This window comes from Pseudoalteromonas simplex, assembly GCF_015278155.1.
Lineage (GTDB): Bacteria > Pseudomonadota > Gammaproteobacteria > Enterobacterales > Alteromonadaceae > Pseudoalteromonas > Pseudoalteromonas simplex.
On sequence record NZ_JADILN010000002.1, the window covers coordinates 288,357 to 403,699 of the forward strand.

Genomic DNA, 115,343 nt, shown 5'->3' on the forward strand with positions numbered 1-115,343 from the left:
CCTTGTTCAAAAAGCTCATCACCCACTTGTGAGCCTAAAAATGAGCTAGATAAAACGGTATAGTCTACCCCTTGCTCATTCAGCTCTGCTTGCCAAGTACTGGCTTTACTAACCTCTGGTGCTTCTCTTAAAACAAAGTGATATTCACCCGCTTTACTTATAGTTAATTTACTCGCAACCTCAGGGCTTAACTTTGCCTTTAAATCTGTAATTGTTGTGACTGACGCTGTGTTAATTTCCGTGATGTAGCCACCTGTAAAATCAAGACCAAAGTTTAGCCCTTTTACAGATAAAACAGTTAAGCTCGTAATGACTAAAACACAACTAAGCAATAATCCTAAAACGCGCGCTTTACTAGCTGCAGTTAATGTTGACCAACTCATGCTTTAGCCCCCGTTAAATTAGTTAGTTTAATGTAGAGTGTTTGGCTAAGCGCTTTCGAAATATAAACGCCAGTAAAGACACTAGTTAATAGCCCAAGCGCCAATGTGATTGCAAAGCCTTTCACCGGCCCATAACCAATGGCATATAAAATAATTGCCGTGATCATCGTAGTCACATTGGCATCAAAAATGGTCGAAAATGCTTGGTTATAACCTTGCTCTATCGCTTGATAAGTAGGCCGGCCTTTACGCTTCTCTTCTTTTATTCGCTCAAAGATAATCACATTGGTATCCACTGCCATCCCTATCGTCAGTACGAGCCCAGCAATACCCGGTAAGGTCAGCACAACCCCCGGTAATAACGACATTAAACCAACTAAAGCCGTTAGATTAAGCAATAAAGCAATATTGGCAATCAGCCCTAAGCGACGATACCAAAGCGCCATAAACGCAAGGGTAATTCCGATACCCAGCATTAACGCTGCTAAACCGTGTTCAATGTTTTCACTGCCTAAGCTTGGGCCTATGGTTTGTTCTTGAACAATTGTCACTGGCGCTGTGAGCGACCCAGCGCGTAGTAAAAGCGCTAAATCGTAGGCTGCTTGCGGGCTTTTCATATTAGTAATGCTAAAACGAGAACTTAAATGCTGGGCAATGTTTGCCACATTGATCACTTCGCTTTTTTTCACAACGTCGCCATTTGCATCCCGCGAGTATTCAGAATACACCGTGGCCATAGGCTTACCTATGTTGTGCTTAGAAAATGCAGACATGGCATCGCCACCTTGCGAATCTAAACTAAGCTGCACTAAAGGCTTGCCCCATTCATCTTTGCCAACACTGGCATTATTAATGTGATCACCTGAAAAAATCGCAACAGGGTTTAAATTAACAACGCCACCACCTTGCACATTAAACGCTTTACCACCTACTTCGACGACTTGGTAAAAATCAAGAGTCGCAGTTGCACCAATAATACGTTTCGCTTCTGATGGGTCTTGCACACCGGGTAACTCAATGCGAATACGCTGCTTACCTTGTCTTTGCGTTACCGCTTCTGTGATACCAAGCTCTTCAATACGACCACGCAGTGTTGTTAAGCTTTGCGCCATAACTTGTTTATTAAATTCGCTTTGGCTTTGCTCATTAAAATGCAGTAATACCGTGGTTAGGTTATTCGTTGTTGATTTAGTTTGCATCAGGCCTTTAAATTGACCTTGTAACGTTGAAACAAGCCCCGCGAGTTGCTCCTCGCCGCTTGGTAAAATTTGTAGCTCAACCCCTTCTTTTACAACACTTGCCCGAATACCACGAATTTTGTCTTTACGAAGCGTTAATTTAGTTTGTTGATAGACACTGTTTAAGTGCTCTTGCATTGCTTTCTCTAGGTCAACATCAAGCACAAATAACACCCCACCATTTAAGTCGAGTCCCAACTTAATCGGTGAAAGCCCAAGCTGCTGAAGCCATTGTGGGCTTGTCGCATGCTCAACAATTTTAGCCTCTAGCTGTGGGTATTGCGTTTTTATAAAGCTCAACGCATTGGCACTTTGAGTCGGTTCAGCTAATAAAATAGCCAGTTGTGCTTGGCTATCATTGGCTTCAGTCACTTCAAAACCATGTTGATTTAGTGCCGTTGTCACACTTTGCAGCGTCACAGTCTGATCTGGCAAGCTAATGTGCAACCAAGATTTGTTAGGGTAAAGGTTAGGTAGTGCGCTAACCGCTAATAAAATACACGCCGCTATCATAGCGACATAACTCATTTTTAGACGACGCCATAGCGCCGGCTTTGATTTATGTGACATACATGACTTCCTTCCGGCATTGTCAGCCGGTAAAAATTTAATTCCAAAAAATAAAAAGTAACGAAGGAAGCCGTTTAGCTATGGTAGGTGGTATTGGCTTTGTACAAGAGATTAGCGTCTTTCCAGCCACTAATGCGGGATTTACGTTGAGTGGCTAATGCAAACCATGGGATCACACGTACAGCACCTGGCGGCGCTAAAAAGTGCTCTTTCCCCCAATCTTCAGCAAAGAATTCAATTAATAGTTCGTAATCAGGATCAACCTGACTATGATAAAGAAATAATGATGAATTACTGGCAGTTAAACGCGGCATAAGGGTATCAAACCCCGATGGTTCATCCGGTTTAGGATGCTCAGCTGTATGAGTTTGGGAAATAACTGGTGTTTTAGTCAGCTCGACTTGGAACAATTTAGTTGCAGAAAAGTGTGACTGAGTGTCAGGCATAGCCATACTCTGTGCACTAAAGAACACAGTAAAGAGCAAGATAATGACTGAGAAAAACCGTAACAAGAACTGACCAATAAATTAAGCGGATGACAGGGATATAATGAGGGTAAAAAAATAAAACACAAGGTATTACTTAAATAAAAGTGACTAAAACAAAAAGCGGGCCTAATTAGGCCCGCTTAGTCATTTAACTTTGTTAAACTTCTAATGATGACATGTCGATAACAAAGCGTGAGGCCATATCACCTTGCTTTAATTTATCGAATGCGTCGTTAATTTGGTCCATTTTGATCATTTCAACTTCTGGCAGAATATTATGTAACGCACAGAAATCGAGGATCTCTTGGGTTTGCGCTATACCGCCAATTAATGAGCCAGCAACACGGCGACGCCCCATTAATAACGGCACTGAGTTAGACTCAGCAAGCTCACCTACTTGACCAACCAATACTTGCGTACCATCAATATCTAAAAGCGGAATATACGGCGTAAAGTCGTGTTTTACCGGAATGGTATTAATGATCACATCAAATTGATTAGCATGCGCTTGCATGGCATCTTCATCGCTCGATACCAATAAATCTTTTGCGCCATAAGATAAAACCTGCTGTTTTTTCTTATCACTGCGGCTAATAGCTGTAACATTTGCGCCCATTGCAGCTGCGATTTTAATTGCCATGTGGCCTAAACCACCTAACCCAATCACACCAACACGGCTACCAGGGCCAACATTCCACGTACGTAGTGGCGAATACGTTGTGATACCCGCACATAAAATTGGTGCACATTTAGCAAGGTCTAAGCCTTCAGGCACGCTCAATACAAACTCTTCACGCACCACAATGTGTTTTGAATAACCACCTTGAGTGATTTCACCACTAATGCGGTCTTGTCCTGAGTAGGTCCCTACCATACCTTCGCGACAAAACTGCTCTTCACCGTGATGACATTGGTCACAGCTTAAACAGCTATCAACCATACAACCCACAGCAACATTATCGCCCACTTTATATTTAGTAACGCCGCTACCTACTTCAAGGACGCGACCAACGATTTCATGGCCTGGTACCACTGGGTACTGAGTCCAGCCCCAGTCGTTTTCTGCGGTGTGTAAGTCTGAATGGCACACGCCACAATATAGAATTTCAATTGATACATCTTCATCACGAAGTGCACGGCGTTCAAAATGATACGGCTCTAATGGTTTTTCAGAATCATGTGCTGCATAACCGACGGTTTTCATGCTTACTCCTTAGTTTTCTTCGTGTTTTACTCATGCATTTAACTAATTTGCTAATGCGCTTGTGTATAATGCATTCAGTATAGAGGTAAATTAACAAATTACACTTGCCTAAAACACGAAAGCTTTTGCCTATTTTTATCAAATTGATTCAAGAGACTCCCAATGCGTGGAATGAGCCGCAAAGAACAGGTAACGAGATCGCCTGATGCAATGAACCTATCACAAAGCATCAAAACACTTTGGCCCTATTTAATGACCTTTAAAGGCCGCGTTATTTTAGCCGTCTTAGCGCTTATTGCTGCAAAAGGCGCCACATTGCTGATGCCTTGGGCACTAAAAGAAATAATTGACGCGGTTGATGCGAGTATCAACCCGCTATTAAGTGTTCCTATTGCCTTGCTGATCGCCTATGGTTTACTGCGCTTTGCCAGTGTATTTTTTGGTGAAGTACGCGATGCATTATTTGGCCGTGTTACAGAGCACGCTATGCGCCATATTGGCCTAAAAGTTTTTAAACACTTGCATAGTTTAGAACTTGCTTTTCACCTGGATAGGCAAACAGGTGGTATCAGTCGCGATATAGAGCGTGGTACAAGTGGCCTCAGCTTTTTAATGCGCTTTTTAATGTTTAATATCGTGCCAACACTATTTGAAATAATCACAGTAGCGATTATTTTTGCGACCTTGTTTTCACCTTGGTTTGCACTGGTCACATTAATTGCCGTCACTACTTACATTGCTTTTACTGTGATAGTAACTCAGTGGCGTAACCGATTTATTCGTGAAGCAAATGCTGCCGATAACAACTCAAACACCCGTGCAATCGACAGCTTACTAAATTACGAAACCGTTAAGTACTTCAACAATGAACAGTATGAAGCGAGCACCTACGACGGCTTTTTAGCTAAATGGGAGCAAGCGAGGCTTAAAAATCGTTTATCGTTACTGGCACTTAATTCAGGGCAAGCACTTATCATCGCCGCGGCTATTACAGCGCTAATGTGGCTCGGTGCCAGCTCAGTGGTCAACAAAGAGCTAACAATAGGTGAGCTTGTGATGATCAATGCTTATATGATCCAGTTATTTTTACCACTTAACTTTTTAGGTTTTGTTTATCGTGAGATACGCCGTGCGCTGACTGACCTTGAAAATATGCTGGGGCTGTTAAATCGCAAAGCCGCCATTAGCGATGACAAAGATGCAAAACCATTAAATGCAACCAAAGCAGCTATTCGATTTGAAAATGTGTCGTTTAGTTACGACAAACAACGGCCAATTTTATATAACTTAAGCTTTGAGGTTACTTCTGGCAGCAAAGTGGCGATTGTGGGTGCCAGTGGCGCAGGTAAAAGCACTCTAAGCCGCCTGCTCTACCGTTTTTATGATGTGGATGCGGGTAAAATTTATATCGATGAGCAAGCAATCAACACAGTGACACTTGAAAGTTTGCGCCAAGCAATTGCCATCGTACCGCAAGATACCGTGCTATTTAACACCAGCATTCGCGAAAACATCGCTTACGGAAACCCAACGGCAAGCGAAGATGAAATTGATAAAGCCATAAGCCTTGCCCATTTAGATGGATTTATTGCCAGCCTAGATAAAGGCGATAAAACCCTTGTTGGTGAGCGCGGTTTAAAAGTGTCGGGCGGTGAAAAGCAGCGCATTGCAATTGCTAGAGCCATTTTAAAAGGTTCACCCATTTTATTATTTGATGAGGCAACATCGGCGCTAGATTCGCATTCAGAGCAAGCCATTCTCAGCGCGATGCGTGAAGTCGCACAAAGTCATACCAGCTTGGTTATTGCACATCGTTTATCAACAATTACTGACGCAGACAAAATTATTGTTATGAAACAAGGACAGGTTGTTGAGCAAGGTCAGCACCATCAACTGCTTGCAGCGAATGGTGAATACGCACGAATGTGGCAGTTACAGCAAAGCGAAGAATAAACACTGTTAACTAGTAGGTTAAATGATTAGAATAACCGCTTTATTTTTATCTATAACAAAAAGGCAACACGCAGATGGGCAGAGCTTATCAAAACAAAAAAGACTCAATGGCAAAAACTGCGGGTGCAAAAACCAAAGTTTATTCAAAGTACGGAAAAGAAATTTATATCTGCGCTAAGAATGGTGGTGTTGATCCCGATGGCAACTTAGCGCTTCGTCGCTTAATTGAGCGTGCTAAGAAAGACCAAGTACCTACGCATGTAATTGAGCGTGCAATCGATAAAGCCAAAGGCGGTGGCGGCGAAGATTATGTAGCAACTCGCTATGAAGGTTACGGCCCGGGTAACTGTATGATCATTGTTGACTGTTTAACCGACAACAACAAACGTACATTCGCTGACGTACGTGTTTGTTTTACTAAAGCAAATGCAAAAATTGGCGCGCAAAACTCAGTATCACACTTATTTGATCACCTCGCTATTTTTGTCTTTGATGGTGATGATGACGAAGCTGTTTTAGAAGCGCTAATGATGGCTGATGTAGATGTAACGGATGTAGAAGTTGAAGACGGTAAAGTGACGGTATTCGCGCCACACACTGAATACAACAACACCCGTACAGCACTTGAAGAAATGGGAGTTACTGATTTCCACGAAGATCTAATTGCTTTTGTGCCGCAAGTAGAAGCACCCATTGAAGGTGAAGACGTTGAAGTCATGGAACGCTTTTTAGCCATGCTAGAAGACTGTGACGACGTACAAAACGTTTACCATAACGCACAGTTTTAATTAAAAAGGCCAACCAAGTTGGCCTTTTACCTTTTAGCCCAAAGGAATCAACATTGAATACCCTCGAAGAGTTAAAAGCCGGTTCTCTACAAGGTTGTACACGGCTTCAGCTTGTTGCAAAACTAACCGAATTGCCAAAAGAAATTTATACTCTAGCCGATACGTTAGAAATCCTCGATTTATCTAATAACCAGCTAAGTGATTTACCTGACGATTTTTACAAATTAAAAAATCTCAAACGGCTGTTTTTATCATTTAATCAGTTTAAACATATTCCAGACGTGCTAAGAGAATGCCCTAACTTAATCATGGTGGCATTTAAAGGTAATCAAATTACTGAATTTAAAGCACACTGTTTGCCAACGCAGATTGAATGGCTGATCTTAACGGATAATCAAATCCCCGCTTTACCTGATTCATTTGGTGAGTACAGCAAGCTGAAAAAGCTCGCACTGGCAGGTAATCAGTTAACTCATTTGCCAGCTTCAATGGCTAATTGTAACGAGCTTGAGCTAATACGTTTAAGTGCCAATAAGCTTACAAAAGTTGAAGATTGGCTTTTAGCTTTACCGAAACTTGCTTGGCTTGCCTTCTCTGGTAACGATTTAAATCGCTCAACTAGCTTACACTGTGAGCAGTTTAGCAAAATCACACTGAATGAAATCGAAGTTAAAAAGCCGATTGGCCAAGGTGCGTCTGGGGTTATTCACTTAGCTAATTGGCATCAACGTCCTGTTGCCCTTAAGTTATTTAAAGGCGAGATCACCAGTGATGGCTATCCACTCGATGAGCTAAATTGTTGTTTAAAAGCCAGTGAGCATCCAAATCTCATTAAAGCATTGGGCTATGTCGATGAAGAGTCACAACTTGGTTTAGTGATGGAGCTTATCAGTAAAGAGTTCACGAATCTTGGTTTGCCACCTTCCCTTGTAACTTGTACTCGTGATACCTTCGAAGACAACTGCCAGTACGCGCCAGAAGTGGTGCTAAAAATCGTCAAGCAAATGGCAAGTACCCTCGCTCATTTGCATCAAAAGCAAGTAAGCCATGGTGACATTTATGCCCATAACAGCATGATCAATTCACAGGGAGAGTTATTATTTGGTGACTTTGGTGCAGCAACCGACTTATCCATGCTGACGCCTGATCAACAGCAGCGATTAGAAGGCATTGAAGTACGCGCCCTTGGTTATTTCATCGATGATTTACTGACTGTAGTCACTGAACAAAACGACATTACCACTATGCTTGCTGACGTAGTTCAAGAGTGCTTAGGACTCAACTCAGACAAACGCCCTCGCCTTTCTGAGCTAGTTTCGCGATTATGAGTGTAGTGTAATTATAAATAAAGCCTCTGTGAGGCTTTATTTTTGCTTTTTAAACGGGAACACCTGCTGCTTTAACATACCTTCGGGCATGTAATCGCCAACCACACCATATTTATCGGGCCACTCTGCTTGACCTTTCACAGCAGTGCCAAAAAGATAATCTAAAAAAGAAAAATGCGCAGCATAGTTACGGTCAATGGCCGCTTTATCAGATGAATGATGCCAATGATGAAACTGAGGTGTAACCAGCAAATACTTTAGCCAACCAAACTTCACCCGAACATTAGCGTGGTTAAACACAGCCTGAAAGCCAACAATAATGACATATAAGCTAATGACATCCGATTGAAAGCCGAGCACAAAAATTGGCGTAAGCACTAAGCTGCGCGTCACGAGTATTTCTAAAATATGTTGACGAGAGCCAGCAAGCCAATCCATCTCTTTTGCACTGTGATGCACGGCATGAAAACGCCAAAGCAGGGGCACTTCGTGATAAGCCCTATGCACAAAGTACTGCATTAAATCAGCAACTAAAATGATTAAAAATAATTGGAGTAAAAATGGCAGTTGAATAATAAAGCCTTGCACTGTATCAGACACAGCCCAGCCAAAAGCATGATGCACGAACTGATTGGTTGCCAGCAACACAAAACCAATAATTAAGTGATTAACAAAGAAATGATTTAAATCACCCTGCCACTCAGAGCGGAGAATTTTTTGTTCTTTACGGTGCGGCAGTAGCTTTTCAATTAGAATAAAAATCAGTGTGGAGCCAAGTAAGTCAAGAATGAACCAATCCAGCCCCAAGTACGGCGTATTATCTTTAAAGTCGCCCACTTCAACATTCGGACCGCCAAATGCAATTGCCACAACTATAAATACCCAAGCCGTTGCACCCAGCCGTTTATTAGTATTACGAACAAAATTCAAAAGCCCTAAACTGCCCGAAATAATTAATGCCACAAACATTAGTTGACGTAAAAACTCAACACTGTAGTTTTGCCTGAGCTCTGGGGTCGTTAAGTACTCTGGAAAATGAAAAGCTAATACCCCTAAACAGGATAATACCGCTAAGAAGCAAGCAATATAACCACTGATATTGCCCTCACCCACTTGAAACTGCTCAGCTCTAAATAGCCGATGATAAAGACGTGTCATGATATAAAAATCCATTTATCAATTTTTCGCAGCATAACACAGAAGAATTTAGGAACAAATATTGTAAAGTAAGACATTATAAAACAGCGTGAGTGTTTGCTAGCAAGTATCGATAGAATCAAATGTAAGTAGCCAACTAAAATACAAACGAATCCTCATTGACTTAAAATGAGGAACAAACTAACCTGCACAAGTAAATTATTTTTAAAGGAATAAAAATGTCTACTTTCTTAAAAGATAACCTATCTTGCGATTTACCAAACAATTCGGCTGATTAACTTAGAGTTTTAGCAGCAATTATTGAAGTACCATACTCGATAGTAATTAATTACAAAAAATGAACTTTAGTCGATTTTGTTCAAACCTTTGAAGATATTTACAATCAAGACCATCTCTATTATAAGGATATAAAATGTTACAATTTAATGATTTATGGGAAAACTTTCCTGAAAAAGAACTGATCAGAGCAAGATGTCAAAATAAGCAAACTAATAGCTCTTCCCCATTTGGAAACTATTGCGCTATTAACTTAAGTGACGCATTAATTAAATCTGGCGTATCAACTGCAGGAGCTAAAGTTAAGAAATGCTGGGGACACGCGGGCATGAAACATATTCTTTTAGCAGAAGAAATGGCCAGTTGGCTTAAAACTTCAAACTTTAGTTGGTTAGGTGATCTACAAAAAATTAATCCAAAAACTTTCCAAGATGACCTAGATGGTAAAACTGGAATTATATTTTTTAAAGATTATTGGCAACGAGGCAGTGAGTCTGTTACTAACCGTAGTGGAGACCACATCGATCTTTGGAATGAAGATCAAATTACTAGTGGTGGTATGCTGACATGATCAATATATGAATTCTTTGGTGTAGTATCAGATCTTAACAACAGCAAAGATATTTGGTTTTGGGAGATTAAATAACTATGTCAAAGGCTAAGTCATATATTTTGAATATAAGTCTTATTTTAGTTAGCGCATTCGCGAATTTCATGTTGTTTTTAGAAGCTTATAAGAAACTCTCTATTCCATTTATGAATGAAGAACAAAGAGTAGAAAATGCTCCTTTGCTTTTTATTTATGTACTTCCTTCATTTATATTTCTTTCAGTTATAGTTTTTTTCCTATATAAAAAGTTACTCAAAAATCAGAAAAATAACGCATAAAAATGAAGCTGACATTTAAGGCGTATTTTTTAAAACCAAAAAAGCCACGATAAACGTGGCTTTGTTGGATAAAGCTTAAACTTTTACTGTTCTATTATAAGAACTGACCTAGCGCTTTAACTTGGTCTAACATGCGGTTTGAGAAACCCCACTCGTTATCGTACCAAGCCATCACTTTAACAAGCTTACCATCTACTTTAGTTTGGGTAGAATCGAAGATTGAAGACGCTGGGTTGTGGTTAAAGTCGATAGAAACAAGTGGTAGTTCGTTGTATTCAAGAATACCTTGCATTGCACCTTCTGATGCTGCTTTAACTACTTCGTTGATTTCTGCTGCAGTTGTTTCGCGCTTAGCAACAAACGTTAAGTCTACTAAAGAAACGTTGATTGTTGGTACACGTACTGCCATGCCGTCAAGTTTACCCGCAAGTTCAGGAAGTACTAAACCAACTGCTTTAGCTGCACCTGTTTTCGTTGGGATCATTGACTGAGTTGCGCTACGTGCACGGTATAAGTCTGGGTGATAAACGTCAGATAAGTTTTGATCGTTTGTGTAAGCATGAATTGTTGTCATGCTACCTTGCTCGATACCGACTGTGTCGTTGATTGCTTTTGCAATCGGTGCTAAACAGTTTGTTGTACAAGATGCATTTGAAATGATGTTGCTGTCAGCGTTTAATACTTCGCTGTTAACACCGTGAACAACTGTTGCATCCATGTCAGTACCAGGTGCAGAAACAATAACTTTTTTAGCACCCGCTTCAATGTGTTTAGCCGCTGCGTCACGTGAAGTGAATAAACCAGTACATTCTAAAACGATATCTACGTTTAGTGCTTTCCAAGGTAAGTTTGCAGGATCACGCTCTTGCGTAAGGGTAATTTCGTCATTACCAATTAGCATAGTGTTTTCAGCAAGTGTTACTTTTTGAGAAAATTGACCGTGTACTGAGTCAAATTGAGTTAAATGCGCGTTAACATTTGCTGGTGCTAAATCGTTGATTGCAACGATTTTGATTTCGTTGTTTTGAGCTGACTCATAAAGGGCACGTAATACGTTACGACCGATACGTCCATAGCCATTAATTGCAACATTAATCATTCTAATATCTCCCGTTAATTATTTTACTTCACTTGCTTGGCGAGCAAGCGCTTCAATGGCTTGCCAGTCTTTGTTTTCAATAAGTTGTTTATCTAACATCCAAGTACCACCTACACAGATTACATTTTTAAGTGCCAGGTAATTAGGTGCTGTTTCAAGGCTAATACCGCCTGTAGGGCAAAATGTTACTTGTGGTAAAGGACCACCAATTGATTTCAGCATTGCTGTGCCACCCGCTGCTTCTGCAGGGAAGAACTTTAAGAACTTAAAGCCATGGCTTGCTAATTTCATTACTTCACTTGGTGTTGCTGCACCTGGTAAAAATGGAATATCAGTGTCTTTAGCCAGTGCTAATAATTCGTCGTTTACACCTGGGCTAACCATGAAGTCAGCACCGGCTTCAACAGATGCATTAAATGTCGCTTTATCAACCACGGTACCTGTGCCAACGTATGCTTCTGGTACGGCTTCTTTCATTAGCTTTACAGCTTCTGCCGCAATCGGCGTACGTAAAGTAATTTCTAGTGCTTTTAAGCCACCGTTATAAAGCGCACGTGCAAGGGGTGCTGCATCTTCAAGTTTTTCGATAACAACAACCGGTACCACAGGTGCCGATGATAAAATTTTCTCAATGCTCATTGTTTGTTCCTCATAGCCCAGTAACGGCGTATTATTATTCTAAACCAAAGGCACTTGCGCCAAGGTCTGCACTACTTACTATATTTCTGAAACCTGCGAATAACTCTCGGCCTGTACCATATGTTTGGCTTGGTTGGCTAAGTTGTAATTCACGTTTTGCTAATTCTTCATCGCTTACGTGTACTTTCAATACACCCGCTGGTGCATCAAGCGTCACTAAGTCACCTTCGTGAATTTTTGCGATTACACCACCTTCAACCGCTTCTGGTGCTAAGTGGATTGCAGCAGGAACTTTACCTGATGCACCCGACATACGACCGTCTGTCACAATCGCCACTTTGTAGCCTTGGTCTTGTAGTGTTGCCATTACTGGCGTTAATTTGTGAAGCTCAGGCATGCCTTTCGCCTTCGGACCTTGCTCTTTAATTACAGCAATAAAGTCTGTATTTAACTCACCGCGGCTATATGCTTCTTGTAACTCACCTTGTGAGCTAAATACTTTAGCTGGTGCAGAAACAACTTGGTGAGATTCAGCCACTGCAGAAACTTTAATAACGGCTTTGCCAAGGTTACCTGTAAGAAGCTGTAAGCCACCCTGCTTGCTAAACGGGTTATCAATCGGACGTAACACTTCTTCGTCATGTGATTTTTCAGGACACGCAACCCATTTAACTTTGCTTGGGCCTGTGCTGTTAGTCATGATCACTGATGAATCTTTATCTAGCATTGGCTCTGTGGTGTATGCCTCAAGGCCATCACCCACAATCGTTTTCACGTCGTTATGTAAGTAACCTTTGCTCAGTAGTTGCTTCATTAAGAAGCCCATACCGCCGGCGGCTTGGAAGTGGTTCACATCTGCTGAGCCGTTCGGGTAAATACGTGTAAGAAGTGGCACAACTTCTGATAAGTCAGCCATGTCTTTCCAAGTAAGGATTACACCCGCTGCTTTCGCGATTGCTACTAGGTGGATTGCGTGGTTTGTTGAGCCGCCTGTTGATAACAAGCCAACTAAACCATTAATAATTGTTTTTTCACTCACTACGTCAGCAAGGCAGTTAGCATCTTTTGTTTCGATTAACTGCTTTAACATGGTTTCGACAGCATGACCTGTTAAACCATCACGAAGTTCTGTGTAAGGGTTAATGAAAGAGCTACCTGGTAAATGTAGACCCATGATTTCCATTAACATTTGATTCGAGTTTGCGGTACCGTAGAAAGTACACGTACCGGCACTGTGATACGATGCGCTTTCTGCTTCTAAAAGCTCTTCGCGACTTACTAAGCCTTGTGCAAATTTTTGACGAACACGGGCTTTTTCTTTATTCGGGATACCCGATTGCATTGGACCAGCTGGTAAGAAATACGTTGGTAAATGACCAAATGATAAGGCACCAATTAAAAGCCCAGGGACAATCTTGTCACACACACCTAAACAGAAAACACCGTCGAACACGTCATGCGATAAAGAAACCGCTGTAGACATTGCAATCACATCACGTGAGAACAATGATAGTTCCATACCATCACGGCCTTGAGTAACACCGTCGCACATAGCAGGTACGCCGCCAGCAACTTGTGCTGTAGCATCGAACTTAGTGGCAAGGCTTTTGATGATTTCCGGATAATCTTTGTAAGGAACATGCGCTGAAAGCATGTCGTTATAAGCGTTGATGATAGCTAGGTTTGGTTGCTCGTCTGCTTTTAAGCGAGCTTTGTCATCGCTGCTACAAGCAGCCATAACGTGTGCAATATTACCACAGCCTAAACCTGCACGAACTCTTGTTTGTTTTTTTGCGTGCGCGATTCGCTCTAAATAAGCTTGGCGGGTCTCTTTACTGCGTTCGATAACGCGTTCGGTGACTTCTTGGATACGAGGATGCAACATATAAATTCGACTCATCTCTATAGTTAGAGGATAAAGGCTCAGTAACAATTACAGACTCCACGAAAATAATTGTACTGAGCAACTTTGATTTACCCGTTCAAAGGTACGCTGACAGGCTGTCTCTCACAACCAACCTGACACCGGTGTCACTGTATTAACTCATGACTGTGACACCGGTGTCAACCTTATCTGTTAAATTTAGTTTAATTTTTTTAAATGACCAAATAATGAACAATGTAATTTTAGTAGAATATGAGTAGAATTCATGTGAAGTACCACTATCAAAGGCCTATAGACAAGACAAGCTTGGAGGTTTGTTTTAATTAAAAACAGTAACTTATAGCGTTTTCATGAAATTTTTTAGCTGAAATAAAAAAGCCCGAGAACGCGTCACTCATTCTCGGGCTACTGTGAAAAAACAAGATGAAACTTATTTAATTGCTGCTGTCGACTCACGAGTAATGAGTTTTGCTTCAAGGGTTACTTGATAAGGCGACTCTTGTGGATCACCAATATGAGTGATCAATTGCTTAACCGCTTGCTGAGTCATTTCTTCAACTGGTTGTGCAATGGTCGTTAAACCTGGCCAAATATGACGTGCAATTGGTGCGTTATCAAACCCTGCAATAGAGATATCATCAGGCACTCTTAACTGCATTTGTGTAGCAAGCTTTAATACCGCCGCTGCCATGTAATCATTTGAGGCAAATACTGCTGTCGGGCGAGGGTTTAAATCTAAAATTGTACGGGCACTATCTACACCAGAGTGATAACTGAAGTTACCTTCTTCAACTAAGCGTTCATCAAACTCAATACCATTTGAGGCAAGTGCTCTTCGATAACCTTTAAAACGCTGCTCTGTCGCACTGTGATCAGGGTGACCTTTAATGAAGGCAATTTCTTTATGGCCCAGCTTAATAAGATGCTCTGTTATTTCAAAAGCCCCCTGCTCATCATTACTTCTTACCGAAATAGAGTCGTCTTCAAGTACTGCTGATGCGACGCGAGCATACGGGATCTTTTTCGACTTTAAAAAGCTTACAAGTTCAGGAAAATCTGAAAATGGTGGGGTCAGTACAATGCCGTCTAAACGAGAGGTTTGAATTAGTTGCTCAATGTTACTAATTAATTCATCACCGCGTAATTCGCAAGGATGGATCAATAAGTTGTAGTTAAGTTCATGGCACGCCGCTAAGGCACCAGTTTGCACCCGGGTAATATAGCTTTTACTCGGATTATCGTACAAGCAACCAATAATAAAACTACGGTTTTGTGCTAAACCTCTAGCGATTGGGTTTGGCGTGTAATCGAGCTCTTTAAATACTTTAAGTACTTTTTCGCGCGTTGCATCACTCACGTTTGGCTCATTGTTAAGCACGCGAGATACTGTTTTTTTCGATACACCGGCATAGCTGGCGACACTGTTGATGGTTACTTTCTTCATCCGCTCTACATCCAACTGCTAATTACGCGTTACTTTTAACATGTATACACGCAGCAGCACCAATGAATGGAATGTTGTCTTGTGTTACAAGCGTAACAGGGATCTGTGAAGTATATTGCGACATAATGCCTTTGTCTGCAAAACGTTCAACAAATCGACTAGATAATAAACGTTGTTGCATACGAGGTAAAATACCACCACCAATAAATACGCCACTTAACGCACCAAATGTCAGGGCTAAGTCCCCTGCTACACTACCAATCCAATCACAAAATTGATTAAGTGTTGCATCACAGATTTCGCATTGACCAGTGGTTGCTAACTCGCTAATTTGTGCTGCATCTAAATTCTTCGCTTCAACGCCTTTTACCGCAGCCATAGCGCCATATAAATGAGCAATACCAGGGCCTGAGAACACAGTCTCCACAGAAACATGATTTAATTGCTTTTTAAGCTCAGTAATCAGCCTACGGTCTAAGTCTGTGACAGCTGCAAGGGTAATGTGCCCTGCTTCGCAGCTAAGAACAGCACTGCCTTGTGATGTACGAACTAAACATGCAGCACCAAAACCTGTACCAGGCCCCATAACTGCGATATTCGCATTTTCATCCGCCTGACCTGCTTTAACAGCCATATTTTGCGAATCATCTAAATAAGGTGCCGCATAAGCAAATGCTGCAAAGTCGTTGATTACTTCAAGTTGCTCAAATGAAAACTCAGCTTTTAAATCGGCAACGTTAAAGTGCCAGCCAAGGTTAGTTAAATGAACTTGACCTGCTTTAATCGGGCCAGCTACTGCTAAACATGCACGGCTTGGCTTTGGAAACGAAATTTGACTAAAGTACTGGTTAATCGCACTTTCTAAAGAGCCAAAATCTGCACTTGGAAAAGTTAAATTGTGCTCGATAACAAACTGGTTAGTTTGTGCATTAAAGTCAGTGATTAAAGCGAAACGAGCGTTAGTGCCGCCGATATCGGCAACAAGAATAGGAGCGAATTCTGTGGTTGTCTGTGTGTTCATGATGTTTTCTCTATTTGTCTAAGCTAGTTGCCGCTTATTGTTCTAGTTTTCAATGGCAAAGCCACTGTGTCTGCTAAACTTTGGGTCATTGCCTCAAAGAAGCTATCTTTTGTATTAAAAAAATGCTGCCCAAATGAATGGGCAGCCAAATACGTTTTGACAACAAAATGATAAAACAGTGACATTATGACACCGGTGTCAGATTTGGATCAATAAAAATTTTCATTATTTGTGCATGCATACGTATTTAATGAGAAAACCTGCGTATTAAGTATCGAAAAGGCAATTATAAACACATAAAAAATACCTAACTGTGTACAGAACAGCCACACTCTCGCTGCTTGTCACAAATAGCTTGAAAAAAATATTAAATAGCCGAAAATGGCAATTACTAGTTCTGTTATTTGGTAACCATATGAAAGGTAAGGCGACATCTTTTGACATTGCACATTATGCGGGTGTGTCGCAGTCAACCGTGTCTCGCGCGCTGCGAAATAGCCCTTTGGTCAACGAAGAAACCCGTCGACGTGTGCATGAGGTAGCCAAGCAGCTCAACTACAAAGTTGATAAAAATGCCAGTAACTTAAGAACACAGCAAAGTAGCACCCTCGCCCTGTTATTATTTGAAGATCCCACTTCGGATGAATCACAAATAAACCCTTTCTTTTTGGCGATGCTAGGTAGTATAACCAGAGCCTGTGCAAAAGAAGGCTACGACTTACTGGTATCGTTTCAGTCAAGCAGCTCTGATTGGCAAGCCGATTACGAAGACAGCCATCGTGCAGATGGCTTAATACTGCTTGGTTATGGTGATTACCTTGATTATCAACCTAAATTTAAAACCCTAATAGATCAGCACACTAAATTTGTCTGTTGGGGCGCAAGCGTCGATAACCGCCCAGATTTAACTGTGAGCTGTGATAACTACGGCGGTGGTAAATTAGCGGCTGAACATTTACTCGCAACAGGAAGAACCGATTGTGCATTTATTGGTGATGCATCTGAGCATAGTCCAGAATTTTTTGCTCGCTACCAAGGCTTTAAAGATGCATTTCTAGCCAAAGGCGTGAATTTAAACGAACGTAAGATGGCAAATGCTATTTCAACAGAAGAATCAGGCTATCACGCGACTCGTTCACTCTTAGCAAATAATATTCGTTTTAACTCATTATTTGCTGCCAGTGACCTTATTGCGATTGGTGCTATTCGCGCATTGAAAGAAGCAAAAATAAAGGTTCCTGATGATGTGCACGTTGTTGGCTTTGATAATATTGCGGTTTCGAGCTTTGTAAACCCACCACTTACCACCGTTCAGCAAGACACCACCCTCGCCGGACAAATGTTGGTCGATAACCTGCTCAAACTTATTCGTGGTGAAGATGTAGAGAATACCCTTTTACCACCTCGGTTAATTATTCGCGGTTCAAGTGTTTAATTTTTAGCGATAACAGCTTTGTTATCGCCTACTCCCTCCCTAACCAGACACTTATTGCATTAAAATCAGTTTTTTTTCGATTTACCCAAGACTATTACTTCGAAAAAGCAGATAATTACACCTATTATGATGAAAATGCTTATCTGGCATATAACGCTTTAGATAGCAACGCGCACAAAGGTGGAATTTTTTAATGGAAATTAAAGTTAATTTTCTCGACAACCTCAGACTTGAAGCCAAGTTTGATGATTTCTCTGTCATTGCAGACCAACCTATTCGCTATAAGGGTGATGGCACTGCACCAAGTCCATTCGATTACTTCTTAGCATCTTCTGCATTGTGTGCGGCTTACTTTATTAAAGTGTATTGTAATTCTCGCGATATCCCGACAGATGGTATTCGTGTTGCGCAAAACAATATCGTTGACCCAGAAGACCGCTATAACCAAATTTTTCAAATTCAGGTTGAGTTACCAGAAAGCCTTTCAGAGAAAGATCGCACAGGTATTTTACGCTCTGTCGAGCGCTGTACAGTTAAACGTGTTATTCAAACTGGCCCTGAATTTAAGATCGATACTGTTGAAAGCATCGAAGCCGACGCGCAAGCAATGTTGATGGCAAAACCCGCTGATGACAATAATACATTTATTTTAGGTAAAGATTTACCACTTGAAGAAACCATCGCAAATATGACGGCCATCCTTGAAGAGTTAGGGATGAAAATCGAGATTTCTTCTTGGCGTAATATTGTGCCAAATGTATGGTCACTTCATATTCGTGATGCAGCTTCGCCTATGTGTTTTACCAATGGTAAAGGTGCAACTAAAGAAAGCGCGCTATGCTCAGCTTTAGGCGAATTTATTGAGCGCTTAAACTGTAACTTCTTCTATAACGACCAGTTCTTAGGTGAAGACATTGCTAATAGCGAGTTTGTTCATTACCCAAATGAAAAGTGGTTTGCTCTGACTGACGATGACTCTCTACCTGAGGGCATATTAGATGATTATACCCGTGAAATTTATAATCCAGATGGTGAGCTATGCGGCTCACACTTAATCGATACTAACTCTGGTAATAAAGAACGTGGTATTTGCTCTATTCCTTATGTTCGCCAGTCAGACGGTGAAACGGTTTACTTCCCTTCAAACCTAATTGAAAACTTATTCTTAAGTAATGGTATGAGTGCTGGAAACAACTTTGCCGAAGCAAAAGTACAGTGTTTATCTGAAATTTTTGAGCGTGCAGTTAAGCGCCAAATCATTGAGCAAGAAATTGTTTTACCAGACGTCCCTCAAGAGGTTTTAAACAAGTACCCAGGTATTGTTGCGGGTATTAATGGTCTTGAAGAACAAGGTTTCCCTGTTGTAGTAAAAGATGCCTCACTAGGCGGTCAGTTCCCAGTGATGTGCGTAACACTCATGAACCCTAAAACTGGCGGTGTATTTGCCTCTTTTGGTGCGCACCCAAGCTTTGAAGTGGCGTTAGAGCGCAGCTTAACTGAGCTATTACAAGGTAGAAGCTTTGAAGGCTTAAACGATGTGCCTAAGCCGACGTTCAATAGCATGGCTGTGTCGGAGCCAGAAAACTTTGTAGAGCACTTTATTGATTCAACTGGCGTGATCTCATGGCGTTTCTTCAGCGCTAAACACGATTATGATTTTGTAGAGTGGGATTTCTCTGGTAGCAATGAGGAAGAAACAGCGAGCTTATTCGGTATATTAGAAAGTTTAGGTAAAGAAGCTTACATTGCTGAGTTCTCAGATCTTGGTACCGCATGCCGCATTTTAGTGCCTGATTACTCAGAAGTGTATCCAGTGGAAGACTTGATTTGGGATAATACCAATAAAGCACTTAACTTCCGTGAAGATATCCTAAACCTGCATCGTTTATCAGAAGATCAACTTGCTGATTTAGTTGAGCGCTTAGAAGAAAGTGAACTTGATAACTACATAGATATCATCACCTTAATCGGTATTGAGTTTGATGAAAACACAGTATGGGGTCAGTTAACGATTCTTGAGCTAAAGCTACTTATTTACTTAGCACTTGGTGATTTAGAAGCAGCAATGGAGCTTGTTGAAGCATTCTTGCAGTATAACGACAATACCATTGTTGAACGCGGCCTATTCTACCAAGCAATGCATGCAACGTTAGAAGTCGCACTCAGCGATGACCTAGAGATTGAAGATTACATTCATAGCTTCACCCGTATGTTTGGACAAGATACGATGGATGCTGTCGTTGGTTCAATTAACGGCGATGTAATGTTCTATGGTTTAACAGAAACCAGCATGAAGCTTGAGGGTTTAGACAGACACCTTCGTTTAATCGAAAGTTACAAAAAACTACACGCTGCCCGCGCTAAAAAAGCAGGGCTGTAACCAAGAAATATCAAAGCCGCATGTTTTCGTAACCTGCGGCTTTTCTGCTTTATTTAAAACCGTTACTTAACGAAAACGCACACCTGTAATGTCGTATTCAGCAATAAAGCGGCCACCATATGTATCTACAAACATAAACTCCATCTCTATTTTTTCTCGTCGGCCTTTGTGCTCAAGCAATTCAACAATAAAGTGTTTATTTGAATTAAGATCATAAGAGCGACCTTGTGTTTCTCGGGTAATATTGAACTTTGTAGGGTTACCTATGCTATCAAAATACTCAAACAGCACGTTTAAACCGCGCGCATAAATTCCCGAGTCTCGCTCTGAGGAATTTGGTCTTTGCTGAGCCAACAACCAGGTTTTGTCCTTTTGATTTACAGCTTTAATAAACTCACTCATTAATTGTTGGTGTTCAACAAGAGGCGGCAGCTTTATTTCTTTTAGTGACTCTGTGAGTTTATCGCCCGCTCCCCCGGTTCTTGCTATGTAATTCTCAAAACCGGCGTCTATCGACATATAATTTAAATAGTCCGCAAGGCCATCATTGTAAACCTGTTCAAATGTGCCATATTCTTCCGAGAGAATATTTTCAAGACGATTATATAAAGAAAAAGCATGCGCTGAGTCTAATTTTTTTAGTTCAGAAGTGTCGATCAATTGACCAAAAAGTAGTGCATTTAAGTCAATTACATTCGTTTTATCATCAAACGTAATGATTTCCTTGGCCCATTCTTTATCTGCTGTGGCAATTTGCAAATAGTAACGTTGAAAAGGCGCACCGTGCTCATCAGTGATGGTAATTTTATTTGTCGAAAAGTCATAAATTTTGGCATTTTTATTAGGGCCAGTTCTAACACTTACCTTTAAGCCTTTTGACAGTTCGGTAAATTTATCTGACTTTTCAATCACAACTTCTTGAGAAGCAAAAATAGTCGTCGGAAGTAGCAACAAAATACTGGCAATGCATTTACTAACATTTTTCATATAAATCCCTTTAAGTTAAAAATCAGACCAAACCCAATAAAGGTACATAAATACCTTAAATGTATACTAAAGTGGTAACTAATTGAAGCTTAGTGTGTATGTTAGGGTTTATATCGGTAATGCCCTGTAATTTTGTAAGTGAATAACATATCTTCCATTTTAGGACCCCAGCCTATGTTATGAACAATCAGAGGTCTTAATTTATCTTTCGATAGTTCATCTGTAACGATACCTATATGAGGCCTATTATTAGGTAGAACCCAAGTCACAATATCACCTGCTTGATAGTCAGCAGCTGTTTTACTAATAACATGACTTTCACCATGTCTTTCAAAAAACACTTGTAGGTTAGGTACCCTGCGATGGTCAATATTGGTATCTGGTTTGGTTAAGCCCCAAATTCGTTTTGAAGGATATAAGCTAAAGTTGTCGCGCATATCCTCATATACAAGCGCCTGTAAATCAATTCCTAAAGCTCTGTAAGTACGTATAACCACGTCGGTACATACACCTATATTCTTAGGTACATCACCATTGGGATAGTCTATTTTTCGATAACTTCCGTTATAAACTACAAAGTGTTCAGTTCGCTCTTTGGCGGCCTCAACAAGTTTAGATTGAAAACTTTCCGCTTGAGAATTAAGAGCAAATAATAAAAGTAACATCCCGGCTGTTTTGATCATCTACAAACTCCATTTTAAATAATTATAAAAACTCGAATAGACTGCTCTCTGCCCATTCTCTTTATTAAGTATTAATGCTGTTCAGTATCAGCGTATTCTGCTAAACGGCTTTCAACTTGTAAGCGCTCTTGCTCAGTGAGTTCGCTATAAAACTTGGGGTATGGCCAGCCATAACCCCAGCGAAAGCTGGTAGGTAAAAAAGGTGTACCACCCACTCTAACACCAGCAAGCATCAATACCGCAATTTCTTGCTCACCCACTTGTGCAACACACGCTTTTAAATCTATATCAGCTTGCTCACGTTGCTTGAAAGTACCGCCTTGCCAATAAGCGAGATCATGGGCAGTGCAGCAAGCTAACCATAAGTTTTTGTGTTCTATCGTTCCATCAGGAAAAGAGCTGCAACCATCTGTAGTGAAGGGTTTAAGTTCAGCTGCTTCAGCTTTAATTAAGCACACAGGTAAAGCAATGAGAATAAGTATAACAAGAATAAAATTTTGCTGATTCATGGTAAATTCCATTTCAAATTTGGCCCTATTATAAACAAAAAACCGCCGAGGTTAATTCGGCGGTTTAATTATTTAATTAGATATTTAAAAGAAACTTACTTAGCTAATGTTTCGGCTGCTTTCTCTGCAAAAAGGTTACCTAGTTTTATATAGTAATTACTTTTATAGTGCCATTTATCTTCAATGAATTCGACAGGCTCATCAAAGGCAACTAAATGAGCATTAGTATTTGATTTAACGTACTTTTTCTGAGCATCCCATACTCTCTCTATATATGGCATCATGCGTGTTTCAGGTGTTTTACCAGAGTCTTCGATTCTGCCAAGAATGATTGGTAACTCCTTATTGCCAAAAGTCATCTTCATATCATTCATCAGGCTTGTTAAATTAGCTAAATAAACCTTAGATGCTTGTTCATGATAGGCATCGGCCTCACCCTGCATCCAAATGATACCTGCTGGTACTAAAGTATCTGCTACACCATCACCATCTATATCATTGTTCGCTAACGCAGCTCTTACGGTAGTTTGAAAGTTATCCCATTGGTTGATCTTGGTGTTGTCAGCATAGTTCTGCCCCCATGTACCAAAACCAGATGCCCCAAGCGCAATAGATGAGCCACCACGCGCATATTTGATAATGGCTATTTTCTTACCCGTTAGCTCAGATAAGCGTTTACCAAAACTCAATTCAGGGCCAAATCTATCAGATAAAATAATTGAATGCTCTGTCGATCTTGCCCCTGTTCCAAAACCAGGCATTAAATTAGTCCAAACACCTTTGCCACCATTTAATGCATCATCAGCAACAGGGTTACCAAAAAAGAATAAGGTATTTTCAACTGGCTTTTCATACTGTGCAGGTAAGTCTTTATTAAAGCCAAAACCTTCCATATTTGATTGGCCCCCCATAAAGTAAAGCAAATAGTCATCCGCTTTACTTTGCGTGCTTATTGCTAACAAACCACATAAGGCTAGTTTTTTTAACATTATTTTTCCTTTTACCAAAAGCCATGCCCAATAAATATTAGGTATGTAATTAAGTTTTTACTTCATAGTTATAGCTTCGTGCTATAAATACTTTTAATACAGGCATTTAGCCTAGCAGAAGCAGTTCGATTCTTTTAATCAATTAATTATTACAGTGCTTGCGCGTTTACTCTGAACATAAACTCAAGTGGGATTTGTAATCGCTTAGCCCAATCAACTTCTGCATGCGTCGCACCTGGGAAATATTGACTCTGCCATAACGAAGCTGGATAACCGTGTTGCATAAATACATTATCAATTTGTTTTTGAAGATCAGGATACATGGAGTCTAATGTGCCATCTCCATAATCGAAGTAAACTTTTTGTGTTGTTAGTTTGCCAATATTGTCAGAAATATACTGCTTGAAAGCAGTAAATACTTGTTTGTCATAAGTAAAAATCCCTGGCCAATGCGTAGACATACAAATTGCGCCGGCAAACTCATTAGGATATTGAAGTAGTGTATACCAAGAAATAAGCCCTCCCATGCTTGATCCTGCGATATACCGATGTTCAAAACCTTTATTTACTGAATAGTTATTCTCAATAAAGGGAATGACTTCTTCAACAACAAAGCGAGCATAGTTGTCTGAATAAACCTTAGAGTAAAACAGCTTTTGCCCTGGATACCTCTCTAACTCATATAAATTTGCTTGTTTTTGCTTTGCTAAACTTTCAAATACTTTTTGCGGAAAATACTCGCTATGACGATTTTCTACCGCATTTGGAATGCCAACAACAATAAATGGCTTAACTTTACCGCTTTGAATTAACTTCGCTGCAACTTCATCAACTTGCCATTCTTGTTTATTCCATGTTGTTTTGGCATCAAACAACATTCGACCATCATGCATATATAAAACATCATACTTACGTGTGTTGCTATAACCTGGTGGTAACCAGATATTTAAAAAACGGCTCTCAACATACTTTGAACTAAAGTTTTTCTTAACATCAAGATGCCCTTCTGACACCTCAGGGATTATCACATTTGCAAAAGTGACACCTGAAAATAGCATCAAGGTTAAACAAATAAATTTCTTAAACATAATGTCTACTCAAATTTAAACTAAAAAGCCGCAAATGAATTGCGGCTTATTAATAAGGTATTACTTGAGGGCTTTTTCAACCACTGGGTAATGATCCCATACATGTTTATCACTCACTGAACGGAGTAACTTGATATATTCTGCATGAGTCCAAGCAAGTGGTGTCGCTGAGTTTGTCCCCTCACCTAACTGATAGCCTGCTTTATTATTGCCAACACCATCCCAAACTTGCTCAGGTAGCATCATGCCTTCATTGGCAAATGCTTCCATACCTTTTACATAGGTGTCTTTAATCGCTTGTTGCTTCATCGCATCAAGGCTATTAGTTGCGTTTGCCGCAGCGATTTCATAGTGACCACGTTCACCTGTGAAAAACGGCCATACACGACCACGTTGACCAGGGGTGTTGTTACCACCTTCGGCATAGTTGTTACCTGTCACTTCATCTTCACCGTAACCATCGTTACCATAGCGACGGTAACCAGGGAATGACCCTGAGCCATCAGCAAAATTAAAGGTGTAACGCACTTGCAAATTATCGACTAAGGTTTCGTCATCGTATTCTGGTAATGTTTTTACAATGCTTGGCGCAAGTGCATCACGAACACCGTAACGTACAAGCTCTAAGAAACCACCATCAAGGATTTGCTTTTTATCAAAGCCTTCACGCCCGTTATTAGCATTAAGTGTGGTTGATGAGTTTGGATCTTTGTCTTGACCAATACGAATGAAATATTCACCATCGCTATTTTCAGACTTAAGGTTACCTTGAGTCGTAAACATGGTGCTTTCAATTTCACTGTTGTAGCTTTTAGCCGTTGCTAGGTAACGCTCTGCATTTTTAGTGTCCCCTGCTTTTTTAGCAATATCAGCAGCTGTCACTAGGCCTGCAACAACCGCAGCCGTTGTTGATGGTGAAAAACCATTTTGTTCTTCCCAACGCTCTTGTTGTGTTGCTGGCGGTGTAATTTGCGTGTCGTTCCAAAGAATTTTCGCAAGACCACCATCAACCAAGAAGTCAGCAGCTGGCTTTAACATTTTGCCATACCAATCTGTCAGCTCTTGATCGCTAAGTACGCCAGCTTGGTGTAGTTTCCACGCTAACATTATCGGCATTGCTGTTTGGTCAAGCTGAACACCTACCCACTCAAGCTCACCATCAACATGCGTCTTTTGTAAGAACCAACCCGTGTCACCACCATTGCCTGGTGTGTTATCTGTTACTTGTACTTTTTCTAGATATTCAAACGCCGTTTTTGCGGTACGTGTATCACCCATGGCCATAAATGCCATTGCTACTTGATAGAAATCACGTACCCAAACCGCTTTATAACCGGTAGAACCTGTTTTGGCTGATACTGTTTCACCCCAAGGGTTAGACAGTGACGCAATTAAAGCACCAGCATGAGTTTTATCTTCTTGCGCTTTTAACACCATGGCGCTGGTATAAAGCAACTTACCATTATCTGCGGTGCTGTTAGTTAATGTGCTCAAAGGTTCAAGGCTTGCTAAGTAGTCTTGCCAACCAATTGCAACACCTTCACCGTTATATGCAGCAAGCACTTTTTGGTAGCCTTGATTTAAACTTGCTTGACCTTCTTTTAAGCTTGCAGTTTCAGAGTTACCAAAGCTTAAAGCTAAATCAAAGGTGGTGTTTTTTGATACTTCACCAAGCTCTGCAAGTAAGCTTACATTACCCGACTTATCACCGGTATTTTGGTAAGTCGTTGATAATGATTGCGATGCTTTTAACTCTTTTAAGCCATCACTTACTCCCGTGAAGCCAACGCTTGCTTGCTTAAATGGTTGAGCGGCTTGTAAAGATAAAAAGTTATCATCTTGCCACGCAACTAGCCCCTTATCAGTTACTTTTGCAAAATCGTTTAAACCGTTGTTATCAATGTAAGGGTTCACATTAACGTAGGCTTTCACACCTTCAAGGTCGGTATTAAATACGCTACGAACAAACAATGTTTGGCCGTTTGGATCTGTAAAAATATGTTTTTCTAAAGTGAAACGACCTTGTTTATCTTTACTAACGACTTTATAAGCAAGCGATAATGGGCGACCAGCGTCGTCTTTGTATAAATAATCAATGCTTACATCGAGATCATCGTTCTCTGTAACGGTAAAGTCTTTACCGACTACAACAAATTGCATATCTTTGATTTGTGCTTGGTGAATTAAACCAAACATGGTTTCGGTGATCATGCCTTTCGCGATTGAAAACCAAACTTTTGATACTTTGCCAGTAGCAGCTGCGTCGCTATAGTGGCCGTCTTGGTATTGCTCGTAAGAGGTACCAATACCCGTTTTACCAGAGTATGCCCAAAAAGGCTCAACACCCGGTGCTCCTGGTGCAGACACCTGCTCAACTGCTGTATTAGCTGATTGTTCTGAACTACAAGCTGTTAAACCTAACGCTAACAAGCTTGCTGTAATGAGATTAAATTTTTTCATGGTGTGTCCTTATTATTGTTGCTTAACGCGCAGTACAGCGACCGCTGCTAGTACGAATGACACTGCACCTAGCACTAACGCATAAATCGGTTGATTATCAAAAAAGTGACGTAAAATTAGGCCTAATACGCTTGCCGCTAAAAGCTGCGGAATAACAATAAAGAAGTTAAAAATACCCATGTACACACCCATTTTTTTACTTGGTACTGAGGTACTTAACATTGCGTATGGTAAAGATAGAATTGACGCCCAAGCAAACCCTACTCCAATCATTGGCCAGATCAGTAAACTTGGATCTTTGATAATAATGAAGCTGACCAGACCCAATGCACCTAGCACTAGGTTGATAGCGTGAGCCACTTTTAGCCCTACTTTTTTAACGATAACCGGAATACACAGTGCTGCAATGGCAGCAAAACCATTGTAAGCGGCAAATAATACACCAACCCAATCCGCACCGTTATTGTAAGCAAGAGAGCTTGTATCACTGCTGCCGTAGTGGAAACTGGTTACTGCCGATGTGGTGTAAATCCACATTGCAAACAATGAGAACCAGCTAAAAAATTGTACCCAAGCCAATTGTTTCATCGTTTCTGGCATAGTGAATACATCATTCACAACTTGATAAAAGCCACCACTGGTTGCGTTTTTAGCCTTTAAAGCACCAGCAATAAATTGAATAACACCAAAGCTAATCAAACCACCAGCGAGTAAATAAAGCTCTTTTTCAAGCGATAGACCCGTTACAATACCAAGTACTACTAGACCAAGAACCGTAAAGATTGCAGCGCCTTTGTTAAAGTTTACATCACTTTGAACATCACTCGAGTCATCGCTTTGCTCTTGTTCATGAAAGCTTTCAAGTTCTTCTGGTGAATATTCTTTAGTAGTAAAGACAGTCCAAAACACAGCAACTAATAAAACTACTGCACCAAAGTAAAACGAAAATTTTACAGAATCTGGAATTTGCCCAGCAGGTGCCGTATTAGCAATATCGAACCAGTTAGTCATCATCCAAGGTAATGCTGACGCAACAACCGCACCAACACCAATGAAGAAGCTTTGCATCGCATAACCAGTTGCACGTTGTTTTTTCGGTAGGTTATCACTTACAAGAGCACGGAATGGCTCCATAGTCACGTTAATTGACGCATCCATGATCCATAACATACCCGCCGCAATCCAAAGGCTTGGTGAGTTAGGCATGATGAATAACGATAACGTCGTTAAAATAGCCCCATAGAAAAAGAACGGACGACGACGACCTAACTTATTCCAAGTTTTATCGCTCCAGTAACCGATGATCGGTTGTACAATTAGACCTGTTAATGGAGCTGCAACCCAAAGGATTGGAATATCATCAACATTGGCACCTAAAGTTTGAAAAATACGGCTTACATTACCGTTTTGTAATGCGAAGCCAAATTGGATACCAAGGAATCCAAAACACATATTCCATATTTGCCAAAAGCTCAGCGTTGGTTTGTTATTATTCATAGTCAGCCTTTAAGGTAAATACTGCACTGCTTAAGCCATTCAGCTGTAGTTGAATTGGCGCATTCGTAGCTGCCTCAGAAATCACAATGTCGGCATGATTTTCTAGGTTATCAATTAACGTTAAGCCACTGTGATTAAGCTTAGGTAACAACGTTTGGTTAAGAGTAAGCTCAACATTTTGTGGGTTTTCTGAAAAGTTACTTACTACAAGCACTAGTTGTTGACCTAGCTTGCGCGTAAAAGCAATGACTTGTTCTGAGCCTGTCAATTCAACCGCTTGCATGTCACCACCAACAATGGCAGGCAGTGTGTTTAACGACATTAACTTGGTGTAGTAAGCGCGAAGATCAGCTTGCTGCTTTGAAAGCGCACCGCCATCGAATTTACCATTATTCATCCATGCTTGATGCGCAGGTACACCCATATAATCGAAAATGCTGGTACGCGTTGGGTCGCCAAAACCGCCGTCCTCAGAGCCATCTTCACCGACAGCTTGACCAAAATAAAGTAATGTTGGCGAGCGCGACATCAATGTAGATACCACCATCGCTGGCTTACCTTTTTCACTACTACCAGCGAAATCTGGGCTAGCAATACGTTGCTCATCATGGTTTTCTAAGAAGTGCAGCATATGCTCTTCAATATCCGCCACTTGGCTTTGGATATCGAAAATAGTATCCGCTGATTGCTTGCCTTGCATCACAGCTTTAACCGTGTCGTAAAAACCGACTTTGTCGTAAAGGTAATCCATCTTACCTTGTTGGATATATGGGCGGTAAAGCGTTGGGTTATATACCTCAGCCAAAATAAAGGCATCGCTTTTTTGCATCTTGATTGATGAATTTAAAAAGCTCCAAAACTCAACAGGCACCATCTCGGCCATATCATAACGGAAACCATCAACACCTTTATCTAACCAATAAAGCGCGATATCGCGGAATTTATACCAGCTATTTGGTAGGTCTTTATCTTGCCAAAATGCGTAGTGCGCACGGTAATCTTTATCAGCGTAATCATCCGGTAGCGTCGGGAAGTCGTAGCTACCATCTGGTTTCACACCGTAATTGATTTTAACTGTTTCGTACCAATCATTGATGTCGGGTTTAGCGGCACGGGCCCCATTACCCGTCCATTTTGCTGGGGTTTCGGCAAATTGATTATCAGCAAGAGGATGCGGGTTACCACCTAACACTTGGTAGCTATCGCTTGTTGGCACTTGAAATGACTGCCCTGTTACATAATAAAAGTTATTATCGCGAGCATAGGTTTTCGTCGTGTCATCTTCAGCACCAAAATCCTTTACGCCTTCAGGCTTAGCAACCGACTCATAGTTACGCGCTACGTGGTTTGGCACAATATCAATAACCACTTTCATACCCTGCTTATGAGTGCGATTGATTAGCTCGACAAACTCTTCTAAGCGGCGCTCAGGGTTAATTGCTAAATCAGGATTAACATCGTAATAGTCTTTCACTGCATAAGGCGAGCCTGCACGGCCTTTTACAACATCAGGGTCATCTTGAGACAAACCGTATTCGGTATAGTCAGTTACTAAAGCATGACGCGGTACACCAGTGTACCAAACATGTGTTGTTCCTAGCTCTTTAATGCCTTGTAATGCTGCATCATTAAAATCAGCGAATTTACCTACCCCATTTTCTTCTAATGTGCCCCACGGTTTATTGGTGGTGTTAGTGTTACCAAATAATCGAGTGAATACTTGGTAAACCACAGGCTTAGAGATAGCTGCTTGGCTAGATTCTGATTGCTGCTGTTGCGTGTTCTGCTGTACTGGCGCATCGTTACCACAGGCAGTTAAACCTAAAACCGAAGCCACTACTAACGCAGTTAGTTTGTATGTTGTCATCATTACTTCATTTTTCTGTAAATATCAGTTCATACTAATGTTAAGGGCTGCATACGGACAGTAAATGCATACGTATTCAGCCTATTAGTTGCAATTATTCAAGTTCGATTAAGCGTGCTTGCATAGCTTTTAAGCGGATTGGCGCAGCAAGATCAACACGCTCTTCGCTGATTAAATCGCGTCCTTTATTATTGCCTTTCAGCACTTCTTGCATGTAGCTTAAATCCCAATCAATAGCTTGTTGGTTTTTGTTAAGAACAACCAATACAGTTTGGCCATTGTGCTCTCTCACATAGCTGTAAACGCCTTGCTTGGGTGAAAAATGCATTAAACGACCTTCGCTTAACGCTGGTTTTTCTTGACGAAGCTTAAGCAGTTTTTTCATGCTAGCTAACATCTCTTGCTGATCAGCTGAAAGCCCCTTACCTGTGAAGGCATTCGCTTTTTGACCTTTAAACCCACCCGGGAAATCAATGCGAATATCACCGTGGTCATTACTAGGTGTGTTATCGAGCAGCAGCTCAGTACCGTAATAGATTTGTGGAATACCACGAGTTGTTAACAGCAGCGTCATGGCTAATTTAGTTTTTGCTAGGTCTTGACCCAGCTCAGTGTAAACACGGCTCATGTCATGGTTATCTGCAAACACTAAAATGTTATCTGTATCAGCATACAAAAAGTCATTCGCCAGCGATTGATACACTTTAACCCAACCTGTATTCCAGCTTTCTTCTTCGTTAAGTGCTTGGATCAACGCCTCTTGTAATGAAAAGTCCATTACACTTGGTAACTCAGAGGTATAACCATCTTGATTGACTTTGCCACGCTGCCAATAAGATGCAATTGCTGGGTTGGTTGTCCACTCTTCACCAACAATATTAAAGTTTGGGTATTCGGTCATTATCGCTTTAGTCCAATCGGCTAAAAATGCTTTATCTGAGTATGAATAGGTATCAACACGAATGCCGCTTAAGTTGGCGTATTCAATCCACCAAATGGCATTTTGAATTAAATACGTTGATAGTAACGGCTGGCGCTGATTTAAATCAGGCATCGTCTCAACAAACCAACCATCATTAAATTGACGTTTGTCGTATTGGCTCGCATGAGGGTCTTGAATTGTTTGTCTGGCGTGACTAGTGGCATTTTTACCGTTTTCAAACTTGCCATCAAAGTTAACCCAATCTGCCGTTGGCATGTCACTCATCCACTGATGCGATGAACCAAAGTGGTTAAGTACCATGTCCATCACTAAGCCGATACCATGCTCTTTCGCTTCTGCCGATAAGGTTTTATAAAGCGCATTACTGCCCATACGCGGATCAACTTTGTAAAAATCAGTAATAGCATAACCATGATAAGAATAACTTGGCATGTCATTTTCAAGCACCGGTGTTAACCAAAGTTGCGTTACACCGAGGTCCTCAAGGTAATCTAGGCTATTGATAACACCTTGAATATCACCGCCATGTCGGCCACCTTTAAAGCTTGGGTTTGCAGCCTCCTGCATACCTGCAACACTATCGTTACTTGGGTCACCATTTACAAAGCGATCAGGGTTTATTAAATAAAGCGTGTCTCTATTTGTAAAGCCATGACGATTGGCACTTTGCTTATCACGGTCATTTAATGGGTAAGTAAAGGTGGTGCCGTCTTCAGCTTTAAAAGTCAGTGTTCCCGCCTTTGCATTATCGCTGATGGTTAAATCTAAAAACGCGTAGTTAGGGTTATTTGTTGTTGTCACCCCTTTAAACTCAACGCCTTTGTAAGGCACCATTTGCCACGCTTTGTTAGCAATATTGTTATCGTAAAGCATGACTTGTAATGAGTCGTTTTGCATCCCTACCCACCAGTTTTCTGGTGACGCAGTAATTGCAAAACTTGCTGTTGAGTTAAAAAGTGTAAATGCGGTTGTTAACGCTAAAAATGTTTGTGTTTTTTTCATAATTAATTTTGTACTTTTTCTAAGAATTGATTGTGGGTCGGCAACTGCTCGACAGTGCTATTAATCAAGGTTTTTAAATTGCTAAATAACTCATTTAATTGCTCATCAGATAACGCATCTGTTAAAGGATGGTGATCCTCTGCAATAAGCCCTTGCCCTATCATCACTTGCTGCCATGCGATTTCGGCAAAGAGCTCATCGTCTTCTCTAATTAGCTTGCCGCTGGTTTTAAATAGCTCAATTTTCTTTCTGAGACTGCATGGAATATCCATGCCTTTACAAAAACGCCAAAACGCACTGTCATCACGCTCAGTAAGCTTGTAATGAAGAATAATAAAATCACGAATTCGCTCAAATTCTGTTTTACTTTGTTGATTAAATTCATCTACAAGGCTTTGTTTAATACCTTGATGAGGAAAAAACTTAATTAAACGAATGGCTGCACTTTGAATTAAATGAATACTGGTCGATTCTAATGGCTCTAAAAAGCCGCTTGATAAGCCGACCGATACCACATTTTTATGCCACTGCTTTAAACGGCGGCCTGTTTTAAACTTAATAACACGCGGCTCTGTCAGTGGTTTGGCAGGTAAATTATCCAAGAGCTGTTGTTTTGCCGCTTCGTCTGATAAGAAACGAGAAGAATACACAAGCCCGTTGCCTACTCGATGCTGTAATGGTATTTGCCACTGCCAGCCTGAGTCTCTTGCAATTGAACGTGTATAAGGAATTGCATCCGAAGCTGATTCACTTTGCACCGCAATCGCGCTATCACACGGTAACCAATGCGACCAATCTTCAAAGCCGGTATTAAGTGTTTGCTCTATTAATAAAGCACGCAAACCGGTGCAATCAATAAATAAGTCGCCATCAATTTGCTCGCCATTTTTAAGTAACAAAGAACGAACATGCCCGCTTTGATGGCATTGATTAACCGATTCAATTTTGCCTTCAATGCGTTTAACGCCCCGTGATTGCGCCAACTCTTTTAAGAATTCGCCGTATCGAGTGGCATCAAAATGATAGGCATAATGTAAGCCCGCCAACTGAGTGTTAGGAATGTGCTTAAGGTGAGCAAATTTATGCGCTTTTGCTGCTTGGTAGTTAAGTGAAAAATCCCAAAAGTCAGGCGCGTTTTGTGTTTGATTTGCTTTTAGCCAAAAATGATAAAACTCACAAAACGGAAAATCTTTACCTATCTCACCAAAGGCATGCATATAGCTGTGGCCTTGGCTGCGCCAATTTTCAAACTCAATACCAAGCTTAATCGTGGCACCAGTAGCCTTAATAAATTCTTTTTCAGAAATGCCTAGCGCACCATTTAGATGCAAAATAGGTGGGATGCTTGCTTCGCCTACACCAACAGTGCCAATCTCTGCTGACTCTACCAGCGTGATATCAATTACTTTGCCCAGTACTTTATTAAGTAATGCAGCGGTTATCCACCCTGCTGTGCCACCACCGGCAATCACGACCTTGGTTATTTTTTTTGTTTCCATAGTACACCTAACGCCAATTTCTATTCATTGAGTGTAGCTCACTGATATAAAAAAGCCCTTGTAAAACAAATCACAAGGGCAATTTTCTATCGCTGTTTTAGCTAATTACAGCTTGTAGCTGAAGCCTAACAGGAATGTACGACCGTAGTCTTGGTAGTCACGTACTTGAAGTGAGTTATCACCTGATAAAGTTGTGAACGGCTCTTCTGTGATATTCTGAACTTGGAAAGTGACAGATAAACCGTCAAGGCTTTCTACACCACCTTCGCTAAAGTCGTAACCAACTTGAGCATCCCAAATTGTTTCGCCTTCGATATCAACCTGAGTCGCAGCAAGACCAAGTCCATTAATATTACCTTTAAAGTCGCTACGTTTACGCATGCTTGTACGCGCTTGGAAACCGTTACGCTCAAAGTAAACTGTTAAGCTATCAATTTGTTCTGATAAACCTGGTAGCTCAAACTCATTACCATTTTGGTCTGTAATATCTTGCTCAACACCTGTATGACTAGCGATTAAACCAAAACCTTCCAGTGATTCACTAAAGATAGAGAATGGTAATGCAAGTGATAACTCATAGCCCCACAGATCACCGCCACCACCATTGACTTTACCAGAGCCCGTGCCTGTTGAAGTTGCTGGGATTTCACCAGTTGATGGGTCGGCCACACCGCTCATGTCGATTTCATAAGTTCCGTCAAAGATCCACTGCTTAATGTCCTTATAGAAAAATGCAGCAGCAAAATAACCTTCTTCATGGAAGTAATTTTCGTAGCTTAAATCAAAACCAACTGCTTCTTTTGGTTCTAGCGTAGGATTACCACCCGATACACTCCAGTAGTTACCATTCTCATCTGGAACTTGCCCATAACTAGCACTTAAAGATGCATTCATTTCATCTAATCGAGCTCGTGAAATCGTTTTCGCAGCACCAAAACGTACTGTTTGTTCTTCATCAATGGCAAACGATAAGTTCAGGCTAGGTAAGAAGTGGCTATAATCATGGCTGATGTCTGTTGGCGATACGACAACCTCGCCTGTAGCGCCACTTGACGCAAATCCTTGAGATGACTGTTCTGTTCTTACATAACGCACACCAACGTTACCTGTTACAGGGATAGAGCCTAGCTCTGCATTAATGTCAGCTTGAGCAAAGAATGCTGTCACTTCTTCCTGAACTGTCCAAGACTGTGTCTTGTGTTTTTCATCATTTAAACTTTCTTGGAAAAGGTCGTAGTAACCATCTTTGATCAGCGCGTTAGTGTCATAGGCGATCATATCACCCATACCAATGAAATCTAGGCTAGCCGTTCCTAAACGATATTGCTCAGGTACAACCATCATCCCTGGGTTATCAAGTGAGAAACCAGCAAGTGTCATAAAGTAACCTTCAGAAAATTTAGTTTTCTCACGGTCACGATAAGACATACCAAATGACACTCGACTGATGTAAGCGTTATCAAGCACTTTGCTAGCCGCAAGTTTCAATGTGCTTAATTCATCATTAATTTCAGGTGCATTAATAAAACCGTCTTGTGCTTGGTCTTTGTAGCCAGAAATATCATCTCCAATTTCATTTACTAAACCATACTTTAAATTAAGCGGAAGACTTGCACCCCAAGATAATGGGCCGCCAAGCTGGATTAAATCATAATCGCTGTAATCAAGGTTGTGACTGAATTGTGCACCTGTATTACCGCCATCAAGTTCATAGCCAAGATTATCTGCAACACCTCTATCGTTACCACGACCTGTGCCAGAATAGCTTTCAACACTCCATAATTTACGCTCAACCTCAGAACGACTTGCGTCAAATTCAATAGACCAGTCATCGTTGATATCGTACTTTGCGTTAAAGCCAAACTGAGTTAAATCTGCATCACGCTCTTGGTAATCATTACGAACAACAACACGTTGGCCTTCTGTTACTGCACTTGTGATAAAACCACTTTCAGCATCAACAACGACTGAACTTGGGTCAATTGAACCTTGACCCCATGCAAATGGTATTTCAATGCCACGTAAGATTTGTTTATCTGTAAAGTCAATATACAGCGCATCAAATGTCATATTCAAACGGTCGTTTGGCGATGCCTCAACAACTAGCATTGCTGAGTCACGCTCCAAAGTAGATGAACGAACATACGGTTTTGCACCGCCTAAAATTGAGTACGTATTACCGTCATCAGCAGTAAACTCTGGGTAGCCCCATGCGTTCCAACGTTTCTCTTGGTTTGGAGAACTCATCGTGTTGTATGCAAAAGCAACACCGATGGTGTCATCAGCAAATTGATCAATGTACGAAACCGTGCCGCGAAACCCTTTATCGTCACCGTCTGGGTTTAATTTATCAAAACCCGTTTGCTCGTATTGGCCGTTAAACATGATAACTTGTTCACCTTTACTTAAAGGCTTAATTGTTTGCATGTCGATAACGCCTGCAATGCCTTCTGCTTCGATGCTTGCGCTTGGGGTTTTGTATACCGTTACACCGCTCATAATTTCTGATGGGTAAAGGTCAAATTCAACGCCACGGTTGTCGCCGATTGAAACTTGCTCACGACCGTTGAATGTTGTTGCACTTTCGTCTTCACTGAAACCACGAACGCTAACACGACTAGCGCGACCGTCTAGACGTTGTGCTGTTAAACCAGGAAGGCGTGCAATTGATTCTGCAATTGATGAATCAGGTAATTTACCGATATCTTCAGCTGAGATTGATTCAACAACTTCAGGAGTGAAGCGTTTAGTATTAATAGATTCTACAACACTGCCACGAAAACCTTTTACTTCGATAACTTCAACGTTGTCGTTTTTTGTTTTTTGGTCTTCTTCTGCAGCATACACTACAAAGCTATTTAAACCTGCGGCTGTTAAAGCCAGAGTTAATATACTTGGTTTGAACATAGACATGATGTTTTCCCATTACCCAAATTGTAATGTCAACGTGTTGCAGTTATTCATGAACATAATAGCTGTTATTCGCTGACTGATTTTGTTGTCGAATTGAATATTAACGCCCTGGTTATTTTCTTAACAAATTTATGCATACGTATTCAGCGTAGCTCATCATTACAAATATTAACACCATCTTTACAAACACACCCCATAACCGATTGAATATAAATGATTTATCAATTTTACTGTGTAAATTAATAGTAATGAAACATTTTCGCTATATTTTCGCCCCCAATTTGGTTACAGAAATAGGTGCTAGGACATTTATCCCGCTTAAATGGTGACTTAACGCAATAATAATAGGAACGCACATGGAACAATGATAATTGGTCTTACCAATAATCACATTGCACCATTCTGGTGTAAGCCAGCTATATTATGCACCACGCTGGCGTTTTGAGTTGGAATAAGACAATTACTTTACTAATTGGTAAATTTTACGGCGCTAAATTTATGCTGCTCAATTTTAAATCAAGTTAATAAGTTTTACTGAGGACAGAGGTGAATTTGGCGTGCATACGTATGCAGAGTTTTTACAGTATCACACCCTTCACGTATGCTTTTGACATTCCGGCAACATATACGACTAATGGTTGCCTTATAGTTTACACACTCTGAGTGTCACGATGGAGAAAAACATGGCTCAAAAGCAGTGGTATAAAGGTGCGGTTATTTATCAAGTGTATCCGCGCAGTTTCCAAGACACCAATGGCGATGGCATTGGTGATATCAAAGGTATCATTGATCGCATTGATTATATTAAAAGCCTAGGTGTTGATGCTATTTGGGTTTCACCTTTCTTTAAATCACCAATGAAAGACTTTGGTTATGACATCAGTGACTATCGTGATATCGACCCATTGTTTGGTAACCTTGATGATTTTGATGAACTCATTGCACAAGCTCACCAACGTGATATTAAGATCATTATTGATCAGGTATTGAGCCATACCTCAGATCAACATCAATGGTTCCTTGATAGCCGTGAAGATAAGATCAACGATAAAGCAGATTGGTACGTGTGGGCAGATGCCAAACCTGACGGTACACAACCAAATAACTGGTTATCTATTTTTGGTGGTCCTGCATGGCAGTGGGAACCGCGTCGTGGTCAATATTATTTACATAACTTTTTGACTGAACAACCTGATTTAAACTTCCATAACCCTGAAGTACGCAAAGCAGTATTAGACAATGTTGAGTTTTGGCTGAAGAAAGGCGTTGATGGTTTCCGCTTAGATGCAATTAACTTTTGCTATCACGATGCGCAATTACGTGACAACCCGGCTAAGCCACCAGAAAAACGTCAAGGTCGTGGTTTTAGCGAAGACAACCCGTACGCTTTCCAATATCACTACTACAATAATACACAACCTGAAAACCTGACTTTTATGCAGGACATTCGTGCCCTACTAAACAAGTACCCTGGTACCGTTGCATTAGGCGAAATCTCATCTGAAGATTCACTCGCAACCATGGCTGAATACACATCAGGTGGTGACAAACTTCACATGGGTTATAGCTTTGAGCTACTTACTAACGACTATAGCGCTGAATATATTCGTACAACAGTGAGTACTCTTGAGCAGCGTATGACCGAAGGCTGGCCATGTTGGGCATTTAGTAACCATGATGTAGAACGCGTTGCTAGCCGCTGGAGTAAAGATAACATTATCAATCCGCAGCAATGTAAAATGCTTACTGCCCTGTTAGCGTCTTTACGTGGCAGCGTGTGTATGTACCAAGGTGAAGAGCTTGGTTTAGGTGAAGCTGAAGTCGCATTTGAAGACTTACAAGACCCATACGGCATTACATTCTGGCCAAACTTTAAAGGCCGTGATGGTTGTCGTACACCAATGCCATGGGATGCAGCAGATGCTGAGCAAGCTGGTTTCTCTACAGTAAAACCTTGGTTACCTGTAGGCAATGCACACAAATCAGTTGCGGTAAACACGCAAGATCAAGATAAAGATTCAATTTTGAATGCGTATCGTGAATTTATGGCATGGCGTAAAGATAAGAACGTACTGCTTGAAGGCGACATTGAATTTATCGAAACACAAGAGCCTGTGCTTGCTTTTTATAGAACGCTTAACGACACTAAAATGCTTTGTGCATTCAACTTAGGTGCAAAAAGTAGCGAACTGACAATCTCTGGTTCTGTGTCTTCACAGCATACAGAGATCTCTCATCACACAGCTGAATTAAACAATAATACAGTCACTCTGCCCGGGTTTGGTTGCTTTTACGCAACCCTGAATTAATAATCAGTTGTTAAACACCAAGCCCTGCAATTGCAGGGCTTTTTTATTTCTGATCATGGTATTAGTGGTTCATGGTTTTACTATTAATGTAATCTGTAAGAGCAAACAACACCCCCGACACCACAAACGTGACATGAATTAACACCTTCCAGAGTAACTCATCTGTTGAATGGTTGTTTGAGCTAATAAATACCTTTAAAAGCTCCACAGCCGAGATTGCAACAATTGCACTAATCAACTTCATCTTAAGGCCAGAGAAACCAACCTTGCCCATCCAAACTGGTCTATCTTCATGGTTTTCTATATTTAATTTTGAAACAAAGTTTTCATAACCACTAAAAATAATAATAAGCAAAAGCCCAGCTAGTAGCGCAGTGTCAACTAAAGTCAAAATACCTACCAAAAGCTCTTGGTTTGACGCAGTGAACGTATTTAAAGCCATGCTGTATAAATATTTAAAGAACTTTAGCAGCAGTAATACCACAGCGACTAATAAGCCAATAAAGAATGGCGCTAGTAACCAACGCGAGCGAAAAATAAAACTCTCTACAACTTGTTCTAGTTTGGTTGGTACTTTCTTTGTTTTTGAATGAGTCCCTTGTTCAGACATAAGTTAGTTCACTTTTCTTTTAAAATTAGCGCGATAATACGTGTTTTGACCTTACGATTACCAGCATTAGAGGCAAAATAGTGGTTATTTTTTGCTTATCTTTACGATAAAAAAATTTCGTTATCTTTTTTTGAAATTTAGTTTATAAATTCACTCAAGCAAAGTGACATACACATTGCGCACCATTACTGTGCATTTAGCCAGTGATAATTAATTTTTTGATTAGGAATAATTAAATGAAAAAAGCATTGCTAGCACTAATTTTGGCACCTGTTTTAAGCGTGTCAGCAACGAATGCAATCGCTAACGAAGCACCTGAAGCATCAGCTGAAATGATCAAAGAATACACTGAAATGTGTTTAAACTGGGCAAAAGATGATGACATCAGCAACGAAGAATTAAAGCCATACGTATTAAAATGTGTAAACGATGAGCTTGAAGCTGAAGGCTATAAAAAAGTAAAAGACGTACAAATCTAATTTTACGTTTACTTAGAATATGAAAAAACCGGAATGACACAATGATGTGCGTTCCGGTTTTTTATTTGCATCTCAAATTAACAATAAGTTTGCGCGACATTACGCCGCGACTTCGATTATATAATCTGGCGATTTATTTTTTGGCTGCTGTTTTTTTCTTAGCAGGCGCTTTCTTTTTACTTTCTTCTACCCATTTACCATTTTGGTAGTGGGCGGTCCAACCTGTGGCTTTGCCATCTACTTCACTCATTACATACTGCTCTTTATTTTTGCGGCTGTAGCGAACGACTGAAGGATTTCCATCAGGATCTTGTGTAGGTGCGTCAGCAAGGTAATAAAACTTTTCAGAAATACGATCTCTAAAACGCTTTAATTCTTCCACTTTAGGCGCACGCGTTTCACGTGATTTAGGGAAAGTATTAGCCGCTAAGAAAATACCTGACGCACCATCACGCAGTACAAAATAAGCTTCTGACTTTTCACATTCAAGTTCAGGTAAGTGAACTGGATCTTCTTTTGGTGGCGCAGCTTCACCATTTTTGAGTAACTTACGTGTATTTTTACACTCTTCATTACTACAACCGAAGTACTTACCAAAACGACCAGATTTTAACTGCATGTCTGAGCCACATTTATCACATTCGATAATAGGGCCGTCGTAGCCTTTAATTTTAAAGGTGCCTTGCTCAACGATATAACCCTTACATGCCGGGTTGTTACCACACACATGTAACTTACGTGTTTCGTCAATTAAGTATGAATCCATTGCCGTTTCACAAATTGGGCAACGCTTCATTTGCATTAGAGATTCAGTTTCTACGTCTTCGACATCCGCAGCAATAGCTTCATCGCCTGATACCAAATTCATGGTTGTAGTACAGCGCTCTTTAGGTGGCAAGTTGTAACCAGTACAACCTAAAAATACACCCGTTGATGCAGTACGAATCCCCATCTTACGACCACACGTAGGGCAATCAATATCAGTTTCGACCATTTGGTTTTGACGCATGCCACCCTGCTCTTCGTCACCTGAGGCAATTTCAAGCTGTGTTGAAAAGTCTGCGTAAAATCTATCAAGTACTTGTGTCCAAACACGTTCGCCCTCTGCGATATCATCGAGACGGCCTTCCATCTTAGCGGTAAAGTCAAAGTTCATCAGATCTTCGAAGTTCTCAACTAAGCGGTCTGTAACTATCTCGCCCATTTTTTCAGCGAAGAAGCGGCGATTTTCAACACGCACATAACCACGATCTTGAATCGTAGAGATGATAGATGCATACGTAGATGGACGACCAATGCCACGCTTTTCTAATTCTTTAACTAGGCTCGCTTCACTAAAGCGTGCAGGTGGCTTTGTAAAATGTTGTTTAGGCTCTAGCTCAACAAGCGTTAAAACATCACCTTCTTTAACTGCTGGCAGTGATTGATCTTCTTCATTCTTTTTACGAACAGCCGGTTGAACTTTTGTCCAACCATCAAAGCGAAGAACGCGACCTTTAGCTTTTAACTGATATTCGCCAGCACCCACTGTTAAGGTTGTTAAATCGTATTCTGCAGGAACCATTTGACAGGCAACAAACTGGCGCCAAATTAATTCGTAAAGTTTTTTAGCATCTGCTTCAACACCGTCTAAATGACCAGATAGTACGGTAACACTAGAAGGACGGATCGCTTCGTGTGCCTCTTGTGCATTGCCTTTAGAGCTATAACTAATCGGTGCTTTCGGTAAATATTTTTCACCAAATTGCTCTGTCACGTAATCACGACACATTTCAACTGCATCTTTCGATAAGTTAGTTGAGTCGGTACGCATATAGGTAATGTGACCCGCTTCATATAAGCGTTGAGCAAGCATCATGGTTTTCTTAACACCATAACCTAAGCGCGTACTGGCAGCCTGTTGCATGGTTGAAGTAATAAAAGGTGCGCTCGGTTTACTCTTGCTAGGCTTTTCTTCAACGCTAATGACTTTGTAGTCAGCTTTTTCGAGTTCACTAACAGCAGACATCGCCTGCTCTTCATTAACTGGCTTAAAAGGCTTGTCAGCGTGTTTAGTAACTTCTAAGCGTAAAGCAGCTTCTGTATTTTTAACATCAGCGTGGATATCCCAAAACTCTTCAGGAATAAATGCTTTGATTTCGCGTTCACGTTCAACAAGTAAACGTACTGCAACAGATTGCACACGACCGGCTGATAAGCCACGTGCTACTTTAGCCCACAGTAATGGCGACACCATAAAACCCACGACGCGGTCAAGAAAACGACGCGCTTGTTGCGCATAAACCATGTCAGTGTTTAGTTCACCGGGTGTTTCAAATGCCTGTTGAATTGCATTTTTAGTAATTTCGTTAAAAACAACTCGCTTATATTTTTCAGGCTCGCCACCAATAATTTGTTCGAGGTGCCATGCAATCGCTTCCCCTTCTCTATCCAAATCGGTTGCGAGATAGATTTTATCGGCGTTTTCAGCAAGTTTCTTTAATTCTTGAACAACTTTCTCTTTGCCCGGTAAGACTTCGTAATGTGGCTCCCAGCCTTTTTCAGGGTCAATACCCATACGAGCAACTAAATTTTTATAGTCGCGTTGCTTTTTATAGGCAGCTTTTTCTTCTGGTGACATTTTTCGAACTTCAGCAGGGGTTTTCGTCGCTGCAGTTTTTGTTTTGCCTGAACCTGAAGTTGGTAGATCACGCACATGCCCAACACTGGACTTTACGATGAAATCGTTACCTAAGTATTTATTAATTGTTTTTGCCTTTGCAGGAGACTCTACAATTACAAGTGATTTGCCCATAGTTGCCTATTTCTGACCGAGTATTTTAAAAGTTTTTTGCCCTTATAAATGTATATCAATCACATTAAACAAATAAGTATGATTTTTATCATTGGAGCACGAATATTTATAGGTATATCTACAAACACCAATTGTTACAAGCTTTTAATAGAAACTTTTCTTCATTGACTGAATAATTAAACAATTTTTGTTGCTAATTTAGTCAATGTGGTGTTTTAAGGTAATTTCAAGGGGAATATATAGAACAGCAACAAAAATGCCAACCTTCTGGTTGGCATTTTTTAAGATTTAACTTTATTTATCATCGATTATTGAAATCGAGCGGCTCACCGTTTTAGTTCCGCCAAGCTGATTTTCAAATTGGAAAGTTATAGTTAGTACACCATCTTGATCTTGGTTACCATCAGACTCCCTAGCAATTCGAACATCAGAATACATTGTTGAGTCACGATTTGTGCTCGGAATCGTTTCCTCATGCTCAATAATAGAAAAATCTCCATTATCGGCTGTTAGCGACACTTCAGTTCCAGCAGGAAGTGGATTACCAAACTCATCACTGTAAAAAATACGTACATTGATACTAGATAAACCCACTTCTAAGGTCTCAGGATCTGTTTCATTGGGGTCTGTTGCATCATAGTCTGGGTTGGCACGAGATACTTCAGATAAATCAATAGAGGCGACATCGCACCACAACGCATTATCAGATACCTCAAATACACCAGCTATTGTGCTCGAACAATCAGCAGGCACTAAAACCTCATATGGAGCAGATACTACTTCATTGGATTTTAATACAGCAAAGCGAACATATGGATCATCACCAGACATGACAACTTCAATTTGCTTACGAACTTCAATTAAATCACGGGTACACTGGCCTGCATTAAAGGCAGCTTCACTACACAATAAGCCATTATACAAACCATCTGCACCGTCATAAATTCCGTTATTATTAAGGTCACGCCATGTTTCGTTATGACCACCACGCGAGTTTAATTCAGAACATTGATCTGTGTTCGGATCGTAACTATCACTATCTGCATCACTGCAGTTCGCCTTGTCAAAAGTGCTATTTTCATTATGATCATTAAACGCTTCTGGTAAGTCATATAATGTGTAGTATTCGCCAATATCGAATAAACCATTGCGCCTAGTTATGCCATCTGATGACTCTTCATCGACAAAGCTTTCTTGACCTTTTGCAACAGCAATAATACTTGTTCTTCCGCCTCGTATAACACCATTAGGATCGTTTTTAGCGCGAACTAATGTCCCGATACAAGGCGCTGCAGTTTCAAAATAAGGATCGCAGTTAACATCACCCGTCTTAGGGTTTATACCTTCGGTAGTTGCAGAGTTACCATCGATTTCACCAATTCTATTACCCCACTTGTAATCATAGAACGGTCGCTCACCTTGTGAACGCCACGTTACTACACATGACGCGTCAGTAGTACGACACACCGCTTCATTACTTTGTGGACCTACAACGCCTGATTCTGTCAAAACTGTTGATTCGACACCATTACTATTAAATTGATTAAATTGGTCACCAAAATAAACCGTAAGACTATTAGTAATTCCATTGTAATTCAGTGCATTAGGGTTAAAAACTTGAGGGCTTAAATCGAAACTATTTTGATCCGTAATGCCTGAATATAATGCAAGTTGCGATGATACTGCATTGATTTGCTCTGCTAGTGGTACGAGGTGAAGCGTTCCTTCAGGACAAATGTCATTTGTTGGTTCATCTGCACACAACTGCACCTCATCTGTCCAACATGATAAATCATCACCTTCTGGTAATGCAGCAACATCTGTTTTTGAAACAAAACAAGCCTTAACTACAAGAGGACCAGGCACAATACCTGAAGTGACCGTAGTTTGCACAACACCATCATTGTCTGTATTCGCTGTACGTTGAGTCAAACCAGCTAAACCAGTTGAGTCTGTTAACTTAAAGTCAATTCGCTGCTGTGGCGATACAATGCCGTCGGCATCTAATAATCTAAAGCGAACGACAGACTGTGTAGGTAAGCCACCTTCACCTGGAGGAAGAGCAATTACCGGTTCTGAGACGTCGATAAACTGAATTGATTGTACTGCTGAAACTTCAACAGGGATGATCGTTGAAGCAGTAAAGTTCTTTCCGCCCGTTTCGACTGTAATATTAACAACATCATCAATTCCGCAACCATTGGCTCTATAGGTAGAACTAGCTATACCGCTTGATGATTTTACAGAGGCATCAATACTTGAATTATTGTTATCAACACATGTTGAACTAAATTCTACATCTGTTGGTGTGGTATATAAATTCCCTTCTTCGTCCTTTAAAGTGACCTCAATAATTGTACTTCCTCCAGCTTTAAGAGGAATTACATCACCATTTGAGTCAACATTTAGGCCGTTGTCCACTTCTAGAATTAAATCTGCGATACCTACTGCAAAGTTAGTGCTAATTTGTTCATCTAAAGCAGATACTGTAATTGTTCCTGCACCGCCAGTGTTACCAGGTTGGATTTTCAATAGTGCAACACCAAAGCTATCAGTCAACGCTCGACCTGATGATGGAAGGACTGTCCCTAGATCAGTTGTTACTTCGACTAGTGCATTAGCAACAGCGTCACCACTTTGCTGATTCGTTACTTCAATAAATAAATCAGCAAGTTCAGCACTCGATACCGAGTTAGTTATGCTACAGCCTGATGCTATTGAGGTCGGGTCTAGTTTTACGTTACTTCTATTGTCATCCCAAGAAGGGACACAACCAGTTAAAAGAGAAGCTGTAACCGAATACTGTATAGCATCATCAGGGGCTTCATCACCATTAGAAATAAAGCCAGCAATTTTAGTGACTGCATTACCGCTTTCATCTGTATAGGTTGCTACAACTTGACCTGCCCCTTTCGCATCACCACTGCTCAGTGTTACAGAAGCTTCACCATTTGAATCTGTTAGAGCGGTTCCTAAAACAGGCGTAATTTTACCTGTAAAATTAGTGCTAAATGAAATAAGTTGACCTGCAAGGGGCGTCTCTTCATCAAGCAAAGTTGCTGTGACTGTACCTTTATTATCTTTGCTTACAGGGTTATCAACAGTAAACGGTGCTCCAGAAGTGTCTGTAATAGTGAGGTTTAATGTGACGCTGCCGCTCACACTTGAATCATCTGATTCTGAACCATCCGATGTGAAACCAAATGTGTCGCTGTAGGTATCTCCATCAAGAGCGTAGGTAGCAGTTACTATACCAGCGCCAGCAGTATCACCTGCCGTAAGTTTAATTGAAGCAACACCATTGCTATCTGTTAGATCAGTTCCAGATACTGGATCTAAAAGACCAATATCGCCGTTTAAACTAAAGTTAATCACAACCCCAGCAACAGCTTCATCATTATTTGTTAATGTAGCAGATATTGTTAACGGAGAGTCAGCTGTTACCTGATTATCTTGTTCACCAGATGACAGCGAAAAACCTTGTACTGCAATTTCATAACTAGCTTCAGCTGTTGAATCATCCCCACCATCAAGCGAACCACCATCACTTTCCAGTGAGCCACCGCCACCACATGCAGCTAATAATGAGCTGAAAACTATTACACTTAGCCATCGAAATAAAGGCATTGACCTCTCCCTAGTTAGCTATTTCAAACTTTGTTTTATTATTTACCTAATATTAACCTAAAATCAGTCCGAAAATAATCATTTTTTTATTCATTTCTTAACGAATTAATTTAATTATTTATCGAATTTTTCTGTATAAAAATCCTTATGCTGGTAGTCTATGACAAAATTTATAACAAGATAGATTAGGTGTATGTCAAAAGTACGGTCTTTAAGCCTTACATCTCGTATCATGGTTGGTATGGTACTTGGTGTAGTTGTTGGTTTTATCTTTCAAGCCATTTTAGCGGGTGAAGACGATTTCCTTATTCCATTAGGGTTATTCTCTTTACCTATTAAAGCTTTTTTTGTTGATGGTATTTTCCATGTTGGCGGGCAAATATTCATTGCAAGCTTAAAAATGCTTGTGGTGCCTTTAGTATTTGTATCACTTGTTTGTGGAACTTGTAGCTTGAGCGACCCAAAAAAGTTAGGTCGACTAGGTGGTAAGTCTATTTTGCTTTATTTAGCGACAACGGCAATCGCCATTACTGTTGCTATCACCTTGGCGTTATTAGTGAATCCAGGTGAGGGAATCAATTTACCTTCAGATGCTAACTATAGTGCGAAAGAAGCTCCCACCCTTGCGCAAGTCATTATTGGTATGTTCCCAACAAACCCTATTGATGCAATGGCAAGTGGCAACATGCTCCAAGTTATCGTTTTTGCCTTGTTATTTGGTGTTGCGATGGCACTCAGTGGAAAAGCAGGTAAACGTGTGGCCAGTGTTTTTGAAGATTTAAATACCGTAATTTTAAAGCTTGTAACACTGCTTATGAATATTGCACCGTATGGTGTATTTTTCTTAATGGCAAAATTATTTACAACTATTGACTTAAAGCTTATCACTAGCTTGGCCTTATATTTTGGTGTTGTTGTTTTTGCTTTATTATTTCACGGTTTTGTGAATTACAGCCTGTTACTTAAGCTGTTTACAGGTCTAAACCCTATTACATTTCTAAAGAAAATGAAAAATGCCTGTTTATTTGCATTTAGTACATCAAGCTCAAGCGCAACTATGCCTATTACCCTTGAAACAGCAAATAAAAAGTTAGGTGCTCATAACTCTGTTGCTTCTTTTACCGTGCCCCTTGGCGCAACCATCAACATGGATGGTACGGCGATTATGCAAGGCGTTGCGACTGTTTTTATTTCGCAAGTTTTTGCAGTAGATTTAACGATTTCTGATTATCTGATGGTTATTTTAACCGCAACCCTTGCTTCTGTAGGTACTGCTGGTGTTCCGGGTGTAGGCCTTATTATGTTAGCTATGGTATTAAATCAAGTTGGATTGCCTGTAGAAGGTATTGCTATCATCATTGGTGTCGACCGCTTACTTGATATGACGCGAACCGCTGTTAACGTGACCGGTGACTGCATGGTCACCTGTGTGGTTGCAAAATCTGAAGGTGAGTTTGATGAGGACGTATTTAACGACCCAAATGCCGCTAAAGATTTAGAAGATTACCATAAATCTATTAATTAATTTCACACTAATTAACTCATAAAAAACCCGCTAAATAATAAGCGGGTTTTTTATACTACTTTCATGTTTTTAAATTTAAGGGTTTAAGCCTTTTAAACGAGACATTAAAGTCACTCCCGCTTTACTTACCCCTGAACTTAATCCGACGGCGAGCTTATCGCTTAAATTCTTCTTAACACGGTATTTTACTTTAAAGATTTGACGTTCTTTAGCTTGGCTCAATAAGATATCATCACTTGTATCAATCTTATCAACTAAACCTTTATCGAACGCTTGGGTAGCAAACCAATGCTCACCGGTTGCAACAGTATCAATATCTAGAGATGGACGTTGCTCACTCACAAAGGTTTTAAATAAACCGTGGGTTTGTTCAATTTCTTCTTTGAATTTTTCACGACCTTTATCGGTATTTTCACCAAAGATAGTTAGCGTACGCTTGTATTCACCGGCAGTGATTTGCTCAAAATCAACATCATTCTTTTTCAAGATTTTATTAAAGTTAGGAATTTGCGCAATAACACCTATCGAGCCAACAATTGCAAAAGGTGCTGCAACAATCTCATTGGCCACACAGGCCATCATATAACCACCACTTGCTGCTACTTTATCAATAGCAACAGTCAAATGAATTCCTGCATTACGTAAGCGTTGCAGTTGAGAAGCAGCAAGGCCATAGCCGTGCACCACACCTCCACCACTTTCAAGGCGAACCAGTACGCGGTCTTTTTCTTTGTCAGCAATGGTTAAAATAGCGGTAATTTCTTCGCGAAGACTTTCGACTTCATGGGCATCAACACTGCCATTGAAATCAATAACATATAAACGCGATTTAGGCTCGTCGTTTTGCTGTTTTTTAGCCTCAGTTTTTTGCTGTTTTTGATGAGCCTTGAGCTCTTTTTTAGAAAGGGTATTTTCGATAAAGCTTTGTTTTAGATCATCAAGTTGCTCACTTAAATCATCAATTGTTATCTCCCCTTTCTTCGCTTTTGGTTTCACTGCTGCGCCCATGATAATGGCAACAATCACTGCAATTGCGATGACAAATGTCAGGGTCTTTGCAAAAAACAACCCGTATTCATATAAAAATTCCAATCAAACTCTCCATTTATTAATACTTCGGCACAATTTACCACGCTTTAAAGCAAAAAAAAGCCACAGGATGTGGCTTTTTACTTAATTGGTTATTACGTAATTAATAGCATTTAATTATTCAGTAACAACTTCTGTGTTTGTAACTTGAAGATACTGCCCACGACTTGCTAAGAAAGTCGCGATTTGTAATTGCATTTCTGTTGTTGCTGCTGCACTTTCTTCAGCAGTAGCACCTGAATCTTCTGTCGCTGCAGGTGATAATACAGAGCTGTGATGGCCTTTCGTGAATTTAACCACATAGCTCATTGCATCAGCAGTCGGGCCTTGAGTTTCTGCAACAGTTGATAAGCCCATTAGGTTAGCAAGAGGTAAGCTACCAGCAATTGGGTTGCTCGCCACCATTGGTGGAATAACCATATCAGCATTGTTGTTAGCACCATCGCCAACAACTACACTCATGTACACAGGCGTGCCAAGCGCTGCAACAGAGGCTGCATAGTTTGAAGGATCACCACTATCAAGGGCTGTTTGCGCAGCAAAAGCAAATTGAGTAACCACACTTTGAATGTTTGCTAGTTTTTCTGTTTCGCCTGCTACTGTTAGTGAACCAACATACTCTTTATAAGCACAAGTAACGAAAGCTGTTTGATTAGCTGCAAGTGCACCACAGTTTGATAACGCTTCATTTTGAGCATAAGCACCAAACTCAGCAGATTCAGCTGTACCGGCTGCAAGTAATACAGAGCCTTGAACAAATGGGCCAAATGTATTTGACTCAATTAAGAAGCTTGCGATACCGCCACCACCACTAGCAAGTGCTACGCTTTTCACGTTGAACATTGGATCAACTTGGTCAGCTAGCGGTGCATTAGTAACAGCAACAAATGCTGGAGCAACGACAGAGCCTAATGAATGACCTAAGAATGATACATCTTGCGCATTTAAATCAGCAGCACCGGTAAAGTTAAGACCCAAACGTAAACCAAGTAAATCAGCAACTGATTGACGTAAGCTATCACGCGCTACTAATAATGACTGTAAGTTCATATAGCTTAATACAGAACCAGTAGAGGCATTAAAGTCGTCAGTACCGTCGCCATCTACATCTACACCACGCTCACCATGCATAGGATGATCGATTGCAGCTGTTGCAAAGCCTTGCAGTGTTAATTGTGCAGTAATGGCTAACATATCTTCTTTTTTAGAAGTAATGCCGTGCTGAAGGATAACAACTGGCCAGCCTGTCTCAGGCATGCTCAATGCGTCTAAGCCGAGCTGAGCTCGCACTGCATTAATTACAGGTAAAATTGGTTTAGTAATTTGTACTGGCACATTAGCAATACTTTGTGTTTTTGGAATTGTGTTGTACTTAGTTAAGTGTTTAGTTTGGTCTAAACCTAAATCACGTAACTTGCCTTCACTTAACGCCATACACAGGCCATCAGTTTCGCTAATAGGGTCTGTTGGGAATGAATCACCCGCTGCGGCTGCATAACCTAGTACCGCAACACCGCTATCACATAAACCTTGCCAGTAAGTCGCAGATAAATCATCAACCGTTGTGCCTGTTGGTGTAGCTAAATACATAGGTAACATTACGCTACCTTTTTGATACTGCACACCACCAAACACAGGTGACACACCAGTAATACCTTGTGATGCAAATACTTGCTCAACGGTAATAACGGGTTGATCAGGAATTTGCACCATAGGCGTCGGTAGTGCATCTTGGGTTAAACTTGCAGCAAGAAGCTGCTTAACTGTTCCAAGCACTTGACCTGCTGATTGCATTGTCATCGCTGCTGAGTAAATGATTTCATCTTTTGTGATTGCACCACCTGATGTCACTGCGTTTTCATAGCTATTGATAACCGCTTGAAGTGACTTTTGTGAGTCGGTAATAAGTGTTGCTTCCTCGCTCACGAGTGCATAAGTTGAAGAAGGCTCAATTGAGCGCCCTTCTGAGTCCATTAATGACGTTGTCAAAACATTAATGTAAGTGCTGCCAGCTTTAAATGGCTTAAGTGGGATCACAGCAACCGCATCACCAGAACCTTGTGTGATAAAGTCAATACCGAAAGTCAGTTCAGACACTAATTTACAAGCGATACCAGCTGGTACTTGTGAACAGGTTTCGTCTGTTTGGCTTGCACCCATAACAACTTCAAAAATACGCACAGCGCCTGGTGAAGCAGCAGATGTCATATCAAGAGAGATACCCGAAGGAAAAGTTAAGTCAATTTTAAACGGAGTTTGCGTAGACCAACCATCAAGCGCACCAAGTGCAAGTTGTGGATCAGCATAGGCCGCACGGTCAACACTAACATTGTCGTCGTCTAATTCACCCGGCATATTTAAAGTACCATCAAGCGTACCACTCATAAGTAAATCATTCGGCACTGAGATAACACTATTCGCTGGGTCAAATTTTACTGTCGCGGTTGGGAGAACAGGAGGATTATCATTTTTTACATCTTCTAATGTTTCTCCTCCACCACAGCCAGTAATGGCTGACGCAATGGCTAGTGAGAGTAGCAGTTTTTTCATAATTTCGCTCCGCGCAAATCTTATTGTTATTGTGTGTTCAAAGTTAAAAGTAGTGGTTCTACTACCTTCATTCTAAGTTAATTTAATGTAATTAGGTTATTAATGAGACATTAGACCAGTTAAACTTAACGTAAAGTTTCAATTTTCGCCACCTTAATTTGCAATAAATTCGATAACTTGGCTTTTTGCTATGGTAAAATAGTAAAAAACTTAATCGATGGTACGTTTATGCATACTTATAAAGCCGCAGAGAATGCGCTAAAAGACAAAGTAATTTTAATAACAGGTGCTGGTGACGGCATTGGTCGTGTTGCCGCACTAACTTATGCTAAGCATGGTGCCACTGTTATTTTACTTGGAAAAACAACCAATAAGCTTGAATGTGTTTACGATGAAATTGTAAACGCTGGCTATCCACAACCGGCTATTGTGCCAATGGATTTAAAAGGTGCCACAAAGCAAAACTACCGTGACTTAGCTGCAACCATCGAAATGCAGTTCGGTAAGTTAGACGGCTTACTTAATAATGCAGGTATTTTAGGTTCATTAGGTCCACTTGAGCACTTCTGTGTATCAACATTTGAAAACATCATGAAAGTGAATGTAACTGCACAAGCTATGATCACTAAATTTATGTTCCCTCTGCTTCGAAAATCTGACAGTGCATCTGTTATTTTTACTTCATCTGGGGTGGGTCGCCAAGGCCGCGAACACTGGGGTGCGTATGCTATCTCAAAGTTTGCTGTAGAGGGCATGATGCAAACGTGGGCTTGTGAAGTGGGTAAAACCAATATTCGCGTAAACTGTATCAATCCTGGCGCCACCCGCACATCAATGCGTGCATCTGCATACCCTGGTGAAGATAGGGATAAGTTAGCAACACCCGAAGATTTAATGCCAACTTATTTATACTTGATGAGCGACGACTCTAAAGAAGTGAATGGTCAGTCTTTAGATGCTCAACAAAAATAAGCCCGAAACTAATATCTAGACACAAAAAAAGCAGCTTTCGCTGCTTTTTTAATTTTTCGATTAAATAAAGCGTTTGATAATAAAATCAACTTTTACACGTTTAGCCTGCCCCAATAGCTTTTTAACCGGCGCAGGATAGTCATTCATCGTTTCTAAGTCTTGTGGGCCTGTTAAACGTCGACAGTGCTTTAATATAGCTTGTTTTTCGTTTTCTATTTGTTCAAGGATATGCTGCTTAGGGTCGTCAATTAAAATACCATTTTCAATATCTAAGCCCCATGCGCGTGGATTTAAATTGTGCCCACTTAATAAGTGTAATCGCTTATCCGAACAAATCCCCTTCAAGTGGAACGAGTTACTCTCGTGCTTCCAAAGGTAAACATTCAAATTACCATTACTGATGTGGCGTTTTTGTGACTTTAAAAATTTATACAAAATGGTTTCGTATAAATAAGGTAATGCACCAATCTTACTAAACGGCTCACTTGGCGGCAGATAAAAGTCATTGGCAGTTTTATCCCCTACCACAATAGTTACCTGCTTACCTTGCTTTAATAAACGGCGTAATGAACGCATTAATGGTGCAGGAAAGTTAAAGTAAGGGGTATAAAGAACGAGCTCTTGCTCAGTGGTATCGAATAACGATTTAATTAAACGGTTCAGCTTATTACTTCTTCGCCCTAAACCTAAAAATAAACGCACACCCAACTCACCGGCACTGGCTTCTGCAGCGCTTTCGTAACTTGCAGATTTAAGTTCACGCATCAATTGCTTTTGCGCCACTTTAATATCATTAAATTGTATCAGTGGGCGCATATCAATTCGCGGTACGGCAACTGAGCTTAACAGATGTGTTTCTATAAATTCGATGACCGAATTACATAATCCAGCTTGGTGAACTAAGAAGTAACGGTCTAAACGATAACGGTCATCTTGCTGAAGATATACATTATTTAAGCTTGCGCCGCTGTATAATAATGTGTCGTCAATCACAAAACCTTTTAAATGCAGTACCCCGAAAAGCTCTTTGGCTTTTACCGGAACACCATGTACTTTCACATTTGATTGATACTGCTCTTGAAAATCACAATACATGCTGGCATTGCCATCAGACTTAGCTGCACCAATTAAACCACGTTGAGCTCGGTGAAAATCAACGAGTACTTTTACTTCTAACTCAGGATTAGCAAGTGATGCCTGATGTAAGGCAGTCAATATTTCTCGTCCTGCTTCATCATCTTGCAAATACAAAGCAGTAATATAAATTCTTTTTTTCGCTGAACCAATTAAACGCAATAGTTCAGTGCGATACTCTTTTGCATTGGTTAAGACCTGTACGTCTTCTGTAGTCAGCCCAAAAGCGGGCTTTTCCTGCCAAAATACCATAATTGCCTGTTAGTTTAGTTAGCTCATACCATGAGCTAATATCAAAATTAGCTAAAACATACCAAAAAAAAATTGCTTGGTCATGAATTACCGTACTTTGATCACAGAACAATTTGTAATTAGCCTATTTTATGAACAAAAATAGGTGTTTAAATTGCATTAAGTAAGGATTATTTGACAGCTTCGCAATTTGACTAAAAAAATAATCGGGGCTTTTGTTTACTTCCGCCTTGTTTTTCTTAGAATCGGGCGCATAGACATCGTATTGAAACGTTTTTAGGAAAAACCATGAGTGACGCAAAACACTGTAAACTATTAATCTTAGGTTCTGGCCCTGCGGGCTACACGGCAGCGGTATACGCAGCCCGTGCTAACCTTAACCCTGTTCTTATCACTGGTATTCAGCAAGGTGGTCAATTAACGACAACTACTGAAGTTGAAAACTGGCCTGGCGATGCACACGGTTTAACAGGTCCTGCATTAATGGACCGTATGAAAGAGCATGCTGAACGTTTCGAAACTGAAATCGTTTTTGATCACATTAATAAAGTTGATGTTTCAAAACGCCCTTTCACTTTAACTGGTGACTCTGGCACATATACATGTGATGCATTAATTATTGCAACTGGCGCGTCAGCTAAATACTTAGGTTTAGAATCAGAAACTAACTTCCAAGGTCGTGGTGTTTCTGCTTGCGCAACCTGTGATGGTTTCTTCTACCGTGGTCAAAAAGTAGCGGTTGTAGGCGGTGGTAACACTGCTGTTGAAGAAGCACTTTACTTATCAAATATTGCTGATGAAGTTCACGTTATCCACCGTCGTGACAGCTTCCGCAGTGAGAAGATCTTAGCTGATCGTTTAAAAGAAAAAGCTGAAAACGGTAACGTTGTTTTACATTACAACCGCACATTAGATGAAGTGCTTGGTGATGAAATGGGCGTTACTGGCATCCGTATTAAAGCAACTGATTCTGAAGAAACAGAAAACTTAGATCTTGCCGGTGTATTCATTGCAATTGGCCACAAGCCAAACACTGACATGTTTGAAGGCCAGCTAGAAATGAAAGACGGCTATTTAGTCGTTCAATCTGGTTTAAACGGTAACGCAACACAAACAAGTGTACCAGGTGTATTTGCTGCAGGTGACGTGTCTGATCACATTTATCGCCAAGCAATCACATCAGCTGGTACTGGCTGTATGGCTGCACTTGATGCTGAGCGCTTTTTAGATAACCTATAAATTAGTTGATCTAAAGCACTAAATACTGGGGGCTGTTGTAAAACAGCCCCTTTTTTATAGCTAAAATTTTGTTAAAATCAGAACAAAGAACAACGACAAGCTGATATGATCAAGCAACTGTACCAACTCTCGCCCGAGACTGTTGATTTTCCAGACCCAGAACTCGCTCTTGATGAGCCCGATGGCCTGCTAGCAATTGGCGGTGACTTATCAGTTGAACGCATTAAAAATGCCTATAACACAGGTGTTTTTCCTTGGTTTAGTGACTATGAGCCCATCATGTGGTGGTCACCTAGCATGCGCGGCGTTATTGAGCTAAATGAATTTCATGTCAGTCGTAGCTTAAAAAAGCATTTAAAGCGTTTTCCTGTGCGTGTCACCATTAATCACGCATTTGCCCATGTTATCAATGCTTGCCGTGAGCAACGTATCGATGCTGAAGGTACCTGGATCACTGAGCAAATGATGCATGCCTATATTGAAGCGCACCATCAGGGGTTAGCACACAGTCTTGAGATTTGGCATGAAGATGAACTGGTAGCTGGCCTCTATGGCATTATGCAAAACGGTATTTTTTGTGGTGAATCAATGTTCCATCAAGTCAGTAATGGTTCGAAACTGGCGATGTGGGCATTAGTAAATTGGCTTAACAAACATCAAGCCCATTTTATTGATTGCCAACTAGAAAACCCTTATTTAATCACTTTAGGTGCAAAAGTTATCCCACGTAGAGAATTTTTAACTAGACTTAAATTAGCACACAGTTATGTGCCTAAAAAAGATATGTGGCAACCACAAGAGTTGATTAATATTTATGACTGAGCACTTACCCGCTAGGCTTGGTTTAAGCCAGCAATTTGATTGCAGTTATTTACCCGACCGTCAGGAACAACTACTTGTTATACTTGATCCGAGTTGTTATTGCCCTGATAAATTTGAACAATTATTAGCATTAGGCTTTAGACGCAGTGGCGACCAAATCTATCGTCCACATTGCCCTATTTGTAATGCCTGTAATTCAGTGCGCGTTTTAGCCCAACAATTTACTCCTTCAAAATCGCAAAAGCGCAAATTAAATAAAGCAAATAAGGTTTTCACGGTCAGTTATAGTGAGTACGAACGCGCAGAATACTACCCGTTATATTGCAAATACATCACGCAAAGACATCAAGATGGTTCAATGTTTCCGCCTGACCAAAGTCAGTACGAAAGCTTTTTGTTTTGCCAGTGGCTACCCGTTACATTTATAGAGTTAAGAGATGGCGATAAGTTAGTTGCCGTTGCGGTAACCGACTGTATGACCAATGCCCTATCAGCGATTTATACCTTTTTTGATCCCGACTATGAGCAATACAGTATCGGTAGCATCATGATCATGGAACAAATTAAATTTGCAAAACAACAAGCAAAACAATTTGTCTATTTAGGCTACCAAATCGACGAATGCACTAAAATGAAATATAAAACCCAATTTTTGCCTGCACAAAAGCACATTGGCGACGAGTGGTTGGCGATTTAATTTACAAAATTGAGCCCTGTAGCTTTACTTATTGCAGTATTTTCGGCAAAATCTGCAGCGTTTAACTATTAAAGAGGTGTTACGCTAAACATGGCGAAAGAAGACGTAATCGAAATGCAAGGTACGGTCCTTGATACTTTACCAAATACAATGTTCCGAGTTGAGCTAGAAAATGGTCACGTTGTTGTGGCTCATATCTCTGGTAAAATGCGCAAAAACTACATCCGCATCTTAACTGGTGACAAAGTAACCGTAGAAATGACTCCTTACGATTTATCGAAAGGTCGCATCGTATTCCGTGCTCGCTAAGTTAGTGCGTTAACGAGAGATTTAGCTTTTTGCTGCTTTGAATGAGCAGGTGTGTTTATTACAAAGAGCTAAAAGCGTTTGTTAAATGGTGTTCAAACTAACTTAGTTTTAATTCCATTTAATAAACAAAAAGCCCAGCAATTGCTGGGCTTTTTGTTTCAGCTTGATAAATTAAGCCGTTTCTAAGCTAGTCTCAAAATCAAAGTGGATTTTCTTGTCCTTAATCGAAACCTTGACTGAACCACCATCGGCTAGCTCACCAAACAAGATTGCATTTGCCAGCGGCTTTTTAAGCTCATCTTGGATAACACGTGCCATCGGACGTGCACCCATTGCTTTATCGTAGCCTTTATCTGCCAACCACTCTCTTGCTTTGGATGTAAGCTCAAGATTAACCGACTTCTTATCAAGTTGCGCTTGTAACTCAACAATGAACTTATCAACCACTTGCAAGATAATCTCTTTCTCAAGGTGATTAAACCAAATGATATTATCTAAACGGTTTCTAAACTCAGGTGAAAACACTTTGTTGATTTCACTCATCGCATCATGAGAATGGTCTTGCTCAGTAAAGCCAATTGACTTACGTACAGTCTCTTGAACACCCGCATTCGTCGTCATCACCAATACTACATTTCTGAAATCGGCTTTACGACCGTTATTATCAGTAAGTGTACCGTGATCCATTACTTGCAGTAGAATGTTGTAAATATCTGAATGTGCTTTTTCAATTTCGTCTAGTAGTACAACTGCATGCGGATTTTTAATTACCGCTTCAGTTAATAAACCACCTTGCTCAAAACCTACATAGCCAGGAGGTGCACCAATTAGACGACTGACTGCATGACGTTCAACATATTCAGACATATCAAAACGAATAAACTCAACACCCATACACTTAGCAAGCTGCTTAGTAACTTCTGTTTTACCAACTCCTGTTGGGCCTGCAAATAAGAACGAACCCACTGGTTTATCTTCGTTAGCAAGACCTGAGCGTGATAAGCGAATTGCTGAAGTCAACGCATCGATTGATTGGTCTTGACCAAACACTAGCATCTTCAGGTTACGATCAAGGTTTTTAAGTGTTTCTTTATCGCTTGACGAAACGCTTTGCTGAGGGATACGCGCCATCTTAGATACAATTAGCTCGATATCAGCCACGCCAATTGTTTTCTTACGTTTAGAAACTGGCTGTAAACGTTGATTAGCACCAGCCTCATCAATAACATCAATAGCCTTGTCTGGTAAGTGACGTTCATTTATGTATTTAGCACTAAGTTCTGCAGCTGCTTTCAATGCTTTTTGTGTGTAACGAATACCATGGTGCTCTTCGTAACGCTCTTTTAAGCCGTTAAGAATCTTCGTAGTATCAGCCACACTTGGTTCAAGCACATCAATTTTTTGGAAACGACGTACTAGCGCACGGTCTTTTTCAAAGATATTCTTGAACTCATTATAAGTAGTCGAGCCCATGCAGCGCAGTTTACCACTTGAAAGTAGCGGTTTAATTAGGTTCGATGCATCCATTACCCCGCCCGATGCTGCACCGGCGCCAATGATGGTATGAATTTCATCAATAAATAAAATTGAACCTGGTTTAGCTTGTAGCTCTTTAAGTAACGACTTAAAACGTTTTTCAAAATCGCCACGGTATTTAGTACCCGCTAATAACGCGCCCATGTCGAGTGAGTAGACCACTGCATCGGCAATCACTTCAGGTACTTCTTTGTTTACAATACGATAAGCTAAGCCTTCAGCTATGGCTGTTTTACCCACCCCTGCTTCACCAACCAATAACGGGTTATTTTTCTTACGACGACATAACACTTGTACTGTGCGTTCAACTTCGTTGTCGCGGCCCACTAATGGGTCAATATTGCCATCAATGGCCTGTTGATTCAGGTTGGTCGTGAAGTTTTCAAGCTTAGTTGGCTCTTCACCTTGCACTTCTTGCACTTCTTCATGAATGTCATCGTGATCTTCACCGCCAATGTCGTCATCTGTTTTAGAAATACCATGCGAAATAAAGTTAACAATATCCAAACGATTAACATCTGATTTTTTAAGTAAATAAACTGCTTGGCTCTCTTGTTCAGAAAAAATTGCCACTAGCACATTCACGCCAGTAACTTCGTTTTTGCCTGATGACTGCACGTGAAATACAGCGCGCTGTAATACACGCTGAAAACCTAACGTCGGTTGTGTTTCTCTGTCTTCCTCAAGATCAGGAATAACCGGTGTTGTTTCGTCAATAAAATCTGATAATTCGACTTTTAATGCGCCCATATCTACGCCGCAGGCGTTAAGCGCTTCCCCAGCAGAAGGGTTATCGAGCAGTGCAAGTAAAAGATGCTCGACGGTCATAAATTCATGACGACGTGTTCTCGCTTCGCGAAACGCCGCATTTAAGGTTAGTTCTAAGTCTTTGTTTAGCATTGGCAACCCCTTACTGAGATAATATTTATATACCGTTGTGACGGGCTAATTAGTTCACCCTACCTTGGTATTTATTCCTGCTCACAACTACATAGCAGTGGATGCTCGTTGTCTCGTGCGTAACGATTAACTTGTTCAGCTTTGGTATGAGCTACATCAGCGCTGTAAACACCGCATATCGCTTTACCATTATGATGAACTTGAAGCATCACATCTGTTGCTCTATCGCTATCCATATTAAAAAACGTCATTAGTACTTCTATCACAAAGTCCATAGGCGTGTAATCATCATTATTTAAAATGACCTTATATTTTCGCGGTGGTTGCAATTTTTGCTTTTCACTATCGCGAACCGTTTCAATAACACCAGAATCTTTCATGCCACTCATAATTAAATATAGTCTTGTCTTTAGAACTCAAGCAAACTTGAATAAAAAAATAAATAAATTGTTAAAAAATAGTCTAAAACACTTGACTGACTGGCTAAATAAACTACAGTCAAATATAGATTGATTAATCATTAGTCAGTCTAGCAAATTACACGGTTTAGAATAACTAAATTAGTCAACTTATAGAAGGATGTAGAAGTATGGCTTGTGGAAAAGTCAAATGGTTCAACAATGCCAAAGGTTTTGGCTTCATCGTAGAAGACGGCAGCGAGACTGATATCTTCGCTCATTACTCAACGATTGTAATGGACGGTTATAAAACACTTAAAGCTGGTCAAGATGTAACATTCGAATTGCAACAAGGTCCAAAAGGGTTACACGCAACGAATATTGCGCCTAACGATGAAATCTCTTAGGTAAAACCTATTCGAGTATCAAGCGAGCGACCTTGTTAAGTTCCTCGCTTACTCTTCCACTAAAATTTATCCTTACACTTACCTTGAAATTCCATTTGTTTACCCCAATTGATTAATTGTTATTAGCCCTTTAGAGCCAAGCTTGTTACACTCTTGTTGCTTAAATTTAGCTTTTTCGTCATTTTGACGTAAGGCTTTTGGCTAATTTCATGATTTGCTTATTTGAGCTATAAGAATTTTACAGTCTGTCAGCTGTGGTTATTTTAATACTTTGTATTGAGTGGCAACAGCTAACAGACTGCTTGCTGTTGTTTTATCAAGGTACCTAAAGCTTGGTAATTCAAAGCTATCTTTTGCATTGTTGAATATGGCTAATTAAGGGTTACTGTTAGCAGTCATTACCAAACATTACGCCAACTATCTAGGAATGATGATGACATCAAAAATTATCTATACTAAAACAGATGAAGCGCCAGCTCTTGCGACGTATTCATTGTTACCAATCATCCAAGCGTATACAAACGCTGCTGGTGTTGAAGTTGAAACTCGCGATATTTCATTAGCGGGTCGTGTAATTGCAAACTTCCCTGAGTACTTAACTGAAGATCAACGTATTGATGATGCACTTGCAGAATTAGGTGAAATGGCTAAAACACCTGAAGCTAACATTATCAAACTACCTAATATCAGTGCTTCTATCCCTCAGCTACGTGCAGTAATCAAAGAGTTACAAGAAAAAGGTTACGCACTACCTGACTACCCTTCAGAGCCAAAAACTGATGAAGAAAAGAAAGTTAAAGCAACTTACGACAAAATCAAAGGTTCTGCTGTAAACCCGGTACTTCGTGAAGGTAACTCTGACCGTCGTGCTCCTGGTTCAGTAAAAGAATATGCGCGTAACAATCCACACTCAATGGGCGCATGGAGCAAAGATTCAAAGTCTTACGTTGCTAGCATGGAAGACGGTGACTTCTTCGGTTCAGAGCAATCAGTCACTGTTGAACAAGCAACTGACGTACGTATCGAGCATGTTGCTGAAAATGGTGATATCACAGTTCTTAAAGCAAGCACACCATTACTAGCAGGTGAAGTAATTGACGCTTCGCGAATGAGTGCTGCTAAGCTTCAAGCTTTCCTTGCAAAAGAAATTCAAGCAGCAAAAGACAAAGGCGTGTTGTTCTCATTACATATGAAAGCAACGATGATGAAAGTGTCTGACCCAATCATCTTCGGTCACGCTGTAAAAGTTTTCTTCAAAGACGTTTTCACAAAACACGCTGATCTTTTCAAAGAGCTAGATGTTGACGTAAACAACGGCTTTGGTGATGTATTCTCAAAAATTGAAAGCCTAGATGCAGCTAAAAAAGCTGAAATCGAAGCGGATATCCAAGCGGTATACGACAACAACCCTGCTATTGCAATGGTTGATTCTGACCGTGGTATCACGAACCTTCACGTACCAAGTGATGTGATCATCGATGCATCAATGCCTGCTGCAATCCGTTCTAGCGGCCAAATGTGGAATAGCGAAGGTAAATTACAAGACACGAGCTTTGTCATTCCAGATCGTTGTTACTCAGGTGTTTACCAAGCAACTATCGATTTCTGTAAAGAAAACGGTGCATTCGATCCAACTACTATGGGTAGCGTACCTAACGTTGGTCTTATGGCTCAAAAAGCTGAAGAGTACGGTTCACATGACAAAACGTTCGAAGTAGCAGCAGCTGGTACAATCCGTGTTGTAGACACAGCTGGTACAACTTTACTTGAGCATGCTGTTGAGCAAGGCGATATCTGGCGTATGTGTCAGGTTAAAGATGCACCAATTCAAGATTGGGTTAAACTTGCTGTTAACCGTGCTCGCGCAACGAGCACGCCAGCAGTTTTCTGGTTAGACGAAAACCGTGCTCACGATGCTGAGTTAATCAAAAAAGTAAACGCGTATCTGCCAAACCACGATACTGATGGTCTTGAAATCCACATTTTAGCACCTGTTGAAGCAACTAAATTCTCTTTAGAGCGCATCAAAGAAGGTAAAGACACTATTTCAGTAACTGGTAACGTACTACGTGACTACCTAACTGACTTATTCCCAATCCTTGAGCTTGGTACAAGTGCTAAAATGCTTTCAATCGTACCACTTATGAATGGTGGTGGTTTATTCGAAACAGGTGCCGGTGGTTCTGCGCCTAAGCACGTTCAACAATTCGAAAAAGAAAACCACTTACGTTGGGATTCATTAGGTGAATTCTTAGCACTAGCAGCTTCTTTAGAGCACTTAGCAGTTAATGCTGGTAATAAGAAAGCACAAGTTCTTGCTGATACGCTTGATAAAGCGACAGGTACTTTCCTAGCGGAAAACAAATCACCTTCACGTAAAGTCAAAGAGATTGATAACCGTGGTTCGCACTTCTTCCTTTCATTATTCTGGGCACAAGAACTTGCTGCACAAAATGATGACGCGGAATTAAAAGCACAGTTCACGCAAATTGCTGCTGATCTTGAGTCTCAAAAAGATCAAATCGTTGCTGAATTAAACGATGCACAAGGTCCTGCTATGAGTGTTGGTGGTTACTTCCAACCAAATGATGAGTTAGCATTCAAAGCGATGCGCCCAAGCTCTACATTTAATGATATATTAGCAAAGTTAGTTTAATCTCAAACTAAGCTTACGAAAAAGGGTTATCAATTTGATAACCCTTTTTATTGGACTCTGATCGCGAGCCATTTAGTGAGGTTAATTAGAAAAAACATTACATAAATAAGTGCTCTTTTGCTGAAATAATAGCTTGTTCTATGGCTGTATTTTTAACAGGTTTAGAAACAAACAAGTCCATACCAGCTCGCTTACATGCAGCCTTATCATCGGCTGAAGTATTAGCTGTCAAAGCAACTATGTAAGTTTTATGTACCGGGCAAATTAGTTCTTCTCTTAAAATACTAGTTGCTTCAATACCATCCATTTCAGGCATTACACAATCCATAAATATTAGATTGTAGTTATTTTGTTTGCACTTATTTATCGCATCAATACCATCGCATGCATAATCGGCAGTTAAACCTAACTTTTCTAAATGGGCTTTTAGAACAAAACGATTAATTTGATTATCATCAACAACAAGTATCGACAATGGCAAGGTTGAAAAGTCAATATTTGCGGCAGTAATAAGGTCAGACGTCTGAGCTACTCCCCTTTTCAAAGTTAATTGAATATCAAAACAACTTCCTTTGCCGTATTCGCTAGTAACTTTAATAGAGCCGCCCATGTAGTCAATAAGTTCCTTAACTATTGCAAGGCCAAGCCCTGTACCACCTTTTTTACGCTCTTTGTTTACTTCTTGTGTAAAGGGAGAGAATAGTGACTTCATAAAAGATTCTGACATGCCGACACCACTATCACTTACCCGCAGATTTAGAAGCACATCATCACCTTGTTGCTGTGCGACAGCGCGCAATTTAATATCACCTTGCTCAGTAAATTTTAATGCGTTGCTTAACAAGTTAGACACTATTTGGGTGATCCGCGTGTTATCACAGTAAGTCCAGCACTTATCACTGATATCAATATCAACTTCAAAATTTAAGTTCTTTTCTTGGTATAGCGGTAAATATAACGAAGCAAGGTCAACAAAAATTGTCTTTAACAAGAAATGACATGGCTCTAGTTTCAGCTCTCCATGGTTAATTTTCGAAAAATCGAGAACTTCATTAATAATATTAAGCAATATATCGGCGCTACGAAGCGCAACTTTCAACTTCTCTTCACGCTTTTGCTCAGATTTCTCATAAAGCAAAGTCGTCAACATGCCAGTTATACCATTCAACGGAGTACGTAATTCATGACTTATTTTTGCAAGTAAAATACTACGATCTTCTAAGGTGCGTTCTGCGTCAGCCTTTTGCTTTTTAAGTTCTTCTCGCAATAATACCGATTTAGTAATATCTTGAAATGTACCTATTAATCTTACGCACTTTCCGTTTTTGAATTCAGGTTCACCAAAAGTGGATACCCATATAGGTTTACCTTTCGCTGTGATCAATTCAATTTCGATATTCCACTGTTTTCCATCTTCAATAGCTTCTTTCACAGCAAGCTCAATGGCATCCCTACTTGGCCCTTTTTTGTAATATTCTATGGCATTATCAAGTAAGGGAGTAAAATCTTCTGGTACCTCATGGATCGCTTTTGTTTGTTTACTCCAATAAAGGCGATTTGATGCAAGATCTAACTCCCATGAACCAATCTTCGCAACTTTCTCAACTTGAGCAAGCATAGAGTTCTTTTTTATTAATTTTTTTGATGCTGAATTTCGTGCAAACTCATTTCCAAGCCATTGCGCAAAAAGCTCAACATAATCATGGGCATCATCATTAAAAGGCAGTGAAGGTTGCGGTGCAGAAAAGTTAAGAGTACCAAAGACTTTATTACCTACAAAAATAGGTGCGCCAATATAAGATTCAAGTTTGAAATTCAGATAACAAGGATGCTCTGCAATAGTACTTTTAGAGGCTTGATGAAAAGATATCGCTTTATTCGCTGTGAGCGTATGGGTGCAATACGTACCCGATAGTTCAAACTGAGTACCAACAGCAATTGCATCATCTGGAGCAATTACGTGTATGACCGTGTAAACATTATTTTCTACACGACTGATTATCGCAAAATCAAGATTAAATACATCTAGACCAAATTTTAGTAACTCAGTTATTTTCTCTGAGAAGTCAGTATTTTGATCAGAAACGATGTTGTGAAATTGGCGCAGAAAGTTCAACCTAGCTCCCTAGTTACACGAATTTTATTTTGCTTTAATAAGCATACCAAGAATTTCAAATAACAACAGTAGTAATCATAATTTATGACTGTATTTAAATTATTTATAATGACTTGCTCCTATTAAAAAAGCCCCTTTAAAAGGGGCTTTTTTCGCTATTTTAATCTCTGTATAGTCGCCTTCTATAAACAAAAGGTAACAAAGCAATGAGAAATACAAAAACGCCACCGCTACTAGATTCAGCTTTATCACTATTGCTAGTAGTAGGTACATTTTTAACTGTAACATCTATCGATTGTTCTGTAGTTCCTTCCCCATCCGAAACTGCTACTTTGAATTTGAGCAATGAATCCTCTGAAACAGCTGGAGATTTGAATTTTAACGTTGCCGAATTCGATTGAAGAATATCAGCTTGAAGACCTTGCGTTTGTGTCCAATTGTAAGTTAACGACTGTGATTCCTTATCTATCGCAGAAACGGTAATTACACCGTCTGCATTCTCATTAACTGTATAACTACTAGCAAGTTCAATAGTTGGCAATTGGTTTACATGCACGAATAGAACAGATTGTTCATGAACAAATTCCTCATAACCATCGTTAATGGTTAAAGAAATTGTCCCTTGCTTTGACTCTATTAGCTCTGACACTTTTAAGATTGCTATACTTTCATTTTGGTTTTCGATAGTAACTTCTGGTATTGAAATAGACCAGTGATACGTTAGCTCATCTGCGTCGCTATCTGACGTGCCTGAAGCATCTAAAACGAAAGTATGCAGCTCTTCTATCGTTTCAGGAATAATAAGAGACAATGTCGGTGCGTTATTAAGACTTTCTTGGGCAAGTTTTGCGACAACTTCAACAAAACCATTTTTCTCGCCGTCTAAGTCAAATTCACTACCATCTTCAATCCTAATCACTGAACAATTACTGCACTCAGCACTAAACTCGCTGCTTGCAATTATCTCTACCGATTTCCAACCACTCAACGTTAGTACGCGTGCTTGTAGCTCATCGCTCAATAAAGCGTTTTCAAGCATTGGTAAAGCAAGGTCTACTGATTCTGTGCGCTGAGCGAGCTCAACATTGATGTTTATCATGTCACTCTTCAATTGGAAATGAGGATCTTCAACCCTCATCTCGGTGAAGGCATCAAGCAACATCTCTTCAGAGACATTCATATTTTCTATGAAGTGCTCACTGTGAGTGCGAATAACGTCACCTGCTCTGATGATATGGAAAACATTGTTCGTATATACATAAGAGTCAGATGCGAGTACCCCTTTCGAGGTGTTTGCTGAATTATCTAAGAAATCAACAATCCCATCACCATCACTGTCGCCTATCCACTCTACAATATCAGGGATATTATCACCATCGGTGTCCGCACTTTCATCATCAAAGGTAACATGATTAATCAATGGCACAGTCTCAGTTTTCGTCAGAACCGACTCACCATTTTGTAGAATGTCATACTGTAAGGTAATGTTTCCTTGCCAAGCATCTTCAATACCATAATAGCCACTCCAAATTGATGTTTCATTCATATACACGTCAACTTCATTGATGACTTGTTCACCAGATAATAATGTTACTTTTAGCTCTAAACTTTCATAATTTGAAAAGCCATATACTTGTATATAAAGTTCGGCGCTATTCCCTTTGACCAAACTTGCCATTTTCTTACCATTTTGTTTATAAGTGGCACTGATAGTACGTGGAGCATCTTCATCTAAATGAATTATTTCAGATTTACTAAACTCCCCTGTATAACCGCCGTCGTATACTTCAAGCTCAATTGAATCAACTGACGAGTCAAGCGTATTTCCTAATACTACATTCTTGATCCCTTCGATACTGTAGTCACTAAAATAGTGGCTATAATTGCCAGCAGTTAAATTCAAGCCCAAGTAACCATTTAACGGCTTACCTCTTACATTAAGCGCAACGACAGGCAGAACATTTCGATAAACATAGGTAAAAGGCTGAATATCAATACGAGGATTTATATGTAGGTTTATTGTGCCTGAGGCTGCATTACCAGCATTATCGCTTGCGATAATATCTACAGAGTAACGCCCTGACTCAAATTCTATATCTATCCCTGATTCGACAGTTATTTCTTTGATGCCTGACACCCTATCAAAAACAATAAACTGCTCTAGCAAGGTTTCAAACAATTGTTCTTCAGTAAATTCGCCGTTTATAACGACGACATCGTTTCGGATGGTTGGAGCAGTCATATCAGTAATATAGAATGTTTGCACAGCTCTTGCGCTATTCCCTGCAATATCTTCAGCGACCCAAGTCACTTGATTCTCGCCATAAACTAGCGTTCTAGATAAAGGGTATACCTCAACTGCTGCTCTATTGTTATCAGTAACCTCAGGATAAAGACTTCTAGGAATAGATGTGTTTTCATAGACACCTTCAATTGTCACAGCTGTCAAATCAGAGAAAACAGGTGGTAAATTTTCTCCTAAATTTGGATCATCTGGATGACTATCCTCACTATCAACCACACCATCTGAATCAGTATCTTCAGCTGTTGGGTTTGACCCTATTTCAAATTCAGTTATGTTAGCCAAACCATCTCTGTCTAAATCTTGACTTGCATCGAATGAGTCAAGGACATTTAAGTCAAATTGATACTCCCAGAAATCTGGAATGCCGTCATTGTCGCTATCTAAACGAGTGTCAACCTCTGAAACCCACATAACTCTATCAATAAAGAATGGGTCATAGCGGTAAAAATCAGCATCAACTAGATTAAATTTAATGACGTTGAAGCCATCAGTGACAGGTATTAGTAAACGAGACTCATTGTATTGAACGTGAATGTTTTCGTTGTTTAGTTGAACATTAAAGCGGTCATATTTGTTAACTCTATAGTCAATTGTGATAAAACCCTGCTCAAACAAGCCAGCAATAGCAAAACCTGCATTTACTTCTGTATAATTTTCGCCATCAAACTTAGGATTGAAAGAAAGGCTATTCACTCCGTTAGAAGACCAAGTATCACTTGAAATCCAGTCAACATTATTTGCTGCTAACACCGTAAAGCGGTTAGGTAATCCTGCACTTTCAAAGCTTTCGAAAAGGTTATTAATTGCTGAAGGCGTTGAAGCGTATTCTGAAGGCGAGCTTTGTGCATAATACTCTTGTACGTCTGTATAACCATCTTCATCCAAATCAGCACCAGTAACATTTGCATTAATCGGTGAGGTCATAAGTACATTTACTTCGTAACCGTCAGGAAGTTCATCTCCATCACTATCCGAATGCCTAGGATCTGTTCCAATACCATACTCTTGCAGAGCTGTTAATGCGTCATTATCGTAGTCAGAAGATGCATCATTAGCATCAGTTAAATTAAGCCCATTTTCAACTTCCCAAAAATCTGGCAACCCATCACTATCTGTATCAGCATCGCTCGTTTTAGCAATAAACTTAAAATTATCTAGCCAAACAGCATCCTCTCCAGTAGATATTGATCCATCTTTTGAATATGAAAACTCAATAACGTTAACACCTTCGGGGATTTTAACTATTACCGACCCTTCTTTAGTCCCAGCGATCCACTCAATATCACTGTTTGAACCATTTATTTTCATTATAAAAGAGTCGCAACATTCTTCAGACTCTATTTTATAGTCAAATACAAGGTATGCTTCAGCGAAGACGCCTGTAGCACTGAATGAGCTCATTTGACCATCTGAGATTTTACCGGAGCGAATGCTTTGCGAACCATCGGTAGCAAAACTATTATCAATGTACCAATCTGCATTGTTCTCTGATGAATGGTTAAACCATTGAGGTAGTCTAGAATCTTCAAATGAACTAGTTAGATTCAATTGCTCTGGAAATGACTCTGCATCCTGCGGATCAGTTTGTAACTGAAACTCGGTAAAGTTGCTAAATCCATCATTATCACTATCAAGCATGGCATCAGTAGAGTCTGTTAAATTTAGACCATGTTCATATTCCCAGCCGTCTGGAATTTGGTCTCCATCTGTATCAAGGTTATTGGGGTCTCCCTGATGTAAAAACTCATTTAGATTACTCAAACCGTCATTATCATTATCTAGTAATGCATCATCTGGATTTGAAGGATCTAAGCCGTGCACAACTTCCCAAGAGTCAGGTATTGAGTCACCATCATTATCGGCAAACTCATTACTGATATAAATGTTATCAATGAAGACAGTATCTAAACCTGATGATACAGAACCATCTTTAATATATGCGAATTTAAGTGTATTTAAGCCTGCAGGAATGACCTGCTCGAAAGAGCGCCAATCGGTAATACCAGAATCAATAACAATTAATTGCTCGTTTAGGTATACATACAAATGGTCAAAACCTGCTTCTGTAGAAAGTTTATAAATGAAACTTAAATACTTAGTCTGGTCTGTTACAAAGCTGTATTCAAAACTAGTCGCTTGACTATCGTCAATATCATTATTAGCCAAAGAGAAGCTATAGCTTTCATCTATTTGTGACGTTATCCATGACGTAGAAGGATCTGTAAAATTAAAACTTTCAGGAACAAGATTATCGTTAAAGTTAAAAGAGATTGTTGCAGGAATTGAAGGCGTAGAATCAGCATCCGTTGGGTCTGAACCTAATAAAAATTCAATTAGGTTAGTGAAGCTATCTTGATCTAAGTCACTTTGTGCATCTGCACTGTCTAGTGGATCTAACGAAAAATTGACTTCCCAACCATCTGTCATTTTGTCGTTATCAGAATCTGGATTAGTTAAGCTCGTTTGATATTCATGATGTTCTTGATAGTCCGTTAGGCCATCGTCATCTGTATCAGAATTATTTGGCAACGAATTTAATCTGTATTCTTCTAGGTTGCTCAATCCATCTTCATCAAGATCACCTGCTGCATCTGTAGGGTCTGATGGATCGAGTGAGTATAACAGCTCCCAGTTGTCATCCATTTCATCGTTATCATTATCAATGAATTGGATGTTATTACATACAACGCCTACCGTATTGAATGCATCAACAACATCATTTGCTGCATAACCTAAATCTATGGCGCTGTTTATTGCCCCACATGCTCCATCGATAAAGTCAGTTGAATTAACCCAATAATTTTGGTTTGCGTAAACCATAATTTGAAAAGCTTTTCGCGGATCCCACTCAGGCTTATTTGCAAGTAAATAAAATGCTCTGTTAAATACACCACTACTGTAATGGACATCAATGCCAGAATAAAACTGTGATGCATGGTCTATTGAAATACCATCATTTGACGGTGTTTCAAAATAACGCAATGCAGTTCTATTTTTTGTGATGTCGGCACCCGACAACCAATCTGTAGTGCCTCTGACAAAGTATTCAGCAGTTTCACCAGCCATGTCTGAAAAAGATTCATTTATCCCGCCTGATTGGTCAAAATAAAATAAATTAGAATTTTGTTCTGTTACACCATGACTTACCTCGTGAGATACAATATCCAAAGATACTAGTGGGTAAAAGCTATCAGCACCATCACCAAAACTCATCGCAGAGCCATTCCAGGTGGCGTTTTCCCATCCATCTCCTTGGTGAACACGCAGTAATAATTTAAAGGTCAGGGGCGCCGTGTTGTACCATTGCTCATACATATCAAACACTGAGGTACCAAATGCATGCGCATCGTTTAAAGGCGAATAGGCACCATTGACCTCTTTGTGAGTATTTCGATCACACGGGAATGAAAACGCAGATGATGGCTCACTGCCTGACTCCATCGAAACAGTTTTCACTTTATCATTCTCTAAAAAGCATGTTTCTCCTACTTGAGAAACTGCAAAGGCAGGATAATCTTCGCCATATTCATAACGGCCAACTTTCTCATTCCCCCCAGGACCCATCGCCTGTGTGTGCTTAATATTATTCCACGCTTTATACACTTCATAAGTATTTTCATTGATGATAGCTGAAGGCTTTGACTCATGTTCGGCATTTAAAATTTCAAGTTCAATTAAATATGCGTAATGAGCTTTATCATCCTTAACATAAATATAACGTTCTGATTTTATAAGCTTATATGGCAAGTCTAATGACAATTTAGCAGCTTCAAGTACTGCGTTAACTGCAGTATCTAAATCAAATTGATTGTTCGCTCTTAATTGTAATTGCGCATCATTGATGCCGGTCGCAAAAAAGCCACTCATGTGCTGTGACTTCTCTTGAACACGAATTTGCTGACCCCAAATAGGAATACCAGAGTAATACTGCTGCAGAATTTTATTTGATGAGCTTTTTCTTAACACACTATTAGAGTGTTGGTGAGTAGAAGTAATTTCTTCAAAATAAGAGCCTTTTATTTGGCTTCTTTGAAGAGTCTGATTCATTAACAACAGGTTTTGAAGTTGAGGCTTGTTAGATGGACTTACCCTTTCGACTGTTGCAGCTTGAAGAGAGTATGCAGTGAACATACTAAAAACTGCAGCACCTGCAATTAATCCCTTATGCATAATAGTTCCTTAAATACATTTTTTACTTATTATCGGGACCAAAATACCAAAAATAAACACAATCTGCACCAATTTGTTAAGCTCACATTAATTAATTAGCTAAAATTTCGAATCCATATATCAAAACTCAAACTGGTAAAATACTCAACCTCAGTCAATACTTTATCATTACAGGTTAGTAATTTTAGGCTGTCGCTATATCAATGTCGCTGAGAATTAAATTCATCTTTTTGCTATCTACCATTTTTTTAGTGGTGGTAGCCAATACCTTCATTATCTATGTATTAGATAAACAAGGTCAGGCTAAGCTTGAGGCAGTGATCCATACTCATGATGTGCTCGATGAATCAGAAAAGCTCTACAATCAAATAACGAACGCAGAAACCGGGCAACGTGGTTATTTATTAACGCAAGATCTAAACTATTTAGAACCCTACTACGCAGCACTTGAACAAGTTAAACAACATTTTTTAGCCATCAATAGACTAACGCTAAGTAACCCCGAACAACAAAATACACTTGCAGTAATAGATGAGCTAGTCGACAAAAAGTTAGCGGAGTTAGCGTTAACTGTCACACTTGTAATGCAAAACACGCCATATGCAATCGAAGAAGCAAAAGCGATTGTTTTGACGAATGAGGGTAAACAGTATATGGACCAAATCCGCAAGCATATTTTACTGTTTCAAAATATTGAACGTGCCAAGCTAGAACAGCAAAATGCTGACTACCAAAGAAACAGACTATTCATAACTCGGTTTGTTACTTTGCAAATACCACTAATAGTGACCTTGTTAGTTTTTTGTGCTTTTTATATTAATTCAAGGCTTTTTAAACCTCTTAAGTTGTTAATTCAAAACACTGAACAACTAGAAAAAGGCGAAAGACCTAAAATGTTGACGATTAATTACAACGATGAAATTGGCTTTGTGCTAAAACGTTTTGCACGCATGAGTGACATTGTTTATAAACGAACGAGCAAGTTAAATTTTCAAGCTAGTCATGATCATCTTACAGGTGTTTTGAATAGAACAGAGCTAAAGCCTGCATTAAAGCAAGCCATTTCTACTTGCTCTAAAGACAGTAAGCTGGCCGTTATATTTATAGATATCAATAAATTCAAAAAACTGAATGATGAGTATGGTCATTTAATTGGTGACCAAATTCTCATTGAAACCGCAAAACGAATTACGTCATCTGTTAGAGCTGATGATGATGTATATCGTTATGGAGGAGATGAATTTGTCATAATTACACATAATATTGCCAAATACAGATACGTTAATGCGATGATCACTCATTTATTAGCACGTTTTGACAATCCTTTTGTACTCGAACAGCTGACATTAAATATTTCATTAAGTATTGGAGTAGCCCTCGCTCCTGATCACAGCCTAAATCATCAACATCTACTTAAACTCGCTGACCAAGCAATGTATCAGGCTAAGCATGAGTCAAAGAATAGTTATCACATACACAACAATCGCGGCTAGAAGACTAATCTAAATTACTGCTTTATACGTATAAATTTGCAAAAAGCCCCATCACTATGTATAAAAAATACACACAGATTTTAATTAAGGTAGCACTATGCATATTTTATTAACAGGTGGAACAGGCCTCATTGGTAGACATTTGTGCCCTTTCTTACTTAATCACCACAAGGTTACTGTGCTAACACGCAACCCGATACAAGCTGCTGTGATACTGACTCATCAGGTACACACAGTTAGGTCGTTAGATGAAGTCAATTTTGAAGAGATTGATGCTGTCATTAATCTTGCAGGAGAGCCAATCGTCAATAAACGTTGGAGTGAATCGCAAAAGCGCACTTTACTTAATAGCCGGATTAATCTTACCCAACAAATCTCAAAAGCGATTAGCCGCTGTGAGTCCCCTCCTCACACATTCATTTCTGGCAGTGCCATTGGTTTTTATGGCCGTCAAGAAAACCAGCCAATCGATGAAAGCTTTAATGATATTTACCCTGAATTTAGCCATGTCCTTTGTCGTGATTGGGAGCATGCCGCAACGAAAGCGCACGGTGATCAAACTCGCGTTTGCTTGCTGCGTACAGGCATCGTTTTAGCAAAACAAGGGGGAGCTTTAGGTAAAATGTTGCCAGCTTTCAAGTTTGGTTTTGGTGGCCCTTTAGGTCATGGTCGTCAAGGGATGTCGTGGATCCATATTGACGACATGATCCAACTCATTCTTTTTGTGCTTTCACATCAAGAGATTCACGGACCAATTAATGCCACCGCGCCAAACCCCGTTGATAATAATGAATTTAGTCAAACACTTGCGAATGTAATTTCGCGTCCTGCCATGTTGCGTATGCCTAGTTGGGTTCTCAAATTGATGATGGGAGAGATGTCAGATCTTCTACTTCATGGTCAATTTGTGCTTCCCAATAAATTACTTAATCACAATTTCCGCTTCCATTACCCAACATTGAAGCCCGCATTAGAAAGTCTGAAATTATAGTTACAATGTACTGGTTGATAAGATTCAACTAATACATAATAATTAACTTGATTTTAGTCGAGTGATTATCCAGGGAAAATCATGATGCATTTACCCACCATAATCAGCATTTCAATTTTATTGAATGTGATTATTGGGGCGTTTCTACTGTCTTTATATTTCTTGAGACAACAAGCAAGCTATTTATATTGGGGTAGTTCGTGTTTACTTTTCGTATTTGCGCAGATCACCGCATCTCTGCGTGTTTTTATCGACTTCCCCTTAATTACCCATTACTTGGCTGATTTACTCATTATTTCAGCGCCTTTAGCTGCAATTTTAGGGACCCATGCGTTCAGTCAGTCAGATAAAAAATATCATAAAGCCTGTGCATTTGTAGTGATTCTATCCATGCTGATATTGCTGCCAGTGCATGACTCCCCGTTAAACCAAATAATCACCACGGCCATTATCGCCATATGCTTTAGCTACGCTGCTTTTGCCCTCAGAAAACTACAGGTTGAGCGCATTATGCATCTTGCTTTACTAAAACTATGCTTTGTAATTCATGCTTTAATTATGCTTTTACAGTTTTCGCTTTTAGTTTCGGATTATCAAGACATTATTGATACTGATTTAACTCACATTCTCGCGGTCATTCTGATAAGCCATATTATAATTACCACTCTAACCGCCATGATCTGGCCATTAATGATGTTTTTAGAATCAGAGCAAGTACTAAACGATCTAGCAAATCGAGATCCACTCACTGGATTATTAAACCGTAGATCATTTATAACAATTAGTAACAGCTACTTAGAACAAGCTAATCATAACCTGACTGAGCTCTGCGCTTTGATGATTGATATCGACTTCTTTAAAAAAGTAAATGACCAATATGGTCACGAAACAGGAGATGAAGCACTCAAATGGGTTGCAAAAAAGATTAAAAGCCAACTACGTGAACACGATTTGGTGGCCAGAATCGGTGGTGAAGAATTTGCAGTCATATTACCTAGCACCACTCAAACTCAAGGCGAAAGCCTATCTGAACGAATTCGTTTAGCGATACACAACGATCGTTTCTTTTATCAAAACCAAGCTCTAAAGCTTACGATCAGTGTCGGTATTATTACACATAAATCGGGCACCAATAATGTCAATGAATTGCTCGCAGAAGCCGATAAAGGTTTGTACAAAGCCAAGTCAAATGGCCGAAATCAAGTTGTAACTATGGCATTTTAAATGCGGTAGTTAGAATCTTTAATTTAAGCTTTCATTGAGTAGGTTTAGCTCATTAGTGACCCACTGTTTATTTAAGCATTGTTCTAAATTCAATTGAGCAAATTTTAAAAAGCTACGCGCCGCATGAGATAAATGGCGATCGGTGCGTACCACAAAATACCAATGACTAGCTAAATTGACATCTTTTACATCTAACATACAAAAACTTGTATCATGGGGTGGCAATACATGGCGAGAAACAACACCTAGCCCCATTCCTGAACCAACCGCAACCCGAATAGCTTCGTTACTTGCCATTTGTACTGTGTTGCTTAATACAAAGCCTCTGCTTTGCAGTTCACTTTCAAACAGCATTCGTGTGGCAGAACCAGGCTCTCGAAGCAAAAAACGTTCAGATACTAAGTCTTGTAATGTGACCTGAGTCTGACTCGCGAGCGCATGGTTGGTTGGTGCAATAAACACTAATGGGTTTTGTAAAAACCGTCCTGCTTTTGCGTGTTCTAATGAAGGTGGATGACTAAAGACATAAATATCGTCTTCGCCTCTTTCAAAACGGGCTAGCACTTCAGCCCGGTTACCTATTTCAAGGGGTAACTCAACATGAGGGTGTAAATTACTATACGGACCAAGTAACTTAGGCAAGATATATTGCGCGGTGTTAACCATGGCTATTTTACAGCGCCCTCTCTCACCACCTCTAAGCTCAGCAAGATAATCTTGATAGTCATCAAAGTGACCAAACACCTGCTGACAAGTTTGAAATAAAGCAAAACCCGCTTCAGTAACATGAATTCGCTGCTGATTAACCATCACTAATGGCTCATTGACTGTTTCTTGCAGGCGCTTAATTTGCTGCGATACCGTTGGTTGCGTTAAATGTAATTGCCTTGCTGTTTCACTAATTGAGCGTGTTTTTACAACGCACATGAATACCTCGAGTAAACGAAAAGAAATATGCCTTAAATCCATAAAATCAAACCCATAGATAAAAACCTATATGATATTATCATTTATTTTATTATTTACTATGTGACTTTTTATCTAGAATAGCGGCGCTTTTTAATCAAGAGGAGAACAAAGTGCCTGATATTGTTGTAATGTTTTTTGTTTTAGGACTCACTGCCGGATTACTTCGCTCTGACCTAAAAATTCCGCAAGCGACCTATGAAACTCTTAGCCTATTGTTAATGCTCACCATTGGCTTAAAAGGAGGTATGGTGCTGCATGGCAATTTGCATTGGCAACTTCTACCAGAAATGGGCGCTGTATTACTACTTGGTGGCGTAATACCATTGATGCTGTTTCCTATTTTAAACAAACTGCTAAACCTCTCTGTCGCTAATAGCGCAAGTATTGCTGCCCATTACGGTTCAGTAAGCGCAGGTACATTTGCAGTTGCTTTAGCTTATGCCGAATCAAACTCACTTAATGTAGGTGCTGAAGTCACACTTTATTTAGTAATGCTTGAGTTACCTGCGATTATTGTTGGATTGTTACTGTATCGCCGCCTTGGTAATGGTTCTGGACAAAACCTTTCTCTAAAAGCACTTTGGCATGAAACACTTACTAACAAAAGTGTCATTCTGCTAGTTGGTGGTGTAATTATTGGCATGATGTACGGGACGCAACAAGGGAGCCAAGTAACGAGTCTCTTAACGAACAGCTTTAAAGTTGTGCTGGCACTATTCCTACTTGAAATGGGTTTAATGGCTGCACAAACTCTGCGCCCTATTCCATGGCACCAATGGCGATTAGCATTATTTGCTCTTATAACACCAAATTTATTAGGTGCAATCGGGGTCTGCGTTGGTACTGCATTACAACTAGAATTAGGCTCTGTGGTAATACTAGCAAGCCTAGTTGCAAGTGCCTCTTACATAGCAGCCCCTGCCGCGATTAAAGCAGCCATACCCGATGCAGACATTGGTTTAGCCATGTTATGTTCTTTGGGCATTACCTTTCCTTTCAATGTATTAGTAGGAATTGGCTTATACCATCAAATAGCATTATTTATGGGCTAAAAAACGGTCACACCTTAACTTTATTAATGAGATCTTCTGAAAAGTCGTTTAATATAAACAAAAAAGCAGCGCAAGGACATGCTATGTTTAATCAAACGCTCAGCACCGAGCAACAGCATGTGAGTGATATTTTTAAGCGCATATGTACGCTTTGTAAGGTGCAAAACTATGCTGAATTAGAAAGGCACTTATCGTTAACATCAGGTTTTTGCGAGCAAAGTATTGAAGTTGCTGCAGTGCCTTATGAACTAATTGATAACGTGGCTAAAGCTTCTGAAGTTAGCTTTGATTCACTACTTAATGGTAGCGAACAAACCACAGTGACACTTGATGGGGCGTTACTACAAGCAGTAAGTAACGGTATTATTAAGAGTATAAAAAAGCTTTCTATGGCGGGGCTAATTAAAGGTGATAACCACACTCATGAAGCCCTTAGTCAGCTTGCAGATATTCAGCTAAAACAAATAAAAAATGAGCTCAAAATACAAAGCCAGGTTAAATAACCTGGCTTTTTACTAATTCTTACCTTTGTACATTTTATCGTAGATATCGGATATATTATTTTGTTTATCGTAGTAGCGCTGCAGCTCCCCAAGCGATAACTCTTTTATTTCATTACTATCAAGCCCAACAGGCTCTGCTAACTTAAAGTCTGCAGCTTGCGGTGAATTACCCATTAAGGTGGCAATTTCACTCTTTAACTGTTCAGCTTTATTAAATAGTTTAATTGCTTTGCTGATATCTGTTTCATGCTCAGCTTGTAACGTGCACCAAACTACCTCAACTGATTTAGATCTGATTTGATCTTCAAAGATATTTTTACGCGCAATCAACCATGTACTTGCAACAAGCAAGATGGCTAAAACGACAATGGCTATGTAAATTAGTTCAAGCATTACGATCCCTCGGTAAACTAAATGTTACTATACACCCAAACTTGGTTCGCAATACATCAGGAAAAAGCATTATAAATGAAGTTATAGGACTGAAAAACATCATAAATTAATGTTAACTTTTTGTTCCAAAAGGCCAGCTTGGACTAAGTAATAGTTTTAATTTGGTTTTCAAAAGACCTGGAAACAACATTACAACAGCAAGGACAATACTAATGTAGAGCACAATAAAACTATACATGTAGTGTATGTAGGCGTGTTCTTCTTGAATGTTTAAGACAACAAACTTAACCCAGACAATTAAATGTGCGATTGTCACTACGATCGTGAGCTTGAATACACTTAAAAACAGCTCTCCATACTTATAGCTGAATCGCTGATGTAATTTGTATAGGATATATAAACTTAAGAGGTTTATCCCAGCCACACTCAGATAAACATTTTGAGCAATTCCACTTTCACCGGTTTCTTGAACGTATATAAGTACTTTTTCCATAAGTAGAGATGTAAGCTGATATTTAAACACAACCACGGCTATTGATAAGAAATCACTGAAAAGCTCTCTATTTCGTAGGGCTCTATAAAATGATAGGACTAAAGCAACTGCATAACTTATTGCAATGATTACCTGCACTGAAAACACTTTATGAACAGCTGTTGCTACAAGCAACTCATTGTATAATTCGACTAAATATTGCATGAATCATCCTACTAAAGATGTTCATAATCATAATCTTATAGCATAAAAAAAACCAGCTCTTGGCTGGTTTTCTTTACTTTATATTAATTTTCTTTTTTCTTTGGGTTAAGAATGATTATCCCACCAGTTCCCTGTAATTCTTGATTTTTCTTTTTCGGGTTTAGAATAATGATTCCACCAGTACCTTGAAGTTTTGTTGTATCAAAGCTTGAAGCTGGTGCTGCGTCGAATGCTAAAGTAGATAGTAATAAAGCTGATAAAGTCATTTTTTTGTTCCTTCATAGTTAAAGATAGCTTTCGTTAGCAAATACCGAGCCACTACAATAAAAATTTAGGTAAAAACTAACGACTAGACCCTATATAAGCATAAAACCTAGCCGTTAGGCTATTTTTTATACCGCACAGGTATATAAAACGACCACTAAACAGCATCAGCACCTTTAACTCTATAAACTAACAAGCCTCTATGCCATAATTCTGTCAATTCAAAAATAAGTCAAAGCGGTCCTACGCTTAGCAAGGTTTAATGCATGGCATATCCAGAACAACAGCAACCAACAATTTATTGGCACGACTACGAAACATTTGGCGCAAGCCCACAAAAGGACCGCCCGAGTCAATTTGCAGGTATTCGTACCGATCTCGATTTAAATATTATTGGTGAGCCGTTAATTGAGTATTGCAAGCCTGCAGCCGATTACTTGCCCCACCCTGAAGCGTGTTTAATAACGGGTATTACCCCGCAAGTTGCAATGCAAAAAGGCTTAGTCGAAGCTGAGTTTATGGCAAAGATCCATGCTGAATTTAGCCAACCTAACACCTGTGTTGCGGGCTATAACAGCATCCGTTTTGATGATGAAGTCACACGTTACAGCTTATATCGTAACTTTTATGACCCATACGAGCGTGAATACAAAAACAATAATAGCCGCTGGGATATTATTGATTTAGTGCGTGCCTGTTACGCATTACGTCCAGAAGGTATTGAATGGCCGCTTAAAGAAGACGGTACACCGAGCTTTAAACTCGAGCACTTAACCGTTGCCAATGGCATTGAACACGCTGCTGCTCACGATGCTTTAAGTGATGTAACAGCAACCATAGCGTTGGCAAAATTAATAAAAGAAAAACAACCTAAGTTGTATCAGTTTTTCTTTAGCTTACGCTCTAAAAAAGCACTGGCTGATTTAGTTGATGTATTTAACATGACACCACTGGTGCACACCTCGTCACGAATTCCGGCAAGCCAAGGCTGCACCAGCTGGATTGCACCAATGAGCTTTCACCCAGTCAATAAAAACGCCATTATTTGCTTTAATTTAACTGAAGATCCGCAAGTGCTATTAGATTTATCTGTTGAAGAGCTACGCACGCGGCTTTACACAAAACACAGCGACCTTGGTGAAGACGAAGCACCGGTAGGCTTAAAACTCGTGCATTTAAACAAGTGCCCTATTCTTGCACCAGCAAAAACCTTGTTACCAGAGAACGCAGCCCGTTTAGGTATTGACCGCGAAAAGTGCCTACAAAATCTCGCTATTTTAAAAGCCAACACAGAACTTCGCGACAAAGTCACTGAAGTGTTTAACGAGCAGCGTGATTATGGCGAAACCACTAACCCTGATTATCAACTTTATGATGGTTTTACCAGCCACGCTGATAAAGCTAAATTTGCCATTATTCGAGATGCAAGCCCTGAGCAATTAGCCACAATGCAGCTAGATTTTGATGATAAAAAGTTTGCTACCTTGCTATTTAGATACCGCGCTCGAAACTGGCCACATACACTTAGCCAAGATGAATTGGCAAAATGGCGCCAGTATTGCCAAAACAAGCTAATGCACGGTGAAGATAGCCCGTCGATCAGTGGCCAAGATTTCATGATCACTCTTGAGAATCTGGCTCATGAAAATGATGATAACGAGAAAAATCTGCATATATTAAAAGCGTTGTACAATTACGCACAAAGCATGTAATAAAAAACGCGACAATCATTGTCGCGTTTTTTATGGATATTACTTTTTATGTAACGCTTCGATACGCGCTAATAAACTAGATGTGTCGTACCGACCGCCACCTAACGCTTGTACATCGGCATAATATTGATCAACTGTTGCCGTCATCGGCAAAGTTGCGCCGTTGGCCTTTGCCTCATCCAAAGCGATGCCTAAATCTTTACGCATCCAATCAACAGCAAAACCAAATTCGTATTCGCCAGCCCACATTGTTTTGTAGCGGTTTTCCATCTGCCATGAGCCTGCAGCGCCTTTAGAGATGGTTTCAATTACTTTTTCACCATCAAGGCCAGCTTGTTTTGCAAAGTGTAAACCCTCAGCCAAGCCTTGTACCACACCCGCAATACAAATTTGATTTACCATTTTACACAGTTGACCAGAGCCTACTTCACCTAATAATTGGCTAAAACGGCTAAAAGCAGCCATAACAGGTTGAACAACATTAAAATCAGCTTCGTCGCCACCAACCATCACGGTTAATACACCATTTTCTGCCCCAGCTTGACCGCCAGAAACCGGCGCATCTAAAAATGCAATGCCTTGTAGTTTCGCTTGAGCAGCCACTTCACGTGCCACTTCAGCTGACGTTGTAGTGTGGTCAACTAAATAGCTGCCCTCATGCATGCTTGCCAGCACCCCCTGTTCGCCATAAACAACTGAACGTAAATCATCATCATTACCTACGCACATGAAAACGATATCAGCCCCTTTTGCTGCTTCACTTGGTGTTTCAGCGTATTCACCTTGATACTCAGAAACCCACTTTTGCGCTTTAGCCGTTGTGCGGTTGTAAACTGTCACGTTGTGACCTGCGTTGGCAAGGTGACCCGCCATTGGGTAACCCATTACACCTAATCCGATGAAGGCGACTTTCATTGACATAAAACTGACCTATTTGAGTGATAAATTAGTAACAATTTCATTATCTCAACCGAATAACTAAAAAGCGAATGAAAAAAAGTTCATTTAAACCGTTAAAAAACACACAGGTAAAACATGGATAGTATATATCGTTTCAATGCCCAGCTTGCATCTGGTGAAAACTTCAGCCTTGAATCGCTACAAGGAAAAACAGCACTTATTGTCAATATTGCCAGCAAATGTAATTTTTCAGTGCAAATGGCAAGCCTTGAAAAACTCTATCAAGAATATAAACAGCAAGGATTTACCGTACTTGGTTTTGCCTGTAATCAATTTGGCCACAATGAACCTCTAGATGGCAATGAACTTAAAGCCTTTTATCAGCAACACTTTGATGTCAGCTTTCCCATTTTTAACAAGGTGTTAGTCAACGGCCCAGACGCCCACCCGTTATTTAATTATTTAAAGTGCCATACTCGAGGAATTGCGCAAAACCGCGCAATTAAATGGAATTTCACCAAATTTCTTATAAACTCAGAAGGTCAACTCGTTGCGCGATATGCCCCGCGCACCAAACCCGAAACCCTCAAAATGGTGATAGAGAGTAATTTAAATGATGAAACTGGCCTTATTCAGTGCGCAAAAGTATGAGCAACCGTTTTTTGAAAGGAATCTAACTGAATACTCTGAGTCTGTTTCGCTCAGTTATTTTGAGCAATCCTTAAACAGAAATACCACGCCCCTCTGCCAAGGTTTCGATGCAGTGTGCGTGTTTGTTAACGATACGGTCGACAAACACGTCATTGCAGATATGGCGGCTGTTGGCATTAAAGCAATCTTATTACGCTGTGCAGGCTTCAATAATGTAGACCTTGATGCTGCCAAAGAGCATAACATCAAGGTTTGCCGCGTCCCTGCATATAGCCCAGAAGCAGTAGCAGAGCATTGTATTGCACTCATGCTAACGCTCAACCGAAAAACCCACAAAGCCTTTAACCGTGTACGTGAAGGTAACTTTGATTTAAACGGTTTACTTGGTTTTAATCTGTTTAAAAAAACGATTGGGATCATTGGCTGTGGCAAAATCGGTTTAGCACTGGTTAATATTTTAAATGGCTTTGGAGCTAAGGTACTCGTTTGCGACCCAATGGCTGGTGAAGGCCCTTATACCCTGTGCGATTTAGACACATTGCTCACCCAAAGTGATGTCATCTCATTGCACTGCCCGCTCAACGAGCACACCCATCATTTAATTGATGCTAGCGCATTTGAGAAAATGAAAGACGGTGTCATGCTGATTAACACCTCTCGTGGTGCACTTCTTGATAGCCAAGCATGTATTCAAGCGCTTAAGTCTAAAAAGCTTGGACACCTAGGCCTAGATGTGTACGAACAAGAGTCAGAGTTATTCTTTAAAGATCACCGTGAAGAAATCATGCAAGACGATATTTTTTCACGCCTTATTAGTTTTCCAAATGTGTTAGTGACAGGCCACCAAGGCTTCTTCACCCAAGAAGCACTGAGCGAAATAGCCTGCACCACATTACAAAGTGCCAATGAAATAAGCCAAGGCTTAGCATTAACTAACGAAGTTATTTAAGGCAAATGCACCTTAAATTAAAAAAGGCGTGAGTTTAAACCCACGCCTTTTACTTTTATCTAGTAACTAGAAACTCGCAACTGGACTTTCTACTTCAACAACGCCACGTTCACGAATACCGCCGTCATTAATAACGGGCAGATAAAGCGAATGTACTGGGCAAACCAATAATGAGGGCCGCTCGATACTTGATGCAATTTATTACCACGCTGCCATAACCAACCAACAGTAATGAAATAGAACAGCCCCATTAAAGGTAATTGGTACTGTGTAAGTACCATAATGACTAAACCAAATAACCAGTCAAAGTTTAAGATAATCAGTGATGAGGCAATAAACACGATTAGCGTTACAAATAAGGTTGCTTTTTTGCGCTCTACACTGTGATTCTCAACTAAAAATGCCACTGGAATTTCGGTCGATGAGATGGTTGATGTCACTGAGGCAATCGACATTAAAACAAAGAATAATAAGCCAACGAGTAAACCCACTTGGCCCATTGTGCTAAACAGTTCAGGTAAAATCGCAAAAATTAACTGCCCTTCACCAACCAATTTACCGCCGCTAAATACCTCTACACCGTTATGTTGGGCAACAAAAATAGCCGGAATAATCAATAAACCCGCTAAGAAGGCCACACCGGTATCAAGCAATGCCACAGTGCCAGTTAATTTAGGTAGGTTGGCATCTGGTTTTAAATAAGAGCCGTAAACCATCATACAGCCAACACCTAACGACAGCGAAAAGAACGCTTGCCCCATTGCCGCAATAATTAAGTTTGCATCAAGAATTTGACTAAAATCTGGCACTAAATAGGCTGCAAAACCATCCAGCGCACCATCTAGGGTCGCGATATAAGCAATTAACGCAACTAATAACACTAGCAATAATGGCATTAAGCGACGTGACCAAGTTTCGATACCTGATTTAACGCCTTTTAAAATAATACTCGCAGTAAGAATAAGCATCAGTGGCGTAAACACAAAATTGCGCGCCATGGAGTCACTGTGTAAAAAGTTACTTAGCTCAGTAAAACCAAAGAAGCTTGCGACTGGCTCCAGCGCATAAGCGAGCATCCACCCTGCAACTATCGAATAAAAGCTCAGCATTACAACCGCACCAAAGAGGCCAATATAGCCAGCTGCAGCGCCCACTTTAGGTGCAGTGTCTTGCCATGCGTTAGATAATGCTTTTACTGGATTTGCTTGCGCTTGGTGGCCTAAGTACAGCTCAGTATAAAGAGCTGGAAGCGCTAATAAGAAAATAACAATGAAGTAAACGAGTAAAAATGCACCGCCGCCATGGTTTGCCGCTTGTGTTGGAAAGCCCCAAATATTACCTAAACCTACCGCCGCGCCAGAAGCTGCTAAAACGAAACCTAATCGACTTTGAAAGCCGTCACGAACTTGTGCCATACATCTACAAATCTGTTATTATTTTTCCTCATTAAACCATAATTACAGTCAACTGCGTAAACTATTTGCGTTTGTTCATGCCTATAAAAGTGCATTTGCTGTAAAAATAAACAAAACTAAATTCAAGCCCCTTGTAAGCGTTATACCATGAGCAGTCACTACTTTTCGAACACCCTTATCATTGAACAGCAGTGCCAAACAACGGCCAAAAAAATCATGCTTATGGATGCAACAGGTATTGATATTGCAAGTTTACCCCTTGATAAATTACTTAGTGAGTTTGAGTTAAGTGTGCTTAAAAAACGCAAAGTGCCTAGTGCAAAGCAAGAGTACTTAGCGACTCGCCTAACGTTAAAATATTTGTATCAACATGCTTACCCTCATGATGATTTAGCGCTCAGTGAAATATCGAGCCAGTTTGATGACAAAGACAGCAAGCTAAAATTACATACCCCGGTTAGAGAACCTGTGTGGACCTGTTTATCACACTCAAATGGTTTAATCGGTGCAGCTCTTAACCCCAAACAGCAGCTATTTGGTTTTGATATTGAACAAAGCAGTAAGCCTCGCCCATTTATCAAACTCGCCAAGCATTTTTATCATCACGATGAAGTTGACTTAATTAGCCGTTTTGAGACATCCAATGAACAGGCACAGTGCTTTTTTAGAATTTGGACATTAAAAGAAGCGCTTGCCAAAGCAAGTGCTCAGCCTATTGCGAAACTACTTGCTCCTAATGTATTCGAAGAATTGAGCAAACATGATTTCAGCGCGAGCAGTAACTCTATTGAAGGCTTTGATATAAGTGTTGTGGCACAAAAAAGCACTGACTGGCAGTGCTCTTTTATTAACTTTAGTGACTTACGCCGCGACTTGGCTTTCTAATAGTCGGCTGTGGATAGCCTGAACTACATAATCTGACTCGCTTTGTTCAACTAAGAAGCACAGGTTATGTTTACTTGCTCCGTGGCAAATTAAACGAATATTAAAATCGCTTAATACCTGCATCAAGTTCATTTCTTGCTGACGTAATTGAATTTCCGAACCAATTAAAGCCACCAGCGTTAAGTTATTTTCAACCGATACATGACAAAACTCAGAAAGCTTATCTAAACAGGCTTGATCAAGCTCTGGACGTGATGCATTCGGTGCGTTATCCAAAGTAATTGCAACACTGATCTCTGAGGTAGTAACTAAATCAACCGAAATGTTAAATTCGCTTAAAATGGTGAATACACGGGCTAAGAAACCGCTCGCAAGGAGCATTTCAGGGCTTTTAACCGTTAATAGAATTTGGTTTTTACGCTGTGTTACCGCACGAATACCTGGTTGCTGAGACTTTTCTTTTTCAATCCATGTACCACCTAATTGCGGCTCACGGCTTGAACCTACAAACACACTAATATGACTACGGCTTGCCGGTAAAATAGTAGCAGGATGCAGTACTTTCGCACCAAACGTTGCCATTTCTGCCGCTTCATCAAAGCTTAAGCGTGCAATTGGGCTTGCTTTAGCGCATAAACGCGGATCAGTACTGAAAATACCGACTACATCGGTCCAAATATGCACGCTTTTTGCGTTAATTGCTTCAGCGAGTAATGCAGCACTGTAATCTGAACCACCACGGCCTAAGGTGGTTGTTTGATTATGTTCATTGCTACCAATAAAACCTTGGGTTACCACAACATGGTCATCAAGTAGCGGCACTAAATGCTCTTTAGCAGCCGCAGCGGTTGCAGCAACATTTGGGGTAGCTTTAGCAAATTGGCTATCTGTTTTTAGCACTTTACGTACATCAAAACGCACCGCATCAAGACCTTGACCGCGTAATACTTGAGTAAATAAATACGATGATAAACGCTCGCCAAAGCTCAGTAGTTCATCTTGATCTGCTACTGACTTTGTCCCGTCTGATGCTAGCTTTTGAAAAGCCTTAAGCGTTTCATTAAAGCCATGTGCTAAATCAGCATCCAGTGACAGCTCTGCCAAGATTGCTTCTTGAATGGCGACAACGCCAGTAATGTGCTCATCACGTTCAGCCGCACTCAAATCAGCTTTACACAATGCAACTAAATGGTTTGTCACACCCGCACTGGCACTCACAGCAACTATACGTACTTGATTATCAGCACAAATGATTTCTGCGCAGCGGCTCATGGCATCAAAGTTAGCTACACTGGTGCCACCAAATTTTGCAACAACGTAATCTGATTTTCTGTTGGCGGCTAATTGGGTATTCATGTCGTCTCCTTTTGTGGAAAACTATCCACAGTAATTCAAGAAGAACTCGGCAAGGGGGTGCTTTGAAAATAAAGAGTAGTCCATGCCAGAAGCTCTCCACCTAGTTTGGTGACAGTTTTGAGGATTCAGCCCCATAAACCGAAAAATAACCGTGACGTCCGGTTAATTTTCTCGGCGAGTACTTCCCTCATTAATGGTCATCGGCGTTCGTCACCTCACATTAATTACCTAAGTATCGCACCTCTTCTGAATGTTAAGTTAACACCTGGTTAAAATAACAAAGCCTGCTGTTAAAAGCAGGCTTCGAAAGTTAACGTTTAGACGTCTAGCTGTCAAGTTGTTTTATGAAATTAAACTGCCCGCTAAGTGCGAACCGTAATAACCAAAGGTATAAGCAATTAATAAATAAACCGACATTTTAAGATAGCTCATAAAGGTCAGTGCTTTTACCTTACTCATGGCAATAATACCTGCCGCAGAGCCGATAATAAGCATTGAGCCACCGACCCCAGTTGCGTAAGTAAACGACAGCCATTGCTGAGGGCTCATCACAATATCAGCTTTTAAAAGTGCTGCAGTGAGAGGTACGTTATCTACCGCCGCTGATAATAGCCCCATTAAATAGTTGGCGTATTCTGGTGCCATCAATTCATAAAGGTGAGTAAATTTAGCAAGCATACCGACTTCTTTTAATGCACCAACGAGTAATAATACCCCGACGAAGAACAATAAGGTGTCGTATTCAATTTCACGAATATAATCGATGATTTTTTTGTTTACGTCTTTTTTGCGCATTAAAAATTGCGCAACCAAAAACATAAGTGATAAACCAAATAAAAAGGTTAACAGCGGCGGCACACTATAAAGCACACTCAAAGTTAACGTGGCAATAATCGTCGAGAAGAAGATAACCGCAATGGTAATATCTGTTTTTTCGATACGACGGGCAGCTTGTTTTTCAAACACAACATTACCCGACATACCCACCGACAACATTGCCGCCAGCAGTGCAACACTTGTCAGTGCAGGGGCAATTAATAATAGTAGATTAGCAATGGTGACTTTTTCGTCTAAGAAAATCATCAAGGTTGTCACATCACCGGTGATCAACGACACCCCACCCGAGTTAACACTAAATACAATTAAGGTCGCATACTTTATTAATTTTTTAGGATCTAACTTAAGTGACATCACCACCGCAAGCGAGATTAAAGTTGCCGTTATGTTGTCTGAAATAGATGAAAATAGAAATGCAAAACCACCAATCAGAAACATCAGCTTTCGTTCACTGATTTGATTTGGCATAATTTTATGAACAATATTCTGGATAAAGCCTTTAGAGTTTAAATACGCTACAAAGGTCATCGCAGCCATTAAGAATAGCCACAAAGTCGCGATTTCTAATATGTTGTGATCCAGTTGATGTTGTATGGTTTCTGGGCTTTGCCCATGAATTGGAGAGATAAATAAGATAATCCAGCATAAAGTGCCAAAAAAAAGCGTCGTTTTGGCCTTGTTTACATGGATAATATCCTCTATAACGATAAGCAAAAATGCCACCGCTATCAGGGTTAGGATAAGTGGGGTTACCATGGTGTTTGAACAACCTTTATAATAATGTAAAAATTGTAAGTCGAGTGTTTCGGCGCGGATTCTAGCAGCATAGAAAGCATAAAACTATTCTCAATTACATAATTTACTACTAATCGCCAACACCAAAGTCTGAATTTACTGGAGCTTTATGATCCCAGCTAAAAAGTTATTAAATACCCTTACTGAACATTGGGGGGTGTTAGAACTGCTATTTAAACGTTTTAAGATGGCTGATTTCAGCTTAAAAGACGTACAAAATGCGATAAAACAAAAACAACCTTCATGGTCAAATGAACGCATTTATAAAGAAACAAATCGTTTATTGAATCAAGATATTATCATTCCACTGGCAAAATCATCACAGTTAGAAATAAACCGCGCGATCGCCGATTTTGCGACTTTCTTGCTACAAGAAGAGCACTTAGGTCTTGCTCAAGAGATTAGCGTGCTCGTTGATGACTTAGCTCGCCTTGGCAATCGCCTTGCTAAAGCGGGTGAAATTGAAGATTACGACGAGCTTCGCCGCTTTAGCCGCATTATGGATGATCGGGTACGCAAAATAATGAAATTGTTTGCCCACAATGAAAACGCAATTTTAAATATTGTTGAGCAAGCAAAAGCAGACAACGCGGTGCAATCACTGCAAAAACGCTATCAGGCTGTAATTGAAGCGTTCGATGAATACATCGAGCCTATGCTGGAAATGGTTGATATTCGAGGTGACTTCCACGCTTGCTTTAATACCATCGAAGCGCAAATTAGCTCGCAAATAGAGCAAATTGACCGCCTTGGTAAATCATACCAAGACAAGCGCATGCTTGAACAATTACGTACTCGTATTCTAGAAATGCATTTAGTTGGCCGTGAAAGTTTACGTAAAAGCGCCGATATGTTGATGCCACTGCGTGAAGAGTTACGCCGTAACAACCTAATTACGCGTCAAGCGGCTAAAGTGCTTGGTTTAGTGCGTAAAAATGGCGTCGATAACATGTTAAGTGCAGTACAGCCTAACTTTGTCTCAGACGCGCAACGTTTTTCACTTGGTCAGCAACGTCATATTGTGGCCTATATGGCAGGCTTAGTTGACTTTGAGCACGATGAATATCAACTACCTGAACATGATGATGTGCCCGCCTACCAAAGCCCACATATTCCTGATTACAACGACGTTAAAACACAATTTAGAAAACGCTTTAAAAAAGCCAGCAAAAAAGCTCAGCCGTTGCTTAGTTTCTTAGATGAAAGCTACCCAGACTTAGAAGCTGACGAAATGCTGTTCTTATATCAAAAATTGATTAGCGATGGCGACCTTGAAATCAGCCAAAGCCAAGAGAAAGTAAAAATAAAAATTGCCCAGCAACACTTTTCTCTTTACCCATTTAACTCATCGATTGCTGACGATAAAAAAGCAACAGAGCAATAACCATGACAGATATTAATTTAGAAGATTTAACGCATCTGCAAGCTATTAATAAAAAGCTCACATCAGGCTACCACATTAGCGAACAAGACACGCTGATGTGGCAAGAGCTTGACCAACACATAGATGCTTACCGCGCATTATTTAACGCCCTTGGCCATGACCTGCAACATGATAGCCGTGGCTTTTACTTTTTTGGCAGCGACGAAAGCACCCCAAACATGGGTAAAATTTCGCGTGCCATTGCACTGACTATCTACATCTTGATTGAGCACTATGCCAATACCGGTAAAGATCCAATGCGTGCCTTGTTTGACGAAGTAAACGACCTTGAACTAATGCAAACCTTAGTGCAAATCAACAAGCATTTGTTTGATCAATTAGAAATCTTCTCAGGCTCAGATTTACGCAAAGACGTTTACCTACGTATGGTGCGTTTAGGTCTTGCTCGCGAAGTAGAAAACGGCTTTATGCTGCAAGCACCTATTTATCGTTATATCGATGCATTGATGGAAGTAAACGAAGAAACCTACCTAGGAGATGACGAATAATGCAAAGCCAAAGCCTATACGGACTCAGCAAACTTGCGCTTTTAAATACCGCTGGCTATGCAAAATGCGTGATCCCGCTGGATAAAAGTAGTTCAATCTGTGCACCTAATAATACCGGTAAAAGCTCGGTAATTAATGCCCTGCAATTTCCATTAATAAATGATTTACGTCTAACAGAATGGGATGGCCACGATTTAGACGAAACCCGAAAATTCTACTTTTCGTCAGATCAATCCTATATTTTACTCGAAGCTGACCTACCTAATGGCCCTGTGGTGATTGGTGTTGCTGGCCTTGGTAAAATTGCTGGGTACGCGCATCAGTTTTTTTGCTACCAAGGTAAGTTAAACCTTGATCACTACACTCAAGGCAAAACTATTGTAAAATTCACCAAGCTTTTTAATCACTTAAAAGAGCAAGGTTTCAATCCAATTGAATTAAAAGCGCAAGAGCTAAACGCCCTACTCACTGGCGGCGCAACCCCATTTGATGGCGATATCAACTTAAAGATGATCCCCCTCAATAACGTGCAAGACTCAGCGATTTACAAAGAAATTTTCCGCCGTATCCTTAACTTGCATAAGTTAGGTGCCAGCGATGTTAAACGCTTTATGCTACGCGTATTTGAGCGCCATATGTCAAACTCACGGGTTGATTTTTATGAAGTATGGCGACGTTCATTTGATAAAGTGAATCGCGCTAAACGTGAATTAAAAGCCCTTGAGTCAATGCAAGAGCCAATTGCAGCTCTTGAATCTATGCTTGAAAACCAAACGGTTTTAAAAGGTAAGCTTGCTGCTTATGCGCCAAAAATTGACCAAGCACTGATTGACTTTGAAACCTATCAACAAGAGCAACTCACTGAGCTAAATATTGCCCTTGAGGATATCGAACACGAAAAGCACGAGTTCGAACAAAAGCAGCAGCTGTATATTCAGCAATCGCGCGATATTGAGCGTAAACAAACTCAAATTGAACAATGGTTTTTAGACTATCGTGCGCTTAAATCTGAGTTTGAGTTGGTTAATAAAGCCACTTTAAAAGTCAGCCTTACTCAGCTTAAACAAGATTATGAATCGCTATCGCATTCATTAAGCAGTGCTCAAGGGCAAAGCTTGCACACGCTAGATTACCGTATTAGCGAAACACAAAAGCAAATCAAGAGCTTAAAACTGCAGTTAAAGAACCTCGAGTTCAATTTATTCACCCGTATGCGTGAAGATTTATCTTTGAAAGAAGTTGAAGAGATTTCGCGTATTCTGAACCCAGATATCTTATCGTTTGCCACCACCAGCAATGGTGATGTTGAGATCACAGACGAAGATGCCTTTGGGGAGTTCTTAGAGCAGTTATCGGCTAACGTGAAAGGCGGTGTACTGACTCTGCCAGGTGCGACGATTAAACTTAAAAAGCTAAGCCCAGTGCAAATGCAAACTGGCGAAAATAAAGAGCAATTAACTGCGCAACTTGCTGCTCTTGAAAACTCACTGAAAGAGTTTAAACAACAGCGCGAAGTCGCTGCTAATGTCGCCGAAAAGCAAAAAGAAAAAGATGCCTTGTATGATGAGTTAATGGCCTCAGAAGAAGCATTAAAACGTTTTGAACAATTTGAAGTGATGCAGCAATCTGTCGATGCACAAACCCTGCTAAAAGAGCAGTTAAATGCAGAACGCGAGCAAGTTGACGACTACCTGCAAGATATTCAAAAGAATAGTGGCTCAATCAGCGATCGTCGCTCAATTATCAAGTCGAAAAAAGATTTGCTCGCGCGCCAAGCTGACCGTTTACGCCAAGTTAAATCTGAACGTATCGATCACACACTTGATGTTTACTCAGGAAAAGTCACTCCGTACATGATTGAAATCAGTATTGATTTTGATAACCTAAGTGACCTCATTCACCACTTCAATAAAGACTGCCAAGAGTTACGTAACTTTGATATCAACGTACGTAACACCTACCTGCATATTTACAATGCAGGTATTACTAAATTTGATAACGAAAACGATGAGTTTACTAAATACGAAAAGCTTATTAGCGCGTTTCATAACATTGATAACGAGCGCGATGCGGTTGAGCGTCAAGGCCGAGTTGCGTTAACCGAAGTAGCCGCCACCATTAAAGGCTTGCGTGAAGACTTAGATCGCTTACGCCGCGAAATGAACAGCTTTAATAAAGGCATTAGTCAGCATCGGATCTCTAATCTTCAAGCATTCAAAATTAATGTTATTCCGCGCAAGATGTTGGTTGATAGCATTGATACTATTATTAGTACCTCAAATCAGTTTGAGCAAGGCGATACCCTAGACCTATTAAGCCAAGAGCCTTATAGCGAGTCTGCGGTAAACGAAGCGAAAGATCATTTAATTAAGCTTGCCTCAGAAAAAGCCGGTTTAACACTGACCGACTTATTCGATATTCGTTTTGAAGTGGTGAACCGTGCTGGTGAAACTGAGCACTTCGAAAAAATCGATTCAGCCGGCTCTAACGGTACACGTATTACCATTAAGCTACTTTGTGGCATGTTGTTTATTCGTTACTTATTAAGTGATCAAGAACAAAACTTGTATCGTATTCCGATTTATATCGATGAAGCAGCCGATATCGACCCACAAAACCAAAAAGCAATTATCGAAACTGCGCTTAGCTTTGGCTTTGTGCCGATTTTTGCCTCTGTTAAACCACAAGTTAGCTGTGATTACATCGTCCCTATTCGCACTGTTAAAGATGGTGCACAAAACTGGGTGGATGAAAAAGATTGGATAGAAGTGGAACACACTGCTTAATTACAAACTATTACAGTACTTTTTTGTAAATGTGCCATAGTTTTTAAATAATCATTCAGTTGAGTATTTTTTGTGTTATGTTATCAATCAAGTAGTGGAAATTTTGCCAAGGAGCAAACAATATGAAGAACTTATTAATCGCGACGGCTGTACTATTTTTAGCAGCCTGTGCTAAAACGCCTGATTGGGATTACGACAAATCAGCCGATTTTAGTAATTATAAAACCTTCTCTTGGGTACCGAATGCCAGCTTGACTAAAAATGTATCGAACTACCAAATTAGTCCTTTAATGGAAAAACGGGTTCGTGAAGCCGTTAATGCTGAACTTGAAAAAAGCGGTATGAAGCTAGTTGATTTAGCACAAGCAGATGTGCTGATTAACTACCATGCCTCTGTTGATACTAAAATTGATGTAGATACCTTCAACGTAGGTTACGGTGCACGCTGGAATTACTGGGGTATGGGTTATAACACGCAAACAACTGCTCGCGAATACGAAGTGGGTACGTTAATTTTAGACGTGGTAGACCGTGCTTCTAACCAATTAGTGTGGCGTGGTGCGAAAGAAGGTCGTTTGCAAAAGAACCAATCACCTGAAAAGCGCACTGAAGTTATCAAAGAGACTGTTGCTAACATTCTAAGTAACTTCCCACCAAAACCTCAGCAATAAGCCTTTTACATAATTTTGAAAAGCTCACAAATTGTGAGCTTTTTTGTTTGTGAAGATCAAAGTTTGCTATGATGCTTTAACTTAATAACTCTAAATGGAATTAGGGGTCTTAGAGAAAAGATCCAAAAAGGAATAAAATGAAATTAACTTGCCCAAACTGTAAAACCATAATTGCGACTAAAGATATAAAAAAGGTTAATACAAACAGCCTCTTCATTGAAAATCAATGCCCCTCTTGTCAAGCATGGTTTTGCTTAAATAAAACACAGACGATTTTAAAAATTTCCGGTATTTCTCTATTGTTAATAACTAGCTTGCTTAATATTTTTAATATTAAAGCTGAATATAGCCTAGCTTTTTCGGTCATTGGATTTATAGGTATTTTTGTTGCTCTCATCATTACTTTCTTTGGTAAATATGATGCGGTTAAAAATAAAAAATCAAACTGAAACACACATCTTTTTTAAATAATAAATAGACACAGCTCTTATTGCACAACCGCGCCTTAGCGCGGTTTTTTTGTTACCTGCTGAAATCTGGTTGGAGTGGTATAACTCAGTGATTCAGATACAATACCTGCAATTTCCAGTGCGCTCTTAACAGCCACTGCAACGAGTTAATCAAAATAATAGAGAGTTTTAGATGGTACGCGCAGTACAGCTTACACTTCCCGCTTTATTCGTCACTTGCTCAGTGCTAGCAGAAGACACCAACAATATTGAACAAATCACCGTTGAAGTTTCAGCAACCGCAAATAAAGAGCCTGTTGGGACCTTTGATGCGCCGGTATCAAACTTAGAATATGACCCACGTGTCGATTTACAATCGCGTAATATGGCTGAAGCACAAGCTGATGTCACCATTCGTGGTGGTATCTTCGAAAATACTGGCTTTCGTGTTGGTAGCAGTACATTATTCGACCCGCAATCTGGTCACTACTTTGCTGAAATTCCAATTGCGCCACAAATGCTAACAGGCCCTTCAGTGCTTACAGGGGCTGATAATGCCCTTTATGGTATGAATAGTTCGGTTGGCACAGTTTCATTTGGCTGGCGCCCTATCACAAGCACTGGCAGCGTTTCACTTGGCACAGGTACGAATGGCTTTAATTTACAAAGCATTCATGCTGCCCATAGCCAAAAGCTGGATAGTAAACCAGATTGGCGATTAGGCTTTGAAGGGGAATACTCGCACTCAAAAAGTGATGGCTCAATTGATAATGGCGACCACGACTTTGAACGTGCCTCAGCGCGTATTCAACTTGCAAGCTCTACCTCGCAAACCGATTTAATGTTCGGCCGCCAAGAGAAGTTTTTTGGTTGGCCAAATCTATACACGCCATTTAATTTTAATGAAACCGAAGACCTTGAAACCAAGCTTTTCATGCTCAATCACAAACAAATGTATGGTGAGAGCAATACCTTTGAAGTGACTGGCTATTATCGTAAACATAACGACCATTACGTGTTGTCTCGTGAAAACCCAGCTATTTTTGAAGCGTTTCACGAAACCACCGTTAAGTCATTGGCACTCTCTGGACGTCACCGTTTAAATGACCACTATGCAATTAATTATGCAGGGCAATTTATTGCTGATGAAATTGAATCAACGTCTCTTGAAAACAACTTTACGTCTCGCAATTATACCAAGTTAAGTATCTTACCTGAGTACAAATCAGCCCTTACAGCGAACAAAGAGCTTACTGTACGTGTTGGTGCTGCATTGGATGATACGAACCGTGATAGCTCAGATACCTCTTTTATTGCCGATGCCAGCCTTAAAGTAGCTCATCAAAATGGCAGTGAACATACTTGGTATGCATCATACGCCGAGGCAACACAAGTTCCCGGTTATACCGCTATTGGCGGCAGCGAAACGGGCGGATTATTCAGAAGTAACTACAGCCTTGAGCGCGAAACCACCGATAACCTTGAATTAGGTTTACTGATTGAGCAGTCTTCATGGCGTTTAGATTCAGCTATTTTCTACCGTAAAGATAAAAACCTTACGGATTGGACATATCGCTTTGATGCAACCTCAGCACGTTTTGCAAACCCGGTTGATATAGACACCTTAGGCGTTGAGTTTTTAGCGAATAAAACGTTCGAAAGCACTGAGTTAATTGCCAGCTACACCTATTTAGAAAAGTCAGAAGACTATGGCACGGCAGATATTGATGCGAGCTTTTATGCGCTTAACTACCCTGATCACCGTGTAACACTGGGTGCAGTATGGCAACCAATGGATGTGCTTGAGCTGCGTATCGATAACGAATGGCGTAAGCAACATAGTAACCGCTTACGTAACTCTGATGATGAAGCCTTCTTCACGCAGTTAACGCTAAAATTCACCCCAGCTCAGCTTGATAATGTGTTTGTTACCTTTGCAGCTGACAACATTTGGGATGAATCTTTCGAAGAAGTCCCGGGTACCCCAGGCCGCGGCGAACAATACACTCTTAGCGCTACCTATACGTGGTAAGCAAAAACAATAATGCCAGTCAATTGACTGGCATTATTGTGTCACGTTACTTTCCGAGATATCTATCAAACCACAACCAAAATTATATTAAACGCCATAAAGAAAACTTTAGTTATAAAACACAACTGATCCCAGTAACCGTTAAAAAGTGTTAAAGGTTTAATCTTTTTTAAGTCATCTGCTCAAGCTCGGTAATTAAATACAACGCTTGCTCATTTGTCGTGCCGCACACATCAATAGTGGCAGAAAAGTCACTACACACCTTAGGCCTTGATTCATCACCAAATAATTTACATAGGTTATTATCATCAAGCTGAATACAGCGCTCTCCCGCTGCTTTCCCATTGGGCATTCCTGGGATCGGTGAGCTAATACTGGGTGCAATACAACAGGCGCCACAGCCTAATCTGCATGCCATTTGATCTGTCATTGAGTACCTCTTATAGAACCTTTGTAGCGCCTTTGAAATATGTGTAATGGTTTGTTACATCTTCAAACGCCTTGTAAACACTTTATTGCGTATGCTTAGCCTATCAAATTTATTTTTAATTACCGTCAACCGTGAGGGACTATCCCGTGGCTAGTAAAAAACAAATCATTCTCCCTATCGCCGTATTAGTCGGCGGACTTGGAATGGCATTCGCATTTGCCTCAATGAAGCAACCGCCAGTAGAAAAACCAGAACAAGATCTGCGCCCGCTTGTATCAATCAAACCGTTAAGCTTTGACGCCATTACCCTTGATGTAAAATCATACGGTATCGTTAAACCTAAAAACCAAACTGAGCTTGTTGCGCAAGTAAGTGGTCAGGTTGTGTCGTTATCAGATCAATTTGTACAAGGTGGATTTGTTAAGCAAGGCGACATTCTAGCACGTATTGACCCAAATGATTACGAAGCAGCACTCATTGAAGCAGAAGCAGGACTAGCCCAAGCAAGCTCTGCACTTGAGATAGAACGTGCACAGGTGTCAGTTGCGCAAGCTGAGTGGGACCGCATCAAAGGTGACTCAAACCAAGTTATCCCTTCTGAGCTTTATTTACGTAAACCACAACTTGCTGAAAAACTTGCAAGTTATCGTGCTGCGCAAGCGAGTGTAAAACGCGCTAAACGTAATCTTGAGCGCACATATATTAAAGCGCCTTACAATGCGATTATCGACGAACGCCTGATTAGTCTAGGTAGTGTGGTAAACCCAGGTAACAGCTTTGGTAGCCTGAGCTCAACGTCACTGGCTGAAATTCGTTTACCTGTTGCTGATAAAGATCTGCAATACCTAAATAACCAAGGAATTGGTGCAAGCGTATCAATTAATGCTGAATTTGCAGGTAAACAAACAACGTGGCAAGCAACTATTGTTCGTAGCGAAGGAGTTGTTGACCAACGTAGCCGCATGAATTATTTAGTAGCACAAGTAGCAACGCCTTATGAGCAAAAGCAGCCATTACGTTTTGGCTCATACATTAACGCCACTATCGAAGGCCGAGCGTTAGACAACGCGATTGTTGTTCCGCACCATTTAGTTAAAGATAAAAAAGTCGCTGTTTTACAAGATGGCGAAACGCTTACCTTTAAAACACTTAACATCGTTCGCGAACAAAATGGCATGGTGATCGCCGATAATGGCCTTGCTAACGGTGAGCAACTTATTACATCGGCACTTGAATACCCAACTGAAGGCATGGCGGTCAAGTTAGATGACGCAACACTGAGTGTGCCAACAACGCAGTTAGCGTTAAAAGAGGAATAAGCCATGACCACGCACAGAGAAAAAGGGCTTATTGCCTGGTTTGCTCGCAACCCAGTTGCTGCAAACTTACTTATGATTTTCATTTTAGTGGGTGGCTTATTGACGGCAATGTCGGTGCGTAAGCAAATGTTCCCACAATTTGAGAGTAACTGGATCAGTATTCAAGCTGTCTACCCAGGGGCTGCGCCGCAAGAGGTAGAAGAAGGCATCACCATTAAGGTCGAAGAGTCTTTAGAAGGCCTCGAAGGCATTAAACGTTTAATTACCTATTCGAACCGTGGTTTTTCACAAGCTTGGATCGAAATCGAAGAAAAGTACGACCCGCAAGAAGTACTCGATGAAATTAAGATGCAGGTTGATTCAATCAATACCTTCCCTGCAGAGATGGAACGCCCAATTGTTCGCCGCGAAAAGTTTGAGCAAGAAGTGATGATACTCGCGCTGTATGGCGATATGAGTAACTACCAGCTCAAAGAACTTGGTAATGATATTAAAGATGAGCTACAAGCTTTACCACAAATTAACTTGGTCAACTTTTACAGTGGCTTAAACTACGAAATTGGCATCGAAATTAGCCCAGATAAACTACGTGAGTACGGTTTAACTTTCCGTGATATTGCCACAGCCGTTCGCAGTTTCTCTGCCAATATGTCAGCAGGTCAAATTCGCTCTGAAAATGGCTACATTTCGATGCGTGTTGAAAATCAAGCGTATCGTGGTAAAGAGTTCGAAAATCTGCCTTTATTACACTTACCAGATGGTGCACAAGTTTTCTTAGGTGATGTAGCAACAATTAACGACGGCTTTGAAGAAGGCTTACAATACTCTAAGTACAACGGTAAAAACTCACTGACTTTTGAAGTAAATGCGTCGAAAGATCAAGACATCACTAAAGTTGCTGCGGTATTAAAAAAATACCTAGCAGATAAAGCACCACAGTTACCAGCAGGTGTAAAACTATCACCGATTGTTGATTTAACTTACTATCTTGAAGGTCGTCTAAATATGATGATCGACAACATGATTTGGGGTGGTATTTTAGTGATGGTGGTACTGGCGCTATTTTTACCACTACGCTTAGCGTTTTGGGTAATGATGGGCTTACCTGTGTCATTCCTAGGTGCATTTTTAATGATGCCACTTGGCTTTATAGATATCACGGTTAACTTAGCTTCTTTATTCGCATTTATACTGGTGCTCGGGATAGTCGTTGATGATGCTATTGTCGTCGGTGAGTCAGCCAGTGCTGAAATTGAAAAGCACGGTCACAGCCTAGATAACGTAGTACGCGGCGTAAAACGCGTTGCTATTCCTGCAACCTTTGGTGTGTTAACTACAATTGCCGCATTTTTACCACAAACACTGGCATCAGGCCCTGGCTCTGCGTTTTCTAAAGCCATTGGTGGTGTAATTATCCTATGTTTAATTTTCTCACTAATTGAGTCAAAACTAATTTTACCGGCTCACTTAGCAGCCATGAAAAATAAACCTGCGAACCCTAAAAATCCATTACACCGCTTACGTTTAGGTATGGATAAAGGCCTCAAGAACTTTGTTGATAATTACTACACACCATTTATTGGTCGCTGTATTCATTACCGTTACACCGTGATTGTTGGCTTTATCTGTGTACTTATTGTTAGTGGCGGTATGTTCGCTGGTGGCTTAGTGAAATTTGTTGCGAACCCTAAAATTCCACATGATTTCCCACGTATCTCAGTTGAAATGAACTTATCTTCGTCTGAGCAAGCAACCCTTGAGACAGCGCAAACAATTGAAAAGCTGATTTTAGATGTCGATAAACAACTTGAAGAGCAATATGGTCAAGCAATGATCCGCGATTTATCGGTTAGTTTACGCGGTCGAACAAGTGCACGCATTATGGCGATTTTGGTTGAACCAGACTTACGCCCTATTGATACCTTCCAATTAAGTGCAATGTGGCGTGAGCAAATGCCACCACTGCCAGGTGTGAAAACGCTGAATATTGAAGACAGTATCATGAACGGTGGTCGTGATGACGGTGATGTGAGCTTTCGCTTAGAAGGCAAAGATATCAATAAGCTCAAAGAAGTGGCTGCTAAGTTAAAAGAAAAGCTAAATAGCATGCAAGGCGTAGGCGATGTAAATGACTCACTACAATCTGCAACTGACGAGGTTCAACTTGAACTTAAACCACTCGCTTACAGCCTAGGCCTAACTCTATCAGATGTAGCATCACAAGTTAGCTTTAGCTACTACGGTTTAGAAGCGCAACGTATTTTACGTGACGGTGAAGAGATCAAAGTAATGATCCGCTACCCTCGTGAATCGCGTAACGCAGTAAGTGACATCACAGATGCGCGTATCATCACGCCAACGGGTGTTGAAGTACCGCTTGCTGAAGTTGCTAAAGTTAACATTGTAGATGGTGTAAACCGTATTCGCCGTGAGAACGCTAAACGTACTGTAAACGTTTGGGCTGCGGTTAATACTGACCAAGCTGAACCATTTGCCATTGCAAAAGAAATTCGTGACGAATACTTACCTAGCCTACTGAAAAGCTACCCTGGTGTAGAAAGTAATGTGGCAGGTCGTATTCAAGAAGAGATGGATAGTGTGGCAGAACAAGTACGTGATTTTGCTTTATCAATGATGATTATCTTTGCGTTACTTGCTATTCCACTTCGCTCGTACTCACAGCCATTTATCATCATGTCGGTTATTCCATTCGGTGTCATTGGTGCAATGTTTGGCCACATGATCTTAGGTATGACAATGAGTAGCCTATCAGTATTCGGTATCATCGCTGTTGCAGGTGTTGTCGTAAACGACTCGCTAGTGATGGTCGACTTTGTAAATAAAGCCCGCGCCGAAGGTGTTGCAATCAAAGAGGCTGTAATGCAAGCCGGTGCGCGTCGTTTTAGAGCAATATTACTGACCTCGATTACAACCTTTATTGGTGTATTACCAATCATTATGGAAACAAGCTTACAAGCAAAAATCGTTATCCCAATGGCTGTATCTCTAGCATTCGGGGTGTTATTTGCAACGGTCATTACGCTTATTTTAATCCCTTGTCAGTACGTCGCGTTAGAAGACTTCAAACGCTTAATTGGCAAGCTAAGAGGTAAAAAAGCAGAGCCAGAAGCAAAATTACAAACAACCAGTCATTAATCCCCTCTCAAAATCCCAACCGAGCGCTTGGCAAGCTTACTTGCCAAGCGTTTTTTATTTAAAAATATGTTCCTATAAACCCTGTTGTTTTGCTAAGCTTAAATGAGCAAAAAAGAAACAATTCAAAAAATAACTAAATACGTTATAAGGACATAGCTATGAAAATTCTGCACTACACAGCTTTGCTCAGTTGTTTATCAATTTGTATGCCAGTGCTTGCTGAGAACCAATACTTGCAACAACAGCTTGAACCTATTCTGATTGGTGAATCTCACAATATAGAAGGACAACAAATCCACTCCCCAGAAATGACTGTTGCCACCTATAAAGCAAATAGTTTTGAACGAGTATGGGATGACAGCAAATATGCCAAACAAGCGCTCAATTTAATTGCGCAAGCAGAACTTGAAGGGCTATCTCCTAACGACTATCACTTTGATACATTAATGGCGCTGGCCAACGAAATAGAGAAACGCGGAGCAGATGCCGTCGAAGCCCAGTTTGATGTACTGATGACAGATGCCGTGATGACCTATGCAAAACACTTAATACGCGGAAAGGTAAACCCAAAACAATTGGCAGCCACATGGAACTATGAACAGTTTGATGTTAGCCCAGATGCTGCAGCAACCTCATTACTTAAACATGTAAAATCAAAAAGCCTTGATAAAGGGCTTGAAAACCTAAAACCTGTTTTGCCTCATTATAAGCGTTTAAAAGACGCCCTTGTGTTTTATCGAGAGCTTGATGCCACTGGCGAGTTACCTGACTTCGCACTGCAAAATAAGGTATTAAAACCCGGACAATCAGACCCAGCAGTACCGCTTTTAAGACAAAAGTTAAAACGACTAAAGTATTTTGACGGCAGTAACAGTGATGCCACTGATTATAACGATGAGCTAGTCACAGCAGTTAAACGCTTTCAAAATGCCCATCAAGTTGCTGATGATGGTGTGATTGGCAATGCGACGTTAAAACTACTCAACAAAGATTACAGTGAGTACGTTAATGATATTTTAGTAAACCTAGAGCGCATTCGTTGGGTTGATAACACGCTCACAGAGCGCTTCTTAGTGGTAAATATCGCAGGCTACTTGCTGTACTTGTTTGAAGACAACAAATTGAAATGGCAAACCAACGTAGTTGTAGGCAGAAACTACACCAAAACCCCAATTTTTAAAGGGCAAATGAGTTATATCGTGATGAATCCAACGTGGACAGTACCGCGGAGTATTTCAGGTGGCATCATCAAAAAAATGAAAGAAAACCCAAATTACTTAAACGAGAAAGACTTTGTTGTGGTTGATAGTCGCCGTAACCCAGTTGATAGCGAGAGTATTGATTGGCCGAATGCTAGCCGCAAAAACTTCCCGTATTGGTTTGTACAACAGCCTTCAGAGAATAATTCATTAGGGCAAATCAAGTTTATGTTCCCAAATAAATACTCAATCTATTTGCACGATACCCCTGCAAAAAGTTTATTCCAGCAAGACCAACGTGCATTCAGCCACGGCTGTGTAAGAGTTGATGACCCATTCACCTTAGCTGAGAAAATATTAGAAACCTCAGATAATTGGAGCCGTAGTGAAATTGATGACGCCATTGCTGCAAAAGAAACTAAAAAAGTCAGCTTATCAAAACCGCTGGATGTACTTTTAATGTATTGGACCGTTGCGGGTAACGACGAGGGCCTACAATTTTATACCGACGTTTATAATCGTGATGGCGCGTTATTAAAAGCACTCACCACACCATTAGCAAACAATACAATTTAGAGGTCACTATGTATTTCAGCCGTATTATTTTTAGTGTGTGCTTAGCGTTAACTACATGCTCTGTTGCTGCCATTGAATTAACTGATTCGCTGCACAGCCTTGTACTTGATGCAAAACAAGTGCTAACAATTGATAACACGGCTGATTTTACTCCAACTGAAGTTTCAGATGTTGAGACAGAGCGATTAGGGCCAAATAGCATTGCCGTTTATGCCCCAGAAAATGCAGGGTTTTATAGCCTAGTACTGAGTAACAAAAAAACGAGCAAACGCTTACTCGTTATAGTGAAAAAACCATTCAATGCTAACAATAAGCAATTGAATAATTACCAAATCGGCCTCTACCCTGCGCCTTATAAAGGCTATACACAATACAGTGCGCCAAACGGGTTTATAGAAATTTTTGAGAAAGACCTAACACGCCAACTGACTCCTCATGTGCAAGTTAAAAATGTAATTTGTAAGCAAGTGAGTGGCTTTCCAAAGTATCTTTATGTCAACAACGATGGCTTGATGATGCTCGAAGATCTGCTCTCGTTTGTACAAAATGAAGGGATTAAAGTAAGCAAATTTGCCTTTATCAGCGGCTATAGAACACCCCATTACAATCGCTCAATTGGTAATGGCAAACACAGCCGACACCAATACGGCGATGCCTTTGACCTATATGTAGACGAAGATGGTGATGGCCGAATGGACGATTTAAACGGCGATGGTAAACTAACGATTGCTGATGTAGATGTGCTTTATAAAGTGTTTGAAAAGTTCCAAAAACAGAGTCGCTATAATGGCGGTATTGGCCGCTATAAACCCGCCTCCCACCACGGTGGTTTTGTTCACATAGATAACCGTGGATTTACCGCTAGGTGGTAATACAATCCTCGTACAACCCTTGTTCAAATATTATCCGATTGCATTATTGCTGCTTGATTGGTAAGTTGTTGTAAGAAATGGAAGTACTACAATAACAACAAAGGGAATTATGCGCTTTATCCTCTGCATTTTTTATATTTCAGTCCTCAGTGGTTGTCAGAGTTTTATTGCTTATCAAATCACTCAACCTGTAGAAGAGATATCTTACGGTGGCCCTGACGACCCAATGTTGAATACCGTTTACGAAGGCATACCTCGAAAAACATGTAACACTACACATGAATGTTTAGCAGTTAGAATATTTTCCCATAATGATTTAATCGAATATTTTGAGCAAGGTGAACAATTTGGCATAACTTTTCAACTTAAATCAAAAGAGGAAATGGAAACATTTGAAACAACTTTGACCTCTATAAATGGTGCCAAACAGAAAAACGATTCAGCAATTATACTATTCCCAGGTTATGGTGTGAGTAGTTTGATTTATAGCTTTCAAGCTCGTTGGCTAAGCCATTTTACTGGCAAAGATGTCATCCTAATGCCTGCGAGCAATCAATATAGTGAATTCAAGTTTGGTCTAAATAGTCTTGATGTATTAAAGCATTTTTTAAATACCAACCAATACCAACAAATTGATATTTTAAGTTATTCAATGGGCAGTATTGCCGCAATGCAACTTGCAAAGCAAATGCCTAATGTAAAGCAACAGATAATGGTTGCACCAATAGTGCATTTTGACACCGCATTAATGTCCGTAGCTAAAAGTTATCACCCCACCTTAAGCTACTTTGTCAAAGATAATGATTTTAAAAACGCAGCAAAAGATGTAATTCAAGACAGTGCTATTGATGAAACACAGCTTGATTTATTCGCCCTACTGAACAGCAAACAATCAGCTAATAGAACCACACTCTATGTCAGTAACGCAGACCCAATAAGCCCAGCTGGTTATTGGCAAGCGCTTCAAAATAAGAGTGTATCTGTAGTGCATTACAGTAATTTGAACCACACCAGAATGGTCAGCCTTATCAATCAAGCCATGCGCAATGAAGTTTTACATCGATTAATGTAACCAACAAATAACAAGGAAAGCAATGAACATATTCTTTAATAAACTAAGGTTGCTTGTAGTTTTTTATTTAGTCGCAATTTCAAGCCTCGCACATAGCCAAAACATGCAAGCAGAGATGGCTGACTTTATTAATGGCTTTCATAACTTTAAGCAGTTTAATGGCAATGTGTTAGTTGCAAAGGATGGAAAAGTACTGTTTGAACAAAGCGTTGGCTATGCCAACTTTGAATGGGGTATAAAACATAGTAATAAAAGTAAATTTAGAATTGGTTCAATTACCAAACAGTTTACCGCCATGTTAATTCTGCAATTGGCACAAGATGGTAAACTCAAACTCGATGATCACCTTGCAACATACCTCCCTGATTACAGAAAAGATATAGCCACTAAAATTACCCTTCGCCAAATACTTAATCACACCTCAGGTCTTGGAAATTATACTCAGGCAAAATCTTTTCGTGATGAGTACAGCCGAAACCCTTACAGTGTTGATGAATTTATTCGCTTGCTATGTAGTGATGATCTAGTGTTCGAGCCTGGCACTGAATTTCGTTATAGCAACTCTGGCTATTTTATTTTAGGTGCGGTAATCGAAAAGGTAACAGGTCAAAAATATCAAGACGTATTACAGAAGAATATTTTAGATCCACTCGATATGAAGGATACAGGCTATGACTCTCACAATAAAATCATTAAATTTCGCGTATCAGGTTACGACAATGGCCTAGCAGGCTATAGCAATACTGATTATTTAGATATGTCTATCCCGTATGCTGCTGGGTCAATGTATTCAACAGCACGAGATTTACTAAAATGGGATCAAGCTCTCTACACAGGTAAGTTATTGAACAACAAATATAAAAAACAGATGTATCAAGTTTCTGAGCAAAGAAATTATGCGCTTGGTTGGGAAGTTACAAACCTTGATAAAAGCACCTACGGAAAGCCCCTAACACGTATCCAACATGGCGGTGGTATTAATGGTTTTAATGCATTTATAAGTAGAATAATCGAAGACAAATTACTGGTTATTATTTTAAATAACACCGGTGGTGCGCCACTCACACCCATGACTAATGGCTTACTTGAAATCTACTATGGCAACCCCTACGAAAAAGCGACAGAGCATGCAGATAGTAAACTTTATAACGCATTTAAACATGAAGGTATTGCAGGGTTAAAGAATACCTATCAGCAAATGGTGAGTGAGGGTAATACGCCTAGAGAAAGGTCGCTAAACTACTTTGGCTATGAATTAATGCAGATGGATGAGCTAGACGCCGCAATCACGGTGTTTGAACTCAACAATCAATCTTATCCAGATTCAGCAAATACGTTTGACAGTTTAGGTGAAGCATATTTAGCAGCTGGTGATAAACAAAAAGCATTAGCAAGTTACAAAAGTGCGCTAAAACTTAATCCTGACAGTGAAAGTGCTAAACACGCTATTGAGAAATTACAATAAATAAAGGCCACAAGAGTGGCCTTATTTTTTTACTTACGGCTTAAAGCTTTTAGCAAGCCTGTTTTTGCGTTGCTTGGATATAGGCAACTAAATCTTCAATCGATACAACAGGCATGTTGTGCTCACAGGCAAACTTGCTAACTTCAGGCAAGCGAGCCATTGAACCATCTGGATTCGTTAATTCACAAATAACACCAAACGGTGTTAAACCCGCTAACTGCATTAAATCAACGGATGCCTCGGTATGGCCACGGCGCACTAATACACCACCCGTTTGTGCTCGCAGCCCAAACACATGTCCTGGACGAGACAAATCTTCAGGCTTTGCATTGTCAGCTGTTGCCGCTTTAATGGTGGTTACACGATCAGCTGCTGAAACGCCGGTTGTCACGCCCGTTTTAGCTTCAATGGTCACTGTATAAGCTGTTTTGTTCTGGCTGGTGTTATGCTCAACCATTTGTGGTAAATCTAGCTGTTTAACACGCTCATCGCCCATGCAAAGACACACAATACCGCTGCCTTCACGGATCATCATGGCCATTTGCTCTGTGGTCAGGTGCTGTGCTGAATACACAAAATCACCTTCGTTTTCACGGTTTTCGTCATCTACTACAAGTACGCCTTCACCTTGCTGCAAGGCAGCAATAGCACGTTCAACGCGTTCAAGTGGTTCGCCAAATTGGCTAAGTAAAGAAGACTGAATCATCATTTTTAATACCTATTAAATTAAATATGAAAAGATTCAGGACATTGAAAGGCACAGCAAAAAAGACCACCCGCAGGCAGCCAATTACTGTTTTATAGATAAACTATATTCTCTTTCATCCGGACTATCACCGTCGGCTCTGGCCTCTCACCAGATCTGCTGACCTTTAACCAAAGTTAAAGCGCTCGCGGGCTCACTTAAATTTAAAGTATACCGCCGGTGGGGAATTTCACCCCGCCCTGAGAATGTTGCTTAATCAATAAGATGAATAAGCCAAGCTATTCTATACCTAAAGTAATTAGTTATCGAGTACCCGCTTATCTAATATGCCTTTTTCAATCAGTTGATTGAGGATCGCCTTGGTTTTTTCTCGGCATATATCACGCACTAGACGAACCGCGGGTGTAATGGACTGTCGACTTGGGCATATTAGCCAAAGCTCTGCACATAAGTGGGGATAATTTTTCATCACTGGCACTACCCGCCCACTTAGTAAATCATCACTGATATCAATACATGATTTAACCGCTAGGCCTTTACCAGCCACACACCAACGCCTTACCAAATCACCATCATTAGATGCTCGACGGCCTTGCATTTTCACCTTAAAACGCTCGGTTCCATCGGTAAATTCCCAAACATTATTGATGATATCTTGTAGTTGATAAAATAGGCCTTGATGCTGATTTAATTCATCGGGATGTGTCGGCGTGCCATGTTCGGCAATGTACTCAGGGGTTGCACATAACAGCCGCGGAACATTACAAATTTTAAAGCCATATAAATTTGAGTCGGATGGAGAGCCATACCTAAGTGCAAAATCAACGGAGTCTCGGTAAAAGTCGACATTACTATCGCTAATATGCGGGCGCATACTCAGCTTTGGATACTCATCAAGTAACTCATCTAACCATGGGATAATGATGTTGCGGCCTAAATCTGAAGATAATGCGACTCTTAGCTCCCCTTCAATTTCATCATGCTCACCTTTTAACGCAAGTGTGGCTTGGTCTAGCATGAGCACTGCTTGCTGACACTGAGGTAAAAAGCGCTCCCCAGCCGCAGATAACCGCAAATGACGAGTTGTACGAACAAATAACTCAGCACCCAGCGCTGCTTCAACACGCTTAATAGCAGCGCTGGCGGTAGCGGCTCGCATGTCTAATTTGGCTGCTGCGGTTGTAATACTACGAAACTCAGCAACCTTGAGGATTAATTTGAGATCTTCAACCAACATATTAACTAAAAATTTTTGATAATGTTTATTCGATTATGCGCTTTATCGCAAAGTATGCAAGGCGTAAACTGCACCTAATTGTTATACATGCGGGAGCAAATCATGACACACCCAATCATTTCTGACTTACAACGCCGTTATACAAGTAAACGTTACGACGCTTCAAAACAAATTAGCCAAGCAGACTTAGCTGTAATTTTAGAAGCATTACGTTTATCGCCATCGTCTATTAATTCTCAACCATGGAAGTTTGTGGTCATTGAATCAGAGCAAGGTAAACAGCGTCTGCATGATAGTTTTGCAAATAAGTTTCAGTTTAACCAAGTTCATGCAAAAGCAGCATCACACACCATTTTATTTGCTTATAACCCAAGCTATAAACGTGCTGATTATGAAAAAGTAATTGATGCCGATATTGCTAATGGCCGTACAAAAGCTGAAAACAAAGAGCAAGCATTTGGTGCCTTCGCCTTTGTTGATTTAAATACAGATGAGCAAGGTGATAACGCTGCTTGGACTAAAGCGCAAACCTACATTGCCTTAGGCAATACTATGCACACAGTGGCTCGTTTAGGCTTAGATTCAACACCAATGGAAGGTGTCGATAAAGACTTACTCGGAGAGCTTTTTGCTGATGAATTAGGCGGTTATGTATGTGAAGTGGCACTCGCTATTGGTTATCACGAGCCAGAGCAAGACTATAATGCTGCATTACCAAAATCGCGTTTAGATAAAGATGCGGTAATTAAGATTGTTTAACAAACCTTAATAGTTACGCCTTTTAATGTAGGCGTAACTTAGAATGGCTATTATAAATGAGCCTATAAGCTTTTAATCAGATAGAAACTGCCTATACACTTTTTCATCCAAGCCTAAATTAGGGCAAACCAAGGTTTTATCCTTCACCTTTGATAATGATAGTGTTTCATTATTAACAATAACAGCTTGATATTCTAGTGAACAGTTATCTTCTTTTGTTACGGACCATCTCGACAGCTTATCTAACGGTGATGGTGCCCCAGAAATAATATAAACCTCTGTTTCACCATATTTCTTAAAATTCAATAAATTATCATGAACTTTCACTAAACTGCATGGAGTAATTAACCCCAGTTTTTTTCTGTGTTATTTAACTTCACTGTACAACTTTCAGAATTTACATAAAGAGCACTTTTCGCAGTTGAACAGGACAAAAGTAATATCATGCCAAGCAATAATAATTTTACTTTCACACTAATATCTCCCAAAACCAAACTTGGTCACCTAGTTCTAGCCAATCAGAGCTTCCTTTAATTACATATTGTCTTCACAACCACATTACTCGCCATACCTTCACACAAATCTGCAGTTATTGTGGCAACAGCACCATTAATTAGTGCTAAATTTGGGGCTACGTGGCCAATGTCGGCATCAACGATAACTGGGAATAAATTACCTTTAAATGCGAGCTCTATTGCTTGGTACTCATCAAAGTAGCAGTCGTTATTAATTGCAGGGCTGCGGCCAAATACCACCGCATTTACATCAGTAAAAACATCATTCAACTTTAACGATAACAAACAACGTGCAAGAGCCATCGGACTAAGCTCTGCATTTTCTAGGTATAAAATTAACCCCTCAGGCGCATACTGCTTTTTAAATTCATGCAATGCATAATAATTAGAGGGTAACAACAGACCTAACGTATCTAAACAGCCGCCAATTAAGCGTCCAGACACTTCAATTTGGCGTTTATCTTTATAGTTAATACAGCGCCATTGGCTAGGAGCAGTATAGTCAAATTGAGCCTCAGGCTTAGCTTTATAATCAATTTGCTTTTGCTGATAAAAAGGCGAAGCAACTTGATGCAATTGCTGTTTTTCTTCAAGTGACATGGCACTGAATATATTTGCTAAATAAACATCGGGATCGTCAGGGTGAATTTGCATTAAATTCGCAGCGTGCAAGGTTGCCCAGCCACAACGAGTGGTTAATGCACATGCAAACGTGCTGATATCTGAAAAGCCAACCAACCATTTAGGTTTTGCTTTACTTATCGCATTAAAATCGAGAAGCGGTAAAATTTCCATGGTGAGATCGCCCCCCCATGGCGGCATGATGGCTGCGATTGAATCATCAGTTAAATACTGCATGAGCTCATCAGCACGTTGCTTTGCACTATTGTGTGACTGACGTAAGCAGGCACCTTCAATAACAATAAAACCTTTGGCTGTTAAGCCATTAAGTACTATGTCTAAGCGCTCATGAAAGGCTTTATCAACACCTGATGAAAAAGCACATATGGCTATTTTATCACCTTGAACAAGTGGTTTAGGATACTGAATTTTCGCCATTATTACTCCTTCATTGCAACAGTTTGTAGCCAACGTACCGAATAAATCCACGCCTGTAAACAGGCATAAAAAAACCGCAGTGTGAACTGCGGTTTTTCTCAATGCTTGGTTAAGCTACTAAATATACTCAACTTCAATGATTTCGTACTCTACTTCACCGTTTGGCGTTTTAATGATAACGGCATCATCTACCTCTTTACCAATTAAACCACGCGCGATTGGTGAGTTAACAGAGATCAGGTTGTTTTTGATATCTGCTTCGTCATCGCCTACGATTTGGTATTTTACTTCAGCATCGGTTTCAACATTAACGATAGTGACCGTTGTGCCAAAAATAACTTTACCTGTGTTAGGCATTTTAGTTACATCAATGATTTGCACATTTGAAAGCTTCGCTTCAATTTCTTGAATACGGCCTTCGCAGAAACCTTGTTGCTCACGAGCAGCGTGGTATTCAGCGTTTTCTTTCAAATCACCGTGCTCACGTGCTTCAGCGATATCAGCAACGATTTTTGGACGGGTAACTGTTTTTAATTCGTTAAGTTCTTCGCGCAGTAATGCTGCACCACGAACTGTCATCGGAATTGATTGCATATTATTCTCACTTAATCCCAAGAGCGATTGCCTCGCCCTTGGCACATTTCCTTAGTTCATTCGCTGGTGTAGTTCCTGAACTGACGTCACCTTGCTACGGTCATCTGCTTGGTTTGCAGTACAGTTAGCAAATGCCGCGTTCAGAGTCGTTGTGTAGTTAGTCTTATGCTGTAACGCACCACGACGTAACACCTTCGAATCTTCAATCGCTTGGCGGCCTTCAGTAGTGTTTACAATGTAGCTGTATTCACCATTTTTAATTCTATCAAGAATATGAGGACGACCTTCGTATACTTTGTTCACGCGACGAACTGCAATGCCAGCTTCTTCAAGTGCTTTTGCAGTGCCACCTGTTGCATCTAGCTCAAAACCAAGATCAGTCATGGTTTTAGCTAGTTCAACGATACGTGGTTTGTCACTGTTGCGTACCGATAGTAACGCGCGACCACCGCGTGGTAAAGTGTTGCTTGCACCTAATTGTGCTTTTGCGAATGCTTCGGCGAAAGTTTCACCAACACCCATAACTTCACCCGTTGAGCGCATTTCTGGGCCACGAATTGGGTCAACACCTTGGAACTTAGCAAATGGCAGTACCACTTCTTTTACGCTGTAGTAAGGAGGGATTACTTCTTTTGTAATACCTTGGCTTGCTAGCGACTGACCTGCCATACAACGTGCCGCTACTTTAGCAAGTGCGATACCTGTCGCTTTTGAAACAAACGGTACTGTACGCGCAGCACGTGGGTTTACTTCGATTAAGTAAACTTTACCGTCTTTCACAGCAAACTGTGTATTCATCAGACCTACAACGCCAAGCTCTAGTGCCATATCTGTCACTTGCTTACGCATTACGTCTTGTACTTCAGCTGTTAGTGAGTGAGCCGGTAATGAACACGCTGAGTCACCTGAGTGAACACCTGCTTGCTCAATGTGCTCCATGATACCACCAATGATTACTTGCTCACCGTCACAGATAGCGTCAACGTCAACTTCGATTGCGTTATCTAAGAAGTGGTCAAGTAGTACTGGCGCTTCATTTGACGCTGATACTGCTTCAGTCATGTAACGACGTAAATCGTCTTCATCATAAACCACTTCCATCGCGCGACCACCTAGTACGTACGAAGGACGTACAACCAGTGGGAAGCCAATTTCAGCAGACTTAACAATCGCTTCTTCTAAAGAAGTAACCGTTGCATTCTCTGGTTGAAGAAGGTTTAGACGCTCAACAAGCTGTTGGAAACGCTCACGGTCTTCTGCACGGTCGATTGCATCTGGTGAAGTACCAATAACTGGCACGCCATTCGCTTCAAGCTCACGAGCAAGTTTCAGTGGTGTTTGACCACCGTACTGAACGATAACACCTTTTGGCTTTTCAACACGTACGATTTCTAATACATCTTCAAGCGTGATTGGCTCGAAGAATAAGCGATCAGATGTATCGTAGTCAGTTGAAACAGTTTCAGGGTTACAGTTAACCATGATTGTTTCATAGCCGTCTTCACGTAAAGCTAATGCTGCGTGAACACAACAGTAATCGAATTCGATACCTTGACCGATACGGTTAGGACCACCACCGATTACCATGATTTTATCTTTGTCAGATGGATTCGCTTCACATTCTTCATCATAAGATGAGTACATGTAAGCTGTATCTGAACTAAACTCTGCAGCACAGGTATCAACACGCTTATATACAGGCACGATAGCTAACTGGTGACGTTTCTTACGAATTTCGGCTTCAGAAACACCGGCAATTTCAGCGATACGCGCATCAGCAAAACCTTTACGCTTAAGCTTGCGTAAAAACTCAGCATTTAAACCAGCCATACCTACTTCGCTGATTGTTGCTTCGTCTTTTAAGATGTCTTCGATTTGAACTAGGTACCAAGGGTCAATCTTAGTTAATTCGAATACGTCTTCTACGCTCATACCGTGACGCATTGCATCAGCAACGTACCAAATACGCTCAGCACCTGGCTCACGTAATTCACGGATGATTTTTTCTTTTGCTTTCGGATCATCAAGGGCAACAATTGGGTTAAAGCCCGTTGCACCAACTTCAAGACCACGTAATGCTTTATGTAGCGACTCTTGTTGGTTACGACCAATTGCCATAACTTCACCCACAGACTTCATCTGTGTTGTAAGACGGTCGTTCGAACCTGCGAATTTTTCGAAGTTAAAACGTGGGATCTTAGTAACAACGTAGTCAATTGACGGCTCGAAAGACGCTGGTGTTTTACCGCCAGTGATGTCGTTTTGTAGCTCATCAAGGGTGTAACCTACTGCTAGTTTTGCAGCGATTTTCGCAATTGGGAAACCGGTTGCTTTTGATGCTAGTGCTGAAGAACGCGATACACGTGGGTTCATCTCGATGATAACCATACGGCCATCAACTGGATTCACACCAAACTGTACGTTTGAACCACCTGTTTCAACACCGATTTCACGAAGTACCGCCATCGATGCATTACGCATGATTTGGTATTCTTTATCAGTTAGTGTTTGCGCTGGTGCAACCGTGATTGAGTCACCCGTGTGAACACCCATAGGATCAAAGTTTTCGATAGAACATACGATGATACAGTTGTCGTTTTTGTCACGAACAACTTCCATTTCGTACTCTTTCCAACCGATTAATGATTCATCGATTAAAAGTTCATTTGTTGGTGATAAATCTAAACCACGCTCACAAATTTCATCAAATTCTTCTTGGTTGTATGCAACACCACCACCGGTACCACCCATAGTGAATGATGGACGAATGATACATGGGAAACCGATACGGCTAAGTACATCGTGTGCTTCTTCCATTGAGTGAGCGATTTCTGCACGTGGACACTCAAGGCCAATGTTCTTCATTGCTACGTCAAAACGCTCACGGTTTTCAGCTTTATCGATTGCATCAGCAGTTGCACCGATTAGCTCAACACCATGTTTTGCCAGTACACCGTGCTTGTCTAAATCAAGCGCACAGTTTAATGCTGTTTGACCACCCATAGTAGGTAGTACTGCATCTGGCTTTTCTTTTTCAATGATTTTCTCTACCACTTCCCAGTGAATTGGTTCGATGTACGTCGCATCCGCCATTTCAGGGTCAGTCATGATAGTTGCAGGGTTCGAGTTTACAAGAATTACTCGAAAGCCTTCTTCTCGTAGTGCTTTACACGCTTGTGCACCAGAGTAGTCAAATTCACAAGCTTGACCGATTACGATCGGGCCCGCGCCTAAGATAAGAATGCTTTTTATGTCGGTACGTTTTGGCATTGTTACTCCGGTTAAATTAGTTAGAACGTGCTTGCATCAGGTCGATGAAGTGGTCAAATAATGGCGCCGCATCATGTGGACCTGGGCTTGCTTCAGGGTGACCTTGGAAGCTAAATGCAGGCTTATCTGTGCGGTGAATACCTTGTAGCGTGCCATCGAATAAAGAAACGTGAGTTGCACGTAAATTCGCTGGTAATGTTGCTTCGTCAGCTGCGAAACCGTGGTTTTGCGCTGTGATCATTACAACATTGCGGTCAAGGTCTTTAACTGGGTGGTTACCACCGTGGTGACCAAACTTCATTTTCACCGTTTGTGCACCTGAAGCAAGTGCAAGTAATTGGTGACCTAAACAGATACCAAAGATTGGCGTGTCTGTTTCTAGGAAAGTTTTAATTGCTTCAATCGCGTAAGTACACGGCTCAGGGTCGCCTGGGCCATTTGATAAGAAGATACCGTCTGGGTTTAATGCCAGTACGTCTTCTGCAGATGTTTGTGCAGGAACAACGGTTAATTTACAACCGCGGTCAACTAACATACGTAAGATATTACGTTTAACACCAAAGTCATAAGCAACAACGTGGAACTTCTCGTCTGCTGCTTCTAGCGTTTTAAAGCCTGAACCTAACGTCCAGCTTGATTCGCGCCACT

The 115,343-nt window shown here is 40.4% G+C and carries 85 protein-coding genes and 2 riboswitches (2 of these 87 cut by a window edge); of the genes, 38 read left to right on the forward strand and 47 right to left on the reverse strand.

All coding sequences use genetic code 11. The features are described from left to right. From secF to IRQ78_RS05255, 4 genes are all read right to left on the reverse strand, one after another. A protein-coding gene (gene secF, locus IRQ78_RS05240) for a protein translocase subunit SecF (protein WP_138615873.1) crosses the window boundary here: on the reverse strand, positions 1-383 show its beginning. The gene continues 538 nt to the left of window position 1, outside the view; only the first 383 of its 921 coding nucleotides appear in the window; it begins with the start codon at positions 381-383; the stop codon falls past the left edge of the window. Next, positions 380-2,191: a protein translocase subunit SecD gene (gene secD / locus IRQ78_RS05245; RefSeq protein WP_194441540.1), complete on the reverse strand. Its 1,812-nt coding sequence runs from the start codon at positions 2,189-2,191 to the stop codon at positions 380-382. Before secD ends, secF begins: the two co-directional genes overlap by 4 nt. Positions 2,192-2,265: 74 nt before the next feature. After that, positions 2,266-2,643, reverse strand: coding sequence for a hypothetical protein (locus IRQ78_RS05250; protein WP_054551432.1), 378 nt, complete (start codon positions 2,641-2,643; stop codon positions 2,266-2,268). Positions 2,644-2,836: 193 nt separating this feature from the next. Beyond that, positions 2,837-3,883, reverse strand: coding sequence for an NAD(P)-dependent alcohol dehydrogenase (locus tag IRQ78_RS05255; protein WP_194441542.1), 1,047 nt, complete (start codon positions 3,881-3,883; stop codon positions 2,837-2,839). 210 nt (positions 3,884-4,093) lie between these two features. Between IRQ78_RS05255 and IRQ78_RS05260 the strand changes: the two genes are divergently transcribed. The 3 genes from IRQ78_RS05260 (at position 4,094) to IRQ78_RS05270 (ending at position 7,952) form a co-directional block, all read left to right on the forward strand. Further along, positions 4,094-5,836: an ABCB family ABC transporter ATP-binding protein/permease gene (locus tag IRQ78_RS05260; protein ID WP_194441727.1), complete on the forward strand. Its 1,743-nt coding sequence runs from the start codon at positions 4,094-4,096 to the stop codon at positions 5,834-5,836. 74 nt (positions 5,837-5,910) lie between these two features. Beyond that, positions 5,911-6,624 (forward strand): YebC/PmpR family DNA-binding transcriptional regulator, encoded by a 714-nt coding sequence (locus IRQ78_RS05265; RefSeq protein WP_135924910.1) that lies wholly within the window; start codon positions 5,911-5,913, stop codon positions 6,622-6,624. Positions 6,625-6,677: 53 nt separating this feature from the next. Next, entirely contained in the window at positions 6,678-7,952 is a 1,275-nt protein-coding gene (locus IRQ78_RS05270; RefSeq protein WP_194441543.1) for a protein kinase, read from the forward strand. A 36-nt stretch (positions 7,953-7,988) separates the two neighbouring features. Here IRQ78_RS05270 and IRQ78_RS05275 read toward each other — a convergent pair whose 3' ends face one another. Continuing rightward, positions 7,989-9,110: a sterol desaturase family protein gene (locus IRQ78_RS05275; RefSeq protein WP_194441544.1), complete on the reverse strand. Its 1,122-nt coding sequence runs from the start codon at positions 9,108-9,110 to the stop codon at positions 7,989-7,991. A gap of 412 nt (positions 9,111-9,522) precedes the next feature. Here IRQ78_RS05275 and IRQ78_RS05280 point away from each other — a divergent pair, with 412 nt between their 5' ends. Then, on the forward strand, positions 9,523-9,957 hold the full coding sequence (locus IRQ78_RS05280) for a type VI secretion system amidase effector protein Tae4 (protein WP_228482529.1): 435 nt from the start codon (positions 9,523-9,525) through the stop codon (positions 9,955-9,957). Between the two features lie 411 nt (positions 9,958-10,368). Here IRQ78_RS05280 and gap read toward each other — a convergent pair whose 3' ends face one another. The 5 genes from gap to glk form a co-directional block, all read right to left on the reverse strand. Next, a complete protein-coding gene (gene gap, locus IRQ78_RS05285; RefSeq protein WP_054551438.1) occupies positions 10,369-11,373 on the reverse strand; it encodes a type I glyceraldehyde-3-phosphate dehydrogenase in 1,005 nt (334 codons plus the stop codon). An 18-nt stretch (positions 11,374-11,391) separates the two neighbouring features. Next, positions 11,392-12,012, reverse strand: a complete 621-nt coding sequence (locus tag IRQ78_RS05290; RefSeq protein WP_054551439.1) for a bifunctional 4-hydroxy-2-oxoglutarate aldolase/2-dehydro-3-deoxy-phosphogluconate aldolase — start codon at positions 12,010-12,012, stop codon at positions 11,392-11,394. A gap of 34 nt (positions 12,013-12,046) precedes the next feature. After that, positions 12,047-13,897 carry a phosphogluconate dehydratase gene (edd, locus tag IRQ78_RS05295; protein WP_054561636.1) on the reverse strand — a complete coding sequence of 617 codons (1,851 nt, stop codon included), beginning with the start codon at positions 13,895-13,897 and terminating at the stop codon, positions 12,047-12,049. Positions 13,898-14,327: 430 nt separating this feature from the next. Beyond that, positions 14,328-15,341: a LacI family DNA-binding transcriptional regulator gene (locus IRQ78_RS05300; RefSeq protein ID WP_054551441.1), complete on the reverse strand. Its 1,014-nt coding sequence runs from the start codon at positions 15,339-15,341 to the stop codon at positions 14,328-14,330. Positions 15,342-15,363: 22 nt separating this feature from the next. After that, positions 15,364-16,362, reverse strand: a complete 999-nt coding sequence (gene glk / locus IRQ78_RS05305; protein WP_194441545.1) for a glucokinase — start codon at positions 16,360-16,362, stop codon at positions 15,364-15,366. Positions 16,363-16,777: 415 nt separating this feature from the next. On the opposite strand from glk, the gene IRQ78_RS05310 reads away from it, so the two are divergent. Further along, the gene (locus IRQ78_RS05310; RefSeq protein ID WP_054551443.1) at positions 16,778-17,797 is read left to right on the forward strand and encodes a LacI family DNA-binding transcriptional regulator; all 1,020 of its coding nucleotides are present in this window, start codon (positions 16,778-16,780) and stop codon (positions 17,795-17,797) included. Positions 17,798-17,990: 193 nt separating this feature from the next. Beyond that, positions 17,991-20,177, forward strand: coding sequence for an OsmC domain/YcaO domain-containing protein (locus IRQ78_RS05315; RefSeq protein WP_194441546.1), 2,187 nt, complete (start codon positions 17,991-17,993; stop codon positions 20,175-20,177). A gap of 66 nt (positions 20,178-20,243) precedes the next feature. Here IRQ78_RS05315 and IRQ78_RS05320 read toward each other — a convergent pair whose 3' ends face one another. From IRQ78_RS05320 to IRQ78_RS05370, 11 genes are all read right to left on the reverse strand, one after another. Continuing rightward, on the reverse strand, positions 20,244-21,164 hold the full coding sequence (locus IRQ78_RS05320) for a hypothetical protein (protein ID WP_194441547.1): 921 nt from the start codon (positions 21,162-21,164) through the stop codon (positions 20,244-20,246). A gap of 101 nt (positions 21,165-21,265) precedes the next feature. Beyond that, a complete protein-coding gene (locus tag IRQ78_RS05325; RefSeq protein ID WP_138600565.1) occupies positions 21,266-21,847 on the reverse strand; it encodes a DUF1287 domain-containing protein in 582 nt (193 codons plus the stop codon). A gap of 71 nt (positions 21,848-21,918) precedes the next feature. Next, positions 21,919-22,356, reverse strand: a complete 438-nt coding sequence (locus tag IRQ78_RS05330) for a hypothetical protein (RefSeq protein ID WP_206769752.1) — start codon at positions 22,354-22,356, stop codon at positions 21,919-21,921. Positions 22,357-22,451: 95 nt separating this feature from the next. Further along, positions 22,452-23,345, reverse strand: coding sequence for a sialate O-acetylesterase (locus IRQ78_RS05335; protein ID WP_194441548.1), 894 nt, complete (start codon positions 23,343-23,345; stop codon positions 22,452-22,454). A 149-nt stretch (positions 23,346-23,494) separates the two neighbouring features. Further along, the gene (locus IRQ78_RS05340) at positions 23,495-24,433 is read right to left on the reverse strand and encodes an alpha/beta hydrolase (protein WP_194441549.1); all 939 of its coding nucleotides are present in this window, start codon (positions 24,431-24,433) and stop codon (positions 23,495-23,497) included. 60 nt (positions 24,434-24,493) lie between these two features. Continuing rightward, entirely contained in the window at positions 24,494-26,893 is a 2,400-nt protein-coding gene (locus tag IRQ78_RS05345) for a glucan 1,4-alpha-glucosidase (RefSeq protein WP_194441550.1), read from the reverse strand. Positions 26,894-26,905: 12 nt separating this feature from the next. Continuing rightward, positions 26,906-28,390 carry an MFS transporter gene (locus IRQ78_RS05350; RefSeq protein ID WP_194441551.1) on the reverse strand — a complete coding sequence of 495 codons (1,485 nt, stop codon included), beginning with the start codon at positions 28,388-28,390 and terminating at the stop codon, positions 26,906-26,908. After that, positions 28,383-30,257: an alpha-amylase family glycosyl hydrolase gene (locus IRQ78_RS05355; RefSeq protein ID WP_407681613.1), complete on the reverse strand. Its 1,875-nt coding sequence runs from the start codon at positions 30,255-30,257 to the stop codon at positions 28,383-28,385. Before IRQ78_RS05355 ends, IRQ78_RS05350 begins: the two co-directional genes overlap by 8 nt. Positions 30,258-30,351: 94 nt before the next feature. Continuing rightward, the gene (locus IRQ78_RS05360) at positions 30,352-32,202 is read right to left on the reverse strand and encodes a glycoside hydrolase family 13 protein (protein ID WP_194441553.1); all 1,851 of its coding nucleotides are present in this window, start codon (positions 32,200-32,202) and stop codon (positions 30,352-30,354) included. 2 nt (positions 32,203-32,204) lie between these two features. Then, a complete protein-coding gene (locus IRQ78_RS05365; RefSeq protein WP_166340345.1) occupies positions 32,205-33,701 on the reverse strand; it encodes a tryptophan halogenase family protein in 1,497 nt (498 codons plus the stop codon). 105 nt (positions 33,702-33,806) lie between these two features. Further along, the gene (locus IRQ78_RS05370; protein ID WP_194441554.1) at positions 33,807-36,614 is read right to left on the reverse strand and encodes a TonB-dependent receptor; all 2,808 of its coding nucleotides are present in this window, start codon (positions 36,612-36,614) and stop codon (positions 33,807-33,809) included. Between the two features lie 683 nt (positions 36,615-37,297). Between IRQ78_RS05370 and IRQ78_RS05375 the strand changes: the two genes are divergently transcribed. Further along, positions 37,298-38,923 (forward strand): alpha-glucosidase family protein, encoded by a 1,626-nt coding sequence (locus tag IRQ78_RS05375; RefSeq protein WP_194441555.1) that lies wholly within the window; start codon positions 37,298-37,300, stop codon positions 38,921-38,923. Between the two features lie 61 nt (positions 38,924-38,984). Here the strand turns inward: IRQ78_RS05375 and IRQ78_RS05380 are convergent, their stop codons facing one another. Continuing rightward, positions 38,985-39,533: a TIGR00645 family protein gene (locus tag IRQ78_RS05380; RefSeq protein ID WP_054551457.1), complete on the reverse strand. Its 549-nt coding sequence runs from the start codon at positions 39,531-39,533 to the stop codon at positions 38,985-38,987. A gap of 236 nt (positions 39,534-39,769) precedes the next feature. Between IRQ78_RS05380 and IRQ78_RS05385 the strand changes: the two genes are divergently transcribed. Next, on the forward strand, positions 39,770-40,012 hold the full coding sequence (locus tag IRQ78_RS05385) for a hypothetical protein (RefSeq protein ID WP_054551458.1): 243 nt from the start codon (positions 39,770-39,772) through the stop codon (positions 40,010-40,012). Positions 40,013-40,145: 133 nt separating this feature from the next. On the opposite strand, the gene topA is transcribed toward IRQ78_RS05385, so the two are convergent. Together topA and IRQ78_RS05395 are read right to left on the reverse strand one after the other, a co-directional pair. Further along, positions 40,146-42,806, reverse strand: a complete 2,661-nt coding sequence (gene topA / locus IRQ78_RS05390; protein WP_194441556.1) for a type I DNA topoisomerase — start codon at positions 42,804-42,806, stop codon at positions 40,146-40,148. 294 nt (positions 42,807-43,100) lie between these two features. Continuing rightward, complete coding sequence (locus IRQ78_RS05395) at positions 43,101-46,433, reverse strand: Ig-like domain-containing protein (RefSeq protein WP_138600543.1); 3,333 nt, start codon at positions 46,431-46,433, stop codon at positions 43,101-43,103. Positions 46,434-46,626: 193 nt separating this feature from the next. Here IRQ78_RS05395 and IRQ78_RS05400 point away from each other — a divergent pair, with 193 nt between their 5' ends. Beyond that, positions 46,627-47,958, forward strand: coding sequence for a dicarboxylate/amino acid:cation symporter (locus IRQ78_RS05400; RefSeq protein WP_054551461.1), 1,332 nt, complete (start codon positions 46,627-46,629; stop codon positions 47,956-47,958). Positions 47,959-48,033: 75 nt separating this feature from the next. On the opposite strand, the gene sohB is transcribed toward IRQ78_RS05400, so the two are convergent. Beyond that, positions 48,034-49,050, reverse strand: a complete 1,017-nt coding sequence (sohB, locus tag IRQ78_RS05405; RefSeq protein ID WP_138600541.1) for a protease SohB — start codon at positions 49,048-49,050, stop codon at positions 48,034-48,036. Between the two features lie 114 nt (positions 49,051-49,164). Further along, positions 49,165-51,597, reverse strand: coding sequence for a VolA/Pla-1 family phospholipase (locus IRQ78_RS05410; protein WP_194441557.1), 2,433 nt, complete (start codon positions 51,595-51,597; stop codon positions 49,165-49,167). A gap of 228 nt (positions 51,598-51,825) precedes the next feature. Between IRQ78_RS05410 and IRQ78_RS05415 the strand changes: the two genes are divergently transcribed. Then, complete coding sequence (locus IRQ78_RS05415) at positions 51,826-52,569, forward strand: YciK family oxidoreductase (protein WP_054562005.1); 744 nt, start codon at positions 51,826-51,828, stop codon at positions 52,567-52,569. A gap of 60 nt (positions 52,570-52,629) precedes the next feature. Here the strand turns inward: IRQ78_RS05415 and pssA are convergent, their stop codons facing one another. Then, positions 52,630-53,955, reverse strand: coding sequence for a CDP-diacylglycerol--serine O-phosphatidyltransferase (gene pssA / locus IRQ78_RS05420; protein ID WP_054551465.1), 1,326 nt, complete (start codon positions 53,953-53,955; stop codon positions 52,630-52,632). A 288-nt stretch (positions 53,956-54,243) separates the two neighbouring features. Between pssA and trxB the strand changes: the two genes are divergently transcribed. The 4 genes from trxB (at position 54,244) to infA (ending at position 57,022) form a co-directional block, all read left to right on the forward strand. Then, a complete protein-coding gene (gene trxB, locus IRQ78_RS05425) occupies positions 54,244-55,194 on the forward strand; it encodes a thioredoxin-disulfide reductase (RefSeq protein WP_054551466.1) in 951 nt (316 codons plus the stop codon). A 105-nt stretch (positions 55,195-55,299) separates the two neighbouring features. Beyond that, a complete protein-coding gene (aat, locus tag IRQ78_RS05430; protein WP_194441558.1) occupies positions 55,300-56,016 on the forward strand; it encodes a leucyl/phenylalanyl-tRNA--protein transferase in 717 nt (238 codons plus the stop codon). Then, complete coding sequence (locus tag IRQ78_RS05435; protein ID WP_054551468.1) at positions 56,009-56,713, forward strand: arginyltransferase; 705 nt, start codon at positions 56,009-56,011, stop codon at positions 56,711-56,713. The genes aat and IRQ78_RS05435 overlap by 8 nt, the downstream gene beginning before the upstream one ends. A gap of 90 nt (positions 56,714-56,803) precedes the next feature. Beyond that, positions 56,804-57,022: a translation initiation factor IF-1 gene (infA, locus tag IRQ78_RS05440; RefSeq protein ID WP_002962494.1), complete on the forward strand. Its 219-nt coding sequence runs from the start codon at positions 56,804-56,806 to the stop codon at positions 57,020-57,022. A 171-nt stretch (positions 57,023-57,193) separates the two neighbouring features. Here infA and clpA read toward each other — a convergent pair whose 3' ends face one another. Both clpA and clpS read right to left on the reverse strand, forming a co-directional pair. Beyond that, positions 57,194-59,458: an ATP-dependent Clp protease ATP-binding subunit ClpA gene (gene clpA, locus IRQ78_RS05445; protein ID WP_054551469.1), complete on the reverse strand. Its 2,265-nt coding sequence runs from the start codon at positions 59,456-59,458 to the stop codon at positions 57,194-57,196. 71 nt (positions 59,459-59,529) lie between these two features. Continuing rightward, positions 59,530-59,838, reverse strand: a complete 309-nt coding sequence (clpS, locus tag IRQ78_RS05450; protein ID WP_161804337.1) for an ATP-dependent Clp protease adapter ClpS — start codon at positions 59,836-59,838, stop codon at positions 59,530-59,532. Between the two features lie 209 nt (positions 59,839-60,047). On the opposite strand from clpS, the gene cspD reads away from it, so the two are divergent. Then, positions 60,048-60,263 carry a cold shock domain-containing protein CspD gene (gene cspD / locus IRQ78_RS05455; RefSeq protein ID WP_036968098.1) on the forward strand — a complete coding sequence of 72 codons (216 nt, stop codon included), beginning with the start codon at positions 60,048-60,050 and terminating at the stop codon, positions 60,261-60,263. Positions 60,264-60,696: 433 nt separating this feature from the next. Next, positions 60,697-62,919 (forward strand): NADP-dependent isocitrate dehydrogenase, encoded by a 2,223-nt coding sequence (locus IRQ78_RS05460; RefSeq protein WP_054551471.1) that lies wholly within the window; start codon positions 60,697-60,699, stop codon positions 62,917-62,919. Positions 62,920-63,016: 97 nt separating this feature from the next. Here the strand turns inward: IRQ78_RS05460 and IRQ78_RS05465 are convergent, their stop codons facing one another. Then, entirely contained in the window at positions 63,017-65,035 is a 2,019-nt protein-coding gene (locus IRQ78_RS05465; protein WP_194441559.1) for an ATP-binding protein, read from the reverse strand. A gap of 160 nt (positions 65,036-65,195) precedes the next feature. Next, positions 65,196-71,510 carry a M4 family metallopeptidase gene (locus IRQ78_RS05470; RefSeq protein ID WP_194441560.1) on the reverse strand — a complete coding sequence of 2,105 codons (6,315 nt, stop codon included), beginning with the start codon at positions 71,508-71,510 and terminating at the stop codon, positions 65,196-65,198. A 203-nt stretch (positions 71,511-71,713) separates the two neighbouring features. On the opposite strand from IRQ78_RS05470, the gene IRQ78_RS05475 reads away from it, so the two are divergent. From IRQ78_RS05475 to IRQ78_RS05485, 3 genes are all read left to right on the forward strand, one after another. Further along, positions 71,714-73,003 carry a diguanylate cyclase domain-containing protein gene (locus IRQ78_RS05475; protein ID WP_194441561.1) on the forward strand — a complete coding sequence of 430 codons (1,290 nt, stop codon included), beginning with the start codon at positions 71,714-71,716 and terminating at the stop codon, positions 73,001-73,003. A 97-nt stretch (positions 73,004-73,100) separates the two neighbouring features. After that, positions 73,101-73,994 carry a TIGR01777 family oxidoreductase gene (locus IRQ78_RS05480; RefSeq protein WP_194441562.1) on the forward strand — a complete coding sequence of 298 codons (894 nt, stop codon included), beginning with the start codon at positions 73,101-73,103 and terminating at the stop codon, positions 73,992-73,994. A gap of 81 nt (positions 73,995-74,075) precedes the next feature. Then, positions 74,076-75,218, forward strand: a complete 1,143-nt coding sequence (locus IRQ78_RS05485) for a GGDEF domain-containing protein (protein WP_194441563.1) — start codon at positions 74,076-74,078, stop codon at positions 75,216-75,218. Positions 75,219-75,236: 18 nt separating this feature from the next. Here the strand turns inward: IRQ78_RS05485 and IRQ78_RS05490 are convergent, their stop codons facing one another. Then, positions 75,237-76,187 carry a LysR family transcriptional regulator gene (locus tag IRQ78_RS05490; protein ID WP_054551477.1) on the reverse strand — a complete coding sequence of 317 codons (951 nt, stop codon included), beginning with the start codon at positions 76,185-76,187 and terminating at the stop codon, positions 75,237-75,239. 110 nt (positions 76,188-76,297) lie between these two features. On the opposite strand from IRQ78_RS05490, the gene IRQ78_RS05495 reads away from it, so the two are divergent. Together IRQ78_RS05495 and IRQ78_RS05500 are read left to right on the forward strand one after the other, a co-directional pair. Then, positions 76,298-77,239, forward strand: a complete 942-nt coding sequence (locus tag IRQ78_RS05495) for a sodium-dependent bicarbonate transport family permease (RefSeq protein ID WP_194441564.1) — start codon at positions 76,298-76,300, stop codon at positions 77,237-77,239. Positions 77,240-77,322: 83 nt separating this feature from the next. Continuing rightward, entirely contained in the window at positions 77,323-77,742 is a 420-nt protein-coding gene (locus IRQ78_RS05500; protein ID WP_054551479.1) for a hypothetical protein, read from the forward strand. 12 nt (positions 77,743-77,754) lie between these two features. On the opposite strand, the gene IRQ78_RS05505 is transcribed toward IRQ78_RS05500, so the two are convergent. The 3 genes from IRQ78_RS05505 to IRQ78_RS05515 form a co-directional block, all read right to left on the reverse strand. Next, a complete protein-coding gene (locus IRQ78_RS05505) occupies positions 77,755-78,135 on the reverse strand; it encodes a hypothetical protein (RefSeq protein ID WP_138600519.1) in 381 nt (126 codons plus the stop codon). Positions 78,136-78,247: 112 nt separating this feature from the next. Beyond that, entirely contained in the window at positions 78,248-78,832 is a 585-nt protein-coding gene (locus IRQ78_RS05510) for a hypothetical protein (RefSeq protein ID WP_138600517.1), read from the reverse strand. Positions 78,833-78,915: 83 nt separating this feature from the next. Continuing rightward, positions 78,916-79,098 (reverse strand): hypothetical protein, encoded by a 183-nt coding sequence (locus IRQ78_RS05515; protein WP_194441565.1) that lies wholly within the window; start codon positions 79,096-79,098, stop codon positions 78,916-78,918. Between the two features lie 264 nt (positions 79,099-79,362). On the opposite strand from IRQ78_RS05515, the gene sbcB reads away from it, so the two are divergent. Continuing rightward, positions 79,363-80,808, forward strand: coding sequence for an exodeoxyribonuclease I (sbcB, locus tag IRQ78_RS05520; RefSeq protein ID WP_119851959.1), 1,446 nt, complete (start codon positions 79,363-79,365; stop codon positions 80,806-80,808). A 39-nt stretch (positions 80,809-80,847) separates the two neighbouring features. Here sbcB and IRQ78_RS05525 read toward each other — a convergent pair whose 3' ends face one another. After that, complete coding sequence (locus IRQ78_RS05525; protein ID WP_054551484.1) at positions 80,848-81,729, reverse strand: NAD(P)-dependent oxidoreductase; 882 nt, start codon at positions 81,727-81,729, stop codon at positions 80,848-80,850. Between the two features lie 114 nt (positions 81,730-81,843). On the opposite strand from IRQ78_RS05525, the gene IRQ78_RS05530 reads away from it, so the two are divergent. Next, the gene (locus tag IRQ78_RS05530; RefSeq protein WP_054551485.1) at positions 81,844-82,359 is read left to right on the forward strand and encodes a glutathione peroxidase; all 516 of its coding nucleotides are present in this window, start codon (positions 81,844-81,846) and stop codon (positions 82,357-82,359) included. Beyond that, positions 82,325-83,308, forward strand: a complete 984-nt coding sequence (locus tag IRQ78_RS05535) for a 2-hydroxyacid dehydrogenase (protein ID WP_054551486.1) — start codon at positions 82,325-82,327, stop codon at positions 83,306-83,308. Before IRQ78_RS05530 ends, IRQ78_RS05535 begins: the two co-directional genes overlap by 35 nt. Positions 83,309-83,397: 89 nt before the next feature. Here IRQ78_RS05535 and IRQ78_RS05540 read toward each other — a convergent pair whose 3' ends face one another. Next, positions 83,398-84,723: a sodium-dependent transporter gene (locus tag IRQ78_RS05540; RefSeq protein WP_194441566.1), complete on the reverse strand. Its 1,326-nt coding sequence runs from the start codon at positions 84,721-84,723 to the stop codon at positions 83,398-83,400. A gap of 147 nt (positions 84,724-84,870) precedes the next feature. On the opposite strand from IRQ78_RS05540, the gene IRQ78_RS05545 reads away from it, so the two are divergent. Then, a complete protein-coding gene (locus IRQ78_RS05545; RefSeq protein ID WP_194441567.1) occupies positions 84,871-85,608 on the forward strand; it encodes a 4'-phosphopantetheinyl transferase family protein in 738 nt (245 codons plus the stop codon). On the opposite strand, the gene lysC is transcribed toward IRQ78_RS05545, so the two are convergent. Both lysC and nhaD read right to left on the reverse strand, forming a co-directional pair. Beyond that, positions 85,585-86,964 carry a lysine-sensitive aspartokinase 3 gene (gene lysC / locus IRQ78_RS05550; RefSeq protein ID WP_194441568.1) on the reverse strand — a complete coding sequence of 460 codons (1,380 nt, stop codon included), beginning with the start codon at positions 86,962-86,964 and terminating at the stop codon, positions 85,585-85,587. The genes IRQ78_RS05545 and lysC overlap by 24 nt on opposite strands. Positions 86,965-87,045: 81 nt before the next feature. Beyond that, a riboswitch (Lysine riboswitch) is annotated at positions 87,046-87,218 on the reverse strand. An 88-nt stretch (positions 87,219-87,306) separates the two neighbouring features. Then, entirely contained in the window at positions 87,307-88,557 is a 1,251-nt protein-coding gene (nhaD, locus tag IRQ78_RS05555) for a sodium:proton antiporter NhaD (RefSeq protein WP_194441569.1), read from the reverse strand. Between the two features lie 148 nt (positions 88,558-88,705). On the opposite strand from nhaD, the gene IRQ78_RS05560 reads away from it, so the two are divergent. The 6 genes from IRQ78_RS05560 (at position 88,706) to IRQ78_RS05585 (ending at position 96,466) form a co-directional block, all read left to right on the forward strand. After that, the gene (locus IRQ78_RS05560; RefSeq protein ID WP_166340378.1) at positions 88,706-89,980 is read left to right on the forward strand and encodes a hypothetical protein; all 1,275 of its coding nucleotides are present in this window, start codon (positions 88,706-88,708) and stop codon (positions 89,978-89,980) included. Positions 89,981-89,982: 2 nt separating this feature from the next. Continuing rightward, positions 89,983-90,528, forward strand: a complete 546-nt coding sequence (locus IRQ78_RS05565) for a condensin complex protein MksE (RefSeq protein ID WP_194441570.1) — start codon at positions 89,983-89,985, stop codon at positions 90,526-90,528. Next, the gene (locus IRQ78_RS05570; RefSeq protein WP_194441571.1) at positions 90,528-93,314 is read left to right on the forward strand and encodes an AAA family ATPase; all 2,787 of its coding nucleotides are present in this window, start codon (positions 90,528-90,530) and stop codon (positions 93,312-93,314) included. The genes IRQ78_RS05565 and IRQ78_RS05570 overlap by 1 nt, the downstream gene beginning before the upstream one ends. Before the next feature lie 122 nt (positions 93,315-93,436). Next, a complete protein-coding gene (locus IRQ78_RS05575; protein ID WP_054551495.1) occupies positions 93,437-93,985 on the forward strand; it encodes a DUF4136 domain-containing protein in 549 nt (182 codons plus the stop codon). 137 nt (positions 93,986-94,122) lie between these two features. Beyond that, positions 94,123-94,434: a hypothetical protein gene (locus IRQ78_RS05580; protein ID WP_194441572.1), complete on the forward strand. Its 312-nt coding sequence runs from the start codon at positions 94,123-94,125 to the stop codon at positions 94,432-94,434. 193 nt (positions 94,435-94,627) lie between these two features. Continuing rightward, complete coding sequence (locus IRQ78_RS05585) at positions 94,628-96,466, forward strand: TonB-dependent receptor plug domain-containing protein (protein ID WP_194441573.1); 1,839 nt, start codon at positions 94,628-94,630, stop codon at positions 96,464-96,466. A gap of 169 nt (positions 96,467-96,635) precedes the next feature. Here IRQ78_RS05585 and IRQ78_RS05590 read toward each other — a convergent pair whose 3' ends face one another. Next, entirely contained in the window at positions 96,636-96,884 is a 249-nt protein-coding gene (locus IRQ78_RS05590; protein ID WP_054562006.1) for a YkgJ family cysteine cluster protein, read from the reverse strand. Between the two features lie 158 nt (positions 96,885-97,042). On the opposite strand from IRQ78_RS05590, the gene IRQ78_RS05595 reads away from it, so the two are divergent. From IRQ78_RS05595 to IRQ78_RS05620, 6 genes are all read left to right on the forward strand, one after another. Then, positions 97,043-98,215, forward strand: coding sequence for an efflux RND transporter periplasmic adaptor subunit (locus IRQ78_RS05595; protein WP_138600497.1), 1,173 nt, complete (start codon positions 97,043-97,045; stop codon positions 98,213-98,215). Between the two features lie 3 nt (positions 98,216-98,218). Next, on the forward strand, positions 98,219-101,371 hold the full coding sequence (locus IRQ78_RS05600; protein ID WP_138600495.1) for an efflux RND transporter permease subunit: 3,153 nt from the start codon (positions 98,219-98,221) through the stop codon (positions 101,369-101,371). Between the two features lie 158 nt (positions 101,372-101,529). Beyond that, positions 101,530-103,146: a L,D-transpeptidase family protein gene (locus tag IRQ78_RS05605; RefSeq protein ID WP_194441574.1), complete on the forward strand. Its 1,617-nt coding sequence runs from the start codon at positions 101,530-101,532 to the stop codon at positions 103,144-103,146. 8 nt (positions 103,147-103,154) lie between these two features. Next, positions 103,155-104,018, forward strand: a complete 864-nt coding sequence (locus tag IRQ78_RS05610) for a D-Ala-D-Ala carboxypeptidase family metallohydrolase (RefSeq protein ID WP_194441575.1) — start codon at positions 103,155-103,157, stop codon at positions 104,016-104,018. A gap of 109 nt (positions 104,019-104,127) precedes the next feature. Continuing rightward, entirely contained in the window at positions 104,128-105,090 is a 963-nt protein-coding gene (locus IRQ78_RS05615; RefSeq protein WP_194441576.1) for an alpha/beta hydrolase family protein, read from the forward strand. A 22-nt stretch (positions 105,091-105,112) separates the two neighbouring features. Next, a complete protein-coding gene (locus IRQ78_RS05620) occupies positions 105,113-106,555 on the forward strand; it encodes a serine hydrolase domain-containing protein (protein WP_194441577.1) in 1,443 nt (480 codons plus the stop codon). Between the two features lie 49 nt (positions 106,556-106,604). Here IRQ78_RS05620 and ribB read toward each other — a convergent pair whose 3' ends face one another. Both ribB and IRQ78_RS05630 read right to left on the reverse strand, forming a co-directional pair. Continuing rightward, the gene (gene ribB / locus IRQ78_RS05625) at positions 106,605-107,258 is read right to left on the reverse strand and encodes a 3,4-dihydroxy-2-butanone-4-phosphate synthase (RefSeq protein ID WP_095209697.1); all 654 of its coding nucleotides are present in this window, start codon (positions 107,256-107,258) and stop codon (positions 106,605-106,607) included. A 106-nt stretch (positions 107,259-107,364) separates the two neighbouring features. Continuing rightward, positions 107,365-107,512: riboswitch (FMN riboswitch) on the reverse strand. A gap of 47 nt (positions 107,513-107,559) precedes the next feature. Continuing rightward, positions 107,560-108,498 carry a LysR family transcriptional regulator gene (locus tag IRQ78_RS05630; protein WP_194441578.1) on the reverse strand — a complete coding sequence of 313 codons (939 nt, stop codon included), beginning with the start codon at positions 108,496-108,498 and terminating at the stop codon, positions 107,560-107,562. Between the two features lie 102 nt (positions 108,499-108,600). Here IRQ78_RS05630 and IRQ78_RS05635 point away from each other — a divergent pair, with 102 nt between their 5' ends. Further along, positions 108,601-109,257, forward strand: a complete 657-nt coding sequence (locus IRQ78_RS05635; protein WP_194441579.1) for a nitroreductase family protein — start codon at positions 108,601-108,603, stop codon at positions 109,255-109,257. 72 nt (positions 109,258-109,329) lie between these two features. Here the strand turns inward: IRQ78_RS05635 and IRQ78_RS05640 are convergent, their stop codons facing one another. The 5 genes from IRQ78_RS05640 to carA form a co-directional block, all read right to left on the reverse strand. Continuing rightward, positions 109,330-109,584: a hypothetical protein gene (locus IRQ78_RS05640; protein WP_194441580.1), complete on the reverse strand. Its 255-nt coding sequence runs from the start codon at positions 109,582-109,584 to the stop codon at positions 109,330-109,332. A 203-nt stretch (positions 109,585-109,787) separates the two neighbouring features. Beyond that, positions 109,788-110,831, reverse strand: coding sequence for a S66 family peptidase (locus IRQ78_RS05645; protein WP_138600478.1), 1,044 nt, complete (start codon positions 110,829-110,831; stop codon positions 109,788-109,790). A 117-nt stretch (positions 110,832-110,948) separates the two neighbouring features. Next, entirely contained in the window at positions 110,949-111,425 is a 477-nt protein-coding gene (gene greA, locus IRQ78_RS05650) for a transcription elongation factor GreA (RefSeq protein WP_054551507.1), read from the reverse strand. A gap of 51 nt (positions 111,426-111,476) precedes the next feature. After that, positions 111,477-114,695: a carbamoyl-phosphate synthase large subunit gene (gene carB, locus IRQ78_RS05655; protein WP_054551508.1), complete on the reverse strand. Its 3,219-nt coding sequence runs from the start codon at positions 114,693-114,695 to the stop codon at positions 111,477-111,479. Positions 114,696-114,711: 16 nt separating this feature from the next. Continuing rightward, positions 114,712-115,343, reverse strand: the 3' portion of a protein-coding gene (gene carA / locus IRQ78_RS05660) for a glutamine-hydrolyzing carbamoyl-phosphate synthase small subunit (protein WP_055020805.1). Its footprint extends 505 nt past the window's final position; only the last 632 of its 1,137 coding nucleotides appear in the window; the start codon falls outside the window, past its right edge — the gene reads right to left on this strand; its stop codon occupies positions 114,712-114,714.

Coding starts and splice junctions, on each gene's coding strand:
- IRQ78_RS05280 (WP_228482529.1), top strand. CDS start 9,523: ATGTTACAATTTAATGATTTATGGGAAAACTTTCCTGAAAAAGAACTG.
- IRQ78_RS05335 (WP_194441548.1), bottom strand. CDS start 23,345: ATGTTAAAAAAACTAGCCTTATGTGGTTTGTTAGCAATAAGCACGCAA.
- IRQ78_RS05255 (WP_194441542.1), bottom strand. CDS start 3,883: ATGAAAACCGTCGGTTATGCAGCACATGATTCTGAAAAACCATTAGAG.
- IRQ78_RS05600 (WP_138600495.1), top strand. CDS start 98,219: ATGACCACGCACAGAGAAAAAGGGCTTATTGCCTGGTTTGCTCGCAAC.
- gap (WP_054551438.1), bottom strand. CDS start 11,373: ATGATTAATGTTGCAATTAATGGCTATGGACGTATCGGTCGTAACGTA.
- greA (WP_054551507.1), bottom strand. CDS start 111,425: ATGCAATCAATTCCGATGACAGTTCGTGGTGCAGCATTACTGCGCGAA.
- IRQ78_RS05290 (WP_054551439.1), bottom strand. CDS start 12,012: ATGAGCATTGAGAAAATTTTATCATCGGCACCTGTGGTACCGGTTGTT.
- IRQ78_RS05320 (WP_194441547.1), bottom strand. CDS start 21,164: ATGAAAAATGTTAGTAAATGCATTGCCAGTATTTTGTTGCTACTTCCG.
- IRQ78_RS05565 (WP_194441570.1), top strand. CDS start 89,983: ATGACAGATATTAATTTAGAAGATTTAACGCATCTGCAAGCTATTAAT.
- IRQ78_RS05510 (WP_138600517.1), bottom strand. CDS start 78,832: ATGCAATATTTAGTCGAATTATACAATGAGTTGCTTGTAGCAACAGCT.
- IRQ78_RS05590 (WP_054562006.1), bottom strand. CDS start 96,884: ATGGCATGCAGATTAGGCTGTGGCGCCTGTTGTATTGCACCCAGTATT.
- IRQ78_RS05475 (WP_194441561.1), top strand. CDS start 71,714: ATGTCGCTGAGAATTAAATTCATCTTTTTGCTATCTACCATTTTTTTA.
- IRQ78_RS05400 (WP_054551461.1), top strand. CDS start 46,627: ATGTCAAAAGTACGGTCTTTAAGCCTTACATCTCGTATCATGGTTGGT.
- IRQ78_RS05370 (WP_194441554.1), bottom strand. CDS start 36,614: ATGTCTATGTTCAAACCAAGTATATTAACTCTGGCTTTAACAGCCGCA.
- IRQ78_RS05480 (WP_194441562.1), top strand. CDS start 73,101: ATGCATATTTTATTAACAGGTGGAACAGGCCTCATTGGTAGACATTTG.
- clpA (WP_054551469.1), bottom strand. CDS start 59,458: ATGCTAAACAAAGACTTAGAACTAACCTTAAATGCGGCGTTTCGCGAA.
- IRQ78_RS05380 (WP_054551457.1), bottom strand. CDS start 39,533: ATGTCTGAACAAGGGACTCATTCAAAAACAAAGAAAGTACCAACCAAA.
- topA (WP_194441556.1), bottom strand. CDS start 42,806: ATGGGCAAATCACTTGTAATTGTAGAGTCTCCTGCAAAGGCAAAAACA.
- IRQ78_RS05265 (WP_135924910.1), top strand. CDS start 5,911: ATGGGCAGAGCTTATCAAAACAAAAAAGACTCAATGGCAAAAACTGCG.
- IRQ78_RS05360 (WP_194441553.1), bottom strand. CDS start 32,202: ATGAAAAAAACACAAACATTTTTAGCGTTAACAACCGCATTTACACTT.
- IRQ78_RS05260 (WP_194441727.1), top strand. CDS start 4,094: ATGAACCTATCACAAAGCATCAAAACACTTTGGCCCTATTTAATGACC.
- IRQ78_RS05610 (WP_194441575.1), top strand. CDS start 103,155: ATGTATTTCAGCCGTATTATTTTTAGTGTGTGCTTAGCGTTAACTACA.
- IRQ78_RS05535 (WP_054551486.1), top strand. CDS start 82,325: ATGAAACTGGCCTTATTCAGTGCGCAAAAGTATGAGCAACCGTTTTTT.
- pssA (WP_054551465.1), bottom strand. CDS start 53,955: ATGGTATTTTGGCAGGAAAAGCCCGCTTTTGGGCTGACTACAGAAGAC.
- IRQ78_RS05340 (WP_194441549.1), bottom strand. CDS start 24,433: ATGTTTAAGAAATTTATTTGTTTAACCTTGATGCTATTTTCAGGTGTC.
- IRQ78_RS05310 (WP_054551443.1), top strand. CDS start 16,778: ATGAAAGGTAAGGCGACATCTTTTGACATTGCACATTATGCGGGTGTG.
- IRQ78_RS05395 (WP_138600543.1), bottom strand. CDS start 46,433: ATGCCTTTATTTCGATGGCTAAGTGTAATAGTTTTCAGCTCATTATTA.
- IRQ78_RS05275 (WP_194441544.1), bottom strand. CDS start 9,110: ATGACACGTCTTTATCATCGGCTATTTAGAGCTGAGCAGTTTCAAGTG.
- IRQ78_RS05575 (WP_054551495.1), top strand. CDS start 93,437: ATGAAGAACTTATTAATCGCGACGGCTGTACTATTTTTAGCAGCCTGT.
- IRQ78_RS05530 (WP_054551485.1), top strand. CDS start 81,844: ATGGATAGTATATATCGTTTCAATGCCCAGCTTGCATCTGGTGAAAAC.
- IRQ78_RS05570 (WP_194441571.1), top strand. CDS start 90,528: ATGCAAAGCCAAAGCCTATACGGACTCAGCAAACTTGCGCTTTTAAAT.
- IRQ78_RS05585 (WP_194441573.1), top strand. CDS start 94,628: ATGGTACGCGCAGTACAGCTTACACTTCCCGCTTTATTCGTCACTTGC.
- IRQ78_RS05580 (WP_194441572.1), top strand. CDS start 94,123: ATGAAATTAACTTGCCCAAACTGTAAAACCATAATTGCGACTAAAGAT.
- IRQ78_RS05515 (WP_194441565.1), bottom strand. CDS start 79,098: ATGACTTTATCAGCTTTATTACTATCTACTTTAGCATTCGACGCAGCA.
- cspD (WP_036968098.1), top strand. CDS start 60,048: ATGGCTTGTGGAAAAGTCAAATGGTTCAACAATGCCAAAGGTTTTGGC.
- IRQ78_RS05645 (WP_138600478.1), bottom strand. CDS start 110,831: ATGGCGAAAATTCAGTATCCTAAACCACTTGTTCAAGGTGATAAAATA.
- IRQ78_RS05485 (WP_194441563.1), top strand. CDS start 74,076: ATGATGCATTTACCCACCATAATCAGCATTTCAATTTTATTGAATGTG.
- IRQ78_RS05635 (WP_194441579.1), top strand. CDS start 108,601: ATGACACACCCAATCATTTCTGACTTACAACGCCGTTATACAAGTAAA.
- IRQ78_RS05355 (WP_407681613.1), bottom strand. CDS start 30,257: ATGACAACATACAAACTAACTGCGTTAGTAGTGGCTTCGGTTTTAGGT.
- IRQ78_RS05630 (WP_194441578.1), bottom strand. CDS start 108,498: ATGTTGGTTGAAGATCTCAAATTAATCCTCAAGGTTGCTGAGTTTCGT.
- IRQ78_RS05620 (WP_194441577.1), top strand. CDS start 105,113: ATGAACATATTCTTTAATAAACTAAGGTTGCTTGTAGTTTTTTATTTA.
- IRQ78_RS05365 (WP_166340345.1), bottom strand. CDS start 33,701: ATGGAAACAAAAAAAATAACCAAGGTCGTGATTGCCGGTGGTGGCACA.
- IRQ78_RS05345 (WP_194441550.1), bottom strand. CDS start 26,893: ATGAAAAAATTTAATCTCATTACAGCAAGCTTGTTAGCGTTAGGTTTA.
- IRQ78_RS05415 (WP_054562005.1), top strand. CDS start 51,826: ATGCATACTTATAAAGCCGCAGAGAATGCGCTAAAAGACAAAGTAATT.
- IRQ78_RS05300 (WP_054551441.1), bottom strand. CDS start 15,341: ATGAAGAAAGTAACCATCAACAGTGTCGCCAGCTATGCCGGTGTATCG.
- glk (WP_194441545.1), bottom strand. CDS start 16,362: ATGAACACACAGACAACCACAGAATTCGCTCCTATTCTTGTTGCCGAT.
- IRQ78_RS05250 (WP_054551432.1), bottom strand. CDS start 2,643: ATGGCTATGCCTGACACTCAGTCACACTTTTCTGCAACTAAATTGTTC.
- infA (WP_002962494.1), top strand. CDS start 56,804: ATGGCGAAAGAAGACGTAATCGAAATGCAAGGTACGGTCCTTGATACT.
- IRQ78_RS05375 (WP_194441555.1), top strand. CDS start 37,298: ATGGCTCAAAAGCAGTGGTATAAAGGTGCGGTTATTTATCAAGTGTAT.
- IRQ78_RS05325 (WP_138600565.1), bottom strand. CDS start 21,847: ATGATCAAAACAGCCGGGATGTTACTTTTATTATTTGCTCTTAATTCT.
- IRQ78_RS05410 (WP_194441557.1), bottom strand. CDS start 51,597: ATGAAAAAACTGCTACTCTCACTAGCCATTGCGTCAGCCATTACTGGC.
- nhaD (WP_194441569.1), bottom strand. CDS start 88,557: ATGGTAACCCCACTTATCCTAACCCTGATAGCGGTGGCATTTTTGCTT.
- IRQ78_RS05605 (WP_194441574.1), top strand. CDS start 101,530: ATGAAAATTCTGCACTACACAGCTTTGCTCAGTTGTTTATCAATTTGT.
- secD (WP_194441540.1), bottom strand. CDS start 2,191: ATGTCACATAAATCAAAGCCGGCGCTATGGCGTCGTCTAAAAATGAGT.
- IRQ78_RS05505 (WP_138600519.1), bottom strand. CDS start 78,135: ATGCTTGAACTAATTTACATAGCCATTGTCGTTTTAGCCATCTTGCTT.
- IRQ78_RS05525 (WP_054551484.1), bottom strand. CDS start 81,729: ATGTCAATGAAAGTCGCCTTCATCGGATTAGGTGTAATGGGTTACCCA.
- carB (WP_054551508.1), bottom strand. CDS start 114,695: ATGCCAAAACGTACCGACATAAAAAGCATTCTTATCTTAGGCGCGGGC.
- IRQ78_RS05460 (WP_054551471.1), top strand. CDS start 60,697: ATGACATCAAAAATTATCTATACTAAAACAGATGAAGCGCCAGCTCTT.
- IRQ78_RS05350 (WP_194441551.1), bottom strand. CDS start 28,390: ATGAATAATAACAAACCAACGCTGAGCTTTTGGCAAATATGGAATATG.
- IRQ78_RS05540 (WP_194441566.1), bottom strand. CDS start 84,723: ATGGCACAAGTTCGTGACGGCTTTCAAAGTCGATTAGGTTTCGTTTTA.
- IRQ78_RS05500 (WP_054551479.1), top strand. CDS start 77,323: ATGTTTAATCAAACGCTCAGCACCGAGCAACAGCATGTGAGTGATATT.
- IRQ78_RS05330 (WP_206769752.1), bottom strand. CDS start 22,356: ATGAATCAGCAAAATTTTATTCTTGTTATACTTATTCTCATTGCTTTA.
- IRQ78_RS05615 (WP_194441576.1), top strand. CDS start 104,128: ATGCGCTTTATCCTCTGCATTTTTTATATTTCAGTCCTCAGTGGTTGT.
- IRQ78_RS05315 (WP_194441546.1), top strand. CDS start 17,991: ATGGAAATTAAAGTTAATTTTCTCGACAACCTCAGACTTGAAGCCAAG.
- IRQ78_RS05385 (WP_054551458.1), top strand. CDS start 39,770: ATGAAAAAAGCATTGCTAGCACTAATTTTGGCACCTGTTTTAAGCGTG.
- IRQ78_RS05435 (WP_054551468.1), top strand. CDS start 56,009: ATGACTGAGCACTTACCCGCTAGGCTTGGTTTAAGCCAGCAATTTGAT.
- sbcB (WP_119851959.1), top strand. CDS start 79,363: ATGGCATATCCAGAACAACAGCAACCAACAATTTATTGGCACGACTAC.
- lysC (WP_194441568.1), bottom strand. CDS start 86,964: ATGAATACCCAATTAGCCGCCAACAGAAAATCAGATTACGTTGTTGCA.
- IRQ78_RS05490 (WP_054551477.1), bottom strand. CDS start 76,187: ATGGATTTAAGGCATATTTCTTTTCGTTTACTCGAGGTATTCATGTGC.
- aat (WP_194441558.1), top strand. CDS start 55,300: ATGATCAAGCAACTGTACCAACTCTCGCCCGAGACTGTTGATTTTCCA.
- clpS (WP_161804337.1), bottom strand. CDS start 59,838: ATGAAAGATTCTGGTGTTATTGAAACGGTTCGCGATAGTGAAAAGCAA.
- trxB (WP_054551466.1), top strand. CDS start 54,244: ATGAGTGACGCAAAACACTGTAAACTATTAATCTTAGGTTCTGGCCCT.
- IRQ78_RS05545 (WP_194441567.1), top strand. CDS start 84,871: ATGAGCAGTCACTACTTTTCGAACACCCTTATCATTGAACAGCAGTGC.
- edd (WP_054561636.1), bottom strand. CDS start 13,897: ATGTTGCATCCTCGTATCCAAGAAGTCACCGAACGCGTTATCGAACGC.
- IRQ78_RS05560 (WP_166340378.1), top strand. CDS start 88,706: ATGATCCCAGCTAAAAAGTTATTAAATACCCTTACTGAACATTGGGGG.
- IRQ78_RS05470 (WP_194441560.1), bottom strand. CDS start 71,510: ATGCATAAGGGATTAATTGCAGGTGCTGCAGTTTTTAGTATGTTCACT.